This window comes from Arthrobacter sp. 10T416, assembly GCF_056394165.1.
This window is the reverse complement of record NZ_JBFTHI010000004.1, coordinates 112,487-224,248: the sequence shown is the minus strand read 5'-3', so window position 1 is coordinate 224,248 and position 111,762 is coordinate 112,487. Positions and strand designations below refer to the sequence as shown.

At 64.8% G+C, this 111,762-nt stretch carries 73 protein-coding genes and 4 pseudogenes; 38 read left to right on the top strand and 39 right to left on the bottom strand.

The window, feature by feature from the left end:
* The coding region (locus AC1DBE_RS07325) for an SLC13 family permease (RefSeq protein WP_476970100.1) at positions 1 to 1,230 on the top strand (1,230 nt) is incomplete at its 5' end.
* Between the two features lie 272 nt (positions 1,231 to 1,502).
* Here AC1DBE_RS07325 and AC1DBE_RS07320 read toward each other — a convergent pair.
* On the bottom strand, positions 1,503 to 1,847 hold the full coding sequence (locus AC1DBE_RS07320) for a carboxymuconolactone decarboxylase family protein (RefSeq protein WP_476970099.1): 345 nt from the start codon (positions 1,845 to 1,847) through the stop codon (positions 1,503 to 1,505).
* Positions 1,848 to 1,977: 130 nt separating this feature from the next.
* Between AC1DBE_RS07320 and AC1DBE_RS07315 the strand changes: the two genes are divergently transcribed.
* From AC1DBE_RS07315 to AC1DBE_RS07300, 4 genes are all read left to right on the top strand, one after another.
* Positions 1,978 to 2,847, top strand: a complete 870-nt coding sequence (locus tag AC1DBE_RS07315; RefSeq protein WP_476970098.1) for a helix-turn-helix transcriptional regulator — start codon at positions 1,978 to 1,980, stop codon at positions 2,845 to 2,847.
* Positions 2,844 to 3,266, top strand: a complete 423-nt coding sequence (locus tag AC1DBE_RS07310) for a (R)-mandelonitrile lyase (protein ID WP_476970097.1) — start codon at positions 2,844 to 2,846, stop codon at positions 3,264 to 3,266. The genes AC1DBE_RS07315 and AC1DBE_RS07310 overlap by 4 nt, the downstream gene beginning before the upstream one ends.
* A 95-nt stretch (positions 3,267 to 3,361) precedes the next feature.
* The gene (locus AC1DBE_RS07305) at positions 3,362 to 4,348 is read left to right on the top strand and encodes an aldo/keto reductase (protein ID WP_476970096.1); all 987 of its coding nucleotides are present in this window, start codon (positions 3,362 to 3,364) and stop codon (positions 4,346 to 4,348) included.
* A gap of 398 nt (positions 4,349 to 4,746) precedes the next feature.
* A complete protein-coding gene (locus AC1DBE_RS07300) occupies positions 4,747 to 4,929 on the top strand; it encodes a hypothetical protein (RefSeq protein WP_476970095.1) in 183 nt (60 codons plus the stop codon).
* 174 nt (positions 4,930 to 5,103) lie between these two features.
* Here the strand turns inward: AC1DBE_RS07300 and AC1DBE_RS07295 are convergent.
* Together AC1DBE_RS07295 and AC1DBE_RS07290 are read right to left on the bottom strand one after the other, a co-directional pair.
* Positions 5,104 to 5,958 (bottom strand): annotated as a pseudogene (locus tag AC1DBE_RS07295) (nucleoside hydrolase).
* Positions 5,959 to 5,990: 32 nt separating this feature from the next.
* Positions 5,991 to 6,778, bottom strand: a pseudogene (locus tag AC1DBE_RS07290) (MFS transporter); the annotation flags it as partial.
* Positions 6,779 to 7,026: 248 nt separating this feature from the next.
* On the opposite strand from AC1DBE_RS07290, the gene AC1DBE_RS07285 reads away from it, so the two are divergent.
* Positions 7,027 to 8,667: a hypothetical protein gene (locus AC1DBE_RS07285; RefSeq protein ID WP_476970094.1), complete on the top strand. Its 1,641-nt coding sequence runs from the start codon at positions 7,027 to 7,029 to the stop codon at positions 8,665 to 8,667.
* 198 nt (positions 8,668 to 8,865) lie between these two features.
* Here the strand turns inward: AC1DBE_RS07285 and AC1DBE_RS07280 are convergent.
* A pseudogene (locus AC1DBE_RS07280) lies at positions 8,866 to 9,066 on the bottom strand (hypothetical protein); the annotation flags it as partial.
* 415 nt (positions 9,067 to 9,481) lie between these two features.
* Here AC1DBE_RS07280 and AC1DBE_RS07275 point away from each other — a divergent pair.
* The 6 genes from AC1DBE_RS07275 (at position 9,482) to drmB (ending at position 23,214) form a co-directional block, all read left to right on the top strand.
* Positions 9,482 to 10,726 carry a DNA cytosine methyltransferase gene (locus AC1DBE_RS07275; RefSeq protein ID WP_476970093.1) on the top strand — a complete coding sequence of 415 codons (1,245 nt, stop codon included), beginning with the start codon at positions 9,482 to 9,484 and terminating at the stop codon, positions 10,724 to 10,726.
* A 372-nt stretch (positions 10,727 to 11,098) separates the two neighbouring features.
* Entirely contained in the window at positions 11,099 to 11,371 is a 273-nt protein-coding gene (locus AC1DBE_RS07270) for a DNA cytosine methyltransferase (RefSeq protein WP_476970105.1), read from the top strand.
* Between the two features lie 95 nt (positions 11,372 to 11,466).
* Positions 11,467 to 16,116, top strand: a complete 4,650-nt coding sequence (locus AC1DBE_RS07265) for a DEAD/DEAH box helicase (protein ID WP_476970092.1) — start codon at positions 11,467 to 11,469, stop codon at positions 16,114 to 16,116.
* A complete protein-coding gene (locus tag AC1DBE_RS07260; protein WP_476970091.1) occupies positions 16,116 to 17,924 on the top strand; it encodes a UvrD-helicase domain-containing protein in 1,809 nt (602 codons plus the stop codon). The genes AC1DBE_RS07265 and AC1DBE_RS07260 overlap by 1 nt, the downstream gene beginning before the upstream one ends.
* A gap of 9 nt (positions 17,925 to 17,933) precedes the next feature.
* A complete protein-coding gene (locus AC1DBE_RS07255) occupies positions 17,934 to 21,134 on the top strand; it encodes a helicase-related protein (RefSeq protein ID WP_476970090.1) in 3,201 nt (1,066 codons plus the stop codon).
* Positions 21,127 to 23,214: a DrmB family protein gene (drmB, locus tag AC1DBE_RS07250; protein ID WP_476970089.1), complete on the top strand. Its 2,088-nt coding sequence runs from the start codon at positions 21,127 to 21,129 to the stop codon at positions 23,212 to 23,214. Before AC1DBE_RS07255 ends, drmB begins: the two co-directional genes overlap by 8 nt.
* A gap of 43 nt (positions 23,215 to 23,257) precedes the next feature.
* Here drmB and AC1DBE_RS07245 read toward each other — a convergent pair whose 3' ends face one another.
* The 5 genes from AC1DBE_RS07245 to AC1DBE_RS07225 are packed head-to-tail and all read right to left on the bottom strand — an operon-like array spanning position 23,258 to position 40,385.
* Entirely contained in the window at positions 23,258 to 24,253 is a 996-nt protein-coding gene (locus tag AC1DBE_RS07245) for a protein NO VEIN domain-containing protein (RefSeq protein ID WP_476970088.1), read from the bottom strand.
* Between the two features lie 41 nt (positions 24,254 to 24,294).
* Positions 24,295 to 26,559, bottom strand: coding sequence for a 3'-5' exonuclease (locus AC1DBE_RS07240; RefSeq protein ID WP_476970087.1), 2,265 nt, complete (start codon positions 26,557 to 26,559; stop codon positions 24,295 to 24,297).
* A gap of 1 nt (position 26,560) precedes the next feature.
* Positions 26,561 to 32,923, bottom strand: a complete 6,363-nt coding sequence (locus AC1DBE_RS07235; RefSeq protein ID WP_476970086.1) for a DEAD/DEAH box helicase — start codon at positions 32,921 to 32,923, stop codon at positions 26,561 to 26,563.
* Positions 32,923 to 37,524, bottom strand: coding sequence for a DNA methyltransferase (locus AC1DBE_RS07230; protein ID WP_476970085.1), 4,602 nt, complete (start codon positions 37,522 to 37,524; stop codon positions 32,923 to 32,925). The genes AC1DBE_RS07235 and AC1DBE_RS07230 overlap by 1 nt, the downstream gene beginning before the upstream one ends.
* On the bottom strand, positions 37,524 to 40,385 hold the full coding sequence (locus AC1DBE_RS07225; RefSeq protein WP_476970084.1) for a helicase-related protein: 2,862 nt from the start codon (positions 40,383 to 40,385) through the stop codon (positions 37,524 to 37,526). Before AC1DBE_RS07225 ends, AC1DBE_RS07230 begins: the two co-directional genes overlap by 1 nt.
* A 288-nt stretch (positions 40,386 to 40,673) precedes the next feature.
* Between AC1DBE_RS07225 and AC1DBE_RS07220 the strand changes: the two genes are divergently transcribed.
* From AC1DBE_RS07220 to AC1DBE_RS07210, 3 genes are all read left to right on the top strand, one after another.
* Positions 40,674 to 42,104 carry a hypothetical protein gene (locus tag AC1DBE_RS07220; protein WP_476970083.1) on the top strand — a complete coding sequence of 477 codons (1,431 nt, stop codon included), beginning with the start codon at positions 40,674 to 40,676 and terminating at the stop codon, positions 42,102 to 42,104.
* 70 nt (positions 42,105 to 42,174) lie between these two features.
* Positions 42,175 to 44,085 (top strand): DUF262 domain-containing protein, encoded by a 1,911-nt coding sequence (locus AC1DBE_RS07215; protein ID WP_476970082.1) that lies wholly within the window; start codon positions 42,175 to 42,177, stop codon positions 44,083 to 44,085.
* Between the two features lie 170 nt (positions 44,086 to 44,255).
* Complete coding sequence (locus tag AC1DBE_RS07210; RefSeq protein ID WP_476970081.1) at positions 44,256 to 45,827, top strand: SIR2 family NAD-dependent protein deacylase; 1,572 nt, start codon at positions 44,256 to 44,258, stop codon at positions 45,825 to 45,827.
* A 55-nt stretch (positions 45,828 to 45,882) separates the two neighbouring features.
* Here AC1DBE_RS07210 and AC1DBE_RS07205 read toward each other — a convergent pair whose 3' ends face one another.
* Positions 45,883 to 46,530, bottom strand: coding sequence for a TY-Chap2 family putative peptide chaperone (locus AC1DBE_RS07205; RefSeq protein ID WP_476970080.1), 648 nt, complete (start codon positions 46,528 to 46,530; stop codon positions 45,883 to 45,885).
* A gap of 100 nt (positions 46,531 to 46,630) precedes the next feature.
* Positions 46,631 to 47,302, bottom strand: a complete 672-nt coding sequence (locus tag AC1DBE_RS07200; RefSeq protein WP_476970079.1) for an NUDIX hydrolase — start codon at positions 47,300 to 47,302, stop codon at positions 46,631 to 46,633.
* 76 nt (positions 47,303 to 47,378) lie between these two features.
* Between AC1DBE_RS07200 and AC1DBE_RS07195 the strand changes: the two genes are divergently transcribed.
* From AC1DBE_RS07195 to AC1DBE_RS07155, 9 genes are all read left to right on the top strand, one after another.
* A complete protein-coding gene (locus AC1DBE_RS07195; RefSeq protein WP_476970104.1) occupies positions 47,379 to 48,356 on the top strand; it encodes an ARPP-1 family domain-containing protein in 978 nt (325 codons plus the stop codon).
* Positions 48,353 to 49,870 (top strand): ADP-ribosylglycohydrolase family protein, encoded by a 1,518-nt coding sequence (locus AC1DBE_RS07190; protein WP_476970078.1) that lies wholly within the window; start codon positions 48,353 to 48,355, stop codon positions 49,868 to 49,870. Before AC1DBE_RS07195 ends, AC1DBE_RS07190 begins: the two co-directional genes overlap by 4 nt.
* 28 nt (positions 49,871 to 49,898) lie before the next feature.
* On the top strand, positions 49,899 to 52,442 hold the full coding sequence (locus tag AC1DBE_RS07185; RefSeq protein ID WP_476970077.1) for a sigma-70 family RNA polymerase sigma factor: 2,544 nt from the start codon (positions 49,899 to 49,901) through the stop codon (positions 52,440 to 52,442).
* A gap of 91 nt (positions 52,443 to 52,533) precedes the next feature.
* Entirely contained in the window at positions 52,534 to 53,643 is a 1,110-nt protein-coding gene (locus AC1DBE_RS07180; RefSeq protein ID WP_476970076.1) for a hypothetical protein, read from the top strand.
* A 212-nt stretch (positions 53,644 to 53,855) separates the two neighbouring features.
* Positions 53,856 to 55,160: a TY-Chap domain-containing protein gene (locus tag AC1DBE_RS07175; protein WP_476970075.1), complete on the top strand. Its 1,305-nt coding sequence runs from the start codon at positions 53,856 to 53,858 to the stop codon at positions 55,158 to 55,160.
* Positions 55,161 to 55,234: 74 nt separating this feature from the next.
* Positions 55,235 to 58,096 carry a PD-(D/E)XK nuclease family protein gene (locus AC1DBE_RS07170; protein ID WP_476970074.1) on the top strand — a complete coding sequence of 954 codons (2,862 nt, stop codon included), beginning with the start codon at positions 55,235 to 55,237 and terminating at the stop codon, positions 58,094 to 58,096.
* Positions 58,093 to 61,443: a UvrD-helicase domain-containing protein gene (locus tag AC1DBE_RS07165; RefSeq protein WP_476970073.1), complete on the top strand. Its 3,351-nt coding sequence runs from the start codon at positions 58,093 to 58,095 to the stop codon at positions 61,441 to 61,443. Before AC1DBE_RS07170 ends, AC1DBE_RS07165 begins: the two co-directional genes overlap by 4 nt.
* Positions 61,444 to 61,465: 22 nt before the next feature.
* Complete coding sequence (locus AC1DBE_RS07160; RefSeq protein ID WP_476970072.1) at positions 61,466 to 63,145, top strand: nuclease-related domain-containing DEAD/DEAH box helicase; 1,680 nt, start codon at positions 61,466 to 61,468, stop codon at positions 63,143 to 63,145.
* An 84-nt stretch (positions 63,146 to 63,229) separates the two neighbouring features.
* Complete coding sequence (locus tag AC1DBE_RS07155; protein WP_476970071.1) at positions 63,230 to 63,403, top strand: hypothetical protein; 174 nt, start codon at positions 63,230 to 63,232, stop codon at positions 63,401 to 63,403.
* A gap of 170 nt (positions 63,404 to 63,573) precedes the next feature.
* Here the strand turns inward: AC1DBE_RS07155 and AC1DBE_RS07150 are convergent, their stop codons facing one another.
* From AC1DBE_RS07150 to AC1DBE_RS07140, 3 genes are all read right to left on the bottom strand, one after another.
* Positions 63,574 to 63,837 carry a hypothetical protein gene (locus AC1DBE_RS07150; RefSeq protein WP_476970070.1) on the bottom strand — a complete coding sequence of 88 codons (264 nt, stop codon included), beginning with the start codon at positions 63,835 to 63,837 and terminating at the stop codon, positions 63,574 to 63,576.
* Positions 63,838 to 64,045: 208 nt separating this feature from the next.
* Positions 64,046 to 64,693: a DUF4230 domain-containing protein gene (locus tag AC1DBE_RS07145; protein WP_476970069.1), complete on the bottom strand. Its 648-nt coding sequence runs from the start codon at positions 64,691 to 64,693 to the stop codon at positions 64,046 to 64,048.
* Between the two features lie 216 nt (positions 64,694 to 64,909).
* Positions 64,910 to 66,178: a hypothetical protein gene (locus AC1DBE_RS07140; RefSeq protein WP_476970068.1), complete on the bottom strand. Its 1,269-nt coding sequence runs from the start codon at positions 66,176 to 66,178 to the stop codon at positions 64,910 to 64,912.
* A 228-nt stretch (positions 66,179 to 66,406) separates the two neighbouring features.
* On the opposite strand from AC1DBE_RS07140, the gene AC1DBE_RS07135 reads away from it, so the two are divergent.
* The 3 genes and pseudogenes from AC1DBE_RS07135 (at position 66,407) to AC1DBE_RS07125 (ending at position 69,026) form a co-directional block, all read left to right on the top strand.
* The gene (locus AC1DBE_RS07135) at positions 66,407 to 67,165 is read left to right on the top strand and encodes a DinB family protein (RefSeq protein WP_476970067.1); all 759 of its coding nucleotides are present in this window, start codon (positions 66,407 to 66,409) and stop codon (positions 67,163 to 67,165) included.
* A 131-nt stretch (positions 67,166 to 67,296) separates the two neighbouring features.
* Positions 67,297 to 68,367 (top strand): annotated as a pseudogene (locus AC1DBE_RS07130) (glycerophosphodiester phosphodiesterase family protein).
* 74 nt (positions 68,368 to 68,441) lie between these two features.
* The gene (locus AC1DBE_RS07125; protein ID WP_476970066.1) at positions 68,442 to 69,026 is read left to right on the top strand and encodes a histidine phosphatase family protein; all 585 of its coding nucleotides are present in this window, start codon (positions 68,442 to 68,444) and stop codon (positions 69,024 to 69,026) included.
* A gap of 46 nt (positions 69,027 to 69,072) precedes the next feature.
* Here the strand turns inward: AC1DBE_RS07125 and AC1DBE_RS07120 are convergent, their stop codons facing one another.
* The 4 genes from AC1DBE_RS07120 to AC1DBE_RS07105 all read right to left on the bottom strand — a co-directional run bounded on the left by AC1DBE_RS07120 (position 69,073) and on the right by AC1DBE_RS07105 (position 73,318).
* Positions 69,073 to 70,965: an FAD-binding monooxygenase gene (locus AC1DBE_RS07120; RefSeq protein WP_476970065.1), complete on the bottom strand. Its 1,893-nt coding sequence runs from the start codon at positions 70,963 to 70,965 to the stop codon at positions 69,073 to 69,075.
* 198 nt (positions 70,966 to 71,163) lie between these two features.
* The gene (locus AC1DBE_RS07115; RefSeq protein WP_476970064.1) at positions 71,164 to 72,528 is read right to left on the bottom strand and encodes an MFS transporter; all 1,365 of its coding nucleotides are present in this window, start codon (positions 72,526 to 72,528) and stop codon (positions 71,164 to 71,166) included.
* A gap of 68 nt (positions 72,529 to 72,596) precedes the next feature.
* Positions 72,597 to 72,932 carry a cupin domain-containing protein gene (locus AC1DBE_RS07110; RefSeq protein WP_476970063.1) on the bottom strand — a complete coding sequence of 112 codons (336 nt, stop codon included), beginning with the start codon at positions 72,930 to 72,932 and terminating at the stop codon, positions 72,597 to 72,599.
* 68 nt (positions 72,933 to 73,000) lie between these two features.
* Positions 73,001 to 73,318 (bottom strand): acylphosphatase, encoded by a 318-nt coding sequence (locus AC1DBE_RS07105; protein ID WP_476970062.1) that lies wholly within the window; start codon positions 73,316 to 73,318, stop codon positions 73,001 to 73,003.
* A gap of 158 nt (positions 73,319 to 73,476) precedes the next feature.
* Between AC1DBE_RS07105 and AC1DBE_RS07100 the strand changes: the two genes are divergently transcribed.
* Positions 73,477 to 73,767 (top strand): YegP family protein, encoded by a 291-nt coding sequence (locus AC1DBE_RS07100; protein WP_476970061.1) that lies wholly within the window; start codon positions 73,477 to 73,479, stop codon positions 73,765 to 73,767.
* A 66-nt stretch (positions 73,768 to 73,833) separates the two neighbouring features.
* Here AC1DBE_RS07100 and AC1DBE_RS07095 read toward each other — a convergent pair whose 3' ends face one another.
* Positions 73,834 to 74,568, bottom strand: a complete 735-nt coding sequence (locus AC1DBE_RS07095) for a hypothetical protein (protein ID WP_476970060.1) — start codon at positions 74,566 to 74,568, stop codon at positions 73,834 to 73,836.
* Positions 74,569 to 74,599: 31 nt separating this feature from the next.
* Positions 74,600 to 75,349 carry a hypothetical protein gene (locus AC1DBE_RS07090; protein ID WP_476970059.1) on the bottom strand — a complete coding sequence of 250 codons (750 nt, stop codon included), beginning with the start codon at positions 75,347 to 75,349 and terminating at the stop codon, positions 74,600 to 74,602.
* A gap of 211 nt (positions 75,350 to 75,560) precedes the next feature.
* Here AC1DBE_RS07090 and AC1DBE_RS07085 point away from each other — a divergent pair, with 211 nt between their 5' ends.
* Entirely contained in the window at positions 75,561 to 76,772 is a 1,212-nt protein-coding gene (locus AC1DBE_RS07085) for a mechanosensitive ion channel family protein (protein WP_476970058.1), read from the top strand.
* 396 nt (positions 76,773 to 77,168) lie between these two features.
* Here AC1DBE_RS07085 and AC1DBE_RS07080 read toward each other — a convergent pair whose 3' ends face one another.
* The gene (locus tag AC1DBE_RS07080; protein ID WP_476970057.1) at positions 77,169 to 78,062 is read right to left on the bottom strand and encodes a pullulanase X25 domain-containing protein; all 894 of its coding nucleotides are present in this window, start codon (positions 78,060 to 78,062) and stop codon (positions 77,169 to 77,171) included.
* 245 nt (positions 78,063 to 78,307) lie between these two features.
* Between AC1DBE_RS07080 and AC1DBE_RS07075 the strand changes: the two genes are divergently transcribed.
* On the top strand, positions 78,308 to 79,282 hold the full coding sequence (locus tag AC1DBE_RS07075; protein ID WP_476970056.1) for an aldo/keto reductase: 975 nt from the start codon (positions 78,308 to 78,310) through the stop codon (positions 79,280 to 79,282).
* 116 nt (positions 79,283 to 79,398) lie between these two features.
* Here the strand turns inward: AC1DBE_RS07075 and AC1DBE_RS07070 are convergent, their stop codons facing one another.
* Positions 79,399 to 80,523, bottom strand: coding sequence for an adenosine deaminase (locus tag AC1DBE_RS07070; protein WP_476970055.1), 1,125 nt, complete (start codon positions 80,521 to 80,523; stop codon positions 79,399 to 79,401).
* Positions 80,524 to 80,588: 65 nt separating this feature from the next.
* Between AC1DBE_RS07070 and uvrA the strand changes: the two genes are divergently transcribed.
* Positions 80,589 to 83,135, top strand: coding sequence for an excinuclease ABC subunit UvrA (gene uvrA, locus AC1DBE_RS07065; RefSeq protein ID WP_476970054.1), 2,547 nt, complete (start codon positions 80,589 to 80,591; stop codon positions 83,133 to 83,135).
* A gap of 12 nt (positions 83,136 to 83,147) precedes the next feature.
* Here uvrA and AC1DBE_RS07060 read toward each other — a convergent pair whose 3' ends face one another.
* Positions 83,148 to 83,720, bottom strand: a complete 573-nt coding sequence (locus tag AC1DBE_RS07060; protein WP_476970053.1) for a hypothetical protein — start codon at positions 83,718 to 83,720, stop codon at positions 83,148 to 83,150.
* A gap of 145 nt (positions 83,721 to 83,865) precedes the next feature.
* Here AC1DBE_RS07060 and AC1DBE_RS07055 point away from each other — a divergent pair, with 145 nt between their 5' ends.
* The 3 genes from AC1DBE_RS07055 (at position 83,866) to AC1DBE_RS07045 (ending at position 86,170) form a co-directional block, all read left to right on the top strand.
* The gene (locus AC1DBE_RS07055) at positions 83,866 to 84,777 is read left to right on the top strand and encodes an MSMEG_6728 family protein (protein ID WP_476970052.1); all 912 of its coding nucleotides are present in this window, start codon (positions 83,866 to 83,868) and stop codon (positions 84,775 to 84,777) included.
* A 44-nt stretch (positions 84,778 to 84,821) separates the two neighbouring features.
* Complete coding sequence (locus AC1DBE_RS07050) at positions 84,822 to 85,718, top strand: SDR family oxidoreductase (protein WP_476970051.1); 897 nt, start codon at positions 84,822 to 84,824, stop codon at positions 85,716 to 85,718.
* A 65-nt stretch (positions 85,719 to 85,783) separates the two neighbouring features.
* A complete protein-coding gene (locus AC1DBE_RS07045) occupies positions 85,784 to 86,170 on the top strand; it encodes a DUF1622 domain-containing protein (RefSeq protein WP_476879016.1) in 387 nt (128 codons plus the stop codon).
* Positions 86,171 to 86,221: 51 nt separating this feature from the next.
* Here AC1DBE_RS07045 and AC1DBE_RS07040 read toward each other — a convergent pair whose 3' ends face one another.
* The 6 genes from AC1DBE_RS07040 to AC1DBE_RS07015 form a co-directional block, all read right to left on the bottom strand.
* Entirely contained in the window at positions 86,222 to 87,745 is a 1,524-nt protein-coding gene (locus tag AC1DBE_RS07040; RefSeq protein ID WP_476970050.1) for a glycosyltransferase family 39 protein, read from the bottom strand.
* 48 nt (positions 87,746 to 87,793) lie between these two features.
* A complete protein-coding gene (locus tag AC1DBE_RS07035) occupies positions 87,794 to 89,623 on the bottom strand; it encodes a gamma-glutamyltransferase family protein (RefSeq protein ID WP_476970049.1) in 1,830 nt (609 codons plus the stop codon).
* A gap of 3 nt (positions 89,624 to 89,626) precedes the next feature.
* Positions 89,627 to 89,773, bottom strand: a complete 147-nt coding sequence (locus tag AC1DBE_RS07030) for an MFS transporter small subunit (protein ID WP_476970048.1) — start codon at positions 89,771 to 89,773, stop codon at positions 89,627 to 89,629.
* Between the two features lies 1 nt (position 89,774).
* Complete coding sequence (locus AC1DBE_RS07025) at positions 89,775 to 91,169, bottom strand: OFA family MFS transporter (RefSeq protein WP_476970047.1); 1,395 nt, start codon at positions 91,167 to 91,169, stop codon at positions 89,775 to 89,777.
* 157 nt (positions 91,170 to 91,326) lie between these two features.
* Positions 91,327 to 93,747 (bottom strand): Tex family protein, encoded by a 2,421-nt coding sequence (locus AC1DBE_RS07020; protein WP_476970046.1) that lies wholly within the window; start codon positions 93,745 to 93,747, stop codon positions 91,327 to 91,329.
* 14 nt (positions 93,748 to 93,761) lie between these two features.
* The gene (locus AC1DBE_RS07015) at positions 93,762 to 94,409 is read right to left on the bottom strand and encodes an SOUL family heme-binding protein (protein ID WP_476878118.1); all 648 of its coding nucleotides are present in this window, start codon (positions 94,407 to 94,409) and stop codon (positions 93,762 to 93,764) included.
* A gap of 129 nt (positions 94,410 to 94,538) precedes the next feature.
* Here AC1DBE_RS07015 and AC1DBE_RS07010 point away from each other — a divergent pair, with 129 nt between their 5' ends.
* Entirely contained in the window at positions 94,539 to 98,147 is a 3,609-nt protein-coding gene (locus tag AC1DBE_RS07010; RefSeq protein ID WP_476970045.1) for a TM0106 family RecB-like putative nuclease, read from the top strand.
* 480 nt (positions 98,148 to 98,627) lie between these two features.
* Here the strand turns inward: AC1DBE_RS07010 and AC1DBE_RS07005 are convergent, their stop codons facing one another.
* From AC1DBE_RS07005 to AC1DBE_RS06995, 3 genes are all read right to left on the bottom strand, one after another.
* Complete coding sequence (locus tag AC1DBE_RS07005; protein ID WP_476970044.1) at positions 98,628 to 99,698, bottom strand: alkene reductase; 1,071 nt, start codon at positions 99,696 to 99,698, stop codon at positions 98,628 to 98,630.
* 90 nt (positions 99,699 to 99,788) lie between these two features.
* Positions 99,789 to 100,724 carry a PKD domain-containing protein gene (locus AC1DBE_RS07000; protein ID WP_476970043.1) on the bottom strand — a complete coding sequence of 312 codons (936 nt, stop codon included), beginning with the start codon at positions 100,722 to 100,724 and terminating at the stop codon, positions 99,789 to 99,791.
* Complete coding sequence (locus AC1DBE_RS06995) at positions 100,721 to 101,383, bottom strand: DUF6318 family protein (protein ID WP_476903593.1); 663 nt, start codon at positions 101,381 to 101,383, stop codon at positions 100,721 to 100,723. Before AC1DBE_RS06995 ends, AC1DBE_RS07000 begins: the two co-directional genes overlap by 4 nt.
* Positions 101,384 to 101,604: 221 nt before the next feature.
* Here AC1DBE_RS06995 and AC1DBE_RS06990 point away from each other — a divergent pair, with 221 nt between their 5' ends.
* Both AC1DBE_RS06990 and AC1DBE_RS06985 read left to right on the top strand, forming a co-directional pair.
* Complete coding sequence (locus AC1DBE_RS06990; RefSeq protein ID WP_476970042.1) at positions 101,605 to 102,039, top strand: pyridoxamine 5'-phosphate oxidase family protein; 435 nt, start codon at positions 101,605 to 101,607, stop codon at positions 102,037 to 102,039.
* Positions 102,040 to 102,077: 38 nt separating this feature from the next.
* A complete protein-coding gene (locus tag AC1DBE_RS06985; RefSeq protein ID WP_476970041.1) occupies positions 102,078 to 102,500 on the top strand; it encodes a very short patch repair endonuclease in 423 nt (140 codons plus the stop codon).
* A gap of 28 nt (positions 102,501 to 102,528) precedes the next feature.
* Here the strand turns inward: AC1DBE_RS06985 and AC1DBE_RS06980 are convergent, their stop codons facing one another.
* Entirely contained in the window at positions 102,529 to 103,077 is a 549-nt protein-coding gene (locus AC1DBE_RS06980) for a TetR/AcrR family transcriptional regulator (protein WP_476878134.1), read from the bottom strand.
* Between the two features lie 234 nt (positions 103,078 to 103,311).
* On the opposite strand from AC1DBE_RS06980, the gene AC1DBE_RS06975 reads away from it, so the two are divergent.
* Positions 103,312 to 103,569 carry a hypothetical protein gene (locus AC1DBE_RS06975; protein ID WP_476878125.1) on the top strand — a complete coding sequence of 86 codons (258 nt, stop codon included), beginning with the start codon at positions 103,312 to 103,314 and terminating at the stop codon, positions 103,567 to 103,569.
* A gap of 13 nt (positions 103,570 to 103,582) precedes the next feature.
* On the opposite strand, the gene AC1DBE_RS06970 is transcribed toward AC1DBE_RS06975, so the two are convergent.
* The 6 genes from AC1DBE_RS06970 to AC1DBE_RS06945 form a co-directional block, all read right to left on the bottom strand.
* Complete coding sequence (locus AC1DBE_RS06970) at positions 103,583 to 104,827, bottom strand: McrC family protein (RefSeq protein WP_476970040.1); 1,245 nt, start codon at positions 104,825 to 104,827, stop codon at positions 103,583 to 103,585.
* A complete protein-coding gene (locus AC1DBE_RS06965; protein ID WP_476970039.1) occupies positions 104,814 to 107,045 on the bottom strand; it encodes an McrB family protein in 2,232 nt (743 codons plus the stop codon). The genes AC1DBE_RS06970 and AC1DBE_RS06965 overlap by 14 nt, the downstream gene beginning before the upstream one ends.
* Before the next feature lie 102 nt (positions 107,046 to 107,147).
* Entirely contained in the window at positions 107,148 to 107,399 is a 252-nt protein-coding gene (locus AC1DBE_RS06960) for a hypothetical protein (RefSeq protein ID WP_476970038.1), read from the bottom strand.
* 78 nt (positions 107,400 to 107,477) lie between these two features.
* A complete protein-coding gene (locus tag AC1DBE_RS06955) occupies positions 107,478 to 107,909 on the bottom strand; it encodes an acyl-CoA thioesterase (RefSeq protein WP_476970037.1) in 432 nt (143 codons plus the stop codon).
* Positions 107,910 to 107,962: 53 nt separating this feature from the next.
* Positions 107,963 to 109,891 carry an ABC transporter ATP-binding protein gene (locus AC1DBE_RS06950; RefSeq protein WP_476878136.1) on the bottom strand — a complete coding sequence of 643 codons (1,929 nt, stop codon included), beginning with the start codon at positions 109,889 to 109,891 and terminating at the stop codon, positions 107,963 to 107,965.
* 128 nt (positions 109,892 to 110,019) lie between these two features.
* A complete protein-coding gene (locus tag AC1DBE_RS06945; RefSeq protein WP_476970036.1) occupies positions 110,020 to 111,753 on the bottom strand; it encodes an ABC transporter ATP-binding protein in 1,734 nt (577 codons plus the stop codon).
* Between the last annotated feature and the right edge of the window lie 9 nt (positions 111,754 to 111,762).

Genomic DNA, 111,762 nt, shown 5'->3' with positions numbered 1-111,762 from the left:
GTCATCCTCGTGGTGATGTTCGTCGTCGCCACCAAATGGCCGCTGAACATCGGCGTCATGGGGCTGGTGGCGTCCTTCGGCGTCGGCTACTTCATGCTCGGCATGAGCGACAAGGAAATCCTGGAGGAGTTCCCGGCCAGCATCGTCCTGACGATCATCGGCGTCACCTACTTCTTCAGCATGGCCCAGCGGAACGGGACCATCGACATCATCGTCCAGACCTGCGTGCGCCTGGTCAGGGGCAAGACCATGCTCCTCCCCTGGGTCTTCTTCCTCCTGGCTGCCGCGCTGACGTCGCTGGGCACCTTCTCCCCGGCAGCCGTGGCGCTGCTGGCCCCGGCAGCCCTCGGACTGGCCTACGAGTCCCGCATCCACCCCGTCCTCATGGGCGCCTTCGTCATCAACGGAGCCCACGCCGGCGGCTTCTCGCCGCTGTCCGTCGCCGGTGTGCTGGTGCACGACATCTCCGTGAAGAACGGCTTCCCCATCTCGCAGGGCGGGCTCTTCGCGGCCAGCTTTGCCGTCAACCTCATCCTGTCCGCCCTGACCATCGTGCTGTTCGGCCTGCTGGGCAAACTGCGGGACAAGCACGCCAATGAGTACGCCGGCCTCGACACGCCCCGCACCGGACGTCCGAAGGGCCAGCAGATCTTCACGCTGGCGCTGATCGCCGCGATCCTGGTGTGCACCCTGGGCTTCCACATGCCGATCGGCTTCGTCGCCCTCTCGGCCGGGCTCCTCCTGGCCTTCGTCAACATCAAGGAACACAAGACCTTCATCGGCGGCGTTTCCTGGTCCACCGTCCTGCTCGTGGCGGGCATGATCACCTACGTCTCCCTGCTCCAGCACGTCGGCGTCATCGACACCCTCGCCGAGATGGCCCTGGCCCTGGGGGCGCCGCTGCTGATCGCCCTCGTCCTCTGCTACGTCATCGGCGTCGGCTCCGCGTTCGCCTCCTCGACGGCGTTGCTCACCGCGTTCATCCCCATGGCCGGACCGCTGCTGGCCACCAGCTCGCTGAGCGCCTCCGGAACCGTCGCGGCACTCGCCATCGCGGCCACCGTCGTGGACGTCTCGCCCTTCTCCACCGACGGCGCCCTGGTGGTCGCCAACGCCCGCGACAACGACCGCCAGCGCGTCTACAAGCAGCTGATGATGTACGCCGGAGGAGTGGTCCTCGTGGCTCCCGCGCTGGCCTGGGTCCTGCTGGTGCCGACCGGGATCATGTAGGCGGCACCCTCTTACGCACCAAAGGCAGGACGGCTTTCACAGCCGCCCTGCCTTTGGCTTGCGCCGAAAGTTCGGTCCGGCACCGACCGACAACCCGTAGGCAGGCGGGGGTACGCTATCGGCGATGCCGCGGGCGTGTCCTGCAACCCATGTGTCCCCAAATTCCTAGTGCTTCGAGGCGCAGAGAAGCCGCCGGCGGCGCCTGTGGAAAGGCCAATTGTTGAGCACGCCTCTCGCTGCCCGGCGGCGGACCAAGCCCACGACGCCGGAAGTCAGTTCTCCTGCGCCGGCTCGGCGGTGAAGAGCTTCTTCGCGACCGCCATCGCGGACATGGCCTTCGGCCAGCCGGCGTAGAACGCGAGGTGCGTGATGGCCTCGATGAGCTCCTGTTCGGTGGCGCCGTTCTTCTTGGCAAAGTCGAGGTGGAAGTTCAGCTGCTCGGTGTTGCCGCCGGCAAGGAGGGCCGCGACGGTGATGAGGCTGCGGTCGCGTTTGGACAGCTCAGGGCGCTCCCACACCTCGTCGAAGAGGACGCGGTCGGTGTAGTGGACCAGGCCTGGCGCGAAGTCCCCAAACGCTCGCTGGCCGCCGGTCCAGCCGGTTGTCTCGTCGGTCATGACTGTTTCCTTTCGGTGAGGTCGATAGACACAAGTCAACGCCTGTTCCCCACCCCCGCGGGAGGCTCTGCGGATACGGGTACTGACAGAGACTCCCTCGGGACCGGACGCGCAAAGTAGCGTGGCGTGCATGGACAACCGCCACGAGATCCGTGAGTTCCTCGCCACCCGGCGGGCGAAGCTCACCCCTGCCCAGGCGGGGCTGCCCACGTTCGGGGGCACCCGACGGGTCCCCGGGCTGCGCCGAGAAGAAGTCGCGCTGCTGGCCGGTGTCTCGGTGGAGTACTACACCAAGCTGGAACGCGGTTCGCTCGCCGGCGTCTCCGAGAGCGTGCTCGAGTCGCTCGGCAGGGCGCTCCAGCTGGACGACGCCGAACGCGAGCACCTGCACAACCTGGCCCGCGCGGCGTCACCGTCGGCGCGACCGCGGCGGAAACCCAGTGACGCTGTGAGCCCCAGCCTGCAGAGACTGCTGGATTCCATGGTCGGCGTGCCCGCCTTGGTCCGCAACGGCCGGCTGGACGTTTTGGCGATCAACGGCCTCGGGCGCGCCCTGTATTCGGAGGCGTACGGCCAGGACGTAGCAGCGGTTAACCTCGCCCGGTTCGCCTTCCTCGACTACCGCTCGCACGTCCTGTACCCGGACTGGGAGAAGGCGGCCAGCACCGCCGTCGCGATACTCCACACCGAGGCGGGCCGCGACCCCTTCAACAAGTCCCTCACCGAGCTGATCGGCGAACTGTCCACCCGGTCGGAGGACTTCCGCACCCGCTGGGCACAGCGCGACGTGCGCCTCCACAGCGGAGGCTACAAGGACTTCCGGCACCCCGCCGTCGGCGACCTCCACCGCGCGTTCGACGCCCTCGAGCTCCCGAACGCGCCCGGGCTCACCCTGACCGCCTACAGCGCCGACCCCGGCACCCCATCCGAAGACGGGCTCCGGCTGCTCGCCAGCTGGGCGGCGACCGAAACGCCCACCAAGAACAAGGAGAACGCATGAACATCGAACCCGCCAAGCCCACCGGCAAGAACCCGCCCGAGCAGTTCGTCGGGGACGTGTGGCTGGACCCCATCGCGCTGCCGCACGAAAGCGACCAGCGCATGGTGGTCGCGACCGTCCGGTTCGCCCCCGGCGCCCGCACTGCCTGGCACTCCCACGCCCGCGGGCAGTACCTGCGCGTCACCCAGGGGGTCGCCCGGTTCGGCGGCCGCGACGGCAAGATCATTGAGGTCCACCCCGGCCAGACCCTGTACACCCCGCCCGGCGAAGAGCACTGGCACGCCGCCGCGCCCGGCTGCTTCATGGAGCACATCGCCATGCTGGAAAACGGCGACGACCCCGCCACGACCACCACCTGGCTCGAGCACATCACCGACGACGAATACAACGGCACCGAATACATCGGCACGGTGTCCTGAACGCGCGTCCTGACCTACGCGTCCTGACGCCGCCGTCGGGATCCCCACAAACGCAACCACCACCCCGCAACCACACCCAGCAACGGAGACCAACCATGCACACACGTACCCTCGGACAAGGCCTGACCGTATCCGCCGTCGGACTCGGCTGCATGGGCATGTCGCAAAGCTACGGGCCCAACCCCGGCAGCCGCGCGGACATGATCGCCGTGCTCCGCTCCGCCGTCGACCGCGGGGTGACCTTCTTCGACACCGCCGAGGTGTACGGGCCCTACGTGAACGAGGAGCTGGTAGGTGAGGCCCTGGAGCCGATCCGGGACCAGGTGCAGGTGGCCACCAAGTTCGGCTGGCGCATCGAGGGCGGCAAGAGCATCGGCCTGGACAGCCGGCCCGAGCAGATCCGCCGCGTCGCCGACGCCTCGCTGAAGCGGCTGCGCAGCGACGTCATCGACCTGTTCTACCAGCACCGCGTCGATCCCGAGGTTCCCATCGAGGAAGTCGCCGGCGCCGTCGGGGAGCTGATCGCCGAAGGCAAGGTCCGGCACTTGGGGCTGTCCGAGGCCTCGGCCGGGACCATCCGCCGGGCCCACGCGGTGCAGCCGGTGACGGCGGTCCAGAGCGAGTACTCGCTCTGGACCCGCGACCCCGAGGCGGAGGTGCTTCCGACGCTCGCCGAGCTGCGCATCGGGTTCGTGCCGTTCAGCCCGCTCGGCAAGGGCTTCCTCACCGGCACCGTCAGCACGGCCACCGCGTTCGCCGCCGGCGACGTCCGCGCCACGATCCCCCGCTTCACCGAGGAGAACCGGGCCGCCAACGCCGCGCTCGTCGAGCACGTCCTCGGCCTCGCCCGCAGCAGGGGCACCACGCCCGCGCAGATCGCGCTGGCGTGGCTGCTCGCGCAGCAGCCGTGGATCGTGCCTATCCCGGGCACGCGCAGCACCGCCCGGATCGAGGAGAACGCCGGCGCGACGTCGGTGGCCCTGTCGGCGGACGACGTCGCCGACCTCGACGCGCTCGCCCAGCGCATCGGAGTGCAGGGCGCCCGCTACAACGACCTCCACTTGGGATACGTCAACCGCTGATCCCGGCAGACCCGCCCCAAGCCAGAAAGCCCATGACCTAAATACAGCCCCGCCCCGCCCGCGCCGCCGCCCTTGAGATAGAGGACGACGGCGGTAGCACCTTACTTGCCGCGCTCAACAAACAGCTGGGCCGGCTTGCCGGGCCGGGCAAGTGCCAGATCAGCTTCAGCAAGGTGGGCCCCAGCCGGGCGAAGCTGCTGGGGCCCACATGGCCCGTCGGACCCGGTGCTGGTGCTGACGCAGTACGTGCGGCAGGGCAACTGGCCGTTTTACCTAACCAAGTGCCTGGTCTCGGCCAGCGTGGGCCGCCTCTCGGTGATGCAGCAGTTCCAGTCCGGACACGGGTAGTGGGGCAGATCCGTCCCGTTCGTCCTTACCTGTCACGCATACACTGAGCCATGGCCACTTACACACCCGCAGAGCTGGCTCGAGAGTTGGGCTACATCGATGAGCAGCGCCCGGGACTTATCGTTCGTGAATATCTCCGGAAAAAATACCCGGATCATCCGAAGGACCAGCGGTGGCTGCTGGACGAATCCGAAGCAGTCGACGTCCGCACCAACGTTCCACGAAAGCGCTAAAAGCCAAGGCCAGAAAACGCGCCCGCAAAGGCTACGCGATGACCGCATCCCATTTCGCTGGCAGGGGAGCATTTTCGAAGTGCCCCAGCAGGTCGCCACCGGGTTCGGGGCGAGGTCCTCCTCCAGACTCAGCACCACCCGGCACCGCGCGGCCTTCACCGCCGGGTATCCCGCTTACAGCCCGCGCATGTCGCACGCGGTCTTGCCACGGCCGGGCCCGTCAAAGGTGTCGACGGCGGCGCACCACCGGTGCCAAAGCTCGTTTAAACAGCGCCAACGGCGAGCGTCGCGGCCAGAGGATCGTGCATCGCGGAGCAGGGCCGGGCCGTCGATGCGCTCGGATAACCGGAAGTAGTAGTCCAGCATCTCCCCCAGCGCCCGCGGCACCCGCGCGGGCGAAGCCAGCAGCGCCTGCCGGTGCGACTCCTCCAAAACCCGCGCCATGGTCACCACCAGCGGCACCAGGGTCACGTCCCAGTCGGCGGCCAGCACCACGGCAGCGGCCTCGGAGTCATGCCAGATGTTCGCCTCGGCAACGGGTGTGATGCCCCCGGGCGCCAGCGCGGCCCCGCCCATCACGGTCGCCTACTCCACCGAGGACGTCAACGCAGGCTCCAGCCGCAGCGCCTCGGCGATATTGGTCAGCGGCCCGATCGCCACGACCCGCAATGTACCAGGATAGGTACGCGCCAGCCGCACCAGCATCACCGCCGCCGACTTCACGGCAACAGAAGCAGCGGAGGGTGCCAACACAATGTCACCAACACCGTTTTCCCCGCGTACCCACGGCGACCCGCCGCCACTGGACCCAGCCAGCGGATCATGGGCACCAACCGCCACCGGCACAGAAGCAGCGCCGGTCAAAGCCAGCAGGTCCAGGGTATTCCGGGCACCCACGGCGGCACTCACTTTCCCGCTCACGGTCCTAAGGCCCACCACGCAAGCAAGAGGTGAGGCGAGCAGATAGGCCCGGGCGAGGGCGTCGTCGATGCCCGTGTCGCAGTCGAGGTAAACGGGGGGCGGGGGCAGTCACAATAGATTCCTTCAAAACAGATAGGGGGCTAGACCGTCTCGCCCTTGGGGGCGGCGACGAAGAGGCCGACGATGAACGCGGCGGCGGTGTTGCCCACCGAGATCCAGAGGGCGGTGGCGTACCCGGCGGCCGCGGCCTGCGCGGCGAACGGCGCCACGAGGACGACGGCGCGACTCGCCCCGATGCCGAAAGACGCACCGTTGATGCCGGGCAGCGCCACCGGCGCCTCCTTGGGCGAGAGCAGCACCGAGAGCCCGTTGATGGCCGTGAGGAAGAAGCCGTTATAGAAAGTGCCGAAGCAAGCAACGGCAATAAACACCGCCACCGGGCTCAACGACGTCCCCAGCCGCAACGTACGCACCCACCCACGCCGGTCCGCCAGCCACCCAGCCAAAGGTGCGGCAAAGACGCCGACCAGTGCGGCGGGGGTGAGGAACAGCAATGCCCAAATGGAGGCGGAAAGTCGGAAGCCACCGTCGGAATCCTGGCTCAGCAGCACCACGGTGAAGTTGATGAGCGCGAAAATGCCGGCCAGGGTGAGGACGGTGGCGGGCGATGACCGGCCACATCAAGCGGGAGCGCAGGTGGTGCACGGCGATGAGCGGGTGGCTGCGGTGCTTCTCAACCATCCAGAAGGCGGCGAAGGATGCGGCGGTGCCGGCCAGTAGGGCCAGGGCAGTGGGCGACGTCCAGCCGGCGGCCGAACCGTCGGACACGATGTACGTCAAGAACACCAGGAACAGCGAGAGGGGGCCGGCGCCCCACCAGTCCATGGCTCCCCCCTACCCCAGCAGGCCGTCCGGCGGGCACCAGGCGGAGTCAGCCCCCTTCCCTCGCGCTAAACCTTCCGCGCTCTCCAAGGTACGGACCGGAAAATGTCAGTGGTTCAGCGCATAATTCCTCTTATGCCGTCGTCTGAAATTTTTCCGCTACCAATTCCAGCTGCTGCCCCCCAGAGCAGTCATTTTAGTCCGGATTCAGGGGGCGGCGTAGGCGGTCGAGGATTCGCAGGAGGGACGCTTGTCCCCGTGCCAGTACAAACCCATAGGTCAGGATGGGTGCAAATGAGCGAACTGGAGGTGGGGGATGACGTATACGCACATGACGGAACGACTACGAGGATAACCCAGATCCGGGTAAGCGATCCCGCGCACGCCTACGAGTTCGAGCTCTCAGACGGGCAGGCCTTCCGAGCTGCCGGGAATCAACCCTGGACCGTGATGACAGCCCAAACCAGAAAATCCTGGGACTCGACCAAAGTTAGGATCCGAGCCGCGCGGGTCGAAGAATTCACGGCCAAGGCGGAGTCGCTATTCCGCTTGGCGGAGACGACCGCCGAAGACCAAGTGGCCTCTTTGTCATCAATTGCCTCATTGGCTGGTTACCACGAGCTGTCCCTTTACCAAATGCGTCTTCCTATCGAGGCGCTAAGAACTACGGCAGACGTGCAAACGACACGGAAAATCTCTCGGCACGACATGTCTCCCATTGCAAAGTATTTCACCGCGAAACGCCGTAGCTTTCGAGGCGTGCCGGTGGGAGCGGAGTTAGCAGCTGCGATTGAAGGGCAATGGATGACAGCACGGGAGCTTGCAAAGACGCTACTGCAGCGGGATCCACGCAAGGATGACTGCATCAAAGCACATAAACTGATAAGACTTCATTGCGCAAACTCCATGCCAACTCAAGGGACCAAGCCCCTGCCAGTGTATCCCGTGCGGGCCGTCCTACTCCTTCTCGCCGAACGCCTAATGGTCAGCGCACGAACATCAGACAGCGGGGTTGCAGCTATGGCGATCGAAACCGCGGTCAGCTCCCGCCAGATTGCATCAACTCCCATCAAGCCCCTCGAGTCCGATCCTCGCACAAACTTTTCGTTTAGAGTTTCCTCAGCAATTGACGGGCCGATCTCCGAACTGCCTCTCGATCCCTACGTTCTAGGTGTCTGGCTCGGCGACGGCAGCGCTTGGAAGAGCAACGGCATTACATCTGCCGACGCGGAAATTCCTCTTTGGGTTCAAGAGGCCGGCTACGAACTCTACCGCTCAGAAGGCAAGGGACCGAATAACAAGGCAAAAACTTATTACTTCAAAAAACTTCACAGCGACTTAGTCAAAGCAGGCTTGTCGACGTCGCCCTACGCAAGTCAGACCAAAGCAGTAAAACGCATCCCGCCCGAGTATCTAAGGGCGTCAGCTCATCAACGGGCTGCTGTCCTGAGCGGTCTTATGGACACGGACGGTACCATCGGCACGTCCGGGTGCAGCGAGATTTGCCTGACAAACAGGGATCTGGCCTACGACACTCTAGAACTCATCCGTTCCCTTAGTATTATTTGCAACATTAAAGAAGGCCCGGCTGGTTACACGTTGCCGGACGGAACGCACAAAGCAACGGGAACCCGTTACCGCATGGTGTTTACCACGAATCAAACAGTGTTTCGTTTAGCACGCAAGCGGATACGCTTACCGAAAACGCTTAGGCCGACACAGAATCAATACTTTATTCGGTCTGCGCAACTTGTACCAGCAGAAACTATGTACGAAGTCTTTACGACTGACCCGAACAAAATGATGCTTATAGGTGCATTTGTACCAGTCCACGCTGCGAACACACTTCATGGCGTGTCCATGAGCGCTCCACGAAACTCTCCGGACGGAGATCGGTCACAGTGTGACGCAAAACCTCAGCGGGCCGCCCAGTGACCGGCGCGCAGACACGCGATAGCCCCGTCGGCCGCGGCCGTAATCGTGCAGGGGAGAATATCCTGCTCAGGCGGGCTCCACGATTTGTGCTCCCCAATGCGGCGGCTTGAAAATTTGTCCGTCACCTCACCACCCCGGGTACCAACACCATGAACTGGCCGACGCCGACGTCATCGACCTGGATGGCAGGCTCGGCAGCGCGAGTTCGACGTCGTCCGAGACGCCGAAGTAGTGGAACGGCACCAGCAGGTCGGCGTCCAGGGCGTCCCAGAGGCGCAGTTCGCTGGCCGTCCGCCCGTCAAAGAACTGCTGGGCGACGTCGACACCGTCGCCGCGTTCCGGCGTCGCCGTCAGTCCGAGGAGCTGCTGAGGCTGCAGGTGATCGAGCAGCCGGCGGTACGGTGGGCGCCATGGCATTCAGCGTTCCCCGGCCATCCCAAGTCGAGCAGCTGCGAGCCCGACGAGCTCTGCCAGCATCAGGTCTATCCGGGACCGCACAAGGTGGGCCACGGCGGTTGACCCTTCAGTGAGAACCTGCCCCTAGGGAGCAGCACGTACTCTCGGTGCTTGGTGGGAAGCATCTAAAGGCTGGCCACGCCCGTATGACCATCGGCTAGGGCTGATAACAGCGGGACCGACCTGCCAAAAGATGTCGGCGGCGTTACCGCATGTAGGCAGAGAGAGTATCGCGAGTTGTTGTGGACCATCAGCGCGGGTAGGGGCACCACCGGGCCGGTGAGGACTGCTCATGATCGGTTGGGAAACCGGCGATGCTGGTCCGTATGTGACCTGTCGACCGATAAGATCGTGTCCCATGACCTTCGTGCAATCGGACCCACCTCCTTCTGACGCTCAAATGGTGGATCTCTTCGCCGGTCCTGGTGGATTGGACGTCGCTGCACACTGGCTGGAACTGCCCGTGGCCGGTATCGAATGGGACGAGAATGCCTGTGCAACCAGGCGTAGCGCCGGCCTAGCGACGGTGCAAGGTGACGTTCGGGAGCACGGTCCGGCCGAGTTCCCCCAGGCAACGATTCTCACTGGGGGGCCGCCGTGTCAGACTTACACCGTGGCCGGGGCAGGTGCCGGCCGCAGGGCCCTGAACCAGGTTCTCTCCTTCATTGCGCGCATGGCCGATGGGGAGGACATCACCGATGAGCTAGCCGCTTTAGAAGATGAACGAACCGGGCTGGTGCTAGAGCCGCTGCGGTGGGCGCTGGAGGCCCATCGGGCGGGGAACCCCTACGAGGTGATCGTCTTAGAGCAGGTGCCAGCGGTCCTGCCGGTATGGGAGGCCATGGCGACGGTCCTGGAGGCACTCGGTTACAAGACTGTGACCGGGGTACTGCGCGCGGAGGAGTACGGAGTCCCACAAACCCGCCGCCGCGCGATCCTTATCGCGAACCAATTCCTCACACCTGCCCTCCCCGTCCCGACGCACCAGCGGTTCAGGAGAACGCAGGTCCAAGCGTCCGCCGAGCAATCTGCCTTGCTACCATGCCGGAGCATCGGCCAGACCCTTGACCGACTCGAGCCTTTCGAGCTGGTCTCCAATTATGGAACCGGGGGTGATCCGAAAGCCCGTGGTCGGCGTACTTCGAAGGAACCAGCTTTCACCGTTACCGGCAAAGTCTCTCGAAATCGCTTGTTCTCAAACGCGGGTGAACTTGATCGACTCAACGTTTCAGAAGCTGGACTTCTCCAGACGTTCCCCGCAAACTACCCATGGTCAGGCAAGGATGTGTCCCAGCAGATCGGCAACGCCATTCCACCGCGTCTCGCCGCACACGTCCTGGCAGCAGCCCTCGGCCAAGAACTCGAACCGGGTTTCTTCGACACTTTGACGAGAACACAATGGACCGCAATCGACAGCGAGACCAGAAAGGCAGCGCCCCCCAAGGCTGTCCACGGCTTCCCGGCGCCCTGGGAGGAAAGGGACTTTGATTCGGCCCTAGATCGGAGCTCCGATGCGAGGGAGGAGCCGGGAGTTGATGAGGCTCGCAACGAACATCTCCCGGCGCCTCTTGCCGCCACAGCTTTGGGCGTCCTCTCAATGTGATCTTCCCCCGACGGACTGCAGTCAGACGTCGCGAATAATGGATTTCCGGCACTGAGGATAATTGCTGCTGACCCCGTTGTGGATCAAAGCCCAGCAGGCGGTCGGAGCGAAAAGTGATGGCAGTAACCGGTGGGGAGGGCTATCAGGGGCCGGGCCAAAACAGATCCCAAGAGCGTGGATCCTTCGATGGCCGGATATCGAAGCAGCGCCGTGGGGGCACCGCCTCATAGTGACGGTCGAGGAATTTTGCGCGGCAGGCTCTGCTCGATGCCTCGGGCGCGACTACGCCACAGAATCACTCGAGCGCTTCGGCTACATCCCTGAAGAAACAGATTTAACCTTCTTGACAGGCTAAAGCGCCCTGCTGGCTGAATCGGGTCGGATGCACTGGGACAAGCCTTCGGTGACGTAGGGACTGAGTTCTTCAAGCCGGAGAAGGGTCGCTACCTGCATCCCGCCGAACATCGAGCCATCTCTCACCTAGAGGCTGCGACGCTACAGGGCTTCCCTGACGACCGGCTGTGGGCTGGCTCAAAAACTGCGATAGCCAAACAGATCGGGAACGCCGTACCCACTGCCCTATGGCGAGCTATAGCTTCACAGTTTGGCGAAACACTTCTACGACACTTGAAGCGACAACCCTGACGATCCCCGGTACAGTCGCCCCCAGGTGATAGTAATGATCGGGAAACCACCGGCGAAGGCCGATGTTACTTATCTCGATTTGGGGGACGGAACCGATGTTGGTTCAGGAATCATGGGCGGGGACGGCTTCGCCGCTGAGCCAGTTCGTTGCAGCAGAAACTGAGAGCGCACTCAACGCGTACCGGGCCCGCCCGGACCTCATTCGCGAACACAGCAACATCGAGGCGGCTATCTCTCAAGGCGGCTACGGTCGTAAGCAGCTTAACGAGCTCGTCCAGAACGCAGCTGACGCCATCAAGGAACCGGGCGGCCGCATCCGAGTGGTTCTGACAACGGATGCACTATATTGCGCAAACGAAGGACAGCCCTTCACAGAGGCTGGCTTCAGGACACTCATGCTGTCCCACTCCTCCGAGAAGCGTGACGACGAGATCGGCCGTTTCGGTCTCGGCTTCAAATCGGTCATCCAGGTGACCGAAGAGCCCCGGATATTCAGCCGAAGCGGCTCGGTTGCGTGGAGCCAGGGCCAAAGCCGAGAGTTGCTGGAAAGCCTGTATCCCGACCTGGCTGCCTATCCAATTCTGCGATTGGCCATCCCGGTGGCCCCCGACGTCGAAGCCGCGAACGACCCTGTCCTCTCTGAGCTCTTTGTATGGGCCACTACAGTCGTCAAGCTTCCCTTGAGTGGCAGCGTCTCTTGGCTCTCGGACGAAATGAAGAAGTTTCCAGAGGAGTTCCTCCTCTTCTCCGACAAAATAGGGTCCCTCGAATTTGAGGATAGGGCCCAGGGTTCTTCCTGGACGTGGACAGCAGCTCGGGAAGGCAATCGCGTCAGCCTCTCTGACGGCGACAACAGCAACGAATGGCTGATATTCAAAAACAAGCACGAAGTCAGCAACCAAGCGGCGGTCGAGGCGGGAAGCATCGTTGCGCGACAAAATGTCGACGTGACTTGGGCTGTTCCGTTGACAGGCAACCATCGGCGCAAGATGGGCCGCTTCTGGAACTACTTCCCCACACAGCACGAGACTTCGCTTCGCGGCATCGTAAACGCGGCCTTCAAGATGAACGAAGACCGCCACAGCATGCTGGAAACCCTGTACAACCGGGAAATTCTTACCCGAACGCTTCCGCGAATGGTGGCAAGCGCCCTGCCAGACCTCGGAACACCCGAAGATCCGGCCTTGTTTTTGGACATTCTCCCGTCGCGTGACAAGGAGTCAAGCTCGTGGGCCGACTCCGTAATTAACAAACCCATCTTTGAAATCCTGCCATTCGCACCGTGCCTACCGGACAGATCGGGCGTGCTCAGGCTCCCCGGCGAAATCAAAGTACAGCCTGCATTGGAAGAAGCCACCCGACTCATCGCGCTCTGGGACTCATGGGTCCCTGCGGACCGGCATTGGCTGCACTCGTCGGCCCTGCGACGGGACTCCCAGGTGATGCGAATATTGAGGGAAGCCAACCTTAAGCGCGCCTCCGTCGAGGAGTGGCTGGAAGAAGTTGTAGCCGGTGGAGAGCTTCAGGATTATGAGAATGTCCTGCAGCTCGCAGCAATGATCGACAAGTCGTACACAGATTACCGGCCCGCAATGAGGCGGAGCCGCATCGTGCTGATGTCCGATGGCAGCGTCCAGCCGCCGGTCGTTTCGAGGGTGTTTTTGCCTATGAAGGCCGACGACGAATCACCCAATATTGTGTCTTATGATCTGATGCATTATGGGAGTGCGAACGCCTACCTTCGGGCCCTCGACCTCCAGGCACAAGACGGCCGGGGAATTGTCAGCCGCGTCGCTAACGACGTTGCCAGCGACTACGCGGATGCAGAACTGGCGTCATCCCTCTGGAAACTCACCCGCTCGCTCGCCGTCCCAGAAAGTCTGGCCATAGTTAATGAGCGGACAGAACCTAGGAAGATTCTGGTACGTTGTCGCGATCATAAGTGGCGTCAACTTGGCGACGTCTGGCTATCAGGCGGCTTGATCCCCCAAACCAGCGTTGGGGACGAGCATCTTCTGGTAGATGATCAGTTTCACGCCCACGACATCGCTCTATTGAGAAACCTCGGCGCGCGAACGACGCTCGGGGACGCCAAGATGGTCCGCGCCGGTGGGTCCTACGATTTGTGGAAAGCCGGTGAAGCACGCCGTTTGTCGGATCAGTCCAAAAGCGGGCCTGTTCGGCTTTCCGAGGCGGGAATGCGCTTTAGCCAGGCATTGACCACAGATGGACTGCACCTCCTCGTCGGCGCGTCAGCAGCCACCCGTGCGAAGGCCACCCGCACTATTCTTGGCCGGCCGCAATACCCGACCAAAGTTGAGTTCAGCAGTGGCTTCCGCGCCGCTGAGAGCATAGACGGGCCGGACCTTTGGTGGGTCAAGAACCATGGAGCTTTTGATACGCCGTTGGGGCTGGTTGACACTAAACAGTGTGTTGGGCAAGTTGAGGGGATACCCACAGACTATTTGCCCTTTCCCGGTCAGGAGGAAGCGAAGGCGTTAGGTCTGCCAACCGACGTACGCAAGATCCAATGGAGTTTCGTCTATTCGCTCGCTGAACAACATTTACCGATGCTGCAAGTCCACGAACTCTATGGCGCTCTCGCCGTCCTCGACGTGCGTCCACCGAAGGAGCTTCTGACTCCTCTGAGCGGGGGACGAAACTCGCGGTACCTGACTTCAGACGTAGTTCTGGCAGTGGGCCTCGCGTCTCGCGATTACCTCGTCGAGACAGCTGGGGTTCCTGTCGTCTACACGGGTCACTCGGATCTCGATGAGGCGCTCTCAGCGTGTTGGGGTCTCAAGCCGGTCACCGTTGAGTTCCACACATCGGTCAGCGCGACCCCCTTAGAGGGGGAGGAACCCGCGAGTATCAAGGCGCGGTTTCCCTTTCTCAAACGCGCAGCGAACGAAGTCTCGGTGCAGACTCTTTGCGTTCCTTGCGCATCCGTCGATGAAGTCCGCACGAATAGCTTCGATTCACGTTCCGAAGCCACGCCAAAGGCGTCGTACCTTCAGGACGGAGTGCTCTATTACCGAGCGCCCCAGGGCGATCAGGCGTTGCTGACAACCATTCTCGGCGCCTTTGGAAGCAAGAAGGCCGCCTCACAGGTCATGCAGACGATGCGCCAGCTCAAAAAAGATGACGCAGCGAACACTCTCATCATTAACGCAGGCAAGCAAAAGACGGATGCAGGCAAGATCGCCGAGCTGGTCGGCCGCGACACCCTTCGGAAGCTCATTCCCGACGCAGTCACGAAGATGCTGGAAGCACGAGACCTTGAACTGACCGACGAACGGCTGTTCGAAATCGTCAGCAATTTGCACGGCAGCAGCCTTCTCAAAGTGCTCAAGCCTGCACTGTCGGAAGCGGGGATCGAAACACCGGATCAGTTCAGCGGCGGCCGCACCGCACAGGAATTTGTTAGAGAGCTGGGCTTCTCGCCGGCCATGGCTGGTGCGTCCATCAAGAAGAAGCCCGAGCGCGAAGAATTTGTAGGACCGGTCGGCTTGAATCCACTTCACCGGTACCAGGAAACCACCAGCAGGAAGATCTGCGACCTCCTCGCCGGGCGCACGAAGCACAGCCGCGGCTTGGTTCAGCTGCCCACGGGGGCCGGCAAGACACGCGTAGCCGTTGAATCGGTTATTCGGGATATCGCAGCTTCCCCCAAAGAGCAACATCGATTGGTCATTTGGGTTGCTCAATCTGATGAACTTTGCGAGCAGGCCATCGAAACGTGGACCTATGTGTGGCAGGCCGCTGGGCCCCCGGGTGAACGAATGGCGGTGAGCAGACTCTGGGGTGGAAACAGTGCTGTCCGTGAAGAAACTAAGCTTCACCTCGTGGTGGCGACTATTCAGACTCTTTTCAGCATTCAACAAAAGAAGCGTCAGATTTACGACTGGATGTCGAACCCGGACCTCGTCATCATCGACGAGGCCCACGGTGCGACTGCGCCATCGTATACCTCGGTCCTCTCGTGGTTCGGTCGTTCGTTCCACGAGAAGTCGAGGTCGCTTCTTGGACTCTCGGCCACCCCCTACCGGGGCTCGAATGAGACGGAAACGGAGCGACTCGTTGGACGCTTCGACAAGAACCTCATTGAACCAGACGAATTCAGTGCGGAAAACGCACACGAATATCTTCAGGGCATGGGCGTTCTCGCCAAAGTAAATCATCGCGAGCTGAAGGGTATAGAGCTCAAGCTAAAAGACATGCGCTCGGCCACGGACGAGGATTCCCAAAGTGCCATGCTTGAGGCCCGGATCGACTTGCAGCAGGTAGCGGACAGCACCCAGCGAAACGAAGCCATTCTGAACCACATCAAGGCTTCCGAAACGAAGGGGCCGACTCTGGTCTTCGCCGCTTCGGTAGAGCATGCCGAGGCCCTCGCAGCTGTCCTGTCCGTTGAAGGCATTCCGGCAGCCGCCATTTCCGGCAAGACCGATCTGGGCCACCGGCGTTCGATCATCGAGGACTTCCGAAAAGGGAAGATCCGCGTGCTGACTAACTTCGATGTTCTTACCCAAGGCTTCGACGCGCCCAAGGTTGACGCCGTCTACGTATGCCGACCAACATTCTCGCCCAACAAGTACATCCAGATGATCGGTCGCGGTCTGCGCGGGCCGCTCAATGGCGGAAGTGAAGAAGTGCTGATCGTCAACGTCAAGGACAATTTGGACCAATACGGCGACAAGCTGGCGTTTACCCAGCTCGACTACCTGTGGAAGGACAACGCCTAGTGCTCGCTGAGATTGAACTTGACGAAAGTCAGCGAGCGGTAGCGGAAGCAGAACCAGAGGCGCGGATGTTCGTCACGGCCGCGGCTGGCCAAGGCAAGACTGAGGTCCTTCTGGCTCGGGTAAAGACGCTGGTAGAAGATGGGCTCAACCCCGCCGAGGAAATACTCGTGCTCAGCTTTTCGCGGGCTGCAGTTGAGGCTGTCAAAAAGCGGGCGCGAATTCACGACCTCGATGGGCTTCAAATCCGCACTTTCGACTCCTTTGCGGCGCAGATCTTGGTCGACGTGGACGAGGAGAATCTGGGCGACAGTTTTGACGCCCGGGTTCGAAAGGCCACAAAATACATCTCCGGAGACGAGACGCCTGAGCGAGTCACGTACCTGAAGCACATCCTGGTCGATGAAGCTCAGGACCTCGTGGGCGACCGCGCGGAGCTCGTCTTGGCGTTATTCTCCGCTCTTGGCGACGACTTTGGATTTACGGTGCTCGGCGACCCATTGCAGGGGATTTACGACTTCCAGCTGGAAGAATCCGAGTCCAAACTCACCTCGGCGGAGCTCATCGAGATACTCGTCAAGGAGTTCGACGCTGATGAAGAGACGCTGGAAAATCACTATAGGGCGGTGACCGATCGGACGAGGGAGCTCATCGGCGTTGGCGACGAAATCCGCGCCTTGGGCGCACTCGACGACCCAGCGTGCGAGGCCGCGCACAGCCTGCTCGACGACTTCCGTAGGGAAGTTTCCAGCACGTCCGTATTGAATGAATCGGGTGCGCTTAGTCCGAGCGGAGGCGACACTACCGCCCTCCTATGTTCGACGAACTATGAGGTCCTCATCGCGAGCGAGCTCCTTTGGGAAAACGATTACCCGCACGTGATCCGGCGCAGAGCACAGGAGATGAGCGTAGCCCCCTGGGTTCATCACGTCTTCAAAGATCTGGAAGACCGGACCTACGACTCAAGCGAGATCAAAGCCAGGCTGGAAGAACTCTTCGGCGATGATGCGGGCGATCGCTGGCTTGCTCTGAAGACCGCGGAGGGAAATTTCACGACCTATGACTCACTGAACGTGCCGCAGCTCAGCCAGCGGCTCCGTGGCCGGTCCGTTCCCCTGACACTGACCGTGGACGATGCATCGCCACTAGTCATCTCGACCGTCCACCGGGCAAAGGGGCTCGAATTCGCGAACGTCCTGTACCTCCAACCGCCTTCCGGTGCGCCAGCGGCAAAGATAAACGCGGACACGTTGAAGCAGAAATACGTGGCTCTCAGCCGTGCTCGCGAAGAGATCATTTCCACCAAGCTCCCAAAGAATCTCCTAAAACGTATGGAGTCCGTAAACGGGCGCTGGCTGGAGAAGGCGTACGGGAAAAAAGGGCTGTACACGGACCGTATGGAATTCGTTAATTCGGATATTGACGACTTATCCCCTTACTACCCCGCAACCGGAGACGCCCAAACGGTGCAGAACAACCTCGTCCTCGCTGAACTTCTGGGTGAGATAGTGTCAGGAACCCGCGAGGGAGAAGAGCCTGGCCCCGGAGAGGTCCCACGGTACGTACTCACCACCGGCGATGGAAGGGTGCTAGGTCGAACGAGTCAGTCGTTCGGATATGACCTTAAGAAATGCTTCGGTTTCAAGTACAGCCGGAACTGGAGATGGCCCGCGGGCTTCACAGGCGCGCGGGTGACCTCAATTGAATGCGCGACCGGGCACCCGGAAGACACCAGACTGTCGGGTTTAGGATCCTCGGGCATGTGGCTCGTGCCCCGCCTCACCGGTCTTATCCGCCAGATCCGCGACTAGGAGAATTCATTGTCAGTATTGAACGCCAAATACGCATTTCGACGCGAAATGGTGGACCGTCTGGTTACCGATTTGTACGGTCCGGCGGCTCCGGACGAACTGATCACCGAGCGGCCTCTCGAGCGGTACGTCACCGGGGTGTTGTGGCCCGCGGCCGACGAAAGCTATGTTGAGGCTCCGGACGAGCCTGAATCTGTGTCCGCCGTGTCCGGTGAAGCCTCGGTCGACAGTCCCGTGGCGAACGCACGCCTGACCTACCCGAGCAGCGTAGGTATGACGGTCTCCGTCGACACCCGGCTATCGTCCTCGCTTCAGGTTTCACCGTCCGCGGCCCGGTATTCACCCGTGCAGACCGACCGCCAGAGCGGAAGCAAAAAGCGTGACGTGTATGACTGGCAGCGGCAGGCAGCCGACTTGAGTCCAGTCGACGTTGAGCTCGATTCGCCCGGTCCTCAGCACCATTTACTGGAGGGGGGCGCGCTCGAACTGTATGCCTTGGTCCGGCCCGCGGAGGACAACGTTGTTACGGTGACCGTCGTTCTCCGCAACACCCAGCCGAAGCCGGGTGCTTCCGAGGACAAAGATGTGGCCTGCTGGTTCCAGGCAGGTCTGACCGTCCGCACCGAGCAGCCCGCGTTGGTTGATCGTTCCAAGCTTCGCAAGGACCTCCCCACGGACCCGGACCTGGCTTCCTCAGAGTTGCTCTACCGAAACCACATGATTTTCGGCGCCGGTCACGGCTGTGCGGTTGAGGTTGAGGACGCCGACGTCGAGAATCGGCTCTGCCAACGCGTTGCCACGACCTTTGTCCCCCGGCAAGACGTCCACCGTTCCATGGCAGGCGGCAGCGACGCGAACCTGTCACTTTCGCTCCTGAGTTCCGCGACTCGGGAGGAAGTCGTGACTCAGCTAGCCCAGCTGGCTGAGGACTACTCGTCGTGGATCGATGCCACCACGGGCTCAATGACCGCCGACGGGCCATCCCATGTCCCTGAGCACCTACACGGCGTTGCTACTGACCACATGAATCGGGCCGCTGAAGCGCACAAGAGAATCGCCGCCGGCATCAGTCTTCTGGCGACCGACGACGATGCCTTCGAGGCATTCCAGCTGGCCAACAAGGCGATGCACATGCAGCGGTCACGCCAGGACTGGGTCCGCAAGGGCGCGCAGGGCGAGTTTGCACTTGGCGAGCAGGCGTGGCGTCCCTTCCAGATTGCATTCATCCTCATCAACTTGCCATCCGTCACGAATGATCAGCATCCTGAGCGCGACATTGCTGACTTGTTGTGGTTCCCTACCGGTGGAGGCAAGACCGAAGCGTATCTTGGCTTGATCGCATACCTTCTCCTGCTGCGTCGTCTGCGCGACACCACCGTACGCGGCGTCGCCGTGATCATGCGCTACACCCTTCGGCTCTTGACCATCCAGCAGTTCGAGCGCGCAGCCATGCTTATCTGTTCACTAGAATCCGTTCGACAGCAGAACGAAGGACGCATCGGGAATGAGCCCTTCGGCATCGGACTCTGGGTCGGTGGGGGCGCAACGCCCAACGACATTGGTACAGCAAAAACGAATCTCGCCAAGCTGCGGAGAAATGAAGACGTAGTTGAGGGAAATCCTCGACAGATCGAAGCTTGCCCCTGGTGCGGGACTCGGCTCACGGTCGATGATTACCGAATTGTTAAGGTCCCCTATGAACGCATGATCGTGAGCTGCGCCAACAAGAAGTGCCAGTTCGTGGACGGTCTGCCGGTTCACATCATCGACACAGATGTCTACCGGGAGCGGCCCGAGCTCGTGATCGGGACGGTGGACAAGTTTGCCGGCATGTCGTGGAGGGGTGAAGTCTCGACGCTCTTTGGACGCAACTCGGCATCCGAGCTTGGCCCGGACCTAATCATTCAGGATGAGCTCCACCTGATTTCCGGTCCGCTAGGCTCCACCGTTGGACTCTTCGAGACCGCAGTCGATCTGGCGGCAAGCGGGATAAATCGCACCGGTGGTTCGGCTCATCGTAAGCCAAAGATCATTGCCTCTACGGCAACCATCCGTAGAGCAGAACAGCAGATCCGCTCCGTCTTCAATCGAGGATCAAGCCTTTTCCCACCACCCGGGCTCGACCCGGACGACTCGTTCTTCGCGGAAAAGGCACCATCAGACGAATACGGCACTCGGCAGTACGTCGGCGTCCTGGCCTCGGGGACCAGTCACGCAACGTTGATGGTCCGCACGTACGCCTCGCTGCTCCACTCGGCCACAGTCATCGATACCGCAGAGGAAACGGACCGCGACCCGTACTGGACGCTCGTGGGTTACTTCAACAGCCTCCGTGTTCTGGGCTCGGCTTATCTTCAGGTCTATGACGACGTTCGCGCTCGGCTGTCCCTGCTGGCAAAACGCGAGGGACGCACCTCATCTCGAACCATCCAGCTCAGCGAATTGACTAGTCGGGTCGAAAACCACAAAATCCCCGAAGCGCTGAAGTCCCTTGAGAAGAGTTTGATGAGCGGACTCACGCCAGAGGACGTGGTGCTTGCCACCAATATGATCTCGGTCGGCCTCGACGTGGACCGGTTGGGCCTCATGGCCGTCATGGGCCAACCGCAATCCAGCGCAGAGTACATCCAAGCAACCAGCCGCGTCGGACGGCAGCACCCAGGTCTGGTCGTAACAATCTTCAACGCAGCCAGGACTCGGGACCGATCGCACTACGAGTCTTTCAACGACTTCCACGGGGCTCTCTACCGGGCTGTGGAAGCCACCAGCGCCACGCCCTTCGCAGCCCGGTCCCGCGACCGCGGTCTTCACGCCACATTGGTTTCGGCGCTGCGGATGCTTGTCCCGGAACTCCGTGGAGTCGCTGGCCAGGTAAGAGTTGAGTCCCATGTCGTCGATCAGATCATGTCCCTTATCGGCAGCAGGGTGGAAGCCATCGATCCGGAGGAAGCCGAGGCAACGCGGGAAGAGCTGGAGCGGCTCTTAAACATCTGGCGGAAGGCTGCTCTTGCCGACGCTGACTTGCCGTACCAGGCAACGAAAAAATCCCCGCAAGCACTACTTATTGATTCAAGCAAGGCCCTCGAGGACCCTGACTTCGTCTACAGCACGAGCACCATCCCATGGCCTACGCCACGGAGCATGCGCGATGTAGACGCCGAAACTACCCTCCGCCCCGCCCCACTAAGGAAGGACGCCTCCCTTGGCTAAGAAGACATACGCCGCCCGGCGCAGCCAGCTGATCTCCACGTTCGGAGTGGGAAGCCTCTTCCCCGCGGAAAACAACAGCTTCATGATCACGAGCATCGACCAATGGGACAAGAAGCATCTCAAGCCGGTCAGCGAACCTCGTCTGGCCCGCAGTCTGCATGTTTCCCAGCTGCTACTGCCACCGGCCGGCGCCCGGGGCAAAATTCCGGTCGTGCGCTTCCCTCAGATGCTTGTCTGCCCTAACTGCGATCGAATCGGCACAGTCAAACAGCTGCAGGCCTCATATGAGGATCCCAAGTGCGGTCTTTGCAAGTCACTGGCACCGCTGACGCCATCCCGTTTTGTCATCGCTTGCGAAGACGGGCACATCGATGATTTCCCCTACGCATACTGGGTCCACGGCTACACACCGAACGACGACGCCGACCACCTGCTTAGTCTCGCCTCCGAGGGCCGCACATCCTCGCTTGCCGACATGGTTGTGCGCTGCTCATGCGGCAAATCTCGGACAATGGCGGATGCATTCAACTCGATCGCGCTCAAGGAAATGAAGTGCCAGGGCAACCGCCCATGGCTTGGTTGGGGTTACCGGGAGCGGGAGTGCGGGAAACCGCCCAAGACTGTCCAACGAGGCGCGTCCAACGTCTGGTTTCCCGTAGTTCGTTCCGCAATCTCCATTCCGCCCTATTCCGAGTTTCTGTCCAAGGTTGTCACGGCCAACACTTCACAGCTCAGCAAACCACAGGCGCTGGAGCCCGGCTCCACCTGGGTGCTTGAAGGAATCGTAGAGAGCTTTGACGGCCGTTTTTCCGTCGACGAGCTCCGTGCAGAAATAAAGCGCCAGTTCCACGGAAGTGACGAGATCGAGCTGTCCGAGGACCAGCTGCGCGAGCAGGAATTCATGGCGCTGATGAACGGCCGCCGCGACAGCCCGGACACAGACTTTGTGGCCGAGAAAGTCGCTGTGCCCGCGTCGCATAACCACTGGATCAAGGCCACTCGAAAGGTCACGCGCCTCCGGGAGGTCCGGGCGCTGTATGGCTTCAGCCGGTTGCACCCTCGCAGCGAAGACAACCCCGAGGCCAAGCCTTCTCCGCTGTTTCCTGACGACAACCGTCAAGACTGGCTGCCCGCTATTGAAACCCTGGGTGAGGGGTTGTTCATCGCACTCGACCGGCAACAGGTCGAGGCATGGGCGGAAACAGACTTCGCAGCGGGCAGGGAGAAGACACTCCGGTACAATGCCAAACGGGCAGCCGAACAACGTGGCCAAGATCCGGTTCCGGTAGGCATCGTGGAAACCCTGATTCACACGCTCTCCCACATCGTCATCGACCAGCTTTCGTTGGACGCAGGATATCCAGCATCCTCCATCCGGGAGCGCCTCTACGTCGGACAGGATCAGGTCGGTGTGCTGTTGTACACGGCGTCTTCAGACTCCGCCGGAAGCCTGGGCGGGATCGCGGCCCAGGCAGGTCCGGGTCGCCTGGGCGCCGCCCTCGACGAAGGCCTGTTCAGGACATCGTGGTGTTCCGCGGACCCCGTCTGCATTGAGTCCCGCGGCTCGGGCACCGATGCGCGCAATCTTGCCGCTTGCCACTGCTGCGTCCTGGTGCCCGAGACAAGTTGCGAACTGTTCAATTCGAATCTCGATCGAGGGACTCTGTTTGGGGTGCATGGGCAGATCGGGCTCGGGTTCAGAGACTGGGCTGAGCTGAATCCCATTCAGTCGCCAGCCACTGGGGCAAGTGGTCAGGCCCGCACTGTGGCCGACGACGTCCCTGAAAGTGTCCGTCAGAGCCCGTGGCTCACTATCTTTGCTGAGTCTGGCCCAAGCCTGCGAGAGCTGATTTCCGAGCTTGTTGAGGCCGACGTCGAGCCCGGCGATTGGGGCGCTGATATCGGGCCCGATAACCGGTGGCAGATTGATCTCTCCTGGGCTGGCGCGCGCGTCGCCGTCCTGGAGGACAGGGACGAGGAACGGGACGACTGGCTGGCTGAGGAGGGCTGGACGATCTACCACACCAGTGACTTCTCCCCTGGCGATCTGGCCGACAAGCTGGCGGAGAAGGCTTACTGAGGGCCCGTGGGGGTCGGACCTCCGACCCCCACAATTCCCCGTCTTAGTCCAGGAAGTACTCATAGCTAAGCGGCTTCAGGTTCTCCGGCGAGGGCCGCCAATCGGGGTAGACGCTCATCGTCCCATCGTCGGTGGCGATAGATCCGTCTAGGTGTCTCTCCCACTGGATCTCCGCCACGACCACCAGATCCGTACGGCCGAACTCGTTAGCATGGGTTACCTCATTGCGGGTGAGGATCACCTTCTGTACGTAGCCCTGGGAGCCCTTGACCTCCACGTGCCGGACCTCGTCACCACGCACTGCTTCAAGATCGTATGACCGATACGCCCCGACATCCTCCACCCTGTAACCAGCGGCCTCGTAGTGGGTCATCGCCTGGCGAACGGCCTGCATCTCGATGGCCTTCTTCAGCACCGGGTCAGCACAAAAGCCCGCGTAGCGCTGTCTCACGCCGTTTTGCCCGCTGACGGGCGGCGCAACAAGCGGCCGATCGAAACCGCCCCAGTCGCTGTCCGGCAGCAAGTCAGGGGCAGCCTGGAGAACTTCCGCCGGAAGCTTGAACAGATACCCCTGGTTGGGCTTCAGGCCGCTGGTCGGGTGCTTCTGGAAGGGGAAGTACATAGTGAATCCGCCATCGTCGGCAAATTCCTGCTCGAGTTCGCCCTTGATGCCGAGAATGTCGGCCTGATGGTCGGCGCGCAGATCGGTCAGCAGGTACGGTCGGGGTAATGCGACGTACTTTGTCAGAGGGATGGTGTTAGCGGGCTTGCCGAACCAGTCCCCGGCCCGTGGCTGGAGTTCCCCAGCCACGATCGACGCCCCGTACATGCCGGATTTGAACCCCATAGGGTTGTTCTTTCCCACCCAATGGAGAACGACATCTCCGATTCGAACGTCGCGCATTAGGTCGTATCGCGGGGTATCTGGTGCGATCAGCTCGCTCCCCCAAGTGTCGACATTGACCAATTCCATCCAATAGCGCTGCGTCGCGTCGCCGTCCCACCAGCGCGCTTTCTTAGCCGTCGTGCTGACCGTCATTACTCCCCCAACCAGATTCTGCTTTTCCGTAAGTACTGAAACTACTTTGTACCAAGCAGCTCCGACGGTTTACCGCTCCACGACACGACGAGTCCGTCCCGTGCTCGGGTCGCCGCAACGTACAGAAGCGACCGCTCGCGCAGGAGAGCATCCGCCTGCTCAGCCGCCGCCAGATTCTTCAGCTGATAGGCGGCCGGCATTGACTGATCTGACATGCCGAAGAGGACAACCCGCGTGAATTCCATACCCTTCGATCTGTGCATGGTCATCACGGAAGGAACGCCTGTTGCCACGGCCGGCCCTGCAATACGCGCCTCCATCCCGCGTTCGTTGAGTCCACTAATGACCTTCCCAACCTGGAAGTTGGCTCGAACCAGAATGCCCACAGTTTCCAGGGGTACCTCTTCGTCCTGCCAAGCCCGCAACGTACTGGCGAGGTTGTCCAGCTCCTCCACGTAAGAGGTAGCCGCGTGCTCCTGCGGCTTGGGCCCAACCCGCGACGACGTGTACCCGTTAACGGACTCCGCGTCACCTTCAATATCAGTGACCGGAACGCCCCTCAAAAGACCGACGGCGTATGCCAAGTTCTGCTGCGTGGTGCGGTAGTTGAGCGTTAGACGTCGCGATCGCCCAACGATCCCAATCCCGAATCGGGACAGGGGAACCTTTTGCCCGTAGATCCGCTGATGCGAATCCTCGGCGATGAAAAGATCGTCCGGGCCTTGCTGGACAAGTTCCCGAAGGAAAATCCAATGACCTGCATGCAAGTCCTGCGCTTCGTCGATGAGGACATGGTCCGCCAACCGCGGCACGCCGTTCTGGCTGCGTTGACGCAGGATCAACGCTGCGAGGTGCGCCATCTCAACAAAGGACGCGTGCATTTCAATCCGGTTGTAGTACCGATAATTCTCGACGACTTTCCAGACTGCGAGCCGCTTAGCTCGATTCAGCGCGGTGCCACGGCCAGCGCGGGGAACCTTTAGATACTCGTCCTTGCTACTAATGAAGTTCGGTAGCACAACGGTTTCGTATTCCTGCTGCATGAATGTGGGGTTGGCCAGCTCAAGCTCCAGATCATGTTCGACGTCGGAAAGCGCGGATTCCCATTGTTGGCGGGCATGGTCAGCCTCCAAAATCTTTCCCGGCGCAGCTGCCTCAAGACCGAAGAGCTGCTTCATCGACTGCCGCTGATCCGCTTCAGACGCGGCGTGGAAGACTTTGTGAACGAGTGAATCGACGCCAGCCACATAGATCCCGGCTGCCCCCGGCTTCGACGCGCGAGGAAGGTCGGCGTCGAGCTTGGACAGGCCAGCTTCTAGCGAGTCGGCAAGGGTCGTCGTGAACGTTGTTAGGACGACACTTGCCGCAGGCTCAGCCTGGGACAGCATCCTGGCACGGTGCAGCAGTACAACAGTCTTACCGGTGCCAGCGCCTCCGGACAAGCGAAAGGATCCGTTGTAGCGCCGTTCGGCGTATACACGCTGTTCAGGGTGAAGGAACGTGCGCCAGGAGTCGAAGTCGCCACCTTCGATAACCTTTTTCAGCTCTTCGGAGTCGTCGCCTACGAAGGTGAACTGCATCTTCGTGGCCGGGTGCTCCAACGCCCGCTTGATCTTCTCCTCTTCGGACTCTTCCGGGTCATCGACGTAGCGGTTCAGGGCAAGCTTCTCCTGAACGTCCGCCACGGACGTACCAGCAGCGAGCTCGAGCAACGCCGTAGCCTGCCACTCAGGGGCGTCTGTAAGGACGTCGAGAAGCTCCTCGTCGGACGATGCAGCAAACGCCCTACCGACGAGATCAGCAGCGAGACCCAGTGACAAGACCAGCCCAGCCTGGTCCATTCCGCACGCCGAAAGTGGATTCGTCCATGGCTCTGACTGCTCGGACTCAGCTTCCTGCGCAGGAGTCTCCGCCTCGACCTCCTCAACGGGCTCATCGATGAAAGTCTTAGGCGGGGGTGTTGCTGCGGTGTCGGGCGCTGACTCCCGCAAGACCTCGAGCACGCCGTTGACGGAGTTGACCTGCAGCACGCTTGACCGGGCGATCTCGATAGCCTGATCGTGGGGCCACGCACCGTAGTAGAAGTAGTGCGGGATGTTTTCGAATGCGACCTTGAAGAGCACGGCCCGGTAGTTGAGGTCGATTCGGCCCGTCCGCACGCGAGGGTCCGCGGGCGTATGCATGGGTTCGATGTGGAGCCCGGAGGCAGTGTCGTCCTTCTGGAGTTTCTCGAAGAAGGAATAGACCTTGGCCTTCATCGTGCCGTCGATCTTGTCCTTCTGCTTGATCCATGTCACCAGCGCCATATCAAGCTCCCTTCATCTTGAGCAGTTCGCGTATTTCATCCACGTCAATTCCCACCGTTGTCCAGCCCGCAGCTTCAAGTTCCGCGTGCCCGTCGCCGTCGAACACAACCCCTACCCGGTAGTCCGGCCAGGCGATTGAGATTGGCACTCCGTCCACTTCATGTCCGAGCTCCGGCAGGACCTCGAGACCCGAATCGGCGAGCTGGAGCAGCAGAGTCTTTTCGAATTCGCTCGCCTGCTCCAGGAGCTGGCTCCAGGCTGGGCTCACGCCATCGGCCATCTCCTGGCGCGCGGCCTCCGCCGCCACCGAGGTACCCGTGCTCACACCCGAGGCGACCGACCCGATGGTCAAACCGATCGGCTTGAACGCCAAAAGGTTTGACAGCCGCAGCCATTCGCGCCAGGAGGCCTCGTGCGAGGTCGAGTTCAGTGCGTCAGTGCGGTCATCGAGGCAGAGGCCGACGGCGATCGTGGACAGACTGTTGGGGGAACCCGCCGCGGCAAAGCCAACGCTTCCCAGCCTGCGCGTCCAACCCGACGCTGGTGCCGGCTCGTCGCCGCGGGCCAAGGCCACAGCATCCCCGTACACGGCGTCCGCGTCGGCTGCCTGGGGGTTCTTCTGCATCAACATGAGCGGCACCAGCTCGGAGAACTTGGTCCAAGCTTCGGGTTCGGGCTTGTTGACCCATTGCCAGAGCATCGTCATAGCATCCCGGCCAAGCAAGCCCATGATGGACGCATCCACCGGGTACTTCGCCATCAGCTGCGCGTTCAGTTTGACGTTCGCCCACGACGGCAGCACCGCCGGCACCGAAGGCCCGGCCTCAAACGCATCCACGTCCTGCCACGTCAGTGCCCATGGCAACACGGCCGAGGACAGCTCTGACGTGTGCCGGAGCTTGTCACGCTTCTCGGCGTCGTCCGCGATTCGGTTGTGCTCCGGCGACGCGTGGAAGGCGAACCCGTCCGTGTAAATCGCCAGCACAGGAAAGTTGGGGTCCGGCGGTCCCTTCAGCAGGAAATCAGGGCGCGTACCGGCAACGTCGACCTGGGGCAGGAGTTGCCATTGGAAATTCTGTCCGGGGATGCGGAACGTGATGGTGTCCGCAAGCGCTCCCGGCGTGACTTTGGTGTGCGCCCCGACTGCCTTGAGCCGGTCCATCCAGGCCTTGCGGAACCGCTTTTCCAGTAGCGATTCGATCGACGTTTCGGCGCTCGGCGCTTCTTCTGTCACCGTCCAGCCTGCGTAGGACGGCGGAGTGTCGGCGTCCGCTGCCTGCTGACCGGCGCGCAGTAGGAGCCCAAGCAGGCGTTCCGCACTGGCCCTGGCCACCTTGTCGACTTGCCACGGCTCGGCGTGGGGCAGGAGGCAATGATGGCAGGCAAGCCGCTCCTCAAACCGGCACCCACAATCGCGCACGGTCTCCCAGGCAGCGTACAGCAGCTCCCACACACGTTCCGGATTGGCGAACTCGGCCAGGTAACCCGTCCCTCCGGGCACCTTGTCGTGGAGCATGAGGGCGATCCGGCCGCCGCCATGTGCCGGATCGTTAATCCGCAGCACACCGAGGTGGTCGGGGGCTCCCCCCAGCACTTTCTGCAGACCCATGAGCAGTGCCGCCTGGAGACTCGGCACCGAGAAGTCGTCGCCGTAGGTCACGTCCAGCGGTAGGTGGATAACCACACCCTGTGTACTGAGCTCACGAGCCAGGACAACTTCCTTAATGTTCTCCTGGAGCTCCTTCCGGAACTTGCACCAAAAGCGGTGCTCGCTCGGACGGTTCTCCTTGGCAGACTGGTCCAGCTGGCCGCAGTAGGAGCACAGCCGAAACATCGGAGTCCGTACGTCGTCGCCGGCGATGACCCGCGCGCCGCCGTTCGAGGCGGTCCGGCCGGTGTTGATCCACCGGATGTCCACCCGGTTGAAGTACTCTGCGCCGAAGTCGTAGCCTTCCACGAACCAGCGCTTTTGCAGGTGCTGCTGGTCGATGTCTGCCGCGGCCACGATTGTGAACCGTTCGCGGACCCGGTTGTCGCGGCGGTCGTTGATGGCCGCCTCGTCCCGCCGCACTTCGGCGGAGACCTTTTTCATGACCACGACGTCGAGGATCTGGCCCATGTCGGCGATTGCCGCCGTCCCGCACCGCACGCAGCTCGCCACAGGGGCGCTGGTGCTGACGTCGGTCTTGATCCAGCCGCACTGGGGGCACACCTGCCACTTCTGGACGTGGCTTTGCTGCGGCCCAAGGTCCACTGCGTCGATGAGTATTTCCATGCCCTGGGCATAGAAGGTGGCGCCAGGGGCGAACTCGCTGAGAGCTATCGAGGCACCGCGGTTGTAGGTCACGGTGTCCGTGACGAACTCCTGAGTGTCGGCGTCCTTCCAGGACAACCCCACATCCAGGCTGACGGAATCGTCCAGCAGGGTGTAGTTCGGCAGGACGCCGTAGGCCTCCAGCACAGAGATCCAGTAGTCGCCGCGGAGCTGCTTTAGCTGGTCTCCGATCATGCGGAGTGTCGCTTTGGCTGTGCGGAGGGCCTGGACTGCGTCAGAGGACTTGTCCTCCAGGCGTTCCGCTTCTTTCGCCGCGGCTTCGAGCTCCGGCAGGGCTTTGTCGATTTCCTTACGCCGGCCCTCGAGTTCGTCGATGTCGGCCTTCCACTCCGCCGCCGCGCGGATGAGGTGCCGTGCCAGACCGCTGGGCTCGCCGTCGTCGTGCTCGGATGCCCAGGCAATCAGCCGCTCGCGGCTTCCATCCGAGATCCGTTCACCGAACTGGCCAAAGAATTCGGGCAGGTAGACCTTGGCATTCTCCGTGGCGTCCTGGATCAGGTCCCCGATGAACGACCCCGGCGCGACGCTACCGAGTGCCTGGACTGCGTCACGGGGGTGTGGGCGGCCAACCGTCCGGGCGAACCGGTCTGCCACATGCGCGACAAACTGGCGTCCCAGGATTTCTTCTGCATCCAAATAAGTTGCGGGCGGACGGACCTCACCATTGATGACCGAGAGGGGGTCGTGAAGTTTGGGCAGGTGTTCGCCGCGGCCCCGCACGAACGCGAGGACCAGCGCGTTGCCGGTCAGGCGGCCGGCGCGGCCCACCCGCTGCAGGTAGGACGCCACGGAGGTAGGCAGCGAGGCGAGCATGACGCAGGACAGGTCGCCGATGTCGATGCCCATCTCCAGGGTGGGCGTGGCGACCAGAACGTTGGGCGCCTGCGGATTGTCGGAGCCGGACTTGAACTGGGTTTCGTACCGGATTCGGGTCTTGTCGTCCAGCAGGGAGGTGTGCTCCCGGGCGACCACGCGCTTGCTTTCCCGCGAGAAGTAGAGGTCCCGGTAAAAGTTCCGGGGATCCCCTGCCTGGCGTTCCAGCCTCCCGCTGCACCGAACCAAGGTGCACGGTGCGCCATCCAGTTGATCGATGACGGTCCGGCTTCCGGGCGTCACGGCCTTGCAGACCTTGCAGGCCAAAACGTGGCGTCCGGATTCGAGGTCGTCGACGGCGGGCGCCGTGAGCATGATCTTCTCCGGGCCCAGCCAGTAGACGTCTGCTCCTGAGTTTGTGCTGCTCTTGCCGAGCACGCCGTCTTCGGCCAACGCGGTCATCAGTGCCTTGGACAGGTAGCCGCTGTCCGACGGGGCAACGCCGAGGCAGCGTGCCGTCCACCGGGAGTACCAGGACGTCGATGGCGTGACGGAGTCGAGGTTATCGGTGGCCGCGGCCGCACTGCCGATTCTTGGGAACGCGGGCGCCGGACGACCAGCGGGGAAAGCCGGCATGCCCTCGCCCTTGGGCCGGCCGCCCCAGATCTGCCAACGTTTGCCGTCCGTAGCGATGTAGCCCTTGAGCCATTCGTGATAGATGCCGCCCTGGAGGCGGACGCGCTCAACGGTGCCGCGGATCCACTGCAGCAGCTGCTGCTCGCTAGGCGCGGTGTCAACCACCATCGTCTGGTGCTGGGCCGAATCGTAGGCTTTGCGGGCGACGGCGAGCATTCGCGTGGCGCTGCCCGCGTCCGTCTCGATGACGAGAGAACCGGTGAGTTCCAAGGTCCGGCCGGTGCGGGATTGCAGACCGAGCTCCAGGAGGGCATCGAACTGCAAACGGCGCCTGGCGAATCGGCGCCCGCGAGCCTGCTCAGGTGGCGTGGCCTTCGGATCCCAGAACGGACGGAAACTCTGACGGTCCACATACTCCGGCGTCACCAGCTGATAGCGGTCCGCGGGCGTCTTCGCCCCGGCGATGGCGGCGTCAACAACTTCAGACAGCGTGGCAGTCTGCTCCCCCAGTGCGCGCCTCAGCGCAGTGCGGAGCGTCATGGTGTGGGAGCGGGATTGGACGTAGCCCGCCCGGTGGGCGGCGTCCTGAACGCTGTCGGTGAAGACCAGAGCCTTCTTCTCGCCCTCGTCCAGGCCCTCGGCCCCGAAGAGGTTGGAGATGCTCACCGAAAGCATCGTGGCAATGGCACTGCCCATGAAGGCGATGCCCTCTTTGGCGAGGCACGACGGGCACACGTCCCGTTTGGACTGATCGTCCGCATCCTGTCCGGTGAGCATCAGCACCGGAATGACGCGGCCCTCGGCCAGATCAGCGCTGTCCGCAGCGGGAGGCGTTTTGGACAGGCCCCGGTTGACCGTATGCAGCCAGTGCAGTCCCTGGACCTGCTCCGCGCCATCCTGATGGAACTCGATGATGTCCGCCTCGGCGGCGGCAGAGATCAGGGTTCGGAAGCGCGGGTTGTTCGCCAGGCGGGCCTCGCGGATTTTGGAGTCGTCCAGCTCCAGGTCCATGCCGGTCGGTGCCAGGACGGCGCCCCAGCCGGACCGGCCGCAATGCCGACAATAGACCGCAGGCAGGAAGATGTCGTTCGACTGGTCGATACCGTCATCGGACCAGCGGAACCGAGGCACAGTGTCCACGGCGGCATCCACCCGGGACATCTCGCGGATCCACAGGTGCGTTTCCACGGTCAGGGCTGCGCGGCCCTGGCGGGCACGGATGTGGCTCAGCAGTGCAAGGACATGGGACAGGAATTCTTCGGCATCCGCGGCGGTGACACCCTCCGGCAGGGAATGCGCCGGGAAGATTGTCTGTGACAGTTTGGCGAGCTCGACGGCGACTGTTGCGTGGTCGAGGAGGGCTGAGGTGAGCGGATGCGTACGCATCGCGTCCAACAAATCCGCAGGTCGCTGCTCGAAGAGCGCTTCAATGACGGGTCCAACGACCGCTTCCGAGCTGGCACCCGCATCACGAAGTGCCGCTACTGCTTTGTTCGTTTTGGAGATAGATCTCTCGACGGTGTGAAGATCCCTCGGCTCGGCAACTCGTGAGCCGAGCGCTGACCAGTCCTCCGGGCTCAGCCGGGACTCGGTGACAACCGCTTCTGGCGGGAATGCTTCGCCAAAGACAGTCTCGGCGAAGCGGAGCATGGCGTCGGGGTCGCCCTTGCTGCCGAGGGTGGCGGAGGTGGCGATGGGAGTTACCCGGCCGAGCGGGCGGGCGCGGTCCTCCCCCGTCAGCCCCTGCGGATGATCTGCGAGGTCTCCGGGCCAGTAGCTCTTAAGCGACAGCCCGAGCCGCCGCAGCAGCATGGCGACGTCGGTGCCTTGGGCGCCGTCGTACGTGTGGAATTCATCCAGCACCACATACTGCAGACTGGTCGCGGACTTCTGCCAGAGGGGCGCATCCTCTTGTCGGAGCAAGAGCATATCCAGCATTTTGTAGTTGGTCAGCAGGATGTCCGGCGGATCTTCTCGGAAGACCTGACGGTCGTTGATGAGGCCATCCCTGGAGACCTTGGTACGGCTGGTGTCTTGCTGCCCGGTGTATATGCCGGCGCTGATCCCGGAGAGTTCGGAATAGGTGGTCAGCATCTCCGCCAGGCGCTTGGCTTGGTCGTTCGCGAGGGCGTTCATCGGGTAAAGAATGAGCGCTTTCATGCCGGTCACACCGTCACGTTTGGCCCGCAAAACGTGATCCAAGATGGGGTAGAGGAACGCCTCGGTCTTGCCCGAGCCGGTCCCTGTCGTAACCAACGTGGGCTGCGGGCGCCGCCTGGCCCTGCCACCATTGCTGTTGACGGTCTTGCTGCTCAACCGCTGAAACGCGCGAGCCTGGTGGCCGTAGGGCTCGAAACCCTCATACCAATCCAGGCAGTCGTTCCAGCCCGGCTCGGCCGTCTCGAAGGGCAGCCGCAGTCTGACATAGGAGCCCTTGAAGAGACCGTTCTCGGGGTCAGCGAGGAAGTCCTTGATGGCGGACTGGGCGTTGCCGTCAGTGAGTGCAAATGTCGTGGCCAAGTAGTCCGAGAGGCCTCGGCGGAGGTCACCGGCTTGGCTGGTGGGCAAGAGTTCCGACATTAGCTGTCCTCCCCGAGCATGCTCAAGAAGTGTACGTACGCCTTGCGCATATCAATTTCCCTCTGGGATCGGCCAAAGCCGTCAGCGAAAGATAATGCCGCTTTTCGGTCATATCCGTAAAGGACCGAAAATTGCGTCCTGTATACCGTGCAAAGTTCGTCGATTGAAACCCCAAGCATTAATGCCACGAGAACATCGATTTCAAGTAGCGCCTGACGCCGAGAAGCGGCCGTTCGTAAAGGCGTCGCAGACGTCCAGCTGGGCCCTACGTCACCTATGCCCTCACCCAATAGATAGTTCGTTTCACTTGACCATCGATCGGAGCGGAATCGTGGGCTAAAGCACTCTTTCCACAGCGGGGCGTACGCGCTCGTGACGCAGTTGAGCCTGAGGACTCGAACCATCACATTCGAACGAAGTGCGTGGCTTCTTACGATAGGAAGGCGAGCGATCGTGCTTTCTAGGATGTGGTTTTTTGGCACGGATCGTACAGCAAGGTCAGCAATCAGAGATGAACTAAACGCTGTCATCAACGCCAGATCCTCTAGGGATCCGTTGGTAACGCCTACGGACCGGACGGTACCAACATGCGCCGCGCCGGGCGGAATAATTGCTGGTATCAGCGTTCTCTCCCCAGTATTCGCCGCCATGCTCCGCCAGGCCATCCGGAAGAAGGAACGGGCAGGCCGCTCCTTGCGAGGTCCCCAGTGCGTGTAGGCGGCGTCATATGCTGCTCGGTCTTCACTAGGGGCGAAGCTCGTGATCGGCATCGCGTCTGGGTCAAGAGTTTCGAAGTTCGTTTTAGTCCAGTCCTGCTGGTGCAGCATTGTGGGGTTGGGCGCCTTGTACATCGGCGCTGAGACGAAAATGTGAGGCCCTTGAAGTATCACGTCGTCCCATGAGGAGGCCGGTCCCCACTGGACCCTAAACAGACCCTTTTTCTTGTCGGTCGTCTCATTCCAGCCACCGGAGAAGAACAACTTAAGCGCTCCAAGGCGCTCGGCTGCGGCAACTTTCTCCAGCACTGCCTCCGTGGCGCTGTTGATCGCGTAGATCATTCTGGTTTGTGTGACGGGAACTGAATTGTCCTCCAGAATGTCGTGCCAAGACTGAAGCGTGGTGGTGTCCACTTGAATAATGCGGGATCGGTGCGGACGCTGATCCCAGGCACCGCTGTCGTCTTTAAAGCCCGGTTCGTCGCCGGCACCCGAATGCACAAGTGACCTCGAGATAGTATCCGGGTGATAGATTCCGGAAGCCGATATGAACCGCACCGCCTCGCTTTTGTGCCCGTAGACATGCACTCCAAATCGTTTTTGGTCCTGGATTTCAAACAATTTTAGTTCATTGATAAAGGACCAATGACGCCGTAAACGCAAATAACATTGGCTTCGCAAAAATGACGTCTTCTCATCGGTGAAGTGCGCTTCGGGATGGATTAGCCCCACAACACCCGTTGGGCTCTGAATCTTCCAGGTTTTCTCGATAAAGGACCTGTGCAAATCTGGACGAAGGTTACCAGTAAACGGATAAACTGATACATCCGTGAGGAAGGCTCGCATAGATGTCACATCTCGAGCCTGTTCTTGCATGAAATTCCTGTGGTCGAGATCTTGGCGGGCGGCAGCTCGATGCAATTCGAGCTCACTGGGCGATAGCGCGGCACCAAGCTGCCACAACGGATCGAACTCGGAATAGGTGGCGACTTCGTCCCATTCAGGTCTCACCCACGGAGGATTTCCAATCTGCAAATCAAAACCACCACGACCGAGGACTGTGGCAAAGTCAAGTTCCCAGTGAAAAAAGCCTTGCTCAGCGGCGATACGCTCACACACCTCGAGCCACGGAGACTCTTTCTTGACGATCTCCACTAACTTGACCTGCGCCATGCTGAGGTCGAAGGACTCAATGCCTTCCAGCTCGCCCCATGACGCCATAGAGAGTACCGAGGTCTGGCCCTGGATCAGGCCATACTTCCGCGAGGTCTTGCCCACGGATGCCTCGATTCCGAGGATACCTTCGAGTGCGGAGATCCAGTCCTCGAGTGATGGCGGCCGCACTCCTCCAGTCGCGCGTTCCGTCAACGGCCAGAACCAAAGGGCATTCCAGGCGTCCATGACCCGCCGCAGACGCCGATAAGAGCCGTCTTCATCGTTTAGCGACTGCTCTATCTGTTCGCGCGTGACGGCAGGGGTTCCGACAGTCCCAAGCCCCGTGCTCGTGCCATCGACCGCCACGGTGGACTTGCCGAAGTAGTCGATCTCCCGTCGCGCCTCGGCCTCGGCCACCTGCAGGCGACGCAGCGTCAACTTCCACAGCGACTCCACTCGGCCGGCCAAGGCGACGAGGCGATCGAGCTGCGTCTTGCTCGGCTTTGCCTTGACCTTGGTGCGCCATGCCTTCAGCTCTTTTTGTGCGTCACCCGCCAGCTCTTTCACTTCCTTGGCGTCCGCGGCCGCACCCCAGCCGTCCGCCGGCAAGAGGAAGTGGTGAATCCGACCGACGGCGTTCGGGTCATCAGTGTCGTCCTTCATTGCACCGACGAGGCCTGTGAGCGGCGCTTCGGCGGCCTCTGATTTCAGCCAGGTCTGGTCGTTTATCGACTGACGTGAATACATTGCCCTCCGCGAACCGATCAGCGAATTTCCGCGCCGGAGCCGCAGTCCGAACCAGGGGGCCTGCAGGTCCTTGACCATGGTGTCCAGCCACAGCGACACTTCGGCGAGCTCCACCGCCGTTGAGTTCAAGTCAACTCCATGGACCTGATGCAGGGCGATCTGGGCTTTAACTTTCTGTAGTTCCTTGGGGTACTCATCTGCAGGAATCTGGCAGTCGAGTTCCTTCTGCTTGCGCTTCAGATATTCATCGGCGAGCTGGCGCACTGCCTCGATGGCGAATGCCCCCGAGCCGAGTGCCGGCTCACACACCGTGAGCTTCAAAATGTCGTCCGCAGGAGTAATGCTGTCATCCTGGTCCAGCAGTTCCTCGAGGGCCTGCGAGACGACGAATTTGGTCAGAACCTCGGGGGTATAGAAGGAAGCCGATTGTTGCCGTTCCCTGCCCGCCAGACGGAAGACGAATGAGCCGGCCTCGTGGAGCACGAGCTTCTTCTCCCCCGTCCGCTCGTCCTCATACCGGACGAAGTGCTTGGCGTCGATGGACTCGGAACGGTCCACCGGTACCACCCACGAGCCCTTCTCCGGGTTGCCGTCCTTCGCAACTTCATACAGTGGCTCCGCGGCGATGAAGCCAGTGTAAGACATCAGGCCTTCGTAAACCGCGCCCAGCTGGTTGATACCTAGCTCGGCGTAGGAAATAAACCCGCGGTCCTTGCCGCGGGATTCCTTGCTAAGCAGCAGGTGCTGCAGCACGCGTTGAAGCTCGGAGTTGCTCAGCTTGGCGTCATTAATAAGGGAGGTAGCTGTCTTCTGGAAGAGGTCGGCCTTAAGCGGCTGGAAGACGAGACCTTCGTTATCCCCGGGCGGGTCTTCCGCGGCCGACGGTACGTGCCGGGGCTTGTGGCCACCGTCGACAAGCCGGAACAGCCGCTCCAGCGATTCGTAAATATGCGTGCCGCGCTGCGATTCCTGGGACTGAATGTTGACGAGTGTCAGCTCCCGGAGCCGGTCCAGCCCGTAGCCCTCGTTGTATTCGCCGGCCCCGATGGGGAGCACACCCATTTCCGGGGAAGCCTCCGCGTACAGCAGGAACAGGATGCGGTAAAGGAAGCGCAAAGACTGGCTCGCCAGGACCTGACCGTCGACATCGTCCACCGGCAGACCCTGCGAGGCGCGCCTCCTAAGGACGTCGTTGGCGATGATTTCGATTGACCTCCGTATGCCCTCACGCAGATCCTGGGAGACACCAACAGTGTGTTTTACAGACGCCGCCAAGATGTCGTCCCACCAGATGGCCCCGTCGGGAGATGGCATGAGCGAATCGCGGCCGAAGATGGCCAGGAAACGGTCGGTTTCCGCGTGTTTCTTCGCATCGTTGCGATCCGCCACCAGGAGGACGTCAGCGGCGAGATACCGACCTTCGGCCCATCGTTCCTGTTCAGTCAGCACCAGCCAGCGCCCGGCCATGATGACTACATACTTCGGCGCCCGCTCGGCGAGGTAGATCTCGGAGATGACCTTGGCGACGGTCAGGGACGGTGTTTCCTTGCCGTCGACCAGTACGCGGCCGAGCGGTTTGACGGCGGACAGGACATCTTCGGCCGCGTCGGCTGGCCCGGCCTCGAGGAATAGAACTTCGGAGTCGTCTGTCTTCCAGACTCCGGGGACCAGCGTTTCGGTGCCGCTGCGCTCGAAGGTGACTGCCGCCGTCGTTCCTTTGAAGCCGAGCGCGCTGCGCAGGAGAGCATATGCCTCGGGCGCGCCGACGGGATCCTCAGCCAGCCCGGCGAGCAGGATCTGCAAGTGGCCGCGGACCTCAGAGAAGCGGGTCAGTGTGGTGGGGTGGCCCTCTTTGGCCTGCTCGTCCCAGGACTTGCGGAGTTTGATGACGTCCGCTTGGAACGACTCTTTGGTGGAGTCTGTGGTGAAGAAGTGTTCGCTGATCCAGTCTTCACCGACAACGATCGAATCAAAGGACGGCATTACTGGTCAGCACCTTCCGGTACGGCGGTAGGGGTGTTGCGGGGAACGACGACTAGCAGCGGACGGACCAGTCGCTGGGCCGGTGCCAGGGACTCGGCGATGAGTTGCTCCTCGGTCACGCGCTCGCGCTGCTTCTTGACCTCAGCCCGCTGCGTCAGCTCGAAGGACAGCTGGGTCCAGCCCGCGGCGCGGTCCGTCCAGGCCTGAAGGCGCTGCTCGGCCGCCGTACCCGCGGACTGGAAGGTCAGCTGCATGGTCTGCCTGGCGTTCTCCACCGCTTGCGGGAGAAGGGCCTGGAGTCCGTCCAGCCTGACAGGGCCGGGGTTGGTTGCCTTGTTGTGGACGCCGACGGCTGCCAGGTGGTCACCCAGATCCTCTATCGGCTGGTCTATGCAGAAGCTGGGGTTACTTGGGTCAGGGAAGTCGACTGCAATGAAGGCCTTCGACACGACCTGCCCGCGGCGGTTCATCAGGGTTCCCATAAGGAGAACCTGTGGGGCATCGACGTCGCCGCGGACGGCGAGCACTTCACTGCGGGACATCGACGCCAGGGCGCGGTCGCTGGCCCAGTCCAGGACCGGGTGGAGCGGACCGAGGAAGTGGGCTTCGGGCCAGCTCATGTCATCCGACTCGCGGGCACGATCCAGCTCCCGGGTGCCGGCTTCCACCGTGGTGGCAAGCTTCAGGCGCTCGGTAACGTTGCGCTCCGAGAGATAGTCCTGGGGAAGGTATCCCAGGCGGTGCTGGAGGTCGGCTGGCGGGTTCAGCTCGGCAAGACCGTGGCCAGGATGGACGGTCCAGCCGAGCGTCTTCTGGGGTTCGCCGAAGGCCTCGTTCAGGGCTTCGTCCAAGAAGTCCAGGTCAGTGGCGTAGAGCCCCAGGGGCTTCTCCACGGGTATCTCATCCGTTGGTCCGTCCTGCTGGAGCGCATCGAAGTCGAGGAAGTCCCAGACGTCGCCCGACTCCGGGTCCGGGTCCGGTTCTCCAACGGTGTCTTCGAAGTTTGCCTTGCCGAGGAGCACGTCCAGGATGGCGGCCTCCTCCTGTTTGGCACTGTACTTTCCCATGAGGGAAGCCACGTCGTTCAGCACGGCGTGTGCCTCGTGTTCCCGCTCCATGAGACGGGTGAGGACCTTGATATCGCCGGAGAAACGCGTGTTGTTTGGGTTCAGCAGAAGGGTGGTGATCTGCGGCTTGTGGCGCTGTCCGAAGCGGTCGATGCGGCCGTTGCGCTGCTCGATCCGAATGAGGCTCCACGGGATATCAAAATGGATGAGGTGATGACACTCGGAGTGCAGGTTGACGCCCTCGGAGGCTACGTCTCCGGTGACGAGTACCCGCAGCGGGCTGTTGCCGCGCTTGAACTGGTCCACGATGCTCTGCTGCTCGATATCGCTTCGGCCGCCATGGAGGATGTCCACATTTTCCGGCTTGAGGCCCAGGGCTTTGGGCAGTGCCTCCTGCAGCCACTTGAGCGTGGCGACACGTTCGGCGAACACGACGGCCCGTATTGGGGAGCCCTTGCCGACGCCGATCTTCTTCAGGTAGCTGACGAGTTCGTTGTACTTGGCTGACTCCCCGGTGTTGGCGCTCTGCGCAAGCTGCTCGAGGCGACCCAGCGCCTCCGTCTCCCTGGCCTCGGTGGGGGCATCGGCGTCGAGCTTCTTCAGACGCTCTTTTACTGTCTCCAGCAACGCGGCGGGGCTGGAGAGGAAAGCTTTCGCGAGGTTCCAGGCAAACAGGGACCCGTTCTGACCTGAAAACGGAGACGGACGGCCTTCAGGGTAGAGCCAGATGTCCGAGAGCTCCTCGGCGATGGCGTTCTCAGCGGCAGAGGCGGCGACGAGCCGGTTGTCCGGTTCCTCCCGCTCAGCCCAGTCTGCGCCGACTTCCTGGGCGACTTCGGGGCTGTGCCGGTGCCGGCGGATGATGAGGTTTTCCACCTGCCTAGGATCAAAGGTCCCATCGGGGCGGACCACCGTGGGATCGAGGAGGCGGAGGAGCTCGGCGAAGGACTCATTGCGTCCGTTGTGGGGGGTGGCCGAGGCGAGGATCAAGGCCTCCGTGTTGGGGGCGAGGACACGGGCGAGTTCATTGTTGAGTGTGCCGGTGTTGGTGAGGTTGTGGGATTCATCGATGACGACGGCGTCCCAGTGGAGCTTGCCGAGGTGCGCGCGGTAGCGGGCACTCTTCAAGGTGTCGATCGAGATGATGGCGCGCTTGTAGAACGTGAAGGGGTTGCGCGTGGCTGGCAGCTTCTGGCGGACCTTCTGGATCCCGGCGGAGTCGAGCCGGACGAACGGCAGGGCGAAACGGCACCAGAGTTCGTGCTGCATCTGCTCAAGAACGTGGCGGGGCGTGACAACGAGGATCCGCTCACCGCGGCCGCGCTTGACCAATTCACTGAGGATCATGCCGATTTCGAGGGTCTTGCCCAGGCCGACGGCGTCCGCGATGAGGATGCGGGGACGGAGGTTCTTGGTGTCCAGGGCTTTTGCGACCGCGATTTGCTGGTATTTCAGGTTCCTCGACAGCATGCGTGTGGAGACGGTGAGATGCTCTGCAGACTGCGGCGTGGGAGTCTTGCGCAGCGTGGTCTCCAGGAACAGGCGCGCCTTGCGGTAGTTCGGGGTGTCATCCGCCACGACTTTTGACTTGGCCGGGTCGACGACCTCGATGTGGTCCAGGGCGGAGTAGAAGGCCGCGGTGGTGTCCCTGACCAGCTCGCTGAGGCCTTGGACCCTTACGAGTGTGCCGTCGACGGACTTCTCCAGGCTGGTGACCAGCCACTCCTCGTCCCGGACGTGGACCACCGAACCGGGTGCAACGTTGAGTTCCCGGTTTTCGGCTGCAACTGTCAAGACCTGCTCCTGTGTTTCGTGTTTCCCCAGCGGAGCTATAGCCCTCCGACGTCTAGAGCTCCGGACCCATTATGTACATGATTCGCTAATTCATCGTCCTGCTACGCCATGGAAGGAGCGACCTTCGTGGTCGGCGGTTCCTCCACCGAGATTCCAGGCGAGGTTTTATGCTGGGCCGAACGTCTAACTTCGCTGAACGAGCAGCGAGGCCATCCGGGCGGCTCTAGAGCAGTCTGACCTGGAGGGACTCGACGGCAACGAGCCTCTGGAAGGCAACGAGAGGGCATTATGGCGGAAATCGATCACGGCAGCCCCGCGCCGCTAAGCTCCCGTCGGATCGCGGTACATGGACAGCTCACCTTTGAGTTAGAAGGTCCGACCGGTTTCCTCGAGGCGCTATACAAGCCTGAACTCGGCGCGCTGTTTTTCGCCGATGCGTGGTCTTCGCAAGGGCGGATTCGGCACTTGATTCGAGACACTCCTGACCACTGGACGCACGAAGGATGGAGTCCGACGGCACAGTACAGAAGAGCCGGAAAGTGGATCCCGATATCAGAAGCACCTGAAGGAGATGCCGCCGGTTTTAGCCAGCACCCGAGTGACTGGGCGAACTTGAGGGGGCGGTGGAACCTGGGCCAGCTCCGCGGTGCTGGAAATTCGATCGCCGCCGAACTTTGCGGCGCGGCGATCAGCTGGTGGGACAGCCACGGTAACGCCACAGCGCAGCCGGAAGACGGTCCCGATATAGGTGATTTCTGTGCGGTGTTCCCCACGCTCACGGCCCGACGTAAGCCCGGCGAATCGGAATGGCATCTCCGCTATATCACCGACACCGCCGCCTGGACGCGTGTCGCAGGTGGCAGCTGGCATTTCGCGGGCCGCATCTCAGCGCGCGACAAAATCGAAGCAATCACAAGGCAAACCGGGCTCGAGCGTCCATGGCGACAGTACGCACAAGCTCGCAGGAAAAATCTCGACAATAGTGCTGTTGACTTCAAGAGCGCGCTCCGCGAGCAGGAATCCCTCGCCGAAGCTCTTGGCATGGGAACGGAGCTTCCCCTCCTATTGCCGCTACTCAAAAATCTCCTGCGCGAGGCACCGACCGGCCGCTGGTCGTTTGATCTGATCGCGAAGTACAACGCGATCAATGCAACGGCCGGCGTCGACCTGTTGGAGGGACAGGACGTAGGCCAATTGCACGTGCAAAATGATCTTCATAGGTGGATTGCTCGCGGTGAGCGCTGGGTGGAAGTCAAACGGGAACGCCGTCGGAAGTCCACGATCCCTATAGAGATACCCCAGCTGACGGAGGCAGCCCTCAGCCTCGCCGCTAACCCACGCGACGCGAGTCAGTACTGGGCCGAGGATCTGCAGTCGACGAAGATTTGGGTCATCACGGACACAGAGGCAGAACGCGAAGGTGACTTCCCTATTTATGATGTGGTCCGGGGCACTTCACGTAATTCGTCTGCCGGCTGGAAGTACTTTGCTGACCATTCGGGGTGGGTCTGGCAGAAAATTGAAGAGCTACGCTATGACCACCACCTCCCCCGTTGGGAAGGCGACGACCGAGATCACGCGGACACCACGGTCGTTCCGGTTAGCGAAAACCTAGGACTGCTTCTCGTGGACTACGAGCGCGTTGATTCGCCCAGAGCGCGAGAAGAAGATTGCCCGATGTGGTCCGATTTCCTGCATTGGGTCAAAGCGGAATCCTAGGGTGCCGGTTGTGGCGGTCAACAACGCTACTGCGGCCCGGCACATTTACATGGAGGCTGCGGCGTAAAGTATGCCTAGACCAACGACTTTTATCCAAAAACGGGGGAAAAAATTGAAAGCTGGGGACGTTACTCTTGGCCATGTCTTCGCAGCCGACCATCACTTAGTGGTGCCGCTATTCCAGCGCCCGTACGTATGGGACCAGGGAGCTAACTGGGAACCGCTGTGGACCGATGTCCGCACTGCCGCGGAGGAAGTCGAGGCTGAACTTTACGACGAACATGGTCGTCATGATCCCCGAACCTACTTTCTCGGCGCCGTCGTCATTCAATCGCGCCGTCACCTGCCGCGCCGGCTTTCGTCCTCGAACGTCATTGACGGCCAACAACGCCTGACCACTCTTCAAGTGTTGCTGGGTGCAGCCCGACGTGTAGCCCTAAGAATCGATACGGCGACGTCTGCTGGCCTCTTCAGTACCCTGCTAGACAACAAGCATGAGGCAATCCACCCTGACCATCCAGAGGATATCCACAAACTCTGGCCCCTGCCGCAGGACAATGAGGCGTTCCGCTGGGCTCTCAGAACAGAAGACTTGCCGATTCCTGGCGGCGTTGGCGGACACAAGCTAGTGAAGGCAGCTGAATGGTTTGAAAACGCGATATTTAGTTGGTGCACCAGCTCGGACGATCCTGAACTCCGACTCGGACATTTATTTGTCACCCTCAGGGACCGAATGCAGCTCGTCCAGATATTCCTGGAGTCATACGATGACCCTCAGGTGATCTTCGAAGCCCTTAACCACCGCGGTGTCAAACTCGACGCTGCAGATCTGGTCAAGAACCTCCTGTTTCAGAAAGTCGAACAACAAGGCGACCACCGGCGAGCAGACTCGCTCCTCCTCGATAGTTGGCTCCCGCTGGATGGTCAGGACTGGCGTCGGCAGGTAACCACAGGCCGAATGAAGCGGTCGCGGATTGACCTGTTGCTGAGCTACTGGCTGACAATCCAGACCAGCGGCGAGGTCAGCGCGGAACACTTATTCGTAGACGTGCGCGAGTGGCTGGCTTCATCGTCTCTCAGCGCTGCCGACCTCATCGTTGATATACGGCGTTACGCCGATCAATACGACGAATTAGAGAGTATGCCGGCTTCGTCAAGCGTGGGCGCGCTCCTGAACCGCATGCAAGCGACCGGGACAATGACGCCTTGGCCGCTGCTACTGCGCGTTTTCGCGGACGATGCGGTGCCCCTCGACCAGAAGGAACATCTGGCACGCGCCATCGATTCCTTCCTCATGCGCCGAGGAGTTGCCCGTATGCCAAATGGAGACTACAACAGGCTGTTCGTGCTGCTAATGGATGTAGCACGCACCGCTGAGCCCCATCTTGTCGGGGATGCCGTCGTCGCAGCGTTGGCTGCGCAAACAGCCGACTCGAGGCGGTGGCCAGCTGACGAGGAGTTTGCAGCTTCGCTTTCAGACCCGGGACTCTACACCTCCCAGTACAGGGCCCGGCTCAGAAGTTTGCTGGTCGGGTTGGAGAACCATCTACAGTCCGGTAAGACAGAGCCAGGAAGACAGCTTTCAAGCACGGACTCGAAGCTGAACATCGAGCACCTTATGCCGCAGGCGTGGGAAAAACACTGGCCATTGCCGGATCAGCACAGCGAAGCGGACTTGTTGCGGAGGACGTCAGCCATCCACCAACTGGGCAATCTGACGCTTGTGACAACGAAGCTCAATCCAGCTCTGAGTAACAAGAACTGGGAATACAAGCGACCCGCGATCCAGAAGCACAGTCTCCTACGTCTGACCACGGGTTCCGTCCTGTCCAAACCTGAGGGCGACAATGGCTTTGAAGAGGAATCCTGGCCCACACACTGGGATGAATCGCGAATTATTGCCCGGACCCGCCACTTGACGGAGCTGGCGCTGAAAGCCTGGCCGCGGCCCGCAATGACGCAGGCAGACCCTGGGTCATAGGCCGGTTATGATTCGATTCGTCGGAAAGCACGCAATCGATCTTTAAGCTGCCCCAAGGGCGACTGAAGGCGAGCCGGTCGAGGACGACCAATGAGGCCACTAGCCGCGAACCGGTTCTGGCAACCACACCCGTGCCGGTGTTTGCGTCCCTATTCTGATAGACAGAGTCCATGACGCAGCCACATGTTTTCGTAGCCATGGCCGACATTTTGAACCTCCGGTGTGACGCGTGGCTGCTACCGACGGATTCCGTGGTCACGATTGAGCGGCACTGGCTGCAGGCCCATCCAGACCTCCGAACTACGGCGTCAGCTTCGGCAGAGTTCCGTGACGGAAGCGCGCTGGCTGAGCCAATCCGCCCGTGGGACCCTGCGGCGCCATTGCCCATCATGACCGCCGTCCCCGACGACGGCAACTGGAGTCCCGCCGTCGTCGCCGAGCGTCTTGAAGCGTTCACCCGCAGCGCCGTGTCTGCTCTTCCGGCTCCAGGCGACCGGCCCTACCGCCTCCTGGCGTTGCCGTTTTTTGGGACCGCCGGGGGCGGCGCCGGGAACCACCTTGGCGCAGCCCTGCGCGCGATCCTCGAAGCCGCCACCGAACTGGCGGCCCGCTACGGCGTCGACCTCGTCTTGGTCCTGCGGGACAGAGCAGCGTTTGCGCTGGCCCAGAAGCTGAGGCGCGAGGAAGTCGGCAGCTCGTCCTGGCCGTCCCTCGGCGCCCACCTACAGGGGAAAGCCAAGTCGCTTGGCCAGATTGCACGCGCCGGACACCTGGTGCCCTTTCTCGGCGCAGGCATCAGCGTCAGCGCCGGAGCTCCGAGCTGGGGTCAGCTTCTCGACAAGCTGAGGAACGGTATACGCCTCAAGGAAGCCGAAGCAGACGCCTTCCACAGGCTGGGCCCGCTAGACCAGGCCGGGGTCCTCGAGCAGCTCTATGCCGACCAGCATGACGGCCCGGAGGCGTTCGGTCAGGCGGTGGCCGACGCTGTCGACTTGCCGAGATACGGTCTGGCGCCGGCACTCCTTGCCGTTCTCCCCTCCACGGGGGCGATCACATTGAATTATGACCGGTTATTCGAAACCGCCTGCAGCGACGCCCAGCGCCCAAGGACTGTCGTCCCGGAGAACATTCCCCCCGTAGGCAACGACTGGCTGCTGAAACTCCACGGTTCGGTGAGCGAGCCCGAAAGCATCGTGCTGACCCGTGACGACTACCTTGGCTACAACAGCAACCGCGACGCGCTGTCGGCGCTGGTCAAGGCGCACCTGCTGACCCACCACTTGCTGTTCGTCGGGTTCGGGCTTGCCGACGACCATTTCCATGAAATCGTCCACGACGTCAGGCGCGCGCTCCCGAACAACGCCTCCAAGAACCATCAGATGGGCACGGTACTCTCGCTCTTCTATGAACCGCTGCAGAAACTGGTCTGGGCAGGGAAATTGGACATCCTCCCCATGTCCGCCGCCCCCGCGTCATACGCCGCCCCGGTTGAGGTGCACACAGCCCTAGCGACTGCCGGACGGGAGCTCGAGATCTTCCTGGACATGATGGCCGCCTACGCGACCGACAATCACTCCTATTTGCTGGCCCCCGCCTACAACCAAGGGCTCGCCGACGACGAACTCGAATTGCGACAACAGCTCCTTGCCCTGGCCAGCCAAAAGCGATCAGCCGAGACAGCCGAAGTATGGGCCGTGCTCGACAAGGCCCTCCGAGAGCTGGGCTTAAGCGGCGTGTCTTAGCTTAGGGCCGACTGGGCTGCTCGGGACGTGGACGTCAGCGTCAACGACCGGCCCACTACGGCAGCGTGCTGCCGAATATCTCGAGCACCAGGGGATACAACCGGCCGTTGAGTTCGCGGTACTTGGAATGGAGGTTGATCAGCCGGCCGTCAATCTCCAACCAGCCAAAATTGTCCAGACGGGCTACTGTTTCGCCGTCACGAGTAAGCGCCCAGCGGGTGTCTTCCCACGACTGCAGTCGATCACGTGTGGCGGACGACTCCGGATCAAGCGGTCCACCCGTGAGTTCTTGAGTCGACCAGTCCGAACGATCCCCGAGGGTCAGCTCCAACACCGACGCCATCACGCGATAGCCGAGAGCCCTCGGAGTGGTCGTCGGCGACTTCTCAGGGCGGTGGATACCTTGAGATTTCTCGAGTGCAATAGCAATCGCCCTAGCACTTGGCATATTCAAGGCCCGGTCCCACGAAATTTGGAAGTCCCCACTGGAACCAGCAGTGAAACCCGAACCCCGCCGACGCGCCTGGTAGTCGGGCCCGCTCGCATTTGCCATCATCAACGAGTCAGCTTGACTCGCTGAACCGCCATCGCCGGTCAGGGCAATGTACAGACCCGGGTCCCGCCGACTCAGTTCACTTGCCACCCGCCAGGACAACGCGTTGATGTGACGATACAGAAGTGTCCTGTGCTGTACGTAAAACATGGCGCTCCCTTAAGGAATGTAGGTTTCCCGGTGCCGTCGTTGTTGAAATCATTCTTCATGCCGTGGCCCCGCGTAAGCCCGAGCGCCTCGCGGAGAGTCGTTACTCCCGTTGCCGCCTCCACAACCTTGACGGCCTCCCCCGCGTCCCATCGGACATTTGCCCCGTCCCCTTCAGCTGCGGCTCCATGAACCGCCGGAACGTGTCACGCATCAAACTCGACCCCGCCACCGCCTCATGCAAGTCCCGCAGCTCCTTCAACGTGAACGGTTCGTCCAGCAGCGCCCCAGGGTCCGGCGATTCCGTGTACGCGGCCCGCAGCCACTCCAGCGCCTTCGCCACGATTTCCGCGTGACCGTACGGCAGCCCGGCGATCAGGTCTGGCTCCCCCGCCACCGAAGCCAGCCGGACGTCGTCGGACTTCAACGCCTCCTCCAGCGCTGCCACCTGCACCACATCCACGTGCGCCACGGACAGCACCCAGCCGCGGTCGTCGCGCGCCGGGTCGTCGAAAACCTGCAGCTGGCGCGGCACACGCCCGGAGATCCCGGCCTTCTCCCGCAGGCAGCGCAGGACCGCGTCCGCCAGGGTCTCGCGCTCCCGCAGGAACGTGCCGGGCAGCGCCCACTTTCCGTGGTGGTGGTCCTGTGCGCGCCGCACCAACAGCACGCAGACGGAATCGTCCGCCACCGTCAGCACCGCCGTGTCCACCGCCACCGAGGGGCGCGGGTAGTCGAGCAGGGACGTTCCGGGGCCGTTCTGGGAATCCTTCACAGGATTATTTATTTCAGTATTGCGCTAAAGATGCAAGCCGTGCATACTGGAGTCAATTAGCGCAGAAATGATCTAAATCAACCGGAGGTTCCCCCTGAAAGTCCCCCAGCTCCACGTCGGCGCCAGCAGCCGGCTCGGCCCGCTCAGCATCTTCCCCGTCTGGACCTCCGGCGCTGGGAGCCTCGGCATCAGCACTGGCACCCACGCCGACGTCGCTGTCACCGAACTCGCCAGCGGCGCCCAGGTCGCCCGGCTCACCGTCACTAACAACGGCCCGCACCCGGCCCTGCTGCTGGAAGGCGAGCTGCTCGAGGGCGGACAGCAGCACCGGACCTGCGCCCGCGACGTCGTCCTGGGCCCCGGCGAAACCCGCGACATCGACACCTTCTGCGTCGAGGCCGGCCGCTGGGAAGTCGGAGAAGCCAACCACCGCCGGCAGGCACGGCGCGCCCCGCTGAACGTCTGGTCCGAGCTGGCCAACGGTTCGAACGATCTGCGAGGGACCAATCGGCAGGGCCGCATCTGGGACCGCGTCCGCCGCTTCGACGCCGCCCGCGGCGCCTCGGTGACCAGTTCACTCCTCGACCACATGGACCGGTTCAAGGAGGACGTGCACAGCCTCTTCGACGCCGCAGACGCACCGGCCGCGCTGGAAGGCCAGCGCGGCGTCGTGATCGGACTGGGCACGCAACCGCTGCTTCTGGAGGTCTTCGGCACCAGCACGCTGTTCCGGCGGCACTATCGCCAGCTGATCGACTCTGCACTACTGGACCTGGAGCTCCTCCCACCCCAGGCGCTGGCCTCCGGTCCCCTGCCGGGCCAGCGGGCCCGCGACTTCGCCGCCCACGTCCAGGCCATGGACTTCGGAACGTTCGACGGCGGCGCCGCGGCGGTCGAAATCCGGAGCCACGGCTCCCTGCGGAGCCGCAACCTCACCCGCGCCGCCGGCACGGTGTCCGCCGCCGGCATCGCCGTCGAACTCCCCGCCCGCCGCCCCCAGCTGGCCCACCTGACCGGCTGGAACACCAAGCACCCCCTGATGGAGATGGCATGAAACTGACACCCTTGCAGAATGACCGCGCGGCCGGAGTCCTCGTCGCCCTGGCCGCCGGCGACGCCCTCGGCGCCGGCTACGAATTCGGCGCGCCGTTGCCGGACGGCGCGGACGTCACCATGAAGGGCGGCGGACCGTTCGGGTTCGCGCCGGCCGAGTGGACCGACGACACGTCCATGGCCATCCCGATCGCCCAGGCCCTGCTGGACACTGCGTCCGACGCCGGATCCTCCTCCCCCGCGGCGCTCACCATGATCGTCCGGACTTGGACCGCGTGGGCCGCCGAGGCCAAGGACGTCGGCGCCCAGACGAGCTCCGTCATCGCGGCCGCCCGACGCCTTGCCTCCGAGGCGGGCCGGAGCAAGGTCCGGGCCGCCGACTTCAGCGCCGCGGCGGCGGACTTCCATGCCCGCACGGGCCGCAGCGCCGGCAACGGCTCGCTGATGCGCACCGCACCGCTCGCGCTGGCCTACCTGGACCGTGACCCGGCCTCCCTGATGGCCGCCGCCGGGGTGCTCAGCGCCCTGACCCACGCGGACCCGGACGCGCAGGAAGCCTGCGGCCTCTGGTGCGTGGCCATCCGCGAGGCGGTCCTGACCGGCATTCTCGATGTGCGGAGCGGGCTGCCGCTGCTGGCTCCCGAACGCGCTGCCCTGTGGCGGGAGCGGATCGAGGTGGCCGAGCGGTCCCGGCCGCGGGACTTCACCCGCAACGGCTGGGTGGTCGAGGCGTTCCAGGGTGCGTGGAGCGCTATCCACTTCACGTCCTCTTCCGCCACCGGTCCCGCCCATCTCGGGGCTGCATTGGAGGAGGCGGTGCGCGGCGGGCGGGACACAGATACGGTGGCCGCCATTGCGGGCGGACTGCTGGGCGCCGCGTACGGCTACACGGCGGTTCCCTTCGAGTGGCGGCGGCGCCTGCACGGCTGGCCCGGGCTGCGGGCCCGCGACCTCATGATGCTCGGCATGGAGCTGGGCCGCGGCGAGGGCCGTCGGTCCACGTCCTGGCCGCGGGCGGAGCGCCAGGACTACAGCATGTGGAGCCGCACCGATGCGCTGGCCCAGCACCCGCACGACGACGGCGTCTGGCTGGGCGGCGTCGGTTCGCTTGGGCGGGTGACCGAGCTGGGCATCGACGCCGTGGTGTCACTGTGCCGACTGGGGACTTCGGATGTACCGGGCGTGGCGCCGGAAGACCACGCCACTTTCTGGATCGTCGACTCCCCCGTCGACGACGACAACGCCCACGCGGCGTTCGTGCTGCAAGACGCGGCAGCCTCCGTCGAACACTTCCGCTCGGAGGGCAAGACGGTGCTCCTGCACTGTGTCCGGGCCGAGTCCCGGACGCCGACAGTGGCTGCGCTGTATGGAGCCCAGGTTGCCGGGATTACGCCGCTGGAAGCACTGGAGGACCTGCGGCGCGTGCTGCCCGGAGCGAACCCAAACCCGCTGTTTCTTCGGTCGCTCGGCGCGGTGCCGGCGAACCGAGTGAATAGTGTCACACCGGCAAAGTAGTCTGCTTTCACGAGCTTGAACTGTCCAAATGGGGGATGAATTGACGGACCTGATCCACAAGGTAATGAATGGGGACTTCGAGCCTGCTGCGGCTGCCTCTGTCCCCACTTCTTACGACTACGCCTTCTTGTACTCGTGGCAGCAGGAAGCGCTGAAGGCCTGGCACTCCAATGCCCGCCGTGGGGTCGTGGAAGCCGTCACCGGATCAGGCAAGACCCGCGTCGGCATCGCTGCTGCATTTGAAGCAGTCCGCCAAGGAATCAAGGTCTTGATTCTCGTCCCCACCGCGGAGCTTCAGCGCCAGTGGCTGTCCTCGATCCAGCGCGACCTCCCCCGGGTCCGCCGGGGCGCACTGGGCGATGGCCGCACAGATTCACTCGACCATGTGGACATCCTGGTGGCGATTGTCCACTCGGCGTCCAACCGGGAGACGCTGCGAAGCCACAAGGCCGGGCTGATCATCGCGGACGAATGCCACCGCTACGCCGCCCCCATGTTCACGGGGGCTCTTCAAGAGGGATTCGCCTGGCGACTCGGACTGACCGCCACCTACGAGCGGTCGGACGGAGAGCACGAGACGGTCTTGTCGCCATATTTCGGCGGAGTCGTCTACAAGCTCTGGTACGACCGGGCACTGAAAGACAGTGTCATTGCGCCGTTCGATATCGCCCTCGTCGGTGTTGAACTCACGCCCACCGAGAGGGTCAACTACGACGATCTCTCGAACACCATGCTGGAAGCGGCCCGCAACTTGGAGACCTACGCCGGAATCCCCCGGCGGCCATTCCACCAATTCATTGCGGCAGTCGCCTCGCTCGCTGGGTCAGATTCAATCACTCGGGAATCGACGATTGCTCGGAAGTATATGCGGGCCATGGCGTCCAGGCTCACGTTGCTGGCGGAGGCCCGGACCAAGTACCACGCGCTGGCCGCGATTAAGGAAACCGTGGACCAGTCCCGCGGCACGCTGGTGTTCACCCAGACCCAGGAATCTGCCCGGCGAGCCCAGGAGATGTACACGGCCATGGGTTCCAAGGCTTCCGCCATCTTCAGCGGCATGGCCAAGGATGAACGCCGGCAGGGCATGGAGGACTTCCGCAACGGCACGTCGCAGATTCTCGCCGCACCCAGACTGCTCGATGAAGGCATCGACGTGCCGGAAGCTGACCTCGGCATCATCGTTGCGGCCAATCGCAGCCAGCGACAGATGGTCCAGCGACTCGGACGCGTCATCCGCAAGAAGGCCGACGGACGGGTCGGGCGCCTCGTTGTCCTGTACTCGAAGGACACTGTAGAGGACCCCGATGTCCAAGGCGAAGAGTTTCTGGGCCGGGTACTTCCGTTCGCCCGCAAGGCTGAGTTCTTCGACATCAATACCGACTTGGACCGGCTGCAGACGTTCCTCCACCAAGTTGTGGCCGAGCCCAAACCTGAGCTTCCGCCGTCCGGCGAGGTGGAGCCCATCGCTGGTCCGGAGCAGCCTCCGGTGTTGCCCGAGCCGCCACTTGAAGGGCCCGAAGTTGATGCCGAGCCGGTCGGTTTCGATTTGGAAGACGACGAGTGGCTTGAACAGCTCGCCGGCAGCGAAAGCGTCACCGATGACGCCGTCGCGGACTACCTTTGGCGACTGGGCCGCTACGAATTGCTGACGGCTGAGCAGGAGGTGGAGCTGGCGCAGGAGATCGAAGCAGGCCTTTACGCGGAGCAGCTCTTGCGCGATAAGGAATCGAACCGTCCGCGGCGGGAAATCAGAGAACTTGAGTTCCTTGCTCTGCTCGGAAAGCGAGCCGCTGACACGCTGCTGAATGCCAATCTTCGGTTGGTCGTTTCGATAGCCAAGAGCCACGCAAATCGCGGGCTCGACTTCCTGGACCTCATTCAAGAGGGCAACCTGGGGCTGCATCGGGCCGTCTGCAAGTTCGATTTCACCTTGGGTTTCAAATTCTCAACCTACGCAACTTGGTGGATTCGTCAGGCTATAACTCGCGCTCTGGCCGACCAGGCACGTCTTATCCGTTTGCCTGTCCACATTGTGGAGCAAATTCAGAAGCTCCAGTCAGAGCAGCGTACTGCCGCAATGAACGGGTCCGCCTGCACAAGTGAAGATCTGGGCCGCCTCACGGACAACTCAGTCGAGAAAGTCGAATATCTTCTGACCTTGGATAAGGCGATTTACTCACTGGATATGCAAGTTCCCGATGGCCGAGGAGGAACCGAAGCCCTCGCCGAACAGCTGGCCGATCCGTTTGATCTGGATGTGACCGATCCGCTCTTTCAAGTAGCTATGCAAGAGCAGCTGCATTCCGTTCTGGACACACTCGAGGAACGCGAGGCCGGAATCATCGCCATGCGCTTCGGGATGACTGATGGCCAGGAAAAGACCTTGGACGCAATCGGCAAGGTTTATGGCGTCACCCGGGAAAGGATCCGGCAGATCGAAGTCAAGACAATGAAGAAGCTCTGCCATCCATCACGATCCTCGGTGTTGCGTCAATACATGTTTGACGGCTACGACCCGCTGCACCCCAAAGCACCCGTGGACGCGGCGGCCGCCGCCGCCAAGGGCGACTGAGCCGTGTCTTTCGACTGTCATGCCCGGGGCCACGTGGCCAACCATCACCACCTGCCGGGCAATGTCGGCCACTACTGGTAGGAATATGAGCATGACTACAGCTCCTGAACTCAGTCGGGAACAGCGTGACGCCGTCATGCGCAGTGAATCAGCGGGCGACGCGTACGCCGCCGGTGAACCTCTCCGCGCCATCGCCGCCGATTTGGGTTGCACGGTCGACGAACTCTGCAATTTTTTGGCCGCGCAACCAGCCAGCCACCTTGAGCTACACCGCGCGAGATCCGTCCGACGCCGGAGCTTGGCCATGGACGAGGTTCTCTACGAGAACCGCGTCCTGTTATATCGGCTGAACGGCGCCGGGATTGCCTGGTCTGATACGCCGAAGGTCCTGAAAGCGCTGCAGACGGCCATCGACGTGGAAGTCGCCGTCGAGCTCGTGCACATTCCCGGAGTCGCTTCCGAGCGGACGGCGAGGGTACTACCTCCACGGACCTTGGGCGACAAGCTCAGTCTTTTGTACGTGGCGGGCAAGCACCACGGAATCGAGCCGGACTGTCAACTGGCGCTCGGCACCATGCCGATCGAAGAGATGGCCGAGCTTCGGTCACTCATGCAGCCCAACTTTCCGCCGCGACGCCTGGCGGAGTTCGCCGCCGTGGCGGAAACTACCAAGCTCGCAATCCGCGCCAGGGAGGTGGAGACCATCTCCTATGCGGACTACACGAAGACAGCGGCGACGATTTCTTCGCGCCTGGGAAACACCAGAGTTGCCGCCGACGACCAATGGCCGGTGCCGGGATTCGTGCTGCTTCGCCGTTACGGTCATGGCTTCTGGGACGATGCACTGCGCGCGGCCGGCCTGCGCCTGCCAGGTTCCGAGTCCAGATTTACCGACGACGACTTCTTCGATGCGCTAGACGGTTTCACTGAGGAATGCATCGGTTTTGAGCATCCCATGAGCATTGCCATCTACGACCGGTGGGTCTTCTCCGAAGCGTCCATGCGGAACGACCGGCCTTCGGCGGTGGAACTCGTCCGCCGCTACGGCAGCTGGGCTTCTGCAATGGAGGTTATCCTCCCGCAAGAGGAGGACGAGGACGACGTGCTCGAAGATGATACCGAACAAGGCGCACTGGTGGTCGGCTTGCCATCCGCCGTCCGGCGCACGATCCACGCGCCGCAACAATCACTGGGGTTTTGAGCGTGAGGACACTTTCATCAGAGGCTGACGTTCCTCCGCGCGACGTGATTGGGCAGGTGACCAGATCCTTCCTGGCCGGGGATCCACTGCGGTGCATCGCGGACGCCGCGAAAATGAGTAGCTGGGAGCTTCTGGGCATCCTCGGTAACCGGGTCGCGGACCGGGGTGAGGAGCAGCGGTCCAGGGCCCTCCGGAATCGATGCAATGCCACCTTGGCAGCCCTTTACCAAGAGCGCGAACGCTTCGAACAACTCCACGGCGCCGGTATCGACTTCGTGGATATACCCAAGGTTCTCGCCGCGCTCGGAGCACCCGTCGACGTCGACATTGCCGAGGAAATGCTCCGGACTACGCACACGTTCAAGGAACTTGCGCACCGCGCCTACCAACTGCATAGGGGTGAGGTGGAGTTCGTTCCACCCATCGAGATGCTCAGCTTGCTCTACGTGACGGGCCGCCACCGAGGAGTCCAACCCGATTATGAAATGGCTCTGGGGATGATGCCGCTCTCATCGGTCGCCGAGATCCGGGACTTCCTGGGTCCGGGCAGCCCCAACGGCCAGTCAGCCGAAATCCTGGCGGTCATTGAAACAACAGCGCAGGCCATCCGCGCCGGCGATGACGCCGGAATCTCGTACTCAGACTACGAGGAGATAGCGGAGGCAATCTCGGCCGACCTTGGAGAAGAACTGCCCGGTCGCGTACACCGTTGGCCGGTTCCGGCATGCACCGTGCGGCGCCACTTGGGCCAAGGGTTCTGGGACACCGCGTTGGCTGCCGCCGGGCTGCAGCCAACGTTAGATCCGGATAGCTTCAGCGCGTCTGATTTTGTTGAGGCGGCCCGTAGATTTAGAGACGAGTACCGCTACTTCGGCTCCCCGAAAGACGTGGCTAGCTACGACAGTTGGACGACTGTCGAAATGGCCGCCGGCCGCCATCGCCCGTCCGTAGTCGCCATCCGAAGGCACTTCGGCGCTTGGGAGTCGGTGATCGGCGCCGTGATGCCGTCGGAGGTCAAGGATGAGTACGACGGTATGGTCACCCACATCAGAGCCGAGAACGACGTCCAGGAAGGCTGGGCGAAAGCGGGCGAACTGATCAGTGAGGTTCTCGCAAACATGCCGTGGAACTCGTTCCTCAGCATTCAATACGCCGAGGACACCGAAGGACTGACACCCTACGCCCAAGCAGTTCCCAGCGCCGATGGGGTCTGGTTCGAAATTGTGTCCGAGCAGTATTTGCCAGCCGACACGTGGCCCATAGATACCGGCTACCTGACCGGGAATGGCTGGTCTGCTCCGAATAACGATTTTCCGAACTGGTTCAAGGACGGTATCCCACACATTGAAGCGGGGCACCAGATACTCGACGGTTTCAGATATGGCCGGGGTTGCCACGACGCAAGCAAGCTTCAATGGCATACCGGCGGATTCCCCACCGGGCCCGGTCCGGACGGCGGCGTCACGCTTGCCGATGCTCTTGCCGGCGCAGTCCAGACACTTCAGAACGCGGCCTGAGCAATTCCGCAAAGCCATTGCTCGGCGACCTGCCGCATGCATCGAAAATTTTGACAACCATTGGGGATCACAGCATGACGACACAGCAATTTGCATCGACTCATTCCGCCCTCGCCGAATTGGAACGGCTGGTTCACGAGGCGAAAGCGGGAGACCCGTTCGCGCCGGTGACCGTGATCGTCCCCTCCCACGCCAGTGCACTCGATATTCCGCGCTATTTAGCGAGGAAGTCGGGCAGTGGTGTCGTCGGAGTCCGCGCATTCACGCTCATTGACTTGGCTATTGACCTCTTTGCACTGAGTCCGGAGGCCAGTGGCCGAGGTTTGTTGGACCCCATGATCAGGCAGGGCGCTCTGACGGCAAGTCTCACCCGCAATCCTGGCGTCTTTAAGGAGGTTGCAGACCAGCCCGGCACGGCCGCAGCCCTGACGAGGACTTCCTCGGCGCTGGACGGCGTCAACGTCGATACTGCGGCATCACTCCCTGAGCCTGTCCGGGACGTGCTCCGCCTGAACGACGCAGCCGTGGCCGCGCTCAAATCGGATTTCTTCACCGAGGCCGAGGCGCTCTCTGGAGCAGCGAAGCTCCTCAGCGAGCCGCGGGCTTTGGCCCAACTCGGCACAATCATCGGTTTTATGCTTCCCGCGGGCCAGGGGCCCAGTGCCGAGCACCTGCTCGGCACTCTGTCCGCTGCGGGCATGCAGTCGCTGGCAGCAGAGGGTTCAGTCCGCGGCTCTGACAACATTTACAGCGCTTCCGATTCCGACGATGAGTGCCGAGCCATCGTGCGCTCCGTTGCTGAGTTGCTCGGCTCCGGCGTCGCCGGGCATCGCATTGGGGTTTTCTACTCTGCGTCGGACCCGTATCGCTCCCTGCTGGCCCGCCGGCTGGATGAGGCCGGCATCGAGTTCAGCGGCCCCGCCGCTCAGCAACTTCGCGATTCGCCCCAGGCCCGCGGCTTGCTGAGACTGCTGCAAATGGATCCGAGCGCTTTGGACGTAAGGGCTGTTCTCAACACCATGGCTGAAGGCACTGTGCACTGGAGGAACAATGATCTTCCGTCCCCCGCTGCCTGTGAGCGCCTGTACCTTAACCCACCGCGAGATGAGGATGCACCGGAGAGCGACGCGGTGCTGGACGAGAAGTCGCTAGAGCGAAAAGCCCGGAGACTGGCCGAGTCGGCCCAGTTCGTCAGTTTCCGCAACGCTCTATCCGGCGGGTTGGCTCGCGTCGCGAAGGCTACCTCATGGGTTGGGGCGGCAGCGGAACTCCGAGATTTCATCCAGGAGTTCCTGGGCCCGCGCTCGGCTTCAGAGCATCCGCGGGTCAGCGCCGCCCGGGCTGAAGTCTTAGAAATAGCAGACAGCCTATCCCTGCTCGACGGTGTGGCGCCAGCGCCCGGCGGTGACGCATTGCGCATCGCGCTGGAACAGGGAATCAACCGCCGCTCCGGGCGGAGAGGAAAAATCGGCGTCGGGATCTCGGTTGGGACAATCGCCGACGGAGTTGGGCGGGACCTCGACGTCGTGATCCTGGCAGGAATGGCCGAGGGCCTCGCGCCCTCCAAAGTCCGAGAGGATCCGTTGCTCCCTGACCACATCAAGGTCGAACTGGGCACCGGCCTTCCAACGGCGGAGCAGAGAATTGCCCTGACACACCAGCAGTTTCTCGCGGCGCTGGCCAGCGGATCCCGGACACTATTGTTCTTCCCTCGCGGCAATCTTCGAGGCGGGGGATCCTACGAAGTGTCCCGGTGGATCTCCGCCGGCCTCGAAGATCCAAAGTCTGTGGTGGTGCTCAGGTCTTACGAGCACGGAATCCGGACGGGCGCCGGAACAACAAACGGCTTGGCCCCCACCGCACAGGAGTGGCGGCTCAGGTCCTGCCTGAGCGGCAAGCGCAATGAGCTTGCATCCGACGACAGCGTGCTCCACCGCGCCCTGGAAATCCGCCACGACCGCCACCACGGCGCGTTCTCGCGCTTCAACGGGGATCTGTCGCGTTTTGCTGGAAGCTTCTTCAATCCGGCCAAGGCCATCTCACCCACAAGCCTCGAGGACTGGGCGACCAACCCCTTCAGCTACTTCATGAAGCGGGTCCTGAAGGTCAGCGTGTTTGAGGACATTCAATTAGAGCTGCAGATCAGTCCGATACAGCGCGGAGAGCTCATTCACAAAGCCCTCGAAACGTTTGTGCTCGGAGCAACCGAAGGTGCGCAAGCATGCACTGAGCAGGACCTCACTTCGATAGGCGAAGTCCTCTTCCAGAAACCCGAAAACTCAGCGTGGCTCGGGCACCTCTGGGATCGGGATAGGAGCCGAATGCTCGCGGACCTGCGGCGGGTGTTCGCGGCGGACCAACGTGACGCTGCCAAGGGGTGGACCTATCAGCAACCGGAGGCAGGGTTCGGGCCGGCCGAATACGGCAAGCAGTATCAGCATGATCCGGTAAACCTGACGCTGCTCGACGGACAGGAGATTCAGTTCCTTGGCTTCGTTGACCGGATCGATCGGCACGAATCCGGGGCCGTTCGAGTCATCGACTACAAGACTGGTGGCACCAGCAGATTCAAGGGAATGTCTCAAACAGATCCTACGGCTGGCGGGAAGAAGTTTCAGCTGCCCGTCTATGGGCTCTTTGCGCGCAGCCTCCAGACCGACGCTGCGGTTCCGGTCCAGGCCCAGTACTGGTTTGTGTCACAGGATGCAGACCCGATTGGGTATGTGGTCGACGACGCGGTGCTCCATCGGTTGAGGACGGACGCCTCCCTGATCGTCTCCGCCCTGCATCGCGGCATCTTTCCGCACAAGCCGGAGGAGTCGAGCTTCTCCAACTTCACTAACCTGGCCGGCACCGCCGGCGCCAAACATACGTGGCAGGGGCTTTCGCAAACCTCAGAATTAGCCTCACTCACTATCCTGAAGGACGACAAATGAGCAACCCAACAGTTCTTCACCCGGCTCTGGAACTGCGCGATGAAAGCCACCGCGTTGTCGTGCGCACAATGCTGGACAAAACCGTTTTCGTCGAGGCGGGCGCCGGCAGCGGCAAGACCCGGGAACTTGTGGAACGCATCTGCGCCCTGGTGGATTCCGGCGTCGAGCTCCGTGGCATCGCGGCCATTACATTCACCGAGAAAGCAGCCGGCGAGCTGCGGGAGCGCGTCCGCAAGCGGCTCGCCGCAGCTGCTGAGTCCGACGAGGCCAGTGAAAACACCGAGGCCCTGCGGGTGGCGGCCCTCAACCAGCTGGACACGGCACCTATCGGGACCATCCACTCCTTTGCGGCCCGGCTGATTGGCGAGAACCCAGTGGCGGCGGGTGTCCCGCCGATGATCGACGTCGTCGACGAGCTGCGGTCCCAAATCGCTTTCAACAAGCGCTGGGAGACTGTGGTCGCCGCCCTGTTCAACGAGCCCCGCGCGGACAAGGCGCTGAGAGTGCTGCTGGCCGTCGGTGTCTCGCTGGACAGCCTCCGCGACCTCGGACGGGCCCTCGACTCAAACTGGGATCGTTTGAAGCGCAGCCCATCGGAGACCAGATACATTCCCGAGCTGAACGCCGGGCGGGTTATCCGGCAATGCTCTGGCGTCCTGGCCATGCGGGAGCATTGCACCAATCCGAACAACGTCCTGCTGGCAAAAGGCCTGAGCGGGCTTGGGGCCTGGCTAGTGCAACTCCAGGAGGCACAGTCCGCTGACGATCCGAACATGTTGATGAGTGTCCTTCGCAAAGTTCCGACTGCTCATCTCAAGGGCGGAGCCAAGGGCGACTGGCAGATCCCCGTCGACCAGGTGCGAAGTGCCGCACAGGATGTCGTGGCAAATGTCGCGGAGCTGATTGCGAGCATTGTGGGACCCTCGCTGGAAAACGTCACGGCCATCATGTCAGAGATCTTCCTGGACGAGGCGGGGAAACGTCAACGGCGGGGTGCGTTGGAGTACCACGACCTGCTGGTCCACGCCCGCAATCTGCTGGTTGGCGATGAGCGACGCGAGATCCATGCCGCCGTTCGCCGCCGCTACCACCACGTCATGCTCGACGAGTTCCAAGATACTGACCCTATCCAGGCTGAGATTGCCCTCCGGATCTGCTCCGACGAGGTGTGCGGTCCCAGCGGCTGGGAGAAGCTCCCGATTCCCGCCGGACGACTCTTCACCGTTGGTGATCCAAAGCAGTCCATTTATCGGTTCCGGCGGGCTGACATCGCCACATATATGACGGCCAGAGGGCGTGCCGAAGCGGATACGGCGGCGGAGGTAGCCCGGCTCAACACGAACTTCCGGTCCACTCCCGCCGTTCTTCGCTGGGTCAATCACACGTTCGCGCAATTGATCGAGGCCAACGGAAGCATCCAGGCCGGCTATCAACCACTCCATGCGGACCCGTTCAGGCCCGAGGTGGACGACTCCGCTGGTCCCGCCGTAGCCGTCATCGGACGCAGCGGAATGATGCCGGGCGCCGACGGAGAGAAGCCCAGCGCCCAGGCCCGGCATGCCCAAGAAGCCGCGGACGTGGCGGCAGCCATTGGTTTGGCCCTGGGTCACGGTGGTACGCCGTGGCAGAAGCAGTCCGGAGCACCCTCCTACGCGCTCTCCAACCTCGAGTCCCGGGACATCTGCATCCTCCTGCCCACCAGGACGTCCCTGTCTCACATCGAACACGCACTGGACTCGGCTGGCATCGAGTACCGGGCTGAAGCTTCCTCATTGGTCTACGGAACACAGGAGGTCCACGATCTACTCCTCCTGCTCCGGTCCCTCGCCAACTCGGCGGATCAGGCGTCCCTGGCGCTAGCGCTGCGGACGCCCTACCTCGGCTGCGGTGACGACGACTTGTACGAATGGCACTCGGGAGGCGGGTATTGGAGCATCCATGGAACGGCTCCAGAGGCTTTGACGCGGTCGCCTGTCTCCCGCGCGCTGAGCTATTTGAAAACGCTCTCTTGGGATCTTTCCTACAGTCCCCCGTCGGAGATCATGGAACGCATCCTGGCTGACCGCCGGGTGCTCGAGTCCGCGACGGACTCGCCACGCTACCGGGACGTCTGGCGCCGCTTGAGGTTTGTGGTCGATCAAGCGCGTGCGTGGTCCGAAGCGACCCACGGCAGCCTGCGCGACTACCTGCTCTGGGCCGCCGTTCAGCAAGAGGAGAACGCCAAAGTCAAAGAAGCCGTGGTCCCCGAAACAGACGCTCAAGCCGTCCGGATCATGACCATCCACGCCTCCAAGGGGCTCGAGTTTCCCATGGTGGTACTGGCTGGGGCGGGCAGCACGAGGGGTGGCTCGTCGGACAAGGCCCTCTGGGACGAGCTCGGTCAGTTGCAGGTGCACATCTCCGGCAACATCGAGTCGGCCGGCTATCCCGAGGCCAAGCAGGCTGAGGCCGAACTACTGGCCGCGGAGAAACGCCGACTGCTGTACGTGGCCTGCACACGGGCCACCAGCCACCTTGTCGTATCCCTCTACAGCGGGGGTCCTTCGAGCCTCAGTGGCATGCTGGCCTCAGTCGACGATCCGGAAACGGTGCAGGAACTGGAGTTCCCCGATGAGTTCCCTGCCCGCGTGAAATCCCAGCACGGAGTATCTCCTATAGCGGCGTTCGACGATTGGCAGGACATGAGAGCTCGGTGGGTCGCGCAGTCCGCAATTCCTGCCAGCACGTCTGTGACTGCACTGACCAAGGGTGGCTCTGTACCGGCCTTCGAAGCGGCGGGTGCGCAGGACGAACTGCTGCAGGAACTGAGCTTCGCCGACGACGCCGTCGCAGGTTCGCCCTTCTCAAGCGGCGCCGTCGGTACGCACGGAGCTGACTTCGGCACGGCACTGCACCGCCTCATGGAAGTGTCAGGTCTGCAGGCCGATGACTGCTTCGGAGGACTGGCCAGGACCGTGGCCCTGCAATTCGGGCTCGAGTCCGCGGCTGACCTTGAAGCCTGCGCCAGATCGGCGATGTCAGCTGTTCCCGTCCGAAGAGCAGCCGAGCGCCGGCATTGGAATGAGCTGCCCGTTGCAGTCGAACGCGACGGGGTAGTGATCGAGGGCATCATCGATCTGTTGTACCGGGAGGACGACGGCAGTCTGGTCATCATTGACTTCAAAACGGATGTGCAAATGTCGGAGGCGACTCAGTCCGCATACCGGAAACAGCTCAGCTTGTATGCCGAAATGCTCGCCGATACCACCGGCGAGCGAGTGAGCGAACTCGTATTGGTGCTGTGCAGACCCAATTTTGCTGACGTCCGCCGGCAGAAACTCGAGACTCTGGCAGTGCCGGTTTCCTGATGCGGCAGAGAGAGGTACAGCGATGAGATGCATTCCAGCCGAGCCCGAGTTCGGCGATGGCCAGTTGGCCGAGAAAGCCGTGTGGGAAGCACTGAAGGCCAGCCTGCCGGAGGAGGCAGTGCTGGCGCATTCTGTCCAGGTTCGGGACGGCAGGTCAGAGCACGAAATTGATCTGCTCGTCCTTTGGCCCGGCGTCGGTATGGCCGCCATTGAAGTCAAGGGCGGCCAGATCTCCGTTGACGATGCCCAGTGGTACCAGTCGGACAGGAGCGACAAGCGCAAAATTCAGAGCCCGGTTGCCCAGTCGCAGGGTTCCCAGCACGCCTTCAAGAACTGGGTCAGCGGCCAAACAGGGTCTCGTCTGACTAGTCGCTTCGCTTACCTCGTGGCCTTTCCATACACAAGAGTTCCTCAGACGTGGAACATGGCTGGTTGCCCGCGAGCCTTGGTCCTGGACCAGACGGATATACCCTCCGCCGCTGAACTTGTCCGTCGGGCAATCGAACAGGAAGGAGGTGGCGCTACTCCACTGGCAGCGGCTTTCACTGAGCGAATCGTTCGCCACCTAAGCGGAACTCTTGAGCCCGCCGGCGCCCACCGGGACCCTGCGCAAGACGAATACCTGCAGGACCATCTGACCGAAGGACAGGCAGTGCTACTCCGTGCAACGCGGTCACTGCGCCGTGTGCAGTTCACCGGGGGCGCCGGCAGCGGTAAGACATGGCTGGCTGTCGAAAAGGCAAAAGTGCTCGCCAAGTCCGGGAAACGGGTTGGCCTGTTCTGTTACAACAAGGGCCTCGGACAGTACCTTCAGGACCAGGTAGAGCCCTGGCGACAAGCCAAGCCGGTGTTTACCGGGGAGTTCCACGACTACGCCCGCGGGCTCGGCGTGCCGGACGGCGTCGGCCAGGCCTACTTCGATGAGGAAATGCCCCTGCAACTCAAATCGCTTGCTGCCACCATGGACGCGTCACTGAAGCTGGACGCCGTCGTCGTGGATGAAGCTCAGGATTTCGCGCCACTGTGGTGGGAAGCGCTGTTGGCTTGCACGAAAGACCCGGACACCAGCGAAGTCTTCGCGTTCCAGGATGATCATCAGGACGTCTACAGCCGTTGGACCGGTGCCTTGGGAGATTTCGGTCATCCGGCGGTTGGCCTGGTGCCCATCCACATAGACGACAATCTCAGGAACACCCGAAAGATCGCGGATACATTCAAGTCGTTCGCCGGCGAGCATTTCACTCCAAGAGGCAGCACGGGACTACCCGTCCGCCGAGTTGAATGTGCCACCGAGGACGCCCTGGACGCCGCTGAGGACTGTGTCGATGCCCTTATCGAGGAGGGGTGGGCGAACAACCAAATCGCCCTGCTGACGACCAAAGCACGGCATCCCATCCATCGAGAGTTCTTCGAGACTGGCACGACCGAGGACTATTGGCGCGAATTCCACGCGAACGAACGAGAATTCTACGGCCACGTCCTGGGCTTCAAGGGTCTGGAGCGCTCCGTCATAGTGTTGTGCGTGAACGGTTTCAAGGAGCCTAAGCGTGCGGCGGAGCAGCTTTATGTGGGGCTTTCGCGGGCACGAAGCCTCCTGGTCGTAGTCGGCGACTCCGAGTTGCTGGCTGAGGCGGGTGGTTCTGAACTGGGCAGGATTCTGTCGAGAGCCCAGATCTGGAGGCCCGCTGACGTATCGAGATGACTGGCCATAAATGCCCGTCCTGACCCGAACAATGTCCGACCCCTCACACACAATGTTGCGTATTCACGATGACAAGGGGGAAAGATGGCGGACGGCTACGAAATCTTTGATACTGGGCACGGATCGATGAAACGCACCCATTACCGGCTGAAGGCCAAGGAAATTGACCAGGTAATGCGCGCGGTGCGGGCGCTACGCCTAAGTAGCGCCGCCGAGGCGCGCCAGATGCTTCTGAAGGGGTCGGGGCGTGATGTCTAGACCGTCCCAGAACTCTACGACGTCGAACTCGGCAGGGTCCTCGACTACTTGGAGAGGCAAAGGCGCATCCGACGGGCAGCTGGCCAGCTCTGACGAGCAGGCTGCCGGCACTGATCTTCATCCGCCTCGACTCTTTTTGGGCGTGTCGAAGGCCTGATATGGGCCGGGAGTCACCACCACCGGTGCCGGCACTCCGGATTCTGGCACGACCATTTGGGCGTACCGATCTCCTTCTTACCGGTGGCTGGATACTCGCGGATTTCCATGTCGATGCAACATCCGGCGAACTCGGTCTTCGGCATCAACTGGCGGTCCGACGGTCCGATCATCCCGTAGGCAATCCGCCACGCCTCGTGGCCGCACACCGGGCACTTCCGCGAGACGGTGCGCTTCTTCTTCGGTTCCGGGCTTTGGGGCGTCTCGTCGGGAGTCATGGGAGCACTGTAGGCCCGAGCCCTGACAAAGAGCTCATCCTGGGCGGATTACAAAAACTTCTTAGGGCTAAGAAGTTTTTGTAACATAGCGCGGGTGCCGTTCGAGCGTGGCTTCGATCGTTCGTTGGGAGGGTCATGGGGTCGTCTGGAGCTGCTTTCAGCTTCTCCGTGAACATCTCATGAGGCGAGGACTGAGCGCTGCGGGAATCTACCCTGCGAACTCAAAGTCGAGGGTAACCTCGGGAGCGACGCTTTCGATAATCCCGGAGTAGTACGCCTTGGCCTGCTCTTTCAAGGCTTCTCCATTTTGAGAGATGTACTTCTGCTTATTTTCATTACTGAGAATGTTGTTGACCATCCGCGTTTGGACGGCTGGCTCGGCCAGCCAGCTAAGCGGGTTGCCGCTCTCGAGAGCATCCTCAAACTTGGGATTGTCAAAGCCGATGAACTTCGATTCAGGGATAGTCACGCGCAACGATTCTGGACCGGTGCGTTCGACCTTCACCTTCGAGCCGTCGACGCCCAATTTCGCGTCAAACTTGTACTGGAGCAGAGTGGTTTTTTCGCTCGCGGGGATGGCCACGCCGAAAATTTCCCTATTGCTTTCGTACCTATCGATGCCCTCGATGTGAAGGCTGAGCAAGGCGACCTCTTGCACTCGCGTAACGGCCTGAACCACCTGGGAATCACGTTCGCTGGAGCTGCTGCTGAAGAGGGACTTGAGGGCGAGTGCGTTAAGTCCGCCGGATGCGAACGCGGCGACCGCTCCCCCGCCCAGCAGCACCACGAGCAGCAAAGCCGGCCAGAGCAGAATCCGTGCCTTGAAGAATTTCATGACTGCTTTGAAAAAGATCACGACGATTCAGTCTCCAGTTTCGTTCGACGTCGATACCCTCGAAATTCCGCGGGGTTGGACAGCCACAGCGGATCGCCGTGTCAAGTCCCCTCGAACCATATATGGGGGCGAGGGGGCGGCCGACTACGGCACGCCCCACCGATCCTGGAAATTGCGGGGGGAGCTTATTCGCGCGCCCTCCACCCCGGGACGCTCCGCAGTCGCGAAACTTCCGGGTTACTTCTCGCCCGCGTCTTCACTGCCGGTCTCAGACCCGTCCGACGCCTGTTCGCCGCGCTTCTTCCGTTTGAACAAGCCTGCCACGCTCCCGCCGACGGTGCCTGCCGTACCGACGATGGCGCCGCCGGCACCCTTGACCGCGGTGAGCGCCTGGGGCTCATCTGGGATTCCATCCCCGTCGATGTCTACGCTCCGGAACGCGCGCGATACCGTGTCGGCCGCGGTTGCGACGCCGCCTCCAACTGTGCTGGCAGTGCCGGCAATCCAGGTGCCCGTCATTTTCGCGGCATCTTCCATAGCTGCAAGAGCTCGATTCTGGTCGGCGTCGCCGTCCTCTGCCTCAGGTTCGGCCGGAATGGCAAGATGTTCAGGGAACGTGTCCGGGGCTTCGGCGAACGCGGCCCGAGCCGCGTTTACGACTTCACGGCCAAACACGAAGCGCGTAACGCCGCCGGTGATGGCTCCGACCCCGTATTCGATCGTGGCCTGCTGCTTTCCGCTCAAATTTTGGCGGACGGTGTCCAGCTCACCGGTCTCAATGGTACGGACCAGACTCTGCGCGGCGCCGCCAGGAAGGCCATCGGCGAGCGTATTCGCCCAGTGCGACCAATCCGTTCGCCCTGCCGTGGCCGTGTTGCCACTCACGACGGCGCCTGCGGCCGACGCGCTCGATAGGTCCGTGGCCATCGTCGCGATCTGTTTCTGGCTGACGCGTTCATTTGAAAGCCCATAGACGAGGGCCAGGGCTTGATCTTTGTCGAGATCCATCCCGTGAATATCGGCGATAGCGAGCGCGAATACCGCCGTGATCTCAAATTGGAGTTGCTCATCGCCGGCTGGAAGTAAAGCCGCAGCGCGCTGTGCACCGTTCTTCGCAGTGCCCATCGCCATGTTCTTAGCGGCCTGTTTCGCAGCGCTCTTTGCGGCGAACTTAACGGCTTCTTTGCCAGTCTTCTTGGCGGCCTGTTGACCTGCACTCTTCATACCGGCCGCTGCGGCCCCCACCCCTGGGATCATGGCGATACCGATATCTGCGGCAATCGTACCGGCGCTGATGAGGGCACCAGCAGTGGTGATCGAGGTTGCGTAGTGTCGTTCCAGCATCTGGATGACCTCAGCGGGAGTCGCGTCCGGATGCCGCCGGCGGAGCCTCATGACGTACTTGCGAGCGATCGTATGACGGGCGCTGACCGCCTTCGCAATGTCACGCGTGGCCTCCTCTCCATCGAGCTCCGCCTCCAGCGTGATGCTCTCCATATCGGCCATCGCGTACTCCTCCGTGGTTACACCTCTCAAGGAGGTGGGATTGCGCAGGACAGGGGGCAGATGTCCCCCATGCTGCTCTGAATCTATGGTGATTGTATTCAAGGATTCAGGCCCAGATGGTCGCGGCGCGTGCAAACGCCTTAACCAACCGATTCCCTCTCACGAAATGGATTGGGCAGCTGACCCTATGTGCTGCGCGGCGGACACAGCCGTGGCAGAGTAGCCGCCATGACAGCTTTCGATCAGTCCGATGATCTCCGGGGCGCGACCTTCACCGAGGTGAACTTGCGGGGCGCCCGGTTCGTGCGGTCCGACCTCTCCGGCGCTGTCATGCGCGCCGTGGACGCAGCCGGGGCTGACATCGACGCGCCGTGGCTGTTCGAGGACGGCGGCACCCTGCTGGTCAACGGCGTCGACGTCGTCCCGTTCGTCGAGGCAGAGCTCAACCGCCGCTTCCCCGCCCGGGACGAGCGGCGCGCCCACGACCCGCAAGGCCTGCGGAATGCCTGGGCCGTTCTGGAGCAGGCCTGGCAGGCGGCGTTGGAGCGGGCCGCGGCAATGCCGCCCGGGACGGTCGATGTCTCCGTGGACGGCGAGTGGTCCTTCGCCCGGACCCTGCGCCACCTGGTGATGGCCACCGACACGTGGCTACGGAAAGCAATCCTGGAAATGGACCCGCCGTACCACCCGATCGGGCAACCCAACGCCGAATATGAAACCGACGGCTATGACCTGGCCGTCTTCTCGGAAGAGGCCCCGCCGTACGCCGACGTCCTGAAAGTGCGGGCCGGCCGGCAGGCGATGGTGCGCGACTTCCTCGCCACGGTCACCGAGACGGAGCTGCCCGCCGAGCGACGTAATCCTTGGGCGCCCGCAGTGCCGGTGACGGTCCGGTCCTGCCTGCACACCATCCTGACCGAGGACTGGGAGCACCTCCGTTATGCCCTGCGCGACCTGGACGCTATCGAGGCCGGCCCCGCAGACTAAAGCCGAGGAACCCCACACACGTTTGTTCACCCGGGGTCCAGCTCCCCGAACACGCGAGTCCACCTAACCTCCCTAAGGTTGACGGATTGCCGGCGCAGCGCCGGTGTCCGTAACCGTGAGGAAACATCACCATGCGCACAGTCCTGACTGCCGCGGCCGCCGCCGCACTCATCACGTCCCTGGCGGGCCCCGCCCTGGCCGCCCCGAACGCCGACGCCGGCAACGCGCAGTCGTCGGCCACTGCCGGCAGCACCGCGTCCGCGGTCAAAACCACTGAGCGCAACGGATCCTTCGACCTGCAAGCCCACCGCGGCGGCCGCGGCCAGTGGACCGAGGAGTCGCTGGCCGCGTTCGGCAACTCGCTGAAGCTGGGCGTGAGCACCCTGGAGCTGGACACGCACCTGACCACGGACGGGAAAATCATTGTCTGGCACGACGACACCATCCAGGCCGACAAATGCCAGGACACCGCGCCGGCCACGCCCGGCGACGCCGCCTACCCGTACGTCGGGGACCGGGTGGCCGACCTGTCGCTCGCCCAGATTAAGACGCTGGATTGCGGGTTCACCCAACTCAAGGGCTTCCCGGAACAGGAGGTTATCAAGGGCAACCGGATCGCCGAGCTCAAGGACGTGTTCCGGCTGGCGCGCGAGGCCAACGCCAAGAAGGTGCGCTTCAACATCGAGACCAAGGTGGAGGACGGGAAGGCCGGCGGCGAGGGCATGGTGGCCCTGACCAAGGCCGTGGTCGCGCAGATCCGCGGCTCGGGCATGGCGAACCGCAGCACCGTACAGTCGTTCGACTGGTCCTCGCTGAACCTGACCAAAAAACTCGCCCCGGAACTCCCGCTGGTGGCCCTGTCCAGCGGCGACGCCTGGCTCCAGGTCGGCCAGCCCGGCGCCAGCCCCAACCTCGGCGGCATCGACATCGACACCTACGGCGGATCGCTCGCCAAGGCCGCCGCAGCCCAGGGCTACGACGCCATCTCCCCCACGTTCCGCTCCGTCACCCCGGCCATGGTGGCCGACGCCCACCGCTAGGGCTTGCCCGTCATCCCGTGGACCGTCAACACCCCCGAGGACATAAACAAGCTCATGGACCTCGGCGTGGACGGCATCATCAGCGACTACCCCACCCGCCTGCGCGCGGTCATGGCCGACCGCGGCCTGAAGCTCCCGAAGGCTTACGCACCGAAGGCCTGAATCCTCCTGATAACGCGAACGACGACGACGGCGGCCGGCCCGGCCGCCGTCGCCGTTTCTGGAAGAATGGGCCCATGACCCTCACCACCTTCGCCCTCGTCCGCCATGGCCAGACCGACTGGAACGCGGAGCGCCGGCTCCAGGGATCGACGGACATTCCGTTGAACGACGTCGGCCGCGGCCAGGCGCGGGACGCCGTCGCCGCCCTGTCCGGGTACGAGTGGGACGCGGTGGTCTCCTCGCCTCTGGGCCGCGCGGCAGAGACGGCGAATATCATCGCCGCCGGGCTGGGGCTCCGCGTGGACCGGCGCATCGCCGAACTCACCGAACGCTCCTTCGGACCGGCCGAGGGCCTGCAGGCCGGCCCCGAACTCGAGGCCCTGCGCATCCCGGGCGGATTCCGCGGCGCCGAGAGCGACGACGACGCCGCCGCCCGCGGGCTCGCCGCGCTCGAAGCCCTGGCCGGGGAATTCAGCGGCCGCCGCGTCTTGGTCATCGCCCACGGCACCCTGATCCGGCTGAGCCTGAGCCGCGCGCTGGGCCGCACCATCCAGAGCATCGACAACGCCGTGCTGAACCTGGTCCACCACCACCCCGTGGACGGCTGGGAGCTCGAATACCTCAACGGCGAGCAGCTTACGGCCGACGCCGTCGCCTAGCGCCGGCTAGCGCCGCCCGCGAACGCCCGCGAGCGGCTAGCGCCGCCTAAACTGCCGGGCGCGAACGCACCAGCGGCGCGAAGAACGCGGCGAGTTCCGCCGTCGCCGTCAACGGCAGCACGGTGGCGACGTACTGGTCCGGGCGGACCACCACCACAACACCGCCGCGGTCCAGGCCGCGCAGTTCGAAAATGTCGGCCGTCGGATCCGTGCCGTAAACCTTCTCGAGGTAGTTCAGCTGGAACGGGCCCACGGCGGGCTTGAACACGGCCGGCACAGCGCTGATGTCCACCCCGGTGTGTTCCTGCTGGTAGATGACCTTGACGTCGAACCAGGCGTCACGGTCCAGGCCTACGGGTGTGGCGGCCAGTGGAGAGTCCGGCGAGTCGGCCAGCCAAGCCGCCAGGTCCGTGGTGGGCGACGCTGCACCGGCCACCGCGGGGTCGGCGAAGACATAGATCCGCCAGCGCCCGTCCGCCGTGGCCTGGTGCCCCAGGTGCAGCGGGTTGGTGTCGCAGACACGCACCACCGGCGCGGACTTGAACCGCTTGCCGATGGGGAACCCGGCGGCCAGCTCCTGGTGCTCCGGGCCGCCGATGATCATCGAGGGCTCGTACTGGGTCATAAAACCGGCCGGGAACTCCGCGGTGCTGACGTAGAAGTCCTCCAGCTGGGACGGGCTGTCGAACTCCTCCGGCTTCTTCGCCATCAGCGTTGACCATTCCTTGTCGAAGTCGATGAGGTTTTTCGCGACCACCTGCCGCTCGGCCGAGTAGGTGGCCAGCAGGGCCTCCGGGCTGCGGCCCTCCAGCACGTGCCCCAGTTTCCAGCCGATGTTGAACCCGTCCTGCATGGAGACGTTCATGCCTTGGCCGGCCTTGGCGCTGTGCGTGTGGCAGGCGTCGCCGGTGATGAAGACCCGCGGGGTGCGGGTGCCGCGCTCCTCGGGGACGACGTCGTCGAACCGGTCGGTGAGGCGGTGGCCTACCTCGTAGACGCTGTGCCAGGCGACGTTGCGGACATCGAGCGTGTAGGGGTGGAGGATGGCGTTGGCCTTGGCAATAATCTGTTCGATGCTGGTGCTGCGGACCGCGCCGGCGTCGCCGTGCGGGACCACGCCCAGGTCGACGTACATCCGGAACAGGTGGCCGCCCTCGCGCGGGATCAGCAGGATGCTGCCGCCCGTCCCGGAGGTGATGGCGCATTTGGTGCGGATGTCCGGGAAGTCGGTGTTGGCGAGCACGTCCATCACGCCCCAGGCGTGGTTGGCTTTGTCGCCGGCCATGGTGCAGCCGATCGCGTCGCGGACCTTGCTGCGGGCACCGTCGGCGCCCACCACGTACTTGGCCCGGACGGTGCGCTCGGTGCCGGCGTCGGGCCCGGCGGTGTGCGTGAGCGTCACGGTCACGGGGTACTCACCCTCGCCCACTTCCAGGGCTTTGAACTCGTAGCCGTAGTCCGGCGTCATCCGGGTGGGCGCGTGGGCCATCACCTCGGCGAAGTAGTCCAGGACGCGGGCCTGGTTGACGATCAGGTGCGGGAATTCGCTGATCCCGGCGGGGTCGTCCAGGGTGCGGGCGGCGCGGACAATCCGGGACGGATCGGCGGGGTCCGGCTTCCAGAACGCCATCTCGGTGATGCGGTAAGCCTCCGCGGTGATCCGCTCGGCAAAGCCGAAAGCCTGGAACGTCTCCACGCTGCGGGCCTGGATGCCGTCCGCCTGCCCGATGGCCAACCGGCCGTCCCGGCGCTCGACAATCCGGGTGGTCACGCCCGCGAACTGGGACAGCTGCGCGGCGGCCAGCATCCCGGCGGGGCCCGTGCCGACAATCAGGACGTCGACGGCGTCGGGCAGCCCGGCGGGCCGGTCCAGGCCGGTGCCGGCGGCCGGCTGGACCCGCGGGTCCCCCGATACGTAACCGTGGTGGTGGAAATGCACGGGGAACCTCACTTCGTTGTAGGGCCGGCTGACGCCGAAACGCCGCCTGTTCGATAATTGAACATGTTGTTCTAATATCGAATCGCTGCATTGACTATAGGCTCCGCGGGATCGGGCGGGCAACTTTATTGTGGCCCCGCCCACAGGGCGACACACCGGCGGAGGCACCGCCGTCGTACCTCCGGGGGGAGGGAACGCCTAGGCCGGCCGGCGCTCGCGCCACAGCAGCGATATCACCAGCACCACGGCGCCGAGTCCGAGCATCACCAGGACCATCAGTCCCCAGTTGGCCTGCGTGACCCCGGTGCCGTAGAAAATGCCGATCAGCACGGTGGCCGTGATCGCGCCGAGGTAGCGGCACGTCTGGAAGATCCCGGCCGCGACGCCGCGCTCCTCCAGCTTCGTGGACAGGTACATCCCCTGGCTCGAGGCGATGCTGACCACGCAGTACGGCACCCCCAGCAGCGCCGTCAGCACCAGCACCAGCGGGACGGCCAGGGACGCGGTCAGCAGCCACATGGTGGCCGAGGCCAGGATCAGGAGCACGACGCCGGCGATCAGCACCCGCCGGACACCGAACCGGTCGATCGCGCGGACCGCGGCCGGGGTTCCGACCACCGAGATGGCGGCGAGCGGCAGCATCAGCAGGCCCACGATTCCGGGGTCGTAGCCTCCGGCGGTCTGCAGCAGCTGCGGGAGGCCGAAGAACGCGAAGTAGTAGACGCCGCTGAAGAGCGCGAAGCCCAGGTAGACCAGGAGCAGCGGACGGTTCCGGCCCAGCAGCCGCAGGTCCAGGAACGGCGGGCTGAAGCGCAGCTCGCGCCACGCGAACAGCACGGCGAGGACCAGCCCGGCGCCGAGCAGCCACCACCGGTACCCGGGGAGCACGTTCAGCAGGGCCATCATCACCAGCACCAGCGCCCCGATGAACGCCCCGATGCCCGGCAGGTCCGAGTCGCCGAGAAGCTCCGACACCCGGCCGTGTTCCCGTGTCGCGTCGGCCGGGGCGAACCGCCGCACCACCACCATGGCCGCGAGCGCCAGCGGGACGTTGATCAGGAACAGCGCTTCCCAGCCCACCAGGCTCACCAGCAGCCCACCCACCACCGGCCCGATGGCGGCGGCCGAGGTGTTCGCCATCTGGATCCGGCCCAGCGGCCGGGTGGATTTCACGTTCGCCTCCCGAGCCAGCGCCGCGACCATCACCACGGCGCTGGGATACGCCGTCGCGGTCCCGAGGGCCATAAACGCCCGGGCCACGCAGAGCAGCGCGAAGTTCGGGGCGAACGGCGCCAGCGCACAGGTGGCGGCCACCAGCGCCATTCCCAGCAGGAACAGCCGGCGTGGGCCGAACCGGTCCGCGAGCCGTCCCATCAGCGGCTGCCCGGCCGCCGAGGTGAGGTAGAAGGAGGTGACCACCCAGGTGACCGTGGCGACGTCGAGCTTGAAGTCCGACTGCAGCACCACCAGCGCGACGGCGATCATCGAGGAGTTCAGCGGGTTCAACGACGTGCCGAGGCTGAGCCCGGCTATGGCGATACCGGTCCGGGGAGAGTTGCTCACGGCAACAGTCTGTCCTACGCCGGCGGCCGGGACCGAACCGGCGGCCCAGGGCCGGCGTAATCTCCGGGTCAGCCCTTGGTCTTGGCGACCGTCATCAGGATGGCCGAGTCTTCCTCCGCCACCAGGCTGTGCAGCCCGTCCGGGACGATCAGCAGGTCACCGCTCTTGCCTTGCCACGAGTCGCCGCCGGCCTGGAGCCGGACGCAGCCGCAAAGCACGTAGACGGTGGCCTCCCCCGGGTTCTGGTGCTCGCTGAGTTGGGTCCCGGCCTTGAACGCCATCACGGTCTGGCGGAGGACCCGCTCGTGGCCGCCGTAGACCGTGTCCGCGGCGCGTCCGCTGCCGGCCGCGAGCGCCGCGGCCACCTGTTGCCGGGCCAGGGCCTCGATCGATATCTTCTGCATGCCGCCACGCTACCCACCGCGGCGGCCGCTGCCGAGGGCCGTTCGTCCCGGCCCCCTTTACCGGGGTGTCAGTACACCACCCGGAAGTTGCTGTAGGCACCGGTGGCCCGGGTGATCCGCTCGTCCACGTGGTCCACCCGGCCGGGAGCCTCCGGCGAGCGCAGCCAGCTGCGGAACTCCAGCACCACGGACTGCGGTCCCTCGACGACGACGCCGACCGTCCCGTCGTCGTTGTTCCTGACAGTGCCGCGCAGGGCCAGCTCCTCGGCCTTGCGCACCGTAAAGTAGCGGAACCCGACCGCCTGCACCATGCCCTGCACACGGGCCGTGAGGCGTACGGCGGTACCGGTGTCCGCGGCCCCGGAGAGCTCTGCGTCGTCAGCCATAACTCCAATGTAGACCCGGCCCGGGACCGGGAGCATCCGGGACCTTTGCCCCTTTCGATCCCTCCGCCGCGCTCGGCAGGGTGGAAGGAGACCTTCGGCATTGTGCACACTGCGGACACCCCGCGTCGCCGCCCGGAGCGCCTGAAAGGACAGAGACAATGGCAGGACAATTCGAGATCTTCACCGACGCAGAATCGAACGTCCGGTTTCGTTTGTTGGGGGCTGACGGCACGATTCTCGCTGTCTCTAAAGCCTTCAAGGACAAGCGTTCCGCAGCGGACGGCATCATGGCGGTCCGCGAATGCGCCGGCACCGGGCTGATCCGGGAGTCGCACGCCACCCAGCGCGCCACGCAGTGGGCCGGCCAGGGCCGGACCGCAGCCGTGGGGGCCGTGGGGGCCGACCACCCGCACGCCCGTAACCGCCGCAGGCACCTGCCCGCGGTGTAGGCGTTGGTTGGAGTTTGGGGTTCGGGGCCGGCTCGTTAGTGCCGGGACGGCCTCTGATCCCGCAGGTCAGCCGGCCGCTTTCGCGGGCCGCAGGGATGTGATCATGGTCCGGATCGCCCGGTATTCCTCCGTCCCGGCATAGAGCTTGGCCTTCTCCAGGTACGGCAACGAGACCGCGCCCGGAGTGCTGTTGTTGGCGGGATCGTATGTGCTGCCGAACAGGGCCCCGCTCGGCGGCCAGAGAAACAGATGGAACATCGGGCACGCCAGCGCCCCGGTTTCCGCCGGGAGCATGGTGATCCCGTATGCGGCCGTGGTGGTCCGGGCGGCATCCACGCCTGTGCCGTCCCCACGGGATTCGAAGACGTAGCGCGGCACACCCCTGTCCGCGGCCCCCTGTTGCGCCAGGGCCGGCAGGTCCTGCGCGTCGTAGACCTGGTAGGGGTACTGCTCCACACACTCCGCGCCGGTGACGATGTTGGTGCGCAGCTCGGCCATCGGCTTGCCGGCGGCGTTGGTGACGTCCACGAATGCTCCTTCCAAATCGCCGCCGGGGTCCCGGGCGGTCCAGTCCGGCGGATAGTCGAAGGAGAGCCCGTCCGAGGTCGTGAAGGTCTTCCAGTCCGACGGGATCGTCGCCGGGACGCTCGCCGGGGGCGTGACCGTGCCCGTGGTTAGCGGGGACGCCGTCGTCGTCGCTGCCCCCGAGCCCGACGACGCCGACCCCGTTGCCGGGCTTCCCGCGCCGCCCCCTGGTGACGCCGGCGCCCCGCACCCGGCCAGCAGCAGGACGAGCCCCACTGCCGCCGTCCTGGACCGCGCCACGGCCGGGCTACTTCCCGGCCGGCCGCAGGGACAGGAGCGCCTGGCGGATGATCTTGTACTCGCCGGTGCTCATGTACACCTCCGGGGTGTCCACGTGCATGGGCTTGCCGGGGGTGGTGTCGAACGGGTCGTAGACGCCGCCGAACGAGGCCGTGCCGGGCGGCCAGGTGAAGGATTGCGCGAACGGGCACGCCGCGGCGCCGGTTGGCTTGGGAGCCGACGTAATCCCGTAGGCAAAGGTCTGCGCCTTGGCCGGGTCCGCCGCGCCGGGGTTGATCCGCGCCTCGTAGGCGAACCGCGGAACCACCCCGGACCGGGCCAATGCCGGGACGGTGGCGGAGTCGTAGGCCATAAACGGGACCTTGGTGGTGCAGGCCGGCGCCGGCCCCGCCTGGGTCCGCAGGGTGGCCATGGTCTTGCCGTAGTCGCTGACCAGGGCCGCGGCGCCCCCGGCCTCTTTCACCGTCCAGGTAGCCGGGTAGTCGAAGGTCAGGGTGCCGTCGGCGGTGGTGTGCGACTTCCAGCCGGGCGGGGGCGTCACCGTGGAGGCGGGGGCGGCCGACGGCGAGCCCTCCGTGGGCGGGGCGCCCGCGGTGCCGGCGGACGACGTCGTGCCTTGCGGGCTGCTGCTGGAGGGCGCATCGATGGTGGGCGGGTTGGTGGAGGGAGCGGACGCCGGGGCACCGCACCCGGACAACAGAACCGCCGCGCAGAACGCGGCGGATCCGATCGTGCCAAGTGATGCGCGATGACGCATGTCACCCTCCCCCTGAGCCGCAAGTGGTGGCACCATTCTCTGGCTTTGGGGCGCGGACTCTAGGGGCGAAGGTCCCGGATTCCGCGGCGGCGGGCGTACGGGTGGCCGGTCGCGGCGGGCGTGATCAGCCCCACCTTGACATCCAGCCGATTTCAAATGGCAACCGAAGCTTGCTAGAGCTTAAAAGATGCAAGAGTTTCTGAGTTCCGCCATGCCCTTCCTCGCCGCGGCCTTGGCCGTGGCCGCCGGGCTGATCGCCTCCTGGGTGGTGCGCCGCGTGATCCTGCGGCTCAACCGCAAGCAGGAAGCCCTCCGCGAGACGTCCCGGATGGCGCGGCTGCCGCTGCGTTTTGCGCTCTGCCTGATCGGGGTGCGGATTGCGCTGGCAACCACCACGGCCGACGCCGAGTGGCGCCGCAACGTGGACCACGGACTGGCCATCGCCCTGATCGGCTCCGTGGCGTGGCTGGCGATTGCCGTGCTGCTGATCATCGAGACGATGGTCCTGACCCGCTACCGGGTGGACGTGGCCGACAACCGGCGTGCCCGGCGGCTCCGCACCCAGGTGATCCTGGCCCGGCGGATCGGCGTCGCACTGATCGCCATTGTGGCCCTCGGCAGCATCATGCTGACCTTCCCCGCCATCCAGGCGCTCGGTGCCGGGCTGCTGGCCTCCGCCGGGGTGATCTCGATCGTCGCCGGCCTCGCCGCGCAGACCTCGCTGGTGAACGTCTTCGCCGGCATCCAGCTCGCCTTCACGGACGCCATACGCGTGGACGACGTGGTGGTGGTCCAGAAGGAATGGGGCCGGATCGAGGAAATCACCCTGACCTACGTGGTGGTGCACATCTGGGACGACCGCCGGCTGATCCTGCCCTCGACCTACTTCACCACCACCCCGTTCGAGAACTGGACCCGGCGCCAGTCCGAGGTGATGGGCACCGTGGAGTTCGACCTCGACTGGCGCGCCCCGGTGGAGGCTATGCGGGCCGAGCTGAAGAAGGTCCTCGCCTCCACCGACCTCTGGGACGAGCGGGTGGGCATCCTGCAGATCACCGATGCAACCGCTGGCTTTGTCCGGGTCCGGATCCTGGTCAGCGCCGGCGACAGCGCCTCGCTCTTTGACCTGCGCTGCCTGATCCGGGAGGAGCTGGTGCTCTTCCTGCAGCAGGAGCACCCGACGGCGCTGCCGCACGTCCGGCTCGAATCCCTGCCGTCCGCCGCGGCCTCCAGCCAGCCCGCACCCCGGCGTCCGGGCAAACTGGCCGCCGCCGACGAGACCGCCGCCCGGCTGCCCTCCGACCCGCACGACTCCCAGCTGTTCACCGGGTCCATTGAGGCCGTGCAGCGGTCCCGCGCGTTTGCCGGTCCCGGCGAGGACGTGTTCGAGGACCGGGACAAGTCGATCGCGGCGCAGAACTAGGGGCGCCGGCGGGCGGTGCTGCCACGCGGGGCCAACCGCCGTCGACGGAGGTCTGCCGGCCCTGCTCTGGTCTTCCCTCGCCGCGGTGACGGGTTGATAATCGGAGCCATGACGATTCCCCCGCACCCAGAGCCCGATCCGTTCCCGCCCGAGCCCGGCCCGGCCACGCCGGAACCGCAACCGGGCGACCCGTTCCCGCCGGATCCCGGGCCCACGCCGCCGACTCCCGAGCCCGCCCCGGGTCCCGGTCCGACGCCGTCCCCGGCGCCTGGCCCTGCCCCGACGCCCGGCCCGCTGCCGATCCCGGACCCCGGGCCGGTGGCACCGCCGTCGCCCGTTCCGCCGAGCCCGGACCCGTCCCGCTTCTAGGGCCGTCCGTGGTCCGGTTGGCGGTGGTTAGTCGATGACGATGTCGCGGGTCCGGTGGTCGTAGTGGATGACCAGCAGGCCGCCGCGGTGGTGGACCTCGTGGTTGGCGCCGTCGAAGTGGCCGAACGCGCCGTAGTTCTCGTCCCAGGACCGGTTGATGGCGATCTTGAAGCTGTAGGAGCCGGCCGGCAGTTCCGCCGCGAGCTTCCAGAGCTGGTCCACCTCGTCCAGCTGCATCTGCGACTCGTCATACTGCGGCGCCCAGTTGGCCGGCGCGCCCAGCAGGACATTGAAGTCGCCCGCCACGGCGACGGCGGCCGGCTGGACGATCGTTTCTGCCTGGGCTTCTGCCTGGGTCCCGGCTGCGGTGTCCGGGGCCTCGGCGGGAGATTTAGCGGCCGCTTTGCGCTTCCGGACGGCCTTCGCGACGGGGGCAACGGCTTCCTCCACCAGCTTGGCGGCGGTGTCGGCTACCTTCTCGGCGACCTTTTCAGCCACCTTGACCGTCTTCGGACCGGCCTTGGCGCCAGTCTTGGGTGCGGTGTGCCCGGCGGGGGCGGACGGCAGCGGGGTATCCGCCGGAACCGGGGTACCGGCGTCGAGCGCTGCAGTGAAGGCGGCGGGATCGGCGAAGGCGACCGTCGCGCGCTGGCCGTCCTCGGTGATGGTCCAGCCGGAGCGGCCCTTGACCAGCCAGCCGGCCTTTACCAGCTTGGCGGTCGCCGTGGTGAGCGCCTTGTGGCCGCGGGGAATGCCGCCGCTGAGCAGTTCGCGCTCGTGGTCGTTGAGCGGGACCCGCGCGATCGCCTCGCCGAGGACGACGCCGGCGTTCAGCTTCTCGCCGGACCAGACCCCTTCCGCCAGCACGTCAAGCACAGCCTTGAGCCGAAGGTTGGTGTTTTCCGCAGCGTTGGCGCCCATGGGTCTCCTTTAGAAGCAATTGATCCATCTGCATTTTGCCAAGGTTCGGCGGCTTCCGCGACTGGGCGGGGTTAACTTTGTGTGTCGTGACCCACTGTGACGGCGACGGGCCGCCGGTGGTACGGGTCAGCGTCCGCCCCCGGGAAACCCGTTGCCCGCGGCAAGCATGCTGACTAGAGTGGGCTGATCGCCGCCGTCCCCCGGGGCTGATCCGCGGCAATCCCCCACTGGTTCAGGAGATCCCCATGGAAACACGCACCCTCGGCTCCCTCACCGTCTCCGCCCTCGGCCTGGGCTGCATGGGAATGAGCGAGTTCTACGGCAAAGGCGACGAACAGGAGTCCACGGCCACGATCCATGCCTTCCTCGACGCCGGCGGCACCCTCCTGGACACCGCCGACATGTACGGCCCGTTCACCAACGAACAGCTGGTGGGCCGCGCGATCGCCGGGCGCCGCGACGACGTCGTGCTGGCCACCAAGTTCGGCAACGAACGCCGCGAGGACGGCTCTTGGGTGGGCATCAACGGTAAGCCCGAGTATGTCCGGGCAGCTTGTGACGCGAGCCTGCAGCGCCTCGGCGTGGACCACATCGACCTCTACTACCAGCACCGGGTGGACAAGACCGTGCCGATCGAGGAGACGGTCGGTGCCATGGCGGAGCTGGTCCAGGCCGGCAAGGTCAAACACCTGGGCCTCTCCGAAGCGAGCGCCGACACCGTCCGCCGTGCCCACGCCGTGCACCCCATCAGCGCCCTGCAGACCGAATACTCGCTGTGGGAACGCGAACCGGAAACCAAGATCTTCCCGGTCCTAGCCGAGCTCGGCATCGGATTCGTCCCTTACAGCCCACTGGGCCGCGGCTTCCTCACCGGGCAGCTGCGCAGCGAATCCGACTTCGCGGAGGACGACTTCCGCCGCCACTCACCCCGCTTCCAGGGCGAGAACTTCACCCGCAACCTCGAACTCGTGGACCGGGTGACCGAGCTCGCGGCGGAGAAGGGCAGCACTCCGGCCCAGCTGGCCCTCGCCTGGCTGCTGGCCCAGGGCGCGCACATCGTCCCGATCCCGGGGACCAAGAAGCGCGACCGGCTGCGCGAGAACCTGAGTGCGGTCGACGTCGAGCTCTCTGCCGAGGACCTGGCCCGGCTCGACGAGCTGGCCCCGGCCGGCGTCGCCGCGGGCGCCCGCTACCCGAACATGGGCACCATCGACGTCTGACCCCGCCGTTGCCCTATCACTTATGGTCCCTATCCGGCCGGTTTAGCCGCCATAAGTGATAGAGCAACCGGGATATAGGGGTTGCTCGGGGGTTCGGGTGGTTCGGGGTGACCGGGTTAGCGGCCCGAGGCGGCCAGTTCTCCCAGCAGCTCGGTCTTCCGATCCTCGCTCGCAAAGGAGGACCGGATGGAGTTGGCCGCGAGGCGGACACAGTCGAACTCGGAAAGCCCGATCACCGACTTGAGCTGCGCGAAGTTGTCATCCACGTAGCCGCCGAAGTAGGCGGGGTCGTCCGAGTTCACGCTGACGTTCAGCCCGGCCGCCAGCATGCCCGGCAGGGGGTGGTCCGCGAGGGTGTCGACGGCGCGGAGCCGGACGTTCGAGAGCGGGCAGACGGTCAGCGGCATGAGCTCCTGGACCAACCGCTCCACCAGTTCCGGGTCCTCCATACAGCGGATGCCGTGATCGATCCGCTCCACGTCCAGGGCGTCCAGCGCCTCGATGATGTACGACGGCGGGCCTTCCTCGCCGGCGTGCGCGATCCGGTGCAGCCCGGCGTCCTTGGCCCGGGCGAACAGGCGTTCAAACTTCGACGGCGGATTGTCCACCTCCGCCGAGTCCAGCCCGATGCCGGCGATCGGGGCATCCATGGCGAGCAGCTGCTCCAGCACCTCGAGCGCGGATTCCTCGGACAGGTCGCGGAGGAACGCGGCAATCAGCAGGGTGGAGATACCGAACTCCTCCTGCGAAGTGGCCAGCACCGAGGCCACCCCGTTCACGCAGGTAGCCAGGGACACTCCGCGGGTCAGGTGCGCCTGCGGGTCCAGCATGATCTCGGCATGCCGCACCCCGGCGGCGGCGGCCCGGGTCAGGTAGGCCCGGGTCATGTCTGCGAAGTCCTGCTCGGTCTGCAGTACGGCCATGTTCGCGTAGTAGAGGTCCAGGAACGACTGCAGGTCCGTGAACTCGTACCGCGCGCGCAGCTCATCCAGGTCCGCGTAGGGCAGCGTGATGCCATTGCGTTCGGCGAGCGCGAAGATCAGTTCCGGTTCGAGGGTGCCCTCGATGTGCAGGTGCAGTTCGGCCACCGGGAGTGCCGCGTGGACCCCGCCGGGGACCTCGGCGAACTCCGGAATCCCCTCGACCTGCGGCGCAGTCTCCTGCTCCGCGTCCTGCACTGCCTGCGGCGCTGCTCTCTGCTCTGCCTGCGGCGCTGGGGCGCCGCCGTCGTAAGTTTCCATTGGGTAAGGATATGCCCGCCGCTATGGATATACCGCCCGGGGCCGGGACGGATAGAGTCAAACAGATGCACAATAATCAGCAGGCTTCCGATTCCGCCGGCCTGGCGCCGGACCACCCCACGGACGGCTTCGTCCGGGTCCGCGGCGCCCGGGAAAACAACCTGCGCAACGTGGACGTGGACGTCCCGCGCGACGCGATCGTGGCCTTCACCGGGGTGTCCGGGTCCGGGAAGTCCTCCCTCGCGTTCGGCACCATCTACGCCGAGGCCCAGCGCCGCTACTTCGAATCCGTGGCGCCCTACGCCCGGCGGCTGATCCAGCAGGGCCACAACCCGAAGGTGGAGCTGATCACCGGCCTGCCGCCCGCCGTCGCCCTCCAGCAGCGGCGCGGCACCCCCAGCTCCCGCTCCACCGTCGGCACGGTCACCACCTTGTCCAACTCGCTGCGGATGCTCTTCTCCCGCGCCGGCAGCTACCCCGACGGCGCCGCGCCGCTGGACTCGGACGCCTTCTCCCCCAACACGGCGGCCGGCGCCTGCCCGGAGTGCCACGGCCTGGGCGTCGCTCACACCGTCACCGAATCCTCGCTGGTCCCGGACCCGGCCCTCAGCATCCGCGACGGCGCCATCGCCGCGTGGCCCGGAGCGTGGCAGGGCAAGAACCTGCGCGACATCCTCACCCACCTGGGCTACGACGTCGACACCCCGTGGCGGAAGCTGCCCAAAAAGGACCGCGACTGGATCCTCTTCACCGAGGAGCAGCCCGTCGTGGAGGTCACGCCGCAGCGGGACCGGGTGGCCAAGCCGTACAAGGGCCGCTTCTGGAGTGCCCGCAGCTACGTCCTGCACACCCTCGCCGATTCCAAGAGCAGCACCATGCGCGAGAAGGTGCTGCGCTACATGGAGACAGGCCCATGCCCGCGCTGCGGCGGCAGCGGCCTGCGCCCGGAAGCCCTGGCCGTGACGTTCGCCGGGAAAACCATCGCCGAACTCAACGGCGTCCCGATGACCGAGCTCGCCGCGGTCATCCGCCCCACCACGGAACTGACGACGGCGGGGACGGCCTCCCGTAAACAGTCCTCCGGCGAGTCCAACGAGGTGGCCGTCGCCATCACCCGTGACCTGCTCCAGCGGATCACGGTGCTGCTGGACCTTGGCCTGGGCTACCTCGCGCTGGGCCGGTCCACGCCGACGCTCTCCCCCGGCGAAATGCAGCGGCTCCGGATCGCCACCCAGCTGCGCTCGGGCCTCTTCGGCGTGATCTACGTGCTCGACGAACCCTCCGCCGGCCTGCACCCGGCCGACGCCGAACCCCTCCTAGCCGTCCTGGACCAGCTGAAGTCCTCCGGCAACTCAGTGTTTGTGGTGGAGCACAACATGGACGTGGTGCGCCGCGCCGACTGGCTGGTGGACGTGGGCCCGCGCGCCGGTGAGGGCGGTGGTGAGGTGCTCTACAGCGGTCCTGTGGCCGGCCTCGCGGCGGTGGACGCCTCGGTCACCCGGCCCTACCTGTTCCCGGCGGACGGGAGGCCGGCCGGCAGCAACGCGGCGCGGGACCGCCGCGAGGCCGCCGGCTGGCTCGAGCTGCAGGGCATCACCCGGCACAACCTGCAAGACCTCGACGCCACCTTCCCGCTGGGTGTCCTGACCGCCGTCACCGGGGTGTCCGGCTCCGGCAAATCAACACTGGTCAGCCAGGTCCTCGCCGAGGTCGCCAACGCCTGGCTGCACCCGGACGCCGACGCCGCGGCCACCGACGAGACGGAGGACGACGCCGGAGAGCCCGCCGCGCCGCTGAGCGTGGGCCCGGTGACCGGCCTGGAGCAGATCGACCGGCTGGTGAAAGTGGACCAGAAGCCGATCGGCCGCACCCCGCGGTCCAACCTGGCCACCTACACCGGGCTTTTCGACGCCGTGCGGAAGGAATTCGCGGCGACGGATGAGGCGAAGGCCCGCGGTTTCAGCGCCGGACGCTTCTCCTTCAACGTGGCCGGCGGCCGGTGCGAGACCTGCCAGGGTGAGGGCTTCGTGGCGGTGGAGCTGCTGTTCCTGCCCGGCAGCTACGGCCCGTGCCCGGAGTGCAACGGCTCGCGCTACAACCCGGAGACGCTGGAAGTCAGCTACCGCGGCAAGAATGTGGCCGAGGTGCTCGGCATGACGGTCAACGCCGCCGCGGAGTTCCTCACCGACGTCCCCGCCGCGGCCCGGGCGCTGCAGACCCTCCGCGAAGTGGGGCTGGGCTACCTCCGGCTGGGCCAGCCCGCCACCGAGCTCTCCGGCGGCGAGGCCCAGCGCATCAAACTCGCCACGGAGCTGCAGCGGGCCCAGCGCGGCCACTCGCTGTACCTGCTGGACGAGCCCACCACGGGACTGCACCCGGCCGACGTCGAACTCCTGATGGCCCAGCTCCACCGSCTGGTGGACGCCGGSAACACCGTSGTGGTGGTGGARCACGAGATGGACGTGGTGGCCGCCGCCGACTGGGTGATCGACCTGGGACCTGCCGGCGGCGACGCCGGCGGCAAGATCATCGCCGCCGGGGAGCCCGCCGTCGTCGCCCGCTCCAAAAAGAGCAGGACCGCCCCGTACCTCGGAGCGGTCCTGAAGGGCTGAGCCGGACGGCGGTCAGGCCGCCTTGGGAAGCTCGCGGACGATGCGGACCTTCCACGCGGCGTCGTCACTGGTGTCGAGCAGGGCCACCGTGCCCTGGGCCAGGTGCAGGGCAACGCGCTTGGCGGCCAGCAGCTCCAGGTAGAGCTGTTCGTTCATGCGCGCGGGGGTGTCGATGACGTACTTCACGGCGTCGCGGACCTTGCGGTAGTTGGCGCTGCGTTCGCGGTGCAGGTGGAGCTCGAGCAGGCGGCGCTGGCGCAGACGCGGCTCGTGCCGGTTCAGCCAAGACACGGCAGCGTGGACGGCCACCACCAGGGTCAGCGAGATCGCATAGATTTCCCAGCCGCTGGAGAGCAGGAAGAGCGGCAGGTTCGCGATGGCGACGACGGCGATCAGCAGCCGGAACGCGAGCAGCCGGCGCATGGTCAGGGCCACGGAGGCCAGGGCCGCGCGGAAGCCGGTTTGTTCCTTGCGGGCCTCGGCAGGGTCCAGCGTGAATTCTTCGAGAACCAGGATGCCGTTGGCTTCCGGGCCGAGCATTTGTCCGTATTTGGGCGCAAAGGGCGCCGCTGCTTCGAGGTTCATGGCAGGTCTTCCGTGCGGCTGGGGTGGTTGCCGTAAATAATAAATCTCCGGGCTGGGAGCTGTCTGTAAGTATCCGCGATGTGAACACGCTCACCCGGGACGCCCAGCAATTGGCGATGCGGGCCCGTGGCCCCAAACTGGAGAGATGCAGACTTTCCTCCCCTTCCCCGATTTCCAGCAGAGCGCCGCGGCCCTTGACCCCGCGCGGCTCGGCAAGCAGCGCGTCGAGGCGCTGCAGATGCTGCGCGCGCTGGTGATTCCCGAGTACGGCTGGCAGTCCCACCCGGCCGTCCGGATGTGGATGGGGCACGTCCCGGCCCTGACCATGTACGGCCTGGCCATGGTGGATGAGTGGACGGCGCGCGGCGGCGAGGACACCACCCGGGAACGGATCATGGAGTTCGCCCCGCAGGCAGCCCACCCGGACTACGCCGCCAAGATCCAGATGCCGTGGTGGCTGGGGAATCAGGACTTCCACCTGAGCCACCGGTCCCGGCTGCTGGCCAAGGACCACAAGTTCTACGCCTCGGTGTTCCCCGGCACGGACCCGGACCTGGAGTACGTGTGGCCCGAGCCCAAGCACGAGCTCATCCCCGAAGATCCTGCCGGTGACCGGATGTGGATCCTACGCCTCCCGCTGGGTGATACTGATCCGCAGCAGCTGGACACGGTGAGCCTGCCCCCGGTCCGGGGCAAGGGGTCCAGCGCTGCCTCCGGAGAGGACGACGAGTACCAGTTCGTTTACGCGGACAACGGCTCGCGCCGGCCGGACAAGAACGCCCGCAAGCGTCCGGCCAAGCCGCTGGTGAAGAAGCCCTCCCGCAAGCGCCAGGCCCAGGAAGAAGCCTTCGCGACGCTGCCCGGCAAGTCCGTCGTTGCGATCCCGTTCGACGGCGGCCGGTCCTTCGCCGTCGGAGAGGTCCAGGGCCGTCCCATCACCGTGGATGGCCGGTTCGCCCGCAACTTCGAGGTCACCGAAGTCCTGTCCCGCTCGGACTTCGACTACCCGGCGCTGCTGCAGGACCCGCGGGTCTTCTTCCCGATCGCCGCACGGTAGCCCGCGCCCCGCGCCGCCCTGAATTTACTGGCAGACTGGCCACTATGACTGTACTGCTGGCCGGTTGCGGCGATCTGGGGACCGAAGCCGGACTGCGCTTTGCCGCGGCCGGGCACAAGGTGGTGGGCTGGCGCCGCTCGCCGCACAAACTGCCAGCCGCAATCGAGGGTGTGGCCACAGACCTCAGTTCCGGCGAACTGCCGCCTGTCCCGGCGGACACCACCGCCGTCGTGGTTGCCATCGCGGCTGACTCCCCCACCGAGGAGGCGTATCGGTCGGCGTATGTGGACGGCCTGGCCCGGGTGCTCGACGCCGTCGCGGCGTCCGGGGCGCCGGTGCGGCGCGTGCTGTTCGTGTCCTCCACCGCGGTGTACGGCGACGCCGGCGGCGGCTGGGTGGACGAGGCCACGACGCCGAATCCCGGCGGGTTCTCCGGCCGTATCCTCTGTGAGGCCGAGGACCTGCTCAGCAGCCGCCTCGAGGGAACCGGGATCACACCGGTGGCGCTTCGGCTGGGCGGGATCTACGGTCCGGGCCGGACGCGCCTGATCGATCAGGTGCGCGGCGGGAACGCCACGGTGCCGGCCGGGCCCCGCCTGACCAACCGGATCCACCGCGACGACGCCGCCGCGGCTATCGTCCACCTGTGCAGCATGGCCGCGGAGCCGGCGCCCCTGTACCTGGGCGTGGACAACGAACCTGCCGAACTCGGCGAGGTGCTGCGGTTCCTGGCCGCCGAGCTCGGACTGCCGGAGCCGGCCGGTGCAGCCCCCGGGGATGACGGGTCGCGTGGCGGGGCTGGCGGCGGCGAGCCGTCGCGTGGCGGGAACAAGCGCGTCAGCAACGCCCTGCTCCGCGGCACCGGATTCACGTTTGAGTACCCTAGTTTCCGCGAGGGCTACCGCGCTGTCCTGGCCGGCGTCGGCGAACGGCATCCCTGACCCGACTCTGAGGCGCGCCGCCGTTCCACCACCAGACTTCACACCCAACTCCTCCAAGGGGCAGCATGGATTTTCAGCACATCATCGAGACGGTCGGCCGGTTCATGGACTTCGCCGGTGTCGCCATCATGGTGGTCGGCGCCGTGGTGTCGTTGCCCATGGCCCTGCGCGGCTTCCAGCCCAAGGAACTGCCTGCCGGCGCCGAGCCCCTCTCGATCTACCGGTCCTACCGGCAACTGCTGGGCCGCTCCATTCTGCTGGGCCTCGAGCTGCTGGTCGCGGCCGACATCATCCGCACCGTGGCCGTCACCCCGACCTTCGAGAGCGTGGGCGTGCTGGCTATCATCGTGCTGATCCGTACGTTCCTCAGCTTCTCCCTGGAGCTCGAGATCACCGGGCGCTGGCCGTGGCAGAAACAGCCCCCAACCAGCCCGGCGGCGACAACCGGCTGAGCCCGCCACAGGACGCGCCCGACGGAAAGCATCCGACGGCGGCGGCGCTGGCTAGCGCGGCCGGCGCTGGAACTCGGTCACCGAGGTCACGACGCCCGTCAACTGCCGCTTGGGTGCGTAGCCGATGACCTCCATGGCCCGCCGCGCGCCGGTCCTGCTGGTTAGCTCCACCACCCAGACCGTGTTGTATTTGAGGATGCGGTTTTTGGCGGTTTTGACGTCGTATCTCCGGTCGAAGATGCGTCCCCACTCCGCGGCCGTCCGCGCCATCGTGGGGTCATTGAGGCCCTCGAAGGCCTCCGGGTAGCCACGGAACGCCATGTCCCGGTCGTTTCCAATCACAAAGGCGTCCCCGGGGCGGGCCTCCCGGTGGATGGTGTCCGCGATGAAGCGGAAGTCATCACTCTGGATGCGCCCGTATTCCGTGCGCTGCCCAACGTAGGACGGCAGCGAGATCCCCAGCGCGGTCAGCAGCCCCACGGCAGTCGCCGCCATCCGAACCTTGCGGACGCGGCCGCCCTGCGGGTTGCCCGGTGGTTTCCCCTGCGGGCTGGCGAGCCGCCTGGCCAGGAGCGGAGCCGCCGCCAGCATCGGCAGGGCCGCCAGCTCAAACGAAACATACCGCGGCAGGTAGTAGCCGCGCCCCGTGATCACCGATCCCGCAATGACCGCAGCCAACGGAAGCACCAGCCACGGCACGGCCAGCTTGACGGCGAAGGTCTTCCGGGCCAGGATCGCGCCAATCAGCGCCGCGACCCAGACCAGGGCCGCCAGTCCGTACATCGAAAAGTCCTCGCCCGGCGTCGGCTGCGGGCTGGAAACGAAGTTTTCGGTCGAGTAGTAAGCGTCGCTGAAGAACTGGACGAAGGCGACCTCGTACGTCGTCGACGCCCCGATGGGCGGCACCCAGGCGATCTGGAACTGCTGCCCCGAGGCGACGGCCGCCACCACGCCCGCCGGGATGAGCCACCCCACCGAGGCCAGCGCGAGGGCACGCCAATGCCTGCGGAGGCGTTCGTCTGCCAGCAGCGTGACCGCGTGCGCCGCTATGAGGAGCACGGCATAGAAGGACAGGCTGACAGTGACCAGGCCGGTGAGGCCGTACCAGAGCCAACGCAGCCTGGACGGGGATTCGCGGATGACCACCAGGAGGTAGGTCGCCAGCACGGCGCCCAACACCGTCAGCGCGTAGGAGCGGGCGTCGGTGGCCACGTACTGCACCCGCGGGAGGATGACGAAGATCGCAGCGGCGGTGATCCCGTAGGCGGTCCCCCCGAGCCGGCGGCACAGGGCCATCAGCAGGCCGGCGGCGACAGCGACGGCGAGAAGGCTGGGCAGACGCATGGCCAACTCCGAGAAGCCGAATATTCTCGTCCAGCCATACATCAGGATGTAGTAGGCGCCGTGCACCGCGTCCACCGTTCCGAGCATGCTCCACAGCTCGGGGAACTCCCGGTTGACGGCGCTGACGGTGGCGGCCTCGTCCGTCCAAAAGCTGGGTACCGATACGCCGACCATGGTGTACAGGAAGGCCAGCACCCCCACGAGGATGGGGACGCGGCTGCTTCTCTTCACCCGACAATCTAAGCATGGATGCCGGGGCCGATCCGGCGCCCGCCGGGCCTACCGTCCCGCGGCGTACCCCTGGGCTCCCCGCGGGTTGGCCGCTGCCTGCAGCACTCCCGTCCCGGGGTCGCGGACGACGGCGGACAGGCGGCCCAGCGTCCACCCGCCGGCCACGGTCACCACGTGACCTCGGCGCTCCAGCCCGGCGATGACGTCAGCTCCCAGACGGTCCTCGACGACGGCGCCCCCGGGCTCCCAGGTGCGGGGCCAGAACGAGCCGGGCATCGACGTCGTATGGAACGTGGGTGCGTCGATGGCCTGCTGCGGCGAATAGCCGCCCACAATGGTCCGCAGCAGGTACGGGAGCTGCCACTGGTCCTGCTGGTCCCCGCCCGGTGAGCCCAGGGCGGTCACGGCGTGCCCGTCCCGGAATACCAAAGTAGGCGTCAGGGTGGTGCGGGGCCGTTTGCCCGGGGTGAGGGTGGACGGTGTGCCGGGTTCCAGCCAGGTCATCTGCAGGCGGGTCCCAAGGCAGAAACCGAGCTCCGGAATGGCGGGCGAGGATTGCAGCCAGCCGCCGGACGGTGTGGCCGAGACCATGTTGCCCCAGCGGTCGACGACGTCGATGTGGCATGTGTCGCCCCGGGTCTCCCCGGTCGGTGCCACGGTCGGCTCCCCCACGCCCAGGCCTGCGCGACCCGCGGCGCCGCTCCGCGCCAGCGCCGGCGGCGTGTACTCGGTCCGCAGCACGGGCACATACGCTTCGCGGCCCGGCACCTGCCCGGGCCGGTATTCGTGCGAGGCCCGGTCTGTGATCAGGGCCCGCCGGGCGGCGCAGTACTCCTCGGACAGCAGGTACTCCATCGGCACATCCGTGTCACCGTAGTACGCCTCACGGTCGGCCAGCGCCAGCTTCTGGGCCTCCAGGATGGTGTGCGCCCCGAGCTCGGTGGACGGGTCAAGGAAGCGGTCCTCGAAGCCCGAGAGAATGGCCAGGGTCTGCAGCAACGCCGGGCCCTGCCCCCAGGGACCGGTCTTGGCGATGGTGTGCCCGCGGAACTCAACGGTGGCAGCCGCCTCGTACCCCGCCTCGAACCCGGCCAGGTCCTCCAGCGCCAGGACACCGGCGTGGTCGGCGCCGGACGAGTGCCGGTGCGGCGTCTGCACCGACGCCGCCATGGCGCGGGCCACGAAGCCCCCGCGCCATTCCCGCCGGGCCGCATCGATCCGGGCCTCGCGCAACCCAGCCGTCCCTGCCGCCTGGCCGGCGTCGATCAGCCGTTCCAGCGTCCGTGCGTAGGCGGGGTTCCGGAAAAGTTCCCCGCCGGCGGGGATCCTGCCTTCGGGCATCCACAGTCCAGCGGAGGCGGGCCAGTGCTCCTGAAACAGCTCCGACACGGCGGCGATGGTGGTGGCGACCCGGCCCAGCAGCGGGTGGCCGTCCCGGGCGTAGCCAATCGCGAATTCCAGAACGTCCGCCAGCTCCCAGGTCCCGTGGTCGCGCAACAGGAGGAGCCAGGCGTCGACGGCGGCCGGGACCGCCGCGGCGAGGGCCCCCGAACCGGGGACCAGGTCCAGTCCTTCGGCCCGGTAGTGGTCCACCGTGGCGGCGGCGGGCGCAGGTCCCTGGCCCATGAGCACCACGGGTGTGCTTGGGTCAGAGGCCGTCGCGAAGACGCCGGTCATGTCCCCGCCGGGGCCGTTCAGGTGGGGCTCCACGACGTGCAGCACGAAGGCGCCGGCCGTGGCGGCGTCGAACGCGTTGCCGCCGCGTTCGAGCACTGCCTGGGCCGCCGCCGTCGCGAGCCAGTGCGTGGAGGCACTCATCCCGAAGGTACCCTGCAGGGTGGGGCGGGTGGTGAACTGTTCAGGCGCGGTGAAGGTCATGAATCAGCCGAAGAGCGCCGCCACGCGGGTCAGGGTCTCGTAGACCCCGTAGGCCAGGGGCACCCCGACCAGGGCCCAGGCTAGGGCGACTTTTCCGGTGGATGCGTTGACGGCCGTTTCCCGGGGGCCGGTGTTGGGTGCTGTGCTCATCTCAGGCCTCCATGGCGGGTTGGTGCGACTCTTTGTGGTCCGGGCGCCGCTCGTGGAACCGTGCGTCGACCGGTTTGACCAGCAGGTTGGCAACGAAGCCGATGACCAGCAGCGCCACCATGGTCAGCAGGGCCGGCTGGTAGGAGGCTGCGTTCAGCTGCCCGGGCTTGCCCTGGGCATCGAGGAACGCGTTCACGATCAGCGGTCCGGCGACGCCGGCGGCGGACCAGGCGGTCAGCAGCCGGCCGTGGATGGCCCCCACCTGGAAGGTGCCGAAGAGGTCGCGCAGGTAGGCCGGGGCGGTGGCGAAGCCGCCGCCGTAGAAGGAAATGATGAAGAACGCGAGCACCACGTAGAGGAGGGTGGTGGAGGAGCCGGCCAGGGCCAGGACCGTGTAGAGCACCGCGCCGACGCCCAGGTACACCATGTAGATCCGTTTGCGGCCGGTTACGTCGGAGGTGGCGGACCACGCGAAGCGGCCGGCCATGTTGCCGATGGAGAGCAGTCCCACGAACCCGGCGGCGACGCCGGCACTGACCAGGGACGCGCCGTCGGACTTCCGGAAGAAGTCCTGGATCATCGGGGCGGCCTGTTCCAGGATGCCGATGCCGGCGGTGACGTTGCAGAACAGGGCGATCCAGACCAGCCAGAACTGTTTGGTCTTGATGGCGTTCCGGGCCGAGACGTTATCCGTGGTGACCAGTTTGGAGGCCTTGACCTTGGCGGGATCGAAGCCCGCGGGCCTCCAGCCCTCTGCCGGCACCTTGATGGTGAAGGCGCCGAAGAGCATGTAGGCGAGGTACACGGCGGCGAGGGTCAGGAAGAGCTTCCCGACCGAATCGCCGCTGGCCACCCAGCCCTTGGCCCCGGAGTTGGGGTCGTACAGTTTCAGCAGGGCGGTGGACACCGGGCTAGCGATCAGCGCGCCGCCGCCGAAGCCCATGATGGCCATACCCGTGGCGAGGCCGGGGCGGTCCGGGAACCACTTGATCAGGGTCGATACCGGCGAGATGTAGCCGATGCCCAGGCCGATGCCGCCGACCACGCCGTAGCCGAGGTAGACCAGCCACAGTTGCTGGGTGAAGATTCCGAGCGAGCCGATCAGGAAGCCGCTGGCCCAGAACATGGCTGAGGTGAACATGGCCTTGCGCGGGCCGTTCTTGTCCACCCAGGTGCCCATGATCGCCGCGGAGAGGCCGAGCATCACGATAGCGATGGAGAAGATCACGCCGATTTCGGTCAGGCTGGCGCCGAAGTGCTTGACCAGCGCCGTCTTGTACACGCTGGTTGCGTAGGCCTGGCCGATGCAGAGGTGGACCGCGAGCGCCGCCGGCGGCACGAGCCACCGGTTGAATCCCGGCGGAGCGATAGTTCGTTCACGGTCCAGCCAGCCCATATGTGCTCCCCTTGCTCGTCGCGGACGTCGTCGTCCCTCTGCCTAGAGGCTAAAGCCCCAGAAGTGGCTCAGTTGCCTCCGGCAATCATGAGGCAGATCATCAGCAAACGTAGCACTTCTGCGCCGAGCGGTAGCCAATCCGCGACGAACGGCGGTTCTACCTCCCGAGACCGGCCTTCCGCAGGGCTTCAGCCATCGCGGTGTCCGCCGGAGCGGCTTTCGGCGCGGCCTTGGGCCTCATGCCGGGTGTGGATCTGTGGGCGCCCTTGGGGGCTGCCTTTTGTGCGCCCTGCGGGGCTTGCTTCTGTGCGACCCGGGGTGCGGCCTGCTGTCGGGACGCGGCGCCGGACGGTTCGTCGTCGAGCCGCAGGGTCAGCGAAATGCGCTTCCGTTCCGGGTCGGCTTCGAGCACCTTGACCCGGACCACCTGCCCGGACTTGACCACCTCGCGGGGGTCCGCGACGAAGCGGTTGGCGAGCGCGGAGACGTGGACCAGCCCGTCCTGGTGCACGCCGATGTCCACGAACGCCCCGAAGGCCGCCACGTTGGTGACGGTGCCCTCCAGCACCATGCCGGGTTTGAGGTCGGAGATCTTCTCGACCCCCTCCAGGAACGTGGCGGCGGCGAACGCAGGCCGCGGGTCCCGGCCGGGTTTCTCCAGCTCGGCAATGATGTCCCGGACGGTGGGCAGCCCGAACGAGCCGTCCACAAAGTCCTGCGGGTCCAGCGCGGACAGGTTCCCGCCCGCTGCGGCCCCGTCCCTGGCCCCGGCTCCTGTTCCTGCCGCGGCCCGGATCTTCCGGGCCAGCGGGTACGCCTCGGGATGGACGCTGGAGGCGTCAAGCGGCTCGGCTCCCCCGGTGATCCGCAGGAAGCCGGCGCACTGTTCGAAGGCCTTCGCGCCCAGCCGGGGTACCTTCTTCAGCTCGCTGCGTTTGGCGAAGGGGCCGTGTTCGTTCCGGTACGCCACAATGTTTTCGCTCAGCAGCGGCCCGACGCCGGCCACCCGGCTCAGCAGCGCCGGTGAGGCGGTGTTGAGGTCCACGCCCACAGCGTTTACGCAGTCCTCGATGACGGCGTCGAGGCTGCGGTCCAGCTTGGCCGCGGTGACGTCGTGCTGGTACTGCCCGACGCCGATGGACTTCGGCTCGATCTTCACCAGTTCGGCCAGCGGATCCTGCAGCCGCCGGGCGATCGAGACAGCCCCGCGCAGGGACACGTCCATCCCGGGCAGTTCCGCGGCGGCGAGCGCCGAGGCCGAGTACACGGAGGCGCCGGCCTCGGAGACCACGAGTTTCTGCGGCGCCGTGCCGGGCCCCGAACCCAGCTGCCTGATGAGCTCGGCCGCGAGTTTGTCCGTTTCCCGGGAGGCAGTGCCGTTGCCGATCGCCACCAGCTCCACGCCGTGTTTCCGGGCCAGGGCCAGTAGCGTGCGGAGCGCCTCGTCCCACTTCCGGGCGGGGGCGTGCGGGTACACGGTGTCCGTCGCGACCACCTTGCCGGTTCCGTCCACCACCGCCACTTTCACGCCGGTCCGGAGGCCCGGGTCGAGGCCCAGGGTGGCGCGGTTGCCGGCCGGGGCGGCGAGCAGCACGTCCCGCAAGTTGGCGGCGAACACCCGCACGGCCTCGTCCTCGGCGGCGGCGAACATCCGGCTGCGCAGGTCGCCGCTGAGGCGGCTGAGCACGCGGGAGCGCCAGGCCTGCTGCGCTGTCTGCACGAGCCAGGCGTCGGCGGGCCGGCCACGGTCGGCGACCCCGAGGAACCTGGCCACGGCGCTTTCATACCGTCCGCGGGCGGCGGTGAGAGCGGCGTCGTCGTCCGGGTCCGCCTCGCTGAGATCCAGTTCCAGGATTCCGTCCTTTTCGCCGCGCAGCAGCGCCAGCACCCGGTGCGACGGCATCCCGGCGGGCGCCTGGGAGAACGCGAAATAGTCCTTGAACTTCTGTCCCTCGGCCTCTTTGCCTTTCTTGACGCGCGACACCATCCGGCCCTGCGTCCAGAGCCGGTCGCGAAGGGTGGCGGCCAGGTCGGGGTCCTGGGCAACGCGCTCAATGAGGATGGAGCGGGCTCCGGCGAGCGCCGCGGCGGCATCGCCGATGGAGTGTTCGGCGTTCAGGTAACGGGCCGCTTCGCGTTCGGGATCCAGATCCGGACGCTTCAGCAGCGCGTCCGCGAGCGGCTCCAGGCCGGCTTCCCGGGCGATCTGGGCCTTGGTGCGCCGCTTGGACTTGAACGGCAGGTAGATGTCCTCGAGCCGCGACTTGGTGTCGGCACCGGCGACGGCGGCCTGCAGGTCCGGGGTCAGGGCGCCCTGGGCGGCGATCGCTTCCAGGATGGTCCGACGGCGGTCTTCGAGCTCGCGCAGGTAACGCAGCCGTTCCTCCAGGGTGCGCAGCTGGGTGTCGTCCAGGGTGCCGGTGGCTTCCTTGCGGTACCGGGCAATGAACGGCACCGTCGATCCGGCGTCGAGCAACTCCACGGCCGCTGTCACCTGCCACGGCTTGACGCCGAGTTCGGCGGCGATCTGGGTCTCAATCGGGGCGGTCTTGGCAGGGCGCTGCGGGGTTTGGCTCACCCGTCTATTTTGCCTTACCCGGCCGGGGCGCCCTCCGTTCCCGCCGGCGCCACGGTCTCCTGCACGTCCTGGACTACCTCGTTATGGCGCAGGAACCAGGGCTTGAACGGCGGGTCGAAGCGGGCAAACCGCGGCGGCCCCACGGCCGTCAGCCCCGCAAGCGTCAGCGCCGCCTGTAGCCCGTCGTTGCGCTGCGCGAACGCGGACCGGGTGCCGCGCCCGGTGAAGCGAAGGGCAGCGGACAGGGCTCCGGGCACGGCGCGGATCCGGACGCCCGGGCTGGTGGGCACCGGAGCAGTCTCGGCAGTCAGGCCCGCGGGAAGGACAAACGCAACCACGAAGTCCGCCGGCGCATCATCGCCCGCCAGCGGGCCGCTTTGGAGCACCGGGGCGGTCATCGCCAGCTTTCGGGCGGCACCGGGTCCGGGAGTTACTCCCGGCCCGCCGGCACTTTCCGCCTGGACCACCGGGGCGGTCATGGCGAGCTTCTGCGAGGCGGTGTTGCTGCCGCTGATGTAATTGAACAAGTGCCGGAAGGCCGCGTTCCCGGCACGGTCGAAGCTCGCGGTCACCCGGATCTCCGCCACAACATAGGCGGGATACCGGCGCAGTTCGAAGTGCGGGTAGCGGTGGACCAGGTCATAGGGCTGCTGTTCGGTCATGGTCTTCCCGACCCTACGCCGGTCCTCCGACAGCGGCCAGAGTGATTTTGCCCGGCCGCCGGTTTCCTGTCGGAGGGCTTTGATAGCTTGGCAGCAGGGATACTCGACCAGCGGCCAAACGGGGGCACAGTGTTTTTTCTTGAACCGGAAACAGCCGGCGCGGCATCGGACCTGGTCTACTCCGCGAGCGACCTTGTGGTGGCTGTGGACTGTGAATACCAGCTGCTGCGCAAACTGGACGAGAAACTGGGCCGCACCGCCAAGGCCGACTTCGGCACTGACGAGATGCTTGAGCACGCTGCCCAGCTGGGCGATGTCCACGAGCGCAACGTCCTGGACGGGTTCATCGACGAATTCGGGACGTGGGACCCGGCCCGGGGGCACGGCGTGTACGACGTCGTTCCCGCCGGGGCGATGGACCGCGCCAGCCTGGCGGCCAAGCACCGGGAGTCGATCGAGGCACTGCGTGCGGGAGCCGACGTCGTGTTCCAGGCCGCCTTCTTTGACGGGCAGTTCCATGGCCGCTCCGATTTCCTGGTCCGGCAGCCTGACGGCAGTTACGCCGTGTTCGACACCAAACTGGCCCGCCACGCCAAGGTGACCGCCCTGCTCCAGCTCGCCGCCTACGGCGAGCAGCTGCTCAGGGCCGGAATCCCTGTGGACCCGGCGGTGACCCTGGTCCTCGGCGCCACCGTGCAGTTGCCCGGCGGCGGATACGACTACGTCCGGAGCCACCACAAACTCGCCGAAATCCTGCCCGTTTTCCGGGAACGCCGTGACCGTTTCCTTGCCCTGACGGCCGCGCACATCGCGCAGTCCGCCCCCGTCCGGTGGGGCGAACACGCGATCACTGCCTGCGGCCGCTGCGACTACTGCCAGGAGCAGGTCAAGGCCACCGACGATCTGCTCCTCGTGGCCCGGATGAACGCCCAGCAGCGCAAGCACCTCCACAACGCCGGCGTCTACACCGTCACGGAGCTGGCCCGGGCGACGCTGACGAACCCCACACCCACGCTCCAGCGGCTGCAGGAACAGGCCCGGATGCAGAGCGGAGTTGGTCCCGCCGAGGGGGAGGTCCGGTACACCAAAGACGGTGCGGAGCACACGCTGCGCTACGGCGTCCTGGCCGAGAACACCCTGGCCGAACTGCCGCCGCCCAGCCCCGGCGACATCTTCTTCGATTTCGAGGGTGATCCGCTGTGGCAGGAAAGCGCCACCGGCGTGTGGGGCCTCGAATACCTGTTCGGCGTGATTGAGGCGCCGGTCGGACCCGGGGCGCCGGGGGTTTTCCGGCCGTTCTGGGCTCACGACCGGGCTGCGGAGAAGCAGGCGTTCCTGGACTTCCTGGACTACGTGGAGAAGCGGCGGCGGGACCACCCCGGGATGCATGTCTACCACTACGCCCCGTACGAAAAGACGGCGCTCCGGAAACTGTCCGTGCAGCACGTCGCGGGCGAGGACATTGTGGACGAATGGCTCCGTGCGGGACTGCTGGTGGACCTGTACCAGACGGTCCGGAACAGCATCCGCATCTCCGAGAATTCCTACAGCATCAAGAAACTCGAGCCGCTCTACATGGGCAGCAATCTCCGGTCCGGGGAGGTGAAGGACGCGGGCGCGTCGGTGGTGGCCTACGCCCGCTATTGCGAAGCCCGCGACGCCGGCCGGGCCGGGGACGCGGCGGTGATCCTTGACGGCATCTCCGACTACAACGAATACGACTGCCTCTCAACCCTGGAGCTGCGGAACTGGCTGCTGCAGCGCGCCCGGGAACGCGGGATCGAGCCGGCCGGCCCGGGTCCGGTGCCCGCCCCGCGCGGCAGCTCGGAGGACGACGGCGGTTCCCCGGACAGCGGGCCGGCCCTCGGCCCGTCCGAGGCGGCGTTGCTGGCCTACTCGGAGCCCGGACGCGGCCTGCCGGAGGAGGACCGTAAGGCCGTCGCCATGCTGGCGGCGGCGGTGAGCTATCACCGGAGGGAGCGGAAATCGTTCTGGTGGGCGCACTTCGACCGGTGCGAGCAGGGTCCGGACACCCACGACCGGGACCGGAACGTGTTCCTGGTCGAGTCGGCGGAGATCCTCGACGACTGGCATCAGGTGGGACGGAAGCTCCCGGAGCGGCGGGTGAAACTGACCGGCACCGTGAGTCCAGGCTCGGACTTGCGCGAAGGCAGCAAGTGGTTCCGCATGTACGGCCGGCCGCTTCCCGCCGGCCTGGAGGGCACCGGCAAAGACAGGACCGGCCGGAACGGCTGGTTCGGCACAGAAGTCCTGGAGCTGGGGCATGAGGACGGCAAGGACACCGTCGTCGTCCGGGACCGACTGCACAAGAACGTGCCGCCCCACGATGAGCTGCCCATCGCCCTGACCGAGGACCAGCCCCTCGCCACGCAGAGCCTGGAACAGGCGCTGGAATCCCTTGCGGACTCGGTGGCCGCCGGGCTGGGCGCCGGTTCGATCCCCCGCCATCCGGGCCTCGATCTGATCCGCCGGTTGCCGCCGCGGCTGGGCGGAGGCGCGCCGCTGCCGCAGCCCGGCGACGGACCCGACCGCTTCATTGACGCCATCACCGACGCGGTCCTTGGACTGGATCACTCCTACCTCGCCGTCCAGGGTCCCCCCGGCACTGGGAAGACCCATGTGGGCTCCCACGTCATTGCCCGGCTGGTCGCCCGGGGCTGGAAGGTCGGTGTGGTCGGCCAGTCCCACGCGGTGGTCGAGAACCTGCTGAGGACGGCTGTCACCAAAGCCGGCGTCAGCCCGGCCCTGGTGGCCAAGGATGTAAAACACGACGGCCCGCTCCCCTGGCAATCGCGCACCGCCAAGGAGGTGGCGGCGCTGCTGGCTTCCCCCGGCGGGGCCCTGATCGGCGGCACGGCCTGGACCATGACCGGGTCCACGGTCCCGGCAGGGTCGCTGGATCTGCTGGTGATTGACGAGGCCGGCCAGTTCTCGCTGGCCAACACCCTGGCCGTGGCCCAGGCGAGCAGCCGGCTTCTGCTGCTCGGCGACCCGCAGCAGCTCCCGCAGGTCAGCCAGGGCAGGCATCCCGAGCCGGTCGATGAGTCGGCCCTGGGCTGGATCTCCGCCGGGCACGCCACCCTTCCGCCCGAACTCGGATATTTTCTCGCCGATTCCTGGCGGATGAACTCGGAGCTTTGCCGGGCCGTCTCGGCGTTGTCCTACGACGGGCGGCTGACTTCCGCCGCCGCCGCGGACCTGCGGCGCCTGGACGGCGTGCCCGCCGGGATAGAAACGGTAATGCTGCCCCATACCGGCAACACCACGTCCTCGCCGGAGGAAGCCGCCGCGGTGGTGGAGCAGGCGCGGCGGCATCTGGGGCTGACGTGGCACACGGCCGAGGGCTCTCGCCCCCTCGAACCCGCGGACATCCTGGTGGTGGCGGCCTACAACGCCCAGGTGAATCTGGTCCGCGACGCCCTGGACCAAGCGGGCCTGTCCGGAGTCCGGGTGGGCACGGTGGACAAGTTCCAGGGACAGGAGGCCGCGGTGGTGATCGTCTCCCTGGCATGCTCCGCCGTGGCCGAGGCTCCCCGGGGCATGGAGTTCCTGCTCTCCCGCAACCGCATCAACGTGGCGGTGTCCCGCGGGCAATGGCGGGCGGTCATAGTCCGGGCGCCGGAGCTGACCAACTTCCTGCCGGCCCACCCGGACGGCCTGGAGCAACTGGGAGCCTTCATCGGCCTCTGCGAGCGATCGGTTCCCCCGGGCCTCTAGGGGACATGCCCAATTTCCCCGACCACCAATGGACATGCTCGTCCCCCGCACCTACCAATGGACATGCCCGTTCCGGGCCAACGTCACCAACGGTCATGCCCAATCCCTGCACCACCCCCATGGACATGCCCGTTCTCCGCACCCACCAATGGACATGCCCGTTCCGGGCCAACGTGGCGGCCGGACATGTCCATCCCTAAACGCGAACAGTGGACAGAACATGAATCTGTCCACTGTTCGAGGCCCCCAATGGGCATGTCGGTCTCTAACCAAGGTCACCGCCGGACACGGCCAACCCCTGCACCAACTCGATGGACATGCCCAGTTTCCGCACCCACCAATGGACATGCTCGTTCCTGGCCAACCTGGCGGACGGACATGTCCATCTTTGAACGCGAACAGTGGACAGAATATGAATCTGTCCACTGTTCGAGGCCCCCTATGGGCATGTCCATCCCGGACTAGGCCGGGACGGCGAGCCTAGTTCTGGTAGGCCGGGTAGTCCGTGTAACCCTCGGCGCCGTCGGAGTAGAACGTCGCCGGGTTGGGTTCATTGACGGGAAGCCCTTCACGCCAGCGGCGCACGAGGTCCGGATTCGCGATGGCCGGGCGACCCACGACGACGGCGTCAGCGTGGCCGTCGGAAATCAACGACGTTGCCTCTTCGCGAGTTGTCACAACCCCGAAGCCGGTGTTCAGCAGGAACGTTCCGTTGAAGCGGGAGCGCAGGTCCTGAACGAGTTCGCTCGTCGGTTCCTTGTGAAGGACACTGAGGTACGCCAGCTTCATTGGGGCCAGGGCGTCAACGAGGATGCCGTAGGTGGCGCGTACATCGGCGGCGTCTTCTTCCACAGCACCTTGGACATTGTGCTCCGGCGAGATACGGATGCCCACACGGTCAGCGCCCACGGCGTCGACGACGGCCTGGGTTACCTCAATGACGAAGCGGGCGCGGTTTTCGGGCGAACCGCCGTACACATCGTCGCGCTGGTTCGCGGCCGGCGTCAGGAATTCGTGAAGCAGGTAGCCGTTCGCGGAGTGAAGTTCGACGCCGTCGAACCCTGCGTCGATTGCATTGCGTGAAGCCTGAACGAACTCCTCCCGGATGCCAGCCAGCTCTTCCGTCGCCAGCGCACGCGGAACCGGGAAGGACTGCTTGCCCTCGTAGGTGCGGGTCTGGCCTTCGATGGCGATGGCACTCGGGGCGACCACTTCGTGGCCACCCGTGGTGTCCTCGTGGGTGACGCGGCCCGCGTGCATCACTTGGGCGAAGATCCTGCCGCCTTCGGCGTGGACCGCAGCGGTTACCTCGGCCCAACCCTTGAGCTGTTCTTCAGTGACCAGACCAGGCTGGCCCGGGAAGCCACGGCCGGCCGGGCTGGGATAGGTCCCTTCGCTGACGATGAGGCCGAGCGAGGCGCGCTGCCTGTAGTGCTCGACGACGAGCGGCCCGGGGATGCCCTCTTTGCCCGACCTGACTCGGGTGAGCGGAGCCATCACGAGTCGGTTGGGTACTTCCAGCTGGCCGATGGTCATGGGGGAAAACAGCATGCGCAATTCCTTTCGGAGTGGATTGGGTCCACTGGAGGGAACTCCGCGGCGTCTGCAACTATTCCAGCTGAGACTCGGATCACTGCATCATCAACGGGACGACGGCGGGGCGCCGGGACACCCTTGGCCCTGCGGATTTCGGAGGCAGTCGTCGGCGTAGTTGCGGGTGATCGACCGCCACACGCTGACCTGCTGCGGCGGCGAGTTGAACTGCCCTTGGCCCGGGATGGGCAGCGGCGGGCCGCCGTTGACGGAGTACGTACCCTGGAAAAATGTTGTCAGGACCACCGCGAAGTCACCGGTCCGGGCGTAGACGTGACTGGTGGACGTCTTTTCGCCCCATCGATCCTGCGGCAGCGGACCACCGGCCGAACTCTGGGGACCGAACGAAGTACCGTCGCCGTAACTCCACGTGTATTGGACAGGTTTGGCGTCGACGTGCACGTCCTGCGCCAGAATTTTGATGTCGAACTGCTGTTCTGCGGCCTCGCCGTAGAAGTTCGTCTCGGCACCTCGAAGCGTATGCGGGCTGGGCTGAGCGGTTACACGGCCGGCGGCGATCGGAAGTTTTTGGAACTCGGTTTGAATCATCGCGGCGATGCGGGGCAACAGCTCTTCGGGGCGGGCGTCGAAGAGACACGTTGGGCCCGAGTGATAGCTCCAGACCGGGTTAGGCACCCCAGCGGGCGCTTTCAGCCAAATGACAGGAATCCCATCCTTACCACCCGGACCGTTCTTGCACTCGACCACAGTCTTCAGGCAGTCGGCATCAAAATCGCCGCCACCGAGATGGCACTGGAGCTCGTATTTGTATTGGAACGGATCAGACGAGGGAGTTCCAGGTTCAGTGGGAACGAACTTTCCGGTAGCCGGATCCATCCTCCAGCCGCCGACGTTGACACCTTGGTTCCCAAAGCCCGCATCGACTCCCTCATCGGCGACTGCAGAAATCGAAGTGACGCTGGTCAGGGCCAAGGCAAGGACCAGTGATGCCAAGATCGCGAACCGGAACCTGAAGATGTTCATCGGATCGGGTGCAGACCTGTAACCTGCCACGCTCCATTGCGAAACGCTGACAGCATGATATTCCCGGTATCTGAAGGCGGCGTCGGGGCGCGGAATTGAGATCGGTCGGGGGCGAAATAAGAAATCTTCGATTGCTGGACCTGCACTACTACCTGATAATTTCCATCAGTCCCAGCATCAAATTTCGTACTAATGGCCGCTGCAGCAATTTTGCCTCCGACTAGCCAGCGATCTCCCTGGTAGTTATGCTTGACGGCCCCTACGAGATTGGAACAGAGTTCGCAGGTCTGTGCCGTAGTCGCCGACAGCTCATTCGTTTTGCCTGTCTCGTAGGCATAGTTCAGTTGTTCGAACCAATACCGTGCGAAGGCCTCCAGCCCTTCCTTCGTCTTCGCCTTCGCGGCCGCCGGCATGACGGGGACTGGGACGTTCTGCGCACGGCCCTTGGCGTCGGCGGGCCTGTAGCTGGCGGTCGGCGTCGGTGTGGCGCTGGGCGTCTCACTGGGACCGGCGGAAGCGGTTTCTGCGGCCGAACCGCTCGCTGAAGCGGAACTGGGTGGCGGCTGCGCCGTGCAGGCCGTTCCCAAGAGGGTGGTCGCTGTGAGCAGTGCAACGGCGGCGGCAAGCTTGCGGCCGGTGGTTGGAATGCGAGTTGTCATGTTCAGCTATTCCCCCGATAGAAATCAAGACGCCTGAATCCAAACAATGCCTAAGGGTAACTGAGATCACATTCCCGAGGTAAGGGTTATCCACAGCCCACTCGCGGCGCTCCCGCCGTTCCGCCGGAACCCAGCCCCGACCAACGCCCCACCGCCCCACCACCACCAACCCGGGACCACCGACTCTGGAAATTCTCTACAGCGGACAGAACAATGGGCGCATGATGTTCGAACACACAGACGGCAACCCCATCCTGACCCTGACTGATGACCAGATCTGGAAACTCATCGAGGGAACACAGCACGGCCGGCTGGTGGTGACAGTGGGCGGCGAGCCGGATATCTTCCCGGTGAATTACGCGACGACCAACCGCAAGCTCTACCTCCGCACCGCACCGGGCAACAAGCTGGCCGAGCTAGCCATCAACTCCAAGGTCCTCTTTGAGACGGATGGCATCATGTCCGAAGAGGCATGGTCCGTGGTGCTTCGGGGCACGGCGCGGGTCCTGGAGAACTCAGCCGACATCGCTGCGGCCGAAGCCCTCGGACTCAAACCGTGGGTGCCAACGCTGAAAGACTTTTACGTCGAAATCGAACCGACGACGGCGAGTGGCTGGCATTTCCAGTTCGGCGAGCACCCCGAACGCGAGATCTAGGCGGCAACGTTCATATGCCTGCCGCCTAGACTTGAACCATGGCGGACAAGCTGACCCCTGAGCGGCGCAGCTGGAACATGTCCCGGATCCGCGGCAAGAACACCAAGCCCGAACTCCTGGTCCGCCGGATGTTGCACGCCAAGGGCTACCGGTACCGGCTGCACGGCACAGCGAGCGGTGGCAGGCTCCCCGGAAACCCGGACCTCGTCTTCGCCGGCCGCCGGAAGGTTATTTTCGTCAACGGCTGCTTCTGGCATTTCCACGACTGCCGGGTGGGCCAGCACGCACCAAAATCCAACGCCGAGTTTTGGGATACCAAACGCACCCGCACCAGGAACCGCGACGCCGAACAGCGCCGCCTGCTCGAAGGCGCCGGGTGGCAGGTGCTCACCGTGTGGGAGTGCGAGCTGAAGGACCTCTCGGCCCTCGAGCACCAGCTCGACGGCTTCCTCATCCGCTGACACCGGCTGGCGCTAACGCCGCCACCCGCTAACGCCGGTGATGGGCGATCAGCCACTCGGCCATATGCCGGGCACGCCCGGCCGCGGCCCGGTCTCCGCCCGCGGCAGCAACGATCGCGCCCTTCATCAGGATGTACCAGGACCGGGCGAAGCCATCCGGGTCGTTGAGCTCAGCCTCTTCGGCGAGTTCCTGCACGTGGCCCCTGATCTTGTCGAGGTAGTCGATGCTGGCCCGGCCCAGGGGGTGGGTGGGGCCCATCTCCAGCAGGATGTTGACGAACGAGCACGCCTCGAAGTCCTCCCGTGCGAACCAGTCGGCGAAGACGTCGAAGATGGCCAGCAGCCGGCCCTCCGGGGTGAGGCCCCGCCGTCGGGCCTCCGAAATGATGGTGGCGACCGTCCATTGCCGGTCGCGGCGCTCCAGGAAGGCGAGTACCAGCTCGTCCTTGGATGCGAAGTGGCGGTAGAAGCTGGCTTTCGCCACACCGGAGCGGCTAATCAGCTCGTTGATGCCGACGTCCCGCACGCCACGACGCGAAAATAATTCGTAGGCAACATCCAGAATGCGCTCACGGATCCCGGTAGTCTCGGCACCACCGGCGGCGGTGCCGCTGCCGGACGCAGGAGCATGGCCTCCGCCCGCGCGTTGGGGCGGTGGTGATGCGGCCTGGGAATTGGTTGAAAGAGACATCGAAAATATCGTACCGCTACACGAGACAGACTGGTCTACCTGAGCTAAGATCGAAGCTCGGGGACTAGCACTTATTGGTCAGTACGTGGGGATACTACAAACTCCGCAGGAGAATGCACCATGCCACACCTGTTGTTGTCTACCGAGACCCGCACGCGGCACGCTGCCCGGACCCCTGAAACTCAGGAGGATCTGGAGCCCCTGCGCCGCCAGGTTTCCGCCATCATCGAGGCAATTCTCGAGGAGACCAAGCCCGATGAGGCTTTGGTTCGCGAGCAGCTACGCTGGCACGTCGCAAACAATCCCGGAGAGCCGGAAAAGGCACTCCTGAATCACCTGCTGTCCGTCTCCACGGCGGCGCAGGACAATATCGCCTAGCGCGGAAGAACGCTCAGCGGCTGATGGTCGCCTGGCGGACAACTTCGCCCCAGGACTGCTGCGCGAGGTCGGCCACTGAGGCCAGGATCTCCTTCGGCGGCAGGGACAGGTCCAGCGGGAACTCCACCACGTCGATGTCCGTGTTGAGGATCCGCCGCAGCTTGATCTCGCCCGCGCCGGCGTAAACAAGCCAGGCCGTCGGAACCCGCAGCGAGGTGCAGTACGCCAGCATCCGGTAGTGGTCGGCGGAGAGCGAGGCGCCGACGTCGGACGCCGCCTTGTACTTCGCGTCGTACACCATCACCGGCCGCCCGCCGAGCAAATGCACCGCGCCCGGCTGCACCATGATCCGGTCGGTGTCGCGCACGGCCTCGTTCAGCATCGAGTTGTACCGCAGCCGCATTTCGCCCGGGAACGCGCCCATCGCCTCGCGCAGGGCGGTGCCGACGAAGTCCTCGAAGACTTTGGCCATGTCCACCACAAACGACGCCGACTGCTGCTTGCCGTCGCCGGCTTCGGCCGAGGCGTTCCGTAGGATGACCTCGGCGAGCCGCAGCGCCGGATGGTACCGGGTGTTCATCCGGCTGGCCCGCCAGGGCGGCAGGGGCGCGCCCGACTGAAGGCGGGTCACGGCGTCGAGCTTTCCCTTCAGCCGCCGCAGCCGGCTGAGCACGTCGGCCCGGACGCCGGGGACCTGGGACATGCGTTCCAGGGCGGCCCGCAGGATCCGGTTCTCCGGGATGTCCTCGGTGAATTCGTCGTAGGAGACCTCCAGGGGCACCAGCATGCCGGGGCGGCGCGAGATCTGGTCCGACATCCGGATCCGGCCCTTTACGGTGCGCAGCGACTCGTCGACGTTCAGGTACCCCTGCAGCACCCCGCGGCTCAGGGCCCGGTCCGCGAGCTGGGCCAGCGACTCGGCCAGGGCGCTCCACAGGTCCGCGTCCTCGACGGCGGCCACGGCGTCATCGCGGAAGCCCTGGTTTTCGGTGTAGCCGAGCAGGAACAGCAGCCGCCCGAGGCCGAGCCGCTCCTTGGGCCGCACTTCGAGCTGCACCGACGGGGTGCGCACCGATCCGACCTTCCCGACGGGTTCAATCCGGAACAGGCCCATGCCCAGCGGCGAGGCCTTGGCCAGTCCGCTGCCGTTGATGTACGCGGCGCTGCCGGCATCGATCCGCTCCACCACTCCCCCGGACAACTCGTCCAGCACCACGTGCTGGACGGAGCCCTGAAGGGCCGGACTAGACGCGCGCAAGCCGGCCCAGCAGTTGTTCCAGGCCGAACCGTTCTTCCAGCTGGGCGCGGTTGAGCTGGCCGTGGTAGTGCTCCTCCAGCAGCGGCATGAGCTCGTACTTCCAGATCCGGCGCAGGCCCGTGGGGGTCTGGGCGGCCTTCTTCATGAAGTAGGACGGCCCGATCATGAGGTCTCGGTCCCATTCGTCGATGGCGTTGTTCAGCTCATCGAGCAGCAGCGCCGGGGTGATGTCCAGGTCGCGGGCCTGCAGGAAGCGCAGCAGCGAGCCCTTCACCGGTTCCGTCTTGGGGTGCAGCTCGATGAAGGAGAACCGGCGTCGGATGGCGGCGTCCATCATCGCGATGGACCGATCGGCGGTGTTCATGGTGCCGATGATGTACAGGTTGTCCGGCAGCGAGAACGGCTCCGTGGGGCTGTACTGCAGGTAGATGCGGTCGTCGCGGTATTCCAGCAGGAAGTACAGCTCGCCGAAGACCTTCGCCAGGTTGGCGCGGTTCATCTCATCAATGATCAGGAAGTAGGGCTTGCTCTCGTTGCCCGGTTTCGCGGCTTCCTCGGCCAGCCGGCGCAGCGGTCCGGCGACCAGCTTGAAGGACACCTGGCCTTCGTCGGTCTTGTCCGGGCGGTACCCCTCGAAGAAGTCCTCGTAGGCGTAGGAGGGGTGGAACTGGACGAGTTTGACCCGTTCCTCACCGGTATCGCCGGCCAGCTCGGCCGCGAGGTGCTTGGCCAGGTAGGTCTTTCCGGTGCCGGGAGGGCCATAGAGCACCAGCTGGCGGTTTTCCTCCAGCAGTTCGGCGATTTCCTGAAGGGGTTCGAGGTCCATGTGCAGGGACGCGGCGAATTCGGCCGTCAGCGGGCGGAAGCCCTCGCAGGGAGGTTCGACGACGGCGTCCGGCTCGGCGCCGTCGTCCGGCTCTGCCTCGGCTTCGGCGGGCAGAAGGGTATCGAGCGCCTGGATGACCCGGGTGACGTCCACGATCAGCCCCGAGCTGGCCAGCTGACGCTGTACGTGGCGTGGCAGTTCTGCCGTCGAGTGGACCTCATCGAACCAGCGGACCTTGCGGCGCAGCCGCCGGTTGTCTTCGTAGTGCTCGGGCTCGCCGAGGACCACGCCCACCCGGACGGTGCCGGAGTGCTGGTATAGCGTGAGATCGCCCGGTTTCATGACGGTCAGGAAGGCGAAGACGGCCGTTTTGGTGTCTTCGCGCTCCACGTAGCTGAGGTGCTTGTAGTCCTCGTCCACGGCGTGCTGGACCACGCCCGCGGTCACCCCGGGATCGAGCAGGCGGAGGTGTTCGACGTCGAGCGTCACCGCCTCCTCTTCCTGCCAGGTGGCGAGCAGTTCGGCGTTGTCGTGGTGGCTGCGCAGCAGCCAGGCCCGGCGGCCGGGGTCGCCCACCTTGCGCCACTGGCTGACCAGCTGCCGGGAGTACCAGTCGATCCGCTGGCCGGCCTGCTCGTCCAGGTGCAGCCGGATCCGGTGGATGTCGGCCGAAACTTCCTCGTCCGTGTCCCCCTTGGCGCCGCCCACCAGGGACGCGAACGCGTCGCGGATTTCCTGGCGTTCGACGTCGGCGACTACGGGTTCGAAGTATGCGGGCCAGACCAGGAATTCAATGCTGCGCCGGATCGCGGGCTGGTCTTCGGGAGTGCCGGCGGTGAGTTCGTGGAAGGCCAGGGGGTCTGCGACGGCGGCCTGGACGACGGCGGTGGGCTGGGCGTCGACGTGGGCCACGAAGCGGCAGAGCCACTTCAGGTGGTCCCAGATGGTCCAGTTGAACTCCGCCGTGCGGTCCCGGATGACCCCGTGGTCCGTCATGCCGGCGTAGAGTTCCTCGGGCAGTTCCAGGGGCGGCTCCAGCCAGGACGCGGCCTCCGCGACCCGGGCCCTTTTGACCTTCAGCGACTTCACCTCGTGCGCCAGCGGCAGGGACTGCAGGAAGAGCAGTTCCACGGCCAGCTGCTTCGCCCCGCGGGACGCGCCCTCCAGGTTCTGCCGGAGGTTGGTCATCATGGGAGCCTTCGGGTCCGTGGCGCCGCTGTCCAGGCGTTCGAGCAACTCGGCGGCGGCCTCGGCCGTCCACGTCATGGTGCGCCCGTCCAGGGCAGAGGGCTGGCCGTTCAGGCCGGCGCCGAGTACAAACCAGGCCGCGTCCTCGATCTCCTTGGAGATGCCGAGGGCGCGGTGCATGGCGGTCTTTGGCGATGGGGTCATGTCTTCAATTTACAGGCTAAAGCTGAACGAAGGCATAAAAGGGCGGCACTAGTTACCCTGCAGTAGGACCGCCGCCTTGGGGCTGACGGGCCGTGCGGACCCCTATTTGGCGGCCGGGCTGCGCTTGACGCCGAAGGTGAAATACGTGCCCGGGCCCACAAAGTTCACCAGGGTCGCGGCCCGCCACAGCGCCTTGCTGCCGCGGATCTCGGCCGCGGGGCGGCGGGAGATATCCCGCTGGGCGGCAATCAGCAGGGAAATCTGGACCACGGCGGCCGTGATGGTGCCGATCTTGGCCATCGGCGAGAGTTCTTTCCAGGTCTTCTTCCGCGGCTTGCTTCGCTTGGCCATCATTGCTGCTCCTCGCTCTCGACGCTCCGGAGTCCCCCGGGCCCGTTCAGTCTAGGACCGATCCCGGGGGCGAGGTAGAGGCTAGTGGGCCGGGTGGGCGGCCATAAACGGGGCGAGCTTGGCCTTCTGTTCCGGGGTCAGGCGCAGGACGCGCCCCGTGGCCTCGTCCACGAAGGCCAGGTGGCTGCTGGCCTTGACGCAGTCCTCGCCGGTGACGGGGTCCTGGACGAGGTAGTGGATGTCGAAGCTGGCGCCCTTGACCGCGCCGACCCAGAGCTGGACCACGGCCGGGATGTTGCGGTACTCCAGGGTCCGGACGTACCGGATCCGGTGCTCGACCACCAGCGCCAGCGTCCCCTCCGGCACATCGTTGAAGAGCGACACCTCGGGTTCGATCCCGGGCAGGCCAGCCCCGCGGGGCGGCCCGAAGGCGGCGATGCGCGCCTCCTCCAGGATCCGGACGAGCTGCACGTTGTTGATGTGCCCGTACGCGTCCATATCGCCCCAGCGCATCGGCACCTTCACCTCGAGGCGGCGCGGCCCGTCCGCCCCGGCCACGGCGGCGCTCAGCTGTGGACCGCCGTCGGGTCCTCCAGGACGGACGCCTCGGCGTCCTCCCCGGCGAACTGGGACATGTACAGCCGGTAGTAGGCACCCTGCAGCTCGAGCAGCTGTGCGTGGCCGCCCTGCTCCACGATGCGCCCGGACTCCATCACCAGGATGGTGTCGGCGTCGCGGATGGTGGAGAGGCGGTGGGCGATCACGAAGCTGGTCCGCTCGGTGCGCAGCGCGGCCATGGCCTTCTGGACCAGGACCTCGGTGCGGGTGTCGACCGAGCTGGTGGCCTCATCCAGGATCAGCAGCGAGGGGTTGGCCACGAACGCCCGGGCAATGGTGATCAGCTGCTTCTCACCGGCGCTGACGTTGTTGCCTTCCTCGTCGATGACCGTGTTGTAGCCCTCCGGCAGGGCCCGGACGAAGCGGTCCACGAAGGTGGCCTTCGCTGCGGCCATGATCTGGTCCTCGGTGGCGTCCAGCTTGCCGTAGCGGATGTTCTCGTAAATGGTGCCGCCGAACAGCCACGCATCCTGCAGGACCATACCGACTTTGGAACGCAGTTCGGAGCGGCTGAGCCTGGTGATGTCGACGCCGTCGAGGGTGATGCTGCCTGCGTTGAGCTCGTAGAAGCGCATCACCAGGTTCACCAGGGTGGTCTTGCCGGCCCCGGTGGGACCGACGATCGCGACGGTGTGGCCCGGTTCGGCGGTGAAGGAGAGGTCCTCGATCAGCGGCTTGTCCGGGGTGTAGCTGAAGGTGACGTTCCGGAACTCGACGTGCCCGTCGGTTTTGGCCGGCAGGTGTTCGGTGGCCGTTTCGGCGTCCTGTTCGTCGGCGTCGAGGAATTCGAAGACCCGCTCGGCCGAGGCCACGCCGGACTGCAGCATGTTGGCCATACCGGCCATCTGTCCCAGGGGCTGGGTGAATTCGCGGGAGTACTGGATGAACGCGGTCGCATCGCCCAGGCTCATGCCGCCCGAGGCCACCCGCAGGCCGCCGACCACGGCGATGCCCACGTAGCTGAGGTAGGAGACGAACTGCATGACCGGCATGATCATGCCGGAGACGAACTGGGCACCGAAGCTGGCCTTGTAGAGTTCCTCGTTGCGCTCGTCGAAACGGGCCAGCATGTCGGCGTCGCGGCCGAACACCCGGACGAGGTCGTGGCCGGAGAACGATTCCTCGATCTGGCCGTTCAGTTCGCCGGTGTTCTTCCACTGCGCGGCGAAGAGCTTCTGGCTGCGGGCGCCGATGATGCCTGCCGCGACGCCCGAGAGCGGGAGCGCGATCAGGGCGATCAGGGCCAGCTGCCAGGACACGATGAACATCATGATCACGATGCCGAGCACGGTCAGGGCCGAGTTCACCAGCTGCGCGAACGCCTGCTGCAGGGCCTGCTGGATGTTATCGACGTCGTTGGTGACGCGGGAAAGGATGTCCCCGCGCTGGCGGGTGTCGAAGTAGTTCAGCGGGAGCTTGTTGAGCTTCTTCTCGGTGTCATCGCGCAGCCTGCGGACCACACGCATCACGAGCACGTTCAGGACGTAGCCCTGCAGCCAGAGGAAGATGTTGGCGACGAAATACATCACCAGGACCACGCTGATCAGGAACGCGAGCTTCTGGAAGTCGATGCCGACGCCGGGAACGACGTCCATCCGGGACAGCATGTCCGCGAAGTTGTCCTGGCCCTGGGTACGCAGCCCGGCGATGAACTGGTCCTTGGTGACGCCGGCCGGGAGCTGTTTGCCCACCACGCCGCCGAAGATCACGTCCATGGCCTGGCCGAGGATGCGCGGGGCGATGACGTTGAGGACGACGGCGACGGTGACCATGGCCAGGACGGTGACGATGCCGGCGCGCTCGGGCTTCAGCAGGCCCATCAGCCGTTTCGCCGACGGCCAGAAGTGCTGGGCCTTCTTGGCGGGCACACCGAACATCCCGCCGTCGGCCTCGCCGGGGGTGAATTCCTCTTCGTAGAAGTCGTCGTCGGACGCGTCGTCGGGCGCCGCGGCGGCGTCGTGCGGGGTCTTGGCAGCCAGTTCGGGGCTGAGCTTTTCGTTGGTGCTCACGCGATGGCCTCCGCGGTCAGCTGGGATTCGACGATTTCCTGATAGGTGCTGGAGCTCTCCAGGAGCTCCTCGTGGGTTCCGCGGTCCACGATCCGGCCCTTGTCCAGGACCAGGATCTGGTCCGCGTCCGCAATCGTGGAGACGCGCTGGCCCACGATGATGACGGTGGCGTCCGCGGTTTTGGCTTTGAGCGCCCGACGGAGCCGGGCGTCGGTGGCGACGTCCAGGGCCGAGAAGGAGTCGTCGAACAGGAAGACCTTGGGTTCGGTGACGAGGGCGCGGGCGATGCACAGGCGCTGGCGCTGCCCGCCGGAGACGTTGGTGCCGCCCTGCGCGATCCGGGACTCGAGCCCGTTCTTCTTTTCACGGACGAAGTCCGCGGCCTGGGCGACCGTGAGGGCGGCCCAGAGGTCCTGGTCGGTGGCTTCGGGCTTGCCGAACCGCAGGTTGTGCTCGATGGTGCCGGAGAACAGGTAGGGCCGCTGCGGAACCATCGCCACGCGTCCGGTGATCTCGGCGCGGTCGAGCCGGGTCACCGGGACGCCGTCGAGCAGGACCTCGCCGGAGGCGGCGTCGAAGAGCCGGGGCAGGAGCGCCAGCAGGGTGGTTTTGCCGGCGCCGGTGGACCCGATGATCGCCACGGTCTGGCCGGGTTCGGCGGTGAAGCTGATGTCGCTGAGGACCGGCGCCTCGGCACCGGGGTAGGCAAAGGAGACGTTGCGGAACTCCACCCGGCCGGTCTTGGCGGCGGGCGCCTCGGGGCTGAGCGGTTCGTGGATGGAGGGTTCGACGTCGAGCACCTCGCCGATGCGGTCCGCGCATACCGAGGCACGCGGGATCATCATGGCCATAAACGTCCCCATCATCACGGCCATCAGGATCTGCAGCAGGTACTGCAGGAACGCGGTCAGGGACCCCACCTGCATCTCCCCGGCGTCCACCCGCTGGCCACCGAACCAGAGGACCGCGGCGGTGGAAACGTGCAGGATCATGCCGATCGCCGGGAACATCAGCACAAACAGGGAGCCGATTTTCAGCGACACGTCGGTGAGTTCCTTGTTGGCGCCGCCGAAACGGTCCGCCTCGTGGGGTTCGCGCACGAAGGCACGGACCACGCGGATGCCGATGATCTGTTCGCGCAGGATGCCGTTGAGCCGGTCGATCTTGGCCTGCATGGAACGGAAGAGCGGCATCAGGCGGACCACGAGGTAACCGACCACCACCACCAGGAGCGGCACGGAGACCCAGACCAGCCAGGACAGGTTGAGGTCCTCGCGGAGGGCCATCACGATGCCGCCGATGCACATGATGGGGGTGGCCACCATGAAGTTCAGCCCCATGAGCATCAGCATCTGGACCTGCTGGACGTCGTTGGTGCCGCGGGTGATCAGGGTGGGTGCGCCGAAGACGTTCACGTCGCGGGCGGAGAAGCTGCTGACCTTGCGGAACACCCCGCGGCGCAGGTCCCGGCCGAAGGCCATCGCGGCCTTGGACCCGAAGTAGACACCGGCGATCGCCGTGACAACCTGGACCAGCGCCACCGCGAGCATCAGCCCGCCGGTCCGCCAGATGTAGTCAGTGTCGCCGCGGGAGACGCCCTCGTCGATGATCTGGGCGTTCAGGCTTGGCAGGTAGAGGGCCGCAATGGTGGAGGCCAGTTGGAAGACGACAACGGCCGCAATATACGGCAGGTACGGCTTGGAATAGCGCCGTATAAGGGTGACAAGCATGCCCGCGGG

What these genes read in the sequence shown, in the direction of transcription:
- AC1DBE_RS06950 (WP_476878136.1), bottom strand. Translation starts at nt 109,891, where the DNA reads ATGTTCGGTGTGCCCGCCAAGAAGGCCCAGCACTTCTGGCCGTCGGCG.
- AC1DBE_RS07000 (WP_476970043.1), bottom strand. Translation starts at nt 100,724, where the DNA reads ATGAACATCTTCAGGTTCCGGTTCGCGATCTTGGCATCACTGGTCCTT.
- AC1DBE_RS06975 (WP_476878125.1), top strand. Translation starts at nt 103,312, where the DNA reads ATGCCACACCTGTTGTTGTCTACCGAGACCCGCACGCGGCACGCTGCC.
- AC1DBE_RS07080 (WP_476970057.1), bottom strand. Translation starts at nt 78,062, where the DNA reads ATGGGCGCCAACGCTGCGGAAAACACCAACCTTCGGCTCAAGGCTGTG.
- AC1DBE_RS07110 (WP_476970063.1), bottom strand. Translation starts at nt 72,932, where the DNA reads ATGCAGAAGATATCGATCGAGGCCCTGGCCCGGCAACAGGTGGCCGCG.
- AC1DBE_RS07045 (WP_476879016.1), top strand. Translation starts at nt 85,784, where the DNA reads ATGGATTTTCAGCACATCATCGAGACGGTCGGCCGGTTCATGGACTTC.
- AC1DBE_RS07230 (WP_476970085.1), bottom strand. Translation starts at nt 37,524, where the DNA reads ATGCCGTCCTTTGATTCGATCGTTGTCGGTGAAGACTGGATCAGCGAA.
- AC1DBE_RS07005 (WP_476970044.1), bottom strand. Translation starts at nt 99,698, where the DNA reads ATGCTGTTTTCCCCCATGACCATCGGCCAGCTGGAAGTACCCAACCGA.
- AC1DBE_RS07185 (WP_476970077.1), top strand. Translation starts at nt 49,899, where the DNA reads ATGGGGGATGAATTGACGGACCTGATCCACAAGGTAATGAATGGGGAC.
- AC1DBE_RS07235 (WP_476970086.1), bottom strand. Translation starts at nt 32,923, where the DNA reads ATGTCGGAACTCTTGCCCACCAGCCAAGCCGGTGACCTCCGCCGAGGC.
- AC1DBE_RS07030 (WP_476970048.1), bottom strand. Translation starts at nt 89,773, where the DNA reads ATGAGCACAGCACCCAACACCGGCCCCCGGGAAACGGCCGTCAACGCA.
- AC1DBE_RS07285 (WP_476970094.1), top strand. Translation starts at nt 7,027, where the DNA reads ATGAGCGAACTGGAGGTGGGGGATGACGTATACGCACATGACGGAACG.
- AC1DBE_RS06990 (WP_476970042.1), top strand. Translation starts at nt 101,605, where the DNA reads ATGATGTTCGAACACACAGACGGCAACCCCATCCTGACCCTGACTGAT.
- AC1DBE_RS07205 (WP_476970080.1), bottom strand. Translation starts at nt 46,530, where the DNA reads ATGTTTTACGTACAGCACAGGACACTTCTGTATCGTCACATCAACGCG.
- AC1DBE_RS07245 (WP_476970088.1), bottom strand. Translation starts at nt 24,253, where the DNA reads ATGACGGTCAGCACGACGGCTAAGAAAGCGCGCTGGTGGGACGGCGAC.
- AC1DBE_RS07220 (WP_476970083.1), top strand. Translation starts at nt 40,674, where the DNA reads ATGGCGGAAATCGATCACGGCAGCCCCGCGCCGCTAAGCTCCCGTCGG.
- AC1DBE_RS06985 (WP_476970041.1), top strand. Translation starts at nt 102,078, where the DNA reads ATGGCGGACAAGCTGACCCCTGAGCGGCGCAGCTGGAACATGTCCCGG.
- AC1DBE_RS07105 (WP_476970062.1), bottom strand. Translation starts at nt 73,318, where the DNA reads ATGGCTGACGACGCAGAGCTCTCCGGGGCCGCGGACACCGGTACCGCC.
- AC1DBE_RS07055 (WP_476970052.1), top strand. Translation starts at nt 83,866, where the DNA reads ATGCAGACTTTCCTCCCCTTCCCCGATTTCCAGCAGAGCGCCGCGGCC.
- AC1DBE_RS07090 (WP_476970059.1), bottom strand. Translation starts at nt 75,349, where the DNA reads ATGCGTCATCGCGCATCACTTGGCACGATCGGATCCGCCGCGTTCTGC.
- AC1DBE_RS07025 (WP_476970047.1), bottom strand. Translation starts at nt 91,169, where the DNA reads ATGGGCTGGCTGGACCGTGAACGAACTATCGCTCCGCCGGGATTCAAC.
- AC1DBE_RS07275 (WP_476970093.1), top strand. Translation starts at nt 9,482, where the DNA reads ATGACCTTCGTGCAATCGGACCCACCTCCTTCTGACGCTCAAATGGTG.
- AC1DBE_RS07035 (WP_476970049.1), bottom strand. Translation starts at nt 89,623, where the DNA reads ATGACCTTCACCGCGCCTGAACAGTTCACCACCCGCCCCACCCTGCAG.
- AC1DBE_RS07050 (WP_476970051.1), top strand. Translation starts at nt 84,822, where the DNA reads ATGACTGTACTGCTGGCCGGTTGCGGCGATCTGGGGACCGAAGCCGGA.
- AC1DBE_RS07140 (WP_476970068.1), bottom strand. Translation starts at nt 66,178, where the DNA reads ATGGCCGATATGGAGAGCATCACGCTGGAGGCGGAGCTCGATGGAGAG.
- AC1DBE_RS07165 (WP_476970073.1), top strand. Translation starts at nt 58,093, where the DNA reads ATGAGCAACCCAACAGTTCTTCACCCGGCTCTGGAACTGCGCGATGAA.
- AC1DBE_RS07215 (WP_476970082.1), top strand. Translation starts at nt 42,175, where the DNA reads ATGCCTAGACCAACGACTTTTATCCAAAAACGGGGGAAAAAATTGAAA.
- AC1DBE_RS06955 (WP_476970037.1), bottom strand. Translation starts at nt 107,909, where the DNA reads ATGCGCTGGGGCGATATGGACGCGTACGGGCACATCAACAACGTGCAG.
- AC1DBE_RS07150 (WP_476970070.1), bottom strand. Translation starts at nt 63,837, where the DNA reads ATGACTCCCGACGAGACGCCCCAAAGCCCGGAACCGAAGAAGAAGCGC.
- AC1DBE_RS07155 (WP_476970071.1), top strand. Translation starts at nt 63,230, where the DNA reads ATGGCGGACGGCTACGAAATCTTTGATACTGGGCACGGATCGATGAAA.
- AC1DBE_RS07170 (WP_476970074.1), top strand. Translation starts at nt 55,235, where the DNA reads ATGACGACACAGCAATTTGCATCGACTCATTCCGCCCTCGCCGAATTG.
- AC1DBE_RS07070 (WP_476970055.1), bottom strand. Translation starts at nt 80,523, where the DNA reads ATGGAAACTTACGACGGCGGCGCCCCAGCGCCGCAGGCAGAGCAGAGA.
- AC1DBE_RS07320 (WP_476970099.1), bottom strand. Translation starts at nt 1,847, where the DNA reads ATGACCGACGAGACAACCGGCTGGACCGGCGGCCAGCGAGCGTTTGGG.
- AC1DBE_RS07075 (WP_476970056.1), top strand. Translation starts at nt 78,308, where the DNA reads ATGGAAACACGCACCCTCGGCTCCCTCACCGTCTCCGCCCTCGGCCTG.
- AC1DBE_RS07160 (WP_476970072.1), top strand. Translation starts at nt 61,466, where the DNA reads ATGAGATGCATTCCAGCCGAGCCCGAGTTCGGCGATGGCCAGTTGGCC.
- AC1DBE_RS06945 (WP_476970036.1), bottom strand. Translation starts at nt 111,753, where the DNA reads ATGCTTGTCACCCTTATACGGCGCTATTCCAAGCCGTACCTGCCGTAT.
- AC1DBE_RS07015 (WP_476878118.1), bottom strand. Translation starts at nt 94,409, where the DNA reads ATGACCGAACAGCAGCCCTATGACCTGGTCCACCGCTACCCGCACTTC.
- AC1DBE_RS07135 (WP_476970067.1), top strand. Translation starts at nt 66,407, where the DNA reads ATGACAGCTTTCGATCAGTCCGATGATCTCCGGGGCGCGACCTTCACC.
- AC1DBE_RS07100 (WP_476970061.1), top strand. Translation starts at nt 73,477, where the DNA reads ATGGCAGGACAATTCGAGATCTTCACCGACGCAGAATCGAACGTCCGG.
- AC1DBE_RS07190 (WP_476970078.1), top strand. Translation starts at nt 48,353, where the DNA reads ATGAAACTGACACCCTTGCAGAATGACCGCGCGGCCGGAGTCCTCGTC.
- AC1DBE_RS06965 (WP_476970039.1), bottom strand. Translation starts at nt 107,045, where the DNA reads ATGACCCCATCGCCAAAGACCGCCATGCACCGCGCCCTCGGCATCTCC.
- AC1DBE_RS06995 (WP_476903593.1), bottom strand. Translation starts at nt 101,383, where the DNA reads ATGACAACTCGCATTCCAACCACCGGCCGCAAGCTTGCCGCCGCCGTT.
- AC1DBE_RS07210 (WP_476970081.1), top strand. Translation starts at nt 44,256, where the DNA reads ATGACGCAGCCACATGTTTTCGTAGCCATGGCCGACATTTTGAACCTC.
- AC1DBE_RS07240 (WP_476970087.1), bottom strand. Translation starts at nt 26,559, where the DNA reads ATGGCGCTGGTGACATGGATCAAGCAGAAGGACAAGATCGACGGCACG.
- AC1DBE_RS07305 (WP_476970096.1), top strand. Translation starts at nt 3,362, where the DNA reads ATGCACACACGTACCCTCGGACAAGGCCTGACCGTATCCGCCGTCGGA.
- AC1DBE_RS07060 (WP_476970053.1), bottom strand. Translation starts at nt 83,720, where the DNA reads ATGAACCTCGAAGCAGCGGCGCCCTTTGCGCCCAAATACGGACAAATG.
- AC1DBE_RS07310 (WP_476970097.1), top strand. Translation starts at nt 2,844, where the DNA reads ATGAACATCGAACCCGCCAAGCCCACCGGCAAGAACCCGCCCGAGCAG.
- AC1DBE_RS07085 (WP_476970058.1), top strand. Translation starts at nt 75,561, where the DNA reads ATGCCCTTCCTCGCCGCGGCCTTGGCCGTGGCCGCCGGGCTGATCGCC.
- AC1DBE_RS07315 (WP_476970098.1), top strand. Translation starts at nt 1,978, where the DNA reads ATGGACAACCGCCACGAGATCCGTGAGTTCCTCGCCACCCGGCGGGCG.
- AC1DBE_RS07300 (WP_476970095.1), top strand. Translation starts at nt 4,747, where the DNA reads ATGGCCACTTACACACCCGCAGAGCTGGCTCGAGAGTTGGGCTACATC.
- AC1DBE_RS07125 (WP_476970066.1), top strand. Translation starts at nt 68,442, where the DNA reads ATGACCCTCACCACCTTCGCCCTCGTCCGCCATGGCCAGACCGACTGG.
- AC1DBE_RS07265 (WP_476970092.1), top strand. Translation starts at nt 11,467, where the DNA reads ATGTTGGTTCAGGAATCATGGGCGGGGACGGCTTCGCCGCTGAGCCAG.
- AC1DBE_RS06960 (WP_476970038.1), bottom strand. Translation starts at nt 107,399, where the DNA reads ATGATGGCCAAGCGAAGCAAGCCGCGGAAGAAGACCTGGAAAGAACTC.
- AC1DBE_RS07180 (WP_476970076.1), top strand. Translation starts at nt 52,534, where the DNA reads ATGACTACAGCTCCTGAACTCAGTCGGGAACAGCGTGACGCCGTCATG.